We start from the raw sequence: 112,438 nt of genomic DNA on the forward strand, positions 1-112,438 counted from the left end.
GCTCGCTGGGCGCGCGGCCGGGGCGGGCGTAGCCGATGCGCAGCTCGCGCTCCTCGATCACGGCCCTTTGGAGAGCGGCCAGTCGGGGCTCCTCCGTCTCCGCGCCCGTCCAGTCGGTGCCGTCGGAGGTCCCGGCGCGGGCGGCGGCCTCGGCGCCCTCACGGAGGGGGGCGGGGAGGGCCCGTACGAGCTTGCGCAGGGCGGTCCGGGTCTGCGGGTTCGTGCTCGTGGTGGTGGCGTCCGGGCCCGTCAGGAGGAACAGGGCGCGGATCTCGGGGGCGGTGAGGCCGGTCAGGTCGGTGCGGGCGCCGCCGACCAGGGACCAGCCGCCGCCCTTGCCGGCCTGCGAATAGACCGGGACCCCGGCGCTGGCGAGCGCTTCGAGGTCCCGGCGGGCGGTCCGTTCGGACACGTCCAGTTCCGCGCCGAGTTCGGCGGCGGTGACGCGCGGCCTGGTCTGGAGGAAGAGCAGGGCGGCGACGAGTCGGTCGGCTCTCATGCGGCCATTGTCATCCGGGGGGATTTCTCGGAGTCGGGGGACTCGGGCGTGGTGTCGGGGGTCGTGTCGGAGGTGGTGCCGGGGGTGGTGTCGGGGGTGGCTCCGGCGGTCGGGCGCAGGACCGTGAAGGCGACCGCCAGGGCGGCGAGGACGAGCGCGGTGCCGACGGCGAAGGCCAGGTGGTAGCCGCCGGTCAGGGCCTCGGCGGTGGGCCGGCCGGCCGCCGTGAGGGACTCCGTGCGGGAGGCGGCGAGGGTGGAGAGGACCGCGACGCCGAGGGCCATGCCGATCTGCTGGGTGGTGTTGAAGAGGCCGGAGGCCAGACCCGCGTCCTTCTCCTCGGCGCCGGACATGGCGAGCGAGGTGAGGGCGGGGAGGGCGAGGCCGAAGCCGGCGGCGAGCAGCATCACGGGGAGCAGGTCGGTGGCGTAGTCGGCGTCGACCGGGAGGCGGGTCAGCAGGCCGAGGACGCCGACGAGCAGAAAGAGACCGGTGAGGAGGATGTTCCGCTCGCCGAAGCGGGCGATGAGGCGGGCCGAGACGCCGAGGGAGACGACACCGATGACGACGGCGGCGGGCAGCATCGCGAGGCCGGTCTCGGCGGCGCCGTAGCCGCGGACCTTCTGCAGGTAGAGGGCGACGAGGATCTGGAAGGAGAAGAGCGCGGCGACCATCAGCATCTGGACCAGGTTGGCGCCGGAGACGCTGCGCGAGCGGAGGATCCGCAGGGGCATGAGCGGGGTGGCGGCCTTCGCCTGGCGGAGCAGGAAGCCGGCCAGGAGGGCGACGGCGAGGGCGCCGAAGCCGAGGGTGTGCGCCGAACCGGCCCCGTACTCCTCGATGGTGACGACGGCGTAGATCCCGGTCATCAGGCCGGAGGTGACGAGCAGCGCGCCCAGGACGTCCGCGCCGGCCTTCAGGCCGAGGCCGCGGTCGGCGGGCAGGGCGGGGAGGGCGAGGAGGAGGGCGGCGACGCCGATGGGGAGGTTGATGAAGAAGATCCAGTTCCAGGCGAGGGCGTCGGTGAGGACTCCGCCCAGGACCTGGCCGAGGGAGGCGCCCGCGGCTCCGGTGAAGCTGAACACCGCGATGGCCTTGGCGCGTTCGCGGGGTTCGGCGAAGAGGGTGACGAGGATGCCGAGGCCGACGGCGGCGGACATCGCGCTGCCGACGCCCTGGAGGAAGCGGGCGGCGATCAGGACCTCGGGGGAGGCGGCGACGCCGGCGAGGAGCGAGGCGGCGGTGAAGAGGCCCGTGCCGAGGAGGAACATCCGCTTGCGGCCGATGAGGTCGCCGAGGCGGCCGGCGAGGAGGAGGAGCGAGCCGAAGGCGATGAGGTAGGCGTTGACGACCCAGCTGAGGCCGACGGGGGTGAAGCCGAGGTCGCTCTGGATGGCGGGCATCGCGACGGTGACGATGCTGCCGTCGAGGACGGTCATCAGCATGCTGGTGGCGAGGACGCCGAGGGCGAGGTGTCGGGAGGCGCTGGGGCGGGTGCGGGTGCCGGCTGAGGCGGACATGGCTCTCTCTCCTGGTCGGTGGAGGCGACAGGAGTGACGTTAGCAGAAGGTTTTGTTGCAGACTATTTTTTACGGGAGGAGTTTGTGGGGTGGGTCGTGGGTCTCAGCCGCGCTGCCGTGCCCGGCGGGCGGCCCTCGGGCCCTCGACGGGGGTCTCCAGGTGGCCCGTGACCAGGCGGTTCAGCGCCCGCAGCAGGACCTCGCGCTCTTCGTCGGGGAGGGAGGCGAGGGCCTTCTCGTGGACCCCGTCGACGATCTTCTGGCTCTCCCGGGCGACCTTCGCCCCCTCCGCGGTGACGGCGATGATGCGCGCCCGCCGGTCGGTGCTCGACGGCTGCCGCTCGGCGAGCCCGGCCTTTTCCAGGGCGTCGACGGTCACGACCATCGTGGTCTTGTCCATGTCCCCGATCTCGGCGAGCTGTGCCTGCGTCCGCTCCTCCTCCAGGGCGTGGACGAGAACGCAGTGCATCCGGGGGGTGAGCCCGATCTCGCCGAGCTCCGCGGTCATGCGGGTGCGCAGGACGTGACTGGTGTGGTCGAGGAGGTAGGAGAGGTCGGGCTCGGTGCGGGTGGGCGCCATGGCTGTCATGCCTGCCAGGGTAACGAAAAGTCGATCCGTGGCGGATTGTAAGGAAGTGGACGAGTCTGCTGTGGGGGCTGTGCAGGAGAGGGCTGTGAGGGATGGGGGCTGTGCAGGACGGGGGCTGTGCGGGATAGGGGCTGTGCAGGATGGTGGCGTGACCGCGCCTCTGCTCTTTCTCGACGTGGACGGGCCGCTGATCCCGTTCGGCGCGCGCGACGGCGCGTACCCCACGTATCCGCCCGCGCCGCCCCCGTCCGTGAGCCCGCTTCTCGCGCGGCTCGACCCGGCGCACGGGGCGCGGCTCGCGGCGCTCCCGTACGAGCTGGTGTGGGCGACGACCTGGGAGGAGGACGCCAACGCCTGGATCGCCCCGCGGCTCGGGCTGCCCGATCTGCCCCTCGTCCGCTGGCCGGACGCTCCGGGGGAGGAAGAGTGGGTGCCGGGACTCCACTGGAAGGCGCCGGCCCTGGTGGCGTGGGCGGCGGGACGGCCGTTCGCCTGGGTGGACGACGAGATCGGGGCCGTCGACCGGGAGTGGGTCGCCGCCAGCCATCCCGGCCGGGCGCTCCTCCACCGGGTGGACCCCCGACGCGGGCTCGGCGAAGCCGACTACGCGGCGCTGGCGGCCTGGGCGGGGTGACCTCCGCTCACTCCGCCCTGCCCCCGCCGGTCACATGCCGGTCGTGCCGTCGAGGCGTTCGCGGAGGAGGTCGGCGTGGCCGTTGTGGCGGGCGTACTCCTCGATCATGTGGATGAGGACCCAGCGCAGGGAGACCGTCCCGCGCCAGGCGTCGTGGGCCGAGACGTCGAGGTCGGGGGCCTCGGCCGTGAAGCGTTCGGCGAAGGCCACGGCCGCGTGCCAGGCGTCCCAGGCCGCCGTGACGGCCTCCGGGTCGGGGGTCGCGCCGTCGAAGTCCCCGTCCGGGTCGGCGGGGGAGGCGAAGAGCGGGGCCGCGTCGGTCTGGCCGGCGAGGATCTCGCGGAACCAGCGGCGTTCGACGTCGGCGAGATGCCGGACCAGGCCGAGGAGCGAGAGCGTGGACGGTGCGACGGCGCGGTGGGCCAGGCCGTCCGCGATGCCCGCGCACTTCAGCACCAGGGTCGCGCGCTGGTCCGCGAGGAACCCGACGAGCATCCGCCGCTCGTCCCCGGTCGCCGGACCGGTGAAACGGGGCGGCCCCGGGCGCGCGGTCTCGTCGAGGACGTCCGCGCGGCGCCGGGGGCCGTCCGTCGTGTCCGGGGTGTGCGTCTCAACTGTCATGGCAGCCCTCCCTGTTGGCCTCCGGGAATGCTGCCATGGAGGGAGGGGGCGGCGGTCAGCCGGTGCGGGGCTGGGAGAAGCGGAGCATGTTGCCCGCCGGGTCGCGGAAGGCGCAGTCGCGGACGCCGTACGGCTGGTCGACCGGCTCCTGCAGCACCTCGCCGCCGGCCGCCCTGACGTGCTCGAAGGTGGCGTCGACGTCGTCGGTGGAGAAGATCACGCCGCGCAGCATGCCCTTGGCCAGCAGTTCCGCCATGGCCTGGCGGTCGGCGGCCGAGGCGTTGGGGTCGGCGAGCGGGGGTTCGAGGACGATCTCCACGTCCGGCTGCGAAGGCGAACCGACGGTCACCCAGCGCATCCCCTCGAACCCGACGTCGTTGCGGACCTCCAGGCCGAGGGCGTCGCGGTAGAAGGCGAGTGCCTTGTCGTGGTCGTCGACGGCGATGAAGCACTGCGAGAGTTTGACGTTCATGGCTTCGACGCTACGGCGGCGGTCCGGAATCCGCTTCTCCGATCGTGACCGCCTGCGACGCCGCCCTCTCAGCTCCTGCTCGGGCGCGTGAGGACCTTCGCCACGCACGCCGGGATCACCGCACCCGCCTCGTGACACCGGGCCCGGTACGCGCTCGGGGTCTCGCCCACCAGCTCGGTGAAGCGCGAGCTGAACGACCCGAGCGAGGTGCAGCCCACCGCGAAGCAGACCTCGGTCACGCTCAGGTCCCCGCGCCGCAGCAGCGCCTTCGCCCGCTCGACGCGCCGGGTCATCAGATAGCCGTACGGCGTCTCGCCGTACGCGGCACGGAAACTGCGGGAGAAGTGCCCGGCCGACATGAGCGCGACCCTGGCCAGCGCCGGTACGTCGAGCGGCAGCGCGTAGTCGCGGTCCATCACGTCCCGCGCGCGCCGCAACCTCACCAGGTCCTCCAGCCTCACGCTCCCAGCATCGCACGGCCCCGCATGGTCGCCGACACTATTGCAAGCACCTGCTTGCAATAGTTAGCGCGGGCTGGCATGGTCGGGGCATGGCATCGCTCAACGTCGGCAATCTCGGTGAGTACCTCCGCGAGCAGCGGAGGACCGCGCAGCTGTCCCTGCGGCAGCTCGCCGACGCGGCCGGCGTGTCGAATCCGTACCTGAGTCAGATCGAGCGGGGGCTGCGGAAGCCCAGCGCGGAGGTGTTGCAGCAGGTCGCCAAGGCGCTGCGGATCTCCGCCGAGACGCTCTACGTGCGGGCCGGAATCCTCGACGAGAAGGAGCGGGAGGAGCTGGAGACGCGCGCCGTCATCCTGGCCGATCCCTCGATCAACGAGCGGCAGAAGCAGGTGCTGCTCCAGATCTACGACTCGTTCCGCAAGGAGAACGCCGCCGAGGCGGCCGAGGCCGCCGAGGCCGCCGCGTCCGCCTCCAAGGCGGCGGGCGCCGGTGCCGACGCCGGCACCCCCGGCCCCACGCCCGATGCCGAATCGCCTTCGCGTTAGTACGTACGTCACACCCGGGAGGACCACCAGCATGGCCATCATCGACGAACTGCGTACCCCCCTCTACTTCGCCGCCGGCACCGCCGACCTCGCCGTGCGGCAGGCCAAGAAGGTTCCCGGCCTGATCGAGCAGCTCGCCGCCGAGGCGCCCGCCCGTATCGAGGCCGTACGGAAGACCGACCCGAAGGCCGTGCAGGAGAAGGTGACCGCGCAGGCCAAGGAGGCCCAGGTCACCGTGCAGTCGAAGTTCGCCGAGGTCGTCGGCGGTCTCGACACGGACCTCAAGAAGTTCGGCGAGACCGCGCAGGACCTCGCCCTCCGCGGTGTCGGCGTGGCCGCCGAGTACGCGGTCAAGGCGCGCGAGAAGTACGAGGAGGTCGCCGCCCGCGGCGAGGAGGCCGTCAAGGTCTGGCGCGGCGAGGTCGCCGAGGAGATCACGGAGATCGCCGTCGTCGTCGAGCCGGAGACGGAGCCGGAGCCGGAGACGGTGACGGCGTCCGAGGCGGAGTTCGCGGCGGAGTCGGACGAGAGCCCGGTCGCCGAGGCCGAGAAGGCGCCCACCAAGAAGGCCGCCACCCGCAAGGCCCCCGCCAAGAAGGCGGCCGTCGCCGCCGAGACGGAGTAGGGAGCGGGCTGAGCCGGTCGGGCACCAATACGGGTAGCCGGTGCGTTGTAACGGGTACCTTGACCGCGAGGCGCTTTCTCCACATCACCACTAGGCGGTGCTCAGCATGTTGCGCGCGGGATTCGACTCCCTTCTCTCTCTGGTGATCTTCCTGGTCTTCACCGGCTTCGCCGTCGCCGCGCTCGTCTTCGCCGCCATGGCGCGCGAGGACGCCTACCGCGCCGCCGAGAAGCAGACGAAGAAGTTCTGGCTGATCCTCCTGGGCATCAACCTCGCCCTGAACCTGCTGCTGCCGATGCTGTTCCTGCAGATCGCCGGGCTGATCGCCGCCATCGTCTTCATGGTGGACGTGCGCCCCGCGCTCGCGCAGGTCTCCGGCGGAGGCCGGGGCCGCCGCGGTGGCGGCTCCAGCAGCGACGGACCGTACGGCCCCTACAACGGCGGCCGGTAGCCGAGCACGAAGCGATGAGACAGGGCCCGGGGGCTAACCCCGGGTCCTGTCCCTTTCCAGGGCCAGGACGGCGACGTCGTCCGTCAGCTCGCCGCCGTTCAGCGCGCGCACCTCCGTCACCGCCGCCTCCAGGAGCTCATCGCCCCGCAGGCCCTCGGACAGCTGCCGGTTGATCATCTGGACCATCCCGTCCTGGCCGAGCCGCGGCGAGCCGGGGCCGGCCGAGCGGCCCTCGATCAGTCCGTCCGTGTACATGAGCAGGCTCCACGCCCCGCCCAGCTCCACCTGGCGGCGCGGCCAGCGGGCGCGCGGCAGCAGGCCCAGGGCCGGGCCGCCGTCCTCGTACGGCAGCAGCCGGGCCGCCCGTCCCTGCCGGGCGATCAGCGGTGACGGGTGGCCGGCGAGGCAGAGGCCCGCCCGGCGGCCGTCGGGCGCGATGTCGACGGTGCAGAGGGTCGCGAAGATCTCGTCGCTCTCCCGCTCGTGCTCCAGGACCTGCTGCATCGTCGAGAGCAGCTCGTCCCCGCACAGCCCCGCGAAGGTCAGCGCCCGCCACGCGATCCGCAGCTCGACCCCGAGCGCGGCCTCGTCGGGGCCGTGCCCGCAGACGTCGCCGATCATGGCGTGGACGGTGCCGTCGGGCGTGCGGACGACGTCGTAGAAGTCGCCGCCGAGCAGCGCGCGCTCGCGGCCGGGCCGGTAGTGGGCCGCGAACCGCAGGTCCGAGCCCTCCAGGAGCGGGGTCGGGAGCAGACCGCGCTCCAGGCGGGCGTTCTCCTGGGCCCGCAGCCGGGACTCGGCCAGCTTCACCTGGACGGCGTCGGCGCGCTTGCGCTCGACCGCGTACCGGATGGCCCGGCTGAGCAGCCGCCCGTCGAGCTCCTCGCGGAAGAGGTGGTCCTGGGCCCCGACCCGTACCGCCTCGGCCGCCAGCTCCGCGTCGGCGGAGGCGGCGAGGGCGAGGACGGCGTGGCGCGGCGCGAGGCGCAGGATGTGGCGGAGCGGGGCGAGCGGGTCGTCGCCCGCGGCGGCGCGGGGGCCGGGCAGGGAGAGGTCGACGAGGACGCAGTGGACGTCGTCGGTGAGGAGCCGCTCGGCCTCGGTGAGGTTGCGGGCGGTGCGGATGCGTACGCGGGTGCCGGAGGCGTCCACCGCGTCGAGGAGTTCGGGTACGGCAAGGGCACCCGCCGGGTCGTCCTCGACGACCAGGAGGGTGAGATCGTTGCGATCGCGGTCGGTTCCTGTGCCTGTGCCAGTCATAGCGGTGGCGTCCATAGCGGTGGCGTCGCCGGGTTCCGCGGCAGCAGAGACGATTCTCTGGCGCGGTACGGATACGGGCATCGGTCCGGAGCTTCCTTCCCTCCCCCCGAGGGTGCGCAGGGCGCCGGGTGGCGCCCCGCCCGTCCCGGACCCTAGCGGTAGGTCGGTGCGCAGCGGAATGGTGATCAGTGGGGGAGTGGCCTCCCCGGGCTTGGCATATGCCGCGGATGGGGAGGTAGTTGTCGCGGGAGGGGCCGCGGACGGCCGCGGGAGGGGCCCGGCGGCAATGAGAAAGGTCACGCCGGGTGGGAGACGTCCGTCAGGTCGGGCGTCGGGATCCGGTCAGAGGGGCGGTACGGAATCGCGCCACGCCCCCCGATCCGGCCGCAGGCTCCTCTCCGGACCCTTATCCGGGTCGGACCACTCCCAGGATCTCCATCGAGCCCGCCCCCGCGAGGGTCACGTTCCGGCCCGGGCGCGGGGCGTGCACGATCGCGCCCTTGCCGATGTACATCCCGATGTGGCTCGCGTCCTTGAAGTAGACGATCAGGTCGCCCGGGCGCATGTCCTTGATGTCCACGCGCGGCAGCAGCCGCCACTGCTCCTGCGAGGTGCGCGGGATCGGGGCGCCCGCCTTGGCCCAGGCGAGCTGGGTCAGGCCGGAGCAGTCGAACGAGTCCGGGCCCTCCGCCCCCCACACGTACGGCTTGCCGATCTGCGCCGTCGCGAACTCGACCGCCTTCTTGCCCGACGGGGTCGCCCCCGTCTTGAGGTCGCCGAGGATGCCGGTGCCGAGCCAGTTCGTCTGGGCCCGGTACTGCGCCTGCTCCTCCAGCCGGCGCAGTCGCTCGCGCTCCTCGGCGGCGAGCTCGGACTCCAGCTTCTTGGCCGCGGCGATCTTGTCGTTGATCTCCTTCTTCGCCTGGGCCTGCTTGACCCGGTGGGCCTCCAGCTTGGTCCAGTTGGCGCCGGCGTCCTTGGCGTACACGCCCAACTCGGCCTGGGTGCGGGTCATCTCGCCGAGGAGGTCCGTGGTGGCCTTCGCGCCCGCCTTGAGGCGTCCCGCGGTGTCGAGGAAGAGCTGCGGGTCGTCGGTGAGGACGAGCTGCGCGCCGTCCGGGAGTCCGCCGTTGCGGTACTGGGCGCGGGCGGCGGCGCCCGCCTTGGCCTTGAGGTCCTCGACCTTCTCGCGGCCCTCGACGATCATCCGGGCGAGCCGGACGATCTCGGCGGACTGCTCCTTGGTCTTCTCCTCGGCCAGGTTGTACGCGTCGGTGGCGACGGCGGCCTGCCGGTAGAGGCCGTCTATCTCCTTGCGTACCTCCTCCAGGCTCTTCTTCGGAGGGGGCGGGGGCAGCGGAGCGGCGGCGGCCTGGAGGGTCAGTGCCGGTGAGGCCAGCACCGCCAGGGCGCAGATCACGGTGATCGCGGCGGTGGTGTGGCGACGTCGGTTCACAAGCTCCCCCTCGTAAACGGCCCGCGTCTTTTCTGATTTACCGTCAGTAACTTGGCGGTGGCCTTGGCGATAGTGCCATGCGAAACCGGAAAACGACAGGGGAAACCAGGGCCTGTCGGGCCGGTTCTCCTCAAGGGGACGAGTGATGCGCGGGTGGCGTTCCCGACGTACGCGAAATTCAGCGGGAGTTGGGGAAACAGAGGAGGGGGGAGCGGGACCGGGCCTCGTCGGGGGAGCGGGGGCGGACCTCGTCAGGGCGCGGGGGCGGACCTCGTCAGGAGCGCGGAGCCAGTGCCTCCCAGCGCACCGTCACCTCGCCCTGCCGCCACCGCCGCGGGCCGTCCGTCAGCGGCCAGTCCGCCGCCAGTTCGCGTACGGAGCGGATCCAGCGCTGTCGCGCGCCGAGCGAGGCGTACGGGGCGGCCGCCGCCCACGCCCGGTCGAAGTCCCGCAGGAAGGCGTGCACCGGCTCACCCGGTACGTTGCGGTGGATCAGTGCCTTCGGGAGCCGCTCCGCGAGGTCCGAGGGGCGCTCCAGCGAGCCGAGCCGGGTCGCGAAGGTCACCGTGCGCGGACCCCTCCGGTCCAGGGCCACCCACACGTGCCGCCGCCCGATCTCGTCGCAGGTGCCCTCGACGAGCAGCCCCCCGGGCGCGAGCCGCCCGCACAGCCGGGCCCACACGGCCGCGACCTGCTCCTCGTCGTACTGGCGCAGGACGTTCGCCGCCCGGATCAGGGCGACCTCGCCGGGCACCGGCACCTCGAAGCCGCCGTGCAGGAAGGAGAGGCCCTCGTGCTCGTACGGCCTGGCGGCCTCGACGCGGGCGGGCTCGATCTCGATGCCGTAGAGCCGGGTGCGGGGCTCGGCGGTGCGCAGCCGGGCGAGGAGCTCGACGGCGGTCCAGGGGGCGGCCCCGTATCCGAGGTCGACGGCGAGCGGCGGTTCGGGGGAGCGGCGCAGGGCCGGTCCGTGGACGGCGGCGATCCAGCGGTCCATGCGGCGCAGGCGGTTCGGGTTGGTGGTCCCGCGGGTCGGTGTGCCGACGGGGCGGGTGGTGCGCGGGGCCATGGGACGAGCGTACGGGGTGCGGGAGAGGGGTCGAGGGGCCCCCGTCCCGGCAACGAATTGGCAAAACGCTCCCGCCGGTGGAAATGAAAGGGGCCATTCCGGTGTTGTGGGGGCTGGAGGACGTACCGCGCCCTCCAGGAGTCATGCCCGACACGACTCCGCACGCCCGACTCGGCCCGCCCGAGACGGCTCAGTACGCCCGCACAGCTCAGCAAGCCCGACACAGCTCAGCCCCGAGGCCGCCCTCGGGATCCCCGAGCGGAAGGACCGCCGACGTGAGCCAGTACGTGTCCCGGTTCGCCGGTACCCGGCACAGGCACCAGGCGCCGACCCGGCTCCGGCTCCCCGGCCGGAATCGCACCCCGCGCCGGGTGGCCATGCTCAGCGTCCACACCTCCCCGCTGCATCAGCCGGGCACGGGTGACGCGGGCGGTATGAACGTCTACATCGTCGAGCTGGCGAAACGTCTCGCCGCCATCGACATCGAGGTGGAGATCTTCACCCGGGCCACCACCGGCGGCCTCCCGCCGGTCGTCGAGCTCACCCCCGGCGTCCTCGTCCGGCACGTCGACGCGGGCCCCTACGAGGGCCTGGCCAAGGAGGAGCTGCCGGCCCAGCTCTGCGCCTTCACGCACGGCGTGATGCAGGCGTGGGCGGGCCACCGGCCCGGCCACTACGACCTCGTCCACTCCCACTACTGGCTCTCCGGCCACGTCGGCTGGCTGGCCGCCGAGCGCTGGGGCGTCCCGCTCGTCCACGCGATGCACACCATGGCGAAGGTCAAGAACGCGGCGCTGGCCGAGGGCGACACCCCCGAGCCCGCCGCCCGCGTCATCGGCGAGACCCAGATCGTCTCCGCCGCCGACCGGCTGATCGCCAACACGGCCGAGGAGGCCGACGAGCTCGCCCGTTTCTACGAGGCGGACCCCGGCAAGATCGCGGTCGTCCACCCGGGCGTGAACCTCGACCACTTCCGCCCCGCCGACGGCCGCGCCGCCGCCCGCGCCCGCCTCGGGCTCCCCCGGGACGCCTTCATCCCGGTCTTCGCCGGCCGCATCCAGCCCCTCAAGGCCCCGGACATCCTCCTGCACGCCGCCGCCCGGCTCCTGGAGCAGGACCCGTCGCTGCGCTCGCGCATGGTCGTCCCCGTCGTCGGCGGCCCGAGCGGCAGCGGCCTGGCGAAGCCGGAAGGTCTCCAGAAGCTCGCCGCGCGGCTCGGGATCGCGGACATCGTGCGCTTCCACCCGCCGGTGGGGCAGGACCGGCTCGCGGACTGGTTCCGCGCGGCCAGCGTCCTCGTCATGCCCTCGTACAGCGAGTCCTTCGGCCTGGTCGCCATCGAGGCGCAGGCGGCCGGCACCCCGGTCGTCGCGGCGGCGGTGGGCGGTCTGCCCGTCGCCGTACGGGACGACGTGACCGGCTTCCTCGTCCAGGGGCACGACCCGGCGGACTACGCCCGCGCGCTCGGCCGCTTCGTCGCCGACCCGGCCCTGTCGGACCGGATGGGCGCGGCCGCGGCCCTGCACGCCGGGTCGTTCGGCTGGGACACGGCGGCCTCGGGCACGGCCGACGTGTACACGGCCGCCATGCACGACCACCGGGTCCGCGAGAACCGCCGTCGCGTACGCTCGCACCATGGCTGAGGACGTTCGGCGGATCATCGAGGACACCTTCAACGACGCGGAGCTGGAGTGGGAGTCCCCGGAGCCCGGCTCGTACGTGGTGAAGCTCCCGGGCACGCGCAAGCTGTTCACCACCCTGTCGCTCCGGGCGGGCCGCCACTCCCTCTCCCTCAACGCCTTCGTCATCCGGCACCCCGACGAGAACGAGCCGGGCGTCCACCGCTGGCTCCTTGAGCGCAACCTCAAGCTGTACGGGGTGAGTTACGCGGTCGACGGCCTCGGCGACATCTACCTCGCCGGGAAGCTCCCGCTCGCCGCCGTGACGCCCGAGGAACTGGACCGTCTGCTCGGCTCGGTCCTGGAGGCGGCGGACGGCGACTTCAACACGCTCCTGGAGCTGGGCTTCGCGTCGGCGATCCGGCGGGAGTACGAGTGGCGGGTCTCGCGCGGCGAGTCGACGCGGAACCTCGACGCGTTCAAGAACCTGACCCGGAAAACCGTCGACAACTGACCTCTTCCCGCGGGGGCCTTCTCCTGCCATGCTCACGCCCGACGCAGATCTGAACACCGTTCATATATGTGAAGGGCTCAGGTTTCATGGCACTCAGCAGAAGGCAGTTCGTCGGCGGCGCGGTGGCGGTGGCGGGAGCCACGACCGCGGGCCTCGCCACTACGGGATTCACCCCGTCCGCCCGCCCCGCCGACCTCTGGCGGGAGTTCGAGTCCGCCCCCTACACCCACCCGCAGATCCCTTACGTGGGCCGGGCCGGCGCCCACGCGGGCGCCCGCCGCGCACCCCGCCCGCGGGTCGTGGCGAACGCCGTCACCCACGGGGCGACCCCCGACGGCTCGGGCGACTCCGCCCCCGCGATCAACCGCGCCCTGGCCGAGGCCGGCGAGCGGGGCGGCGGCACGGTCCTGCTGCCGCCGGGCACGTACCGGATCGACGACTACCTCCGGATCAGCCACAGCGGGGTGGTCCTGCGCGGCGCGGGCTCCGGCCGTACGACCCTGCTCGCGACCCGGCACCTCACCGAGCTGATCGGCCCGTACGGCTCCCGCTACGGCGGCGACAAGTCCTCCTGGTCCTGGGCCGGCGGCCTCGTCTGGCTCTCCCCGCACGCCCGGCACACCTCCCTCGTCGCCGCGATACGGGACCGGGCCTGGCCCTTCGAGGGCTGGACAGGCAACCGCCGCGACGAGTGGACCACGCTCACCGCCCTCCGCCCGGCCCGCCGCGGCGACCGCTCGGTGACCGTCGAGGACCCGTCCGGCCTGGCCCGGGGGCAGCTGGTCCTGCTCCGGCTCGCCGACGACCCCGGCCACACGCTCCTGGAGCACATGGCGGGCGGCGGGCCCGGCCCGGAGGCGTACACCTGGGACGACAAGACGAAGCTCACCTCGTACGTCCCCTACGAGTGGCCCGTACGGATCACCGGTCTCACGGGCCGCCGCGTCACCCTCGAACGCCCCCTCCCGCTCGACCTCCGCCCCGAGTGGGACCCCCGACTCGTCTCCGGGGCCGAGCCGCTCACCGACTCGGGGGTGGTCGGCCTGACCCTGGAGGCACCGCTGCTCGCGCAGTCCCCCCACCTCCTCGACAAGGGCTTCAACGGCGTCACCTTCCAGTGCGCGTACGACTGCTGGGCGGAGGACGTGGTCGTCCGGCACGTCGACAACGGCTTCGGGCTCGTGGCCGCCTCCGCCTGCACCCTGCGTCGCACACGGGTCGAGGGGCGCGGCTCCCACCACCCGTACTTCTGCCGGGAGGGCGCGCACGACAACCTCGTCGAGGACTTCCGCATCGCCGCCCGTACCGTCCCCGCCCCCGCGGGCACACAGCTCCACGGCATCAACGTCGAGGGCCTGTCCAGCCACAACGTCTGGTCGCGCGGGGTCATGGAGACGGGCACCTTCGACACCCACCGGGGCATGCCCTTCGCGAACGTACGGACCGGGATCACCGTCGAGAACGACGGCCGGCACGGCGGCGACGCCTCCGCCGGACCGCTCTACGGGGCCCGGTTCGCCCACTGGAACGTGACGGTGACGAACGGCCGGGCGGGCCTCGTGAAGCTCGACACCGTCGCCCCGTACAGCGCCACGGTCGGCATCAGCGAGGTGCGCGAGTTCGACCAGATCGACGTCCCGGACTTCGCGGGCGAGCTCCACGCGCGCGTGGAGGCGTACGGGAGCCCGGAGTCGGTGCGCCCACGGAACCTGTACGAGGCACAGCGGGCGCTCAGTGTGAGGTAGCAGTGCTTTGGCCGGCCCGGTCGCCGCGGTCGCTCCGGTATCGGCCCGGCGTCGTGCCGAACTCCCGGCGGAAGGCGTGCGAGAGGGCGTACGGCGAGCTGTAGCCGACCCGGCGGGCGACCGCCGCCAGCGGATCCGGGGTGTCCCGGAGCAGCGCGGCGGCGCGGGTCAGCCGCCACCAGGTCAGGTACGCCATCGGGGGCCGGCCGGTCAGCGCGGTGAAGCGGCGGGCCAGGGTGGGCCGGGAGACGCCCGCTTCGGCGGCCAGCAGCTCGTTGGTCCACGGGGCGGCCGGGTCGGAGTGCAGCGCCCGCAGGGCGGCGGCGGTCACCGGGTCGCCGAGGGCGCCCGGCCAGGTGCCGCCCGTGCTCTCGGCCAGCCAGGACCGGATCATGTAGACGAGCAGCAGGTCGAGCAGGCTGGGCAGCGCGACGGCGGAGCCGGGCAGCCGGCCGCCCGGCCCGCCGCTCACCTCGCCGCCCAGCAGGTCGACGGCGGCGCGGAGTTCGGGGTGAAGGCCGCCGCGGTTCGGCAGATGGACGAGCGGGGGGAGCTCCGCGAGGAGCGGGTGCGCGCGGCTGTGGTCGAGCCGGTACTTGCCGCAGAGCATCTCCACCTCGCGCACGCGCGCGTCGAAGGCGGGCAGGGGCGGCTGCGGCAGGGTCCTGTCGGCCCACCGGGCGAACGGCACGGCGCGCGCCACGGTCGCCGCGTCGGCGGGCGAGTCGGCGATGACGTGCCCCGTACCGTGCGGGAGCAGCACGGCGTCACCCGCGCCGAGCGCGACCGGGTCGCCGCCGTCGGGCAGCAGCCAGCAGCTGCCCTTCAGGACGACGTGGAACCCCGCCCCGTCGTAGGGATCCAGCCGGGCGCACCAGTCGCCTCCGACCCGCACGCGGTCGGAGGAGGGCCGCCCGACGCGTACGGCCGAGATCGCGTCGCTCACCACGTCCATGACGGCAGCGTACGGCCACGGCCCTCGACTGCGGTGAGACGTATGCGTATCCGGAGGAGCGAGCAGAGCATTGAGAGGCTCACGCGCGCTTCCTAGGCTCGACGACATGAACACGGAGAACGCGCAGAGCCTCGTGCTGGGGGACGTCGAGATCATCCGGGTCGTCGAGTGGCAGGGCCCGTTCGGCCCGGCCGCCGGCATCGTCCCGGAGGTCGGGGCCGAGGTGTGGAAGGACAACGAGGAGTGGCTGGCGCCGGACCACTGGGCGCCGGAGAGCGACAGCGCGGTCATGGCGCTGCAGAGCTGGGTGCTGCGCAGCGGCGGCCGGACGGTCCTGGTCGACACCGGGGTGGGCGACGGGCGCGAGCGGCCGCACTCGCCGCAGTTCCACCGGCGGCGGGACGACTTCCTGGGCAGCCTGGAGCGGGCCGGCGTCCGCCCCGAGGACGTCGACGTCGTCGTCAACACCCACCTGCACGCCGACCACGTCGGCTGGAACACCCGCGCCGTGGAGGGGGACGGGGAGTGGGTGCCCGCCTTCCCGAACGCGGAGTACCTCGTGCCGGCCGCCGACGACTTCTACTACGGCCCGGCGAACGGCTACGGCAACGGCCTCCAGGAGGAGGACCGGCTCGTCTATGAGGACAGTGTGGCGCCCGTCCACCGGGCCGGGCAGGTCAGGCTGTGGGACGGCGAGCACCGCGTCGACGGGAACCTGACCCTGGAGTCGGCGCCCGGCCACACGCCCGGCTCGGCGGTGCTGCGGCTGGCGTCCGGGGGAGACAGGGCGGTCTTCGTCGGCGACCTGGTGCACAGCCCCGTACAGCTTCTCGAACCGTCCTGCGGCAGCTGCTTCTGCCTCGACGCGGGCCGGGCGGCGGTGAGCCGGCGCCGGATCCTCGAACGGGCGGCCGACGAGCGGGAGCTGGTCGTCCCCGCGCACTTCGGCGGGGCCGGAGCCGTCGAAGTGCGCAGGGAAGGGGAGGGGTTCGGCCTCGTGCGGTGGGCGGCGTACGGGACGGAGTGAGCGGGGCTCAGGCGCTGACGGAGGCCTGCTCCGCGGCACCGGCCCGGGTGTCCGGGGTGTCCCGGGCGTCCCGGGTGGCGGGGGTTTCGGGGGTGTCCGGGGTATCCGGGGTATTCGGAGTGTCCAGGGTGTCCTCGTCCGCGAGAGCCTTCCGCAGCCGGGTGTAGTAGCCGACGGCGGCGAGTACGCCGATGGCGGCGGTCGCCGTCCACAGGACGTCCGGGCCGGGCCCGCCGACGATCGCGCCGGCCGCGACGGGGGCGACGAACCCGGCGACGGCCCAGGACATGCCCATGACGCCCTGGTAGCGGCCGCGGGCGTGCTCGGGGGCGAGCCGGGCGGTGGCGGCGGCGTTCGTCGGGACGTGGATCATCTCGCCGACGGTCCAGACGATCACGGTCGCGGCGAAGGCCACGGAGGAGCCGGCGAGGGCGGTGGCTCCGGTGCCGAAGGCGAAGAGGAGCGCGGAGAGGGTCAGGAGGAGGACGGGGGAGCGCTTGTCGGTCAGCTTGTTGACGAGGAGCTGGAAGCCGACGATCACGATGCCGTTGACGGCGATGACCATGCCGTAGGAGGACGGGGGCAGACCCTCGCCCGCCATGGTCAGGGGGAGGCCGATCCAGGGCGCGGTGAAGACGAGGCAGACGAGGAGGTTGAGGAGGACGAGCGTGCGGAAGGGGGCGTCGCGGAGCACGGTCAGCATGCTGACCTTCTCCTCGGCGACGGGCTCGCCCCGCTTGTCGACGGCGGCCTGGGGGCGGGTCTCGGGGAGCCGCAGGAAGACGATCACGGCGCACAGGACGGTGGCGACGGCGTCGACGACGAAGAGCGTGCGGTAGCCGAGGAAGGCCGCGGCGCCGCCGGCGATGGAGGCGATGGCGAAGCCGAGGTTGAGGGCCCAGTAGTTGAGGGCGTACGCCCGGCGCACGTCGTGGGCGGGGACCATGTCGGCGATCGTGGCGTTGATCGACGGCCGGACGGCCTGCATGGCGACGCCCATGAGGAGGACGGCGGTGGCGATGGCCCAGGCGCTGGTGACGACGGCGAGGGCGGCGGAGCAGGCGGCGGCGGCCAGGTGCATCGTGACCATGGTGGGGCGGCGGCCCCAGCGGTCGGTGAGCAGACCGCCGAGCGGCGAGCCGGCGACGCCGCCGAGGCCGTGGAGGGCGACGACGAGTCCGGCGAACCAGGCGGAGTGCCCGAGCTCCTGCGTCAGATAGAGGGAGAGGAAGGTCAGGACGAAGGCCCCGGTCCTGTTGACCAAGGTCGACAGCCAGAGCCACCAGAAGCCCTGCGGGAAGCCGGAGACCGTCGCGCGGGCTGATCGTCTGAGCGAGTCGATGGACATGTGTGGCCGGCCCCTTGCTGTTGTAAGCCCCTACCTCGGCCTCCGTAACTTACGTATCTCAGGTGTCGGACGCCAGCGAATTGACGACGCGCGTCAATCGTCGGCGGTCTATTAGGCTCGTACGCATGGCCGACGCACCGTACAAGCTGATCCTCCTCCGCCACGGCGAGAGCGAGTGGAACGAGAAGAACCTGTTCACCGGTTGGGTGGACGTGAACCTCACCGCGAAGGGCGAGAAGGAGGCGACGCGCGGCGGCGAGCTGCTCAAGGACGCCGGCCTGCTCCCCGACGTGCTGCACACTTCCCTCCAGAAGCGCGCCATCCGCACGGCGCAGCTCGCCCTCGAGTCGGCTGACCGCCACTGGATCCCGGTCAACCGCTCGTGGCGCCTCAACGAGCGCCACTACGGCGCGCTCCAGGGCAAGGACAAGGCCCAGACGCTCGCCGAGTTCGGCGAGGAGCAGTTCATGCTGTGGCGCCGCTCCTACGACACCCCGCCGCCGGCGCTCGCCGACGACAACGAGTACTCGCAGGCGCACGACGCCCGCTACTCGACGATCCCGCCGGAGCTGCGCCCGCAGACCGAGTGCCTCAAGGACGTCGTCGAGCGGATGCTCCCGTACTGGTACGACAACATCGTCCCGGACCTCCTGGCCGGCCGCACGGTCCTGGTCGCGGCCCACGGCAACAGCCTCCGCGCCCTGGTCAAGCACCTGGACGGCATCTCGGACGCGGACATCGCGGGCCTGAACATCCCGACGGGCATCCCCCTGTCGTACGAGCTCGACGAGAACTTCAAGCCCCTCAACCCGGGCGGCACGTACCTCGACCCGGACGCGGCGGCGGCGGCGATCGAGGCCGTGAAGAACCAGGGCAAGAAGTAACCCTGACCCACGAAAGAGCCCCCGACCCGCGGTTTCCCCGCCGGGCGGGGGCTTCTTCGCGTTCTGGGCCGGACGGGTGAGGGCGAAACCTTACGGCTTCGGGGGCGGGTATGTGGGGTGGGTGGCGCGGTAGGTGTGCCGGTGACAGCCTTCCCGTCTCAGGAAACGAGAGTCCTCGTGCGTCTCCGGCACTCCGTCGCCGCCGCTTGCGGCGCCCTTGCCCTCACCGCCGCCCTGGCCACGCCCGCCCACGCCGCCACCGGCGAGTTCCACTACCGCTTCGTCGGGCTGAGCGGCGAGCCGCAGACCGCCACGCTGGACGACCCGCCGAGCGGCGAGTGCGTCACGATCCCCGAGGCCTCCGACCCGGCCGCCTCGTCGCCGGCCTTCGCGCCGCACAACGACACGGACGAGTACGCGATCGTCTTCACCGAGGCCGACTGCACCGGCGACTCCTGGACCCTCCGCCCCCACGGCCGCCCCGCCACGGACCGGCTCACGCTCCGGTCGGTGGTCTTCCTCGGCGGCTAGGACGGCGGCCCTCCTGACGGCCCCGGCCCGCCTCTTCGGCGGGTTCGGGGCACCGCTCCGATAATCGCGGGCGGGGTCCGCGCCGGTTCGTTAGCGTTCCAGGTCATGAGCACGCCACAGACCAGCACGTCACTCCGCCTGGAGCGGGTCACCCCCGAGAACGTGGACGCCGCCCTCGCGCTGCGCGTCCACCCCCATCAGGAGCGCAACGTCTCCCCCGTCGTGCGCTCCCTCGCCGAGGCGTACGCCTTCGGGGAGACCGCCTGGCCCCGGCTGATCTTCGACGGGGACGAGCTCGTCGGCTTCCTCATGGCCTTCCTCGACATCCCGTGGAACGAGGAGAAGGACCCCACCGACCGCCGCAGCGGCCTCTGGCGGCTCAACATCACCGCCGACCGACAGGGCAAGGGGTACGGGCGCTTCGCCGTCGAGGCGGTGCGCGACGAGCTGCGGCGGCGCGGTACGGGACAGCTGTACGTGACCTGGGAGCCCGGCGAGGGCGGCCCCGGCGAGTTCTACCGCCGGCTCGGCTTCCGCACGACCGGCGAGACCAGCGGCGATCAGACCGTCGGCGTGCTCGATATCTGACGTACGGCACAGGGGAGGGGGTGGGGCCGCGGCCCCACCCCCTCCCCACCGGTCAGCCCGAGCAGCCCCCGCACTGGCACGGCGAGCCCGACTGGCAGCCGCAGCCGCAGCCCGAGCCGCAGCCGCAGGCGCCGAGGACGGGCAGGAACTCCGTCCCGCGCGGAGCCTCTCGCTGGGGATCGGTCGTCACAGGGGATTCGGCCATGGGGGTCCCTCCCTTTCGAGGCGCGCGTCGCCTCCCCCCATTGCATGCCCACTCGGACCGGCGCATCAACGGCGCACAGGCGCCCGCGCCGCCGGACAGGCCCCTACGCGCCCTCGACCGGCGCGTCCGCCGCCTGGAGCTCGTCCGCGTGCTCACCCGTCACCAGGTACACGACGCGCTTCGCCACCGACACCGCGTGGTCCGCGAACCGCTCGTAGTACCGGCCGAGCAGCGTCACGTCCACGGCCGTCTCGATGCCGTGCCTCCAGCGGTCGTCCATCAGGTGCTGGAAGAGCGTCCGGTGCAGCAGGTCCATCTCGTCGTCGTCCTGCTCCAGCTGGAGCGCCAGGTCGACGTCCTTCGTGATGATGACCTCCGCCGCCTTCGCCATCAGGCGCTGCGCCAGCTGCCCCATCTCCAGGATGGTCGCGTGCAGGTCCCCCGGCACCGCCGTGTCCGGGAACCGCAGCCGCGCCAGCTTCGCCACGTGCTGCGCCAGGTCGCCCGAGCGCTCCAGGTCCGCGCTCATCCGCAGCGAGGTCACCACGATCCGCAGGTCCGTCGCCACCGGCTGCTGCCGGGCGAGCAGCGCTATCGCCCTGGCCTCCAGGTCGTGCTGGAGGTCGTCGACCTTCTGGTCCGCCGCGATCACGCTCTCCGCGAGCTTCAGGTCCGCGTCGAGCATCGCCGTCGTGGCGCGCCCGATCGCCGATCCGACGAGTCGGGCCATCTCGACCAGGCTCTCGCCGATCGAGTCCAGTTCCTCGTGGTACGCGTCCCGCATGGATGTCCCTCTCTACGCAAAGCTCCGGGGTCCGGGTGGGGCTTCGGACCCCCACGCTCCCACGTTCGGCTCTCTACGAGTCCGGTTCCACCCCCTCATGTGAATCGACACTTTCCTCTAGGTGAACTCTGGGCGACACACGCCACCCCGGCCGCCGCGACAAATGAACCACCCCCGTCTCCTCGGTGAACTCTGGGCGACGACTGTTCGAGGAGCCACTCGGACGGCTGGGAGAGTGTCCGTCGACCCGCATAACCTTGAGGGCATGGACGTGAACGCGGCGGTCGCCGCATTGGCAGCGATCGCCGGCGTGTGCACCGGCGTGATCGCCATGCTGGCGTTCCGCTGGAGCGAGCGCGACCAGGCGCGACCCACCCGGACCTCCCTGCACACCGACGCCGTGCTCCCGCCCGGCGTCGACACCGTGCTGTCCGTACTGCGCTCGTCCGCGGTCGTCCTCGACGACAGCGACTCCGTGGTGAAGGCCAGCTCGGCGGCGTACGCCCTCGGCCTGGTCCGGGGCGGCAAGCTGGCCGTGGAACCCATGCTCAACATGGCCCGCGACACCCGCCGCGACGGGGAGATACGACAGGTCGAGCTCGACCTGGCCCGGCGCGGCACCGGACGCGGCGAAGCCCTCGCCGTCTCCGCCCGCGTCGCCCCGCTGGGCTCGCGGCTGGTCCTGCTCCTGGTCGAGGACCTCACCGAGGCCCGCCGCATCGAAGCGGTACGGCGCGACTTCGTCGCCAACGTGAGCCATGAGCTCAAGACGCCCACGGGCGCGCTCTCGCTGCTCTCCGAGGCGGTCATGGACGCCTCGGACGACCCCGAGGCGGTCACCCGCTTCGCCGGCCGCATGCAGATCGAGGCGACCCGCCTCACCAACCTCGTACAGGAGCTCATCGACCTCTCCCGCGTGCAGAACGACGACCCGCTGGAGGACTCCGAGCCGGTGTCCGTGGACGAGCTCGTCGCCGAGGCGATCGACCGCTCCCGGCACACCGCCTCCACCAAGCAGATCACCATGATCTCCGGCGGCGCCGCCGATCTGCGAGTCTGGGGGAGCCGCGGCCAGCTCGCCGCCGCCCTCGGCAACCTCGTCGAGAACGCGGTCAACTACTCACCGGCCCACACCCGCGTCGGCATCGCGGCACGCAAGATCGCCGCGCCCGGCGGCGACCTGATCGAGATAGCCGTCACCGACCAGGGCATCGGCATCCCCGACAAGGACAAGGAGCGCGTCTTCGAGCGCTTCTACCGCGTCGACCCGGCCCGCTCCCGTGCCACCGGCGGTACGGGGCTCGGCCTCGCCATCGTCAAGCACGTGGCCGCCTCGCACGGCGGCGAGGTCACCGTATGGAGCACCGAGGGCCAGGGCTCCACCTTCACCCTGCGGCTGCCCGAGGCGGGCTCCGCACGGGACCGCCGGCCCGTCTCATCTCCCACCCCAGATCTCATGACCGAACCGCTTCCCTCCCCGGAGGTCCTTCCGTGACCCGAGTGCTCGTCGTCGAGGATGAGGAATCCTTCAGCGACGCCCTGTCGTACATGCTCCGCAAGGAGGGCTTCGAGGTCGCCGTGGCGGCGACCGGGCCCGACGGCCTCGACGAGTTCGAGCGCAACGGAGCCGACCTCGTCCTCCTCGACCTGATGCTTCCGGGGCTGCCCGGTACCGAGGTGTGCCGCCAGCTGCGCGGCCGCTCGAACGTCCCGGTGATCATGGTGACCGCCAAGGACAGCGAGATCGACAAGGTCGTCGGCCTGGAAATAGGAGCCGACGACTACGTGACGAAGCCCTTCTCCTCGCGGGAGCTGGTCGCCCGCATCCGCGCGGTGCTCCGCCGCCGCGGCGAGCCGGAGGAGGTCACCCCGGCGGCCCTGGAGGCCGGCCCGGTCCGCATGGACGTCGACCGCCACGTGGTGACGGTCTCGGGCGGCAAGGTCGACCTGCCGCTGAAGGAGTTCGACCTCCTGGAGATGCTGCTGCGCAACGCGGGCCGCGTGCTGACCCGTATGCAGCTCATCGACCGGGTGTGGGGCGCGGACTACGTCGGCGACACCAAGACCCTCGACGTCCACGTGAAGCGCCTCCGCGCCAAGATCGAACCGGACCCGGGAGCCCCGCGCTACCTGGTGACGGTCCGTGGCCTGGGCTACAAGTTCGAGCCGTAGACACACCCCGGCCAAGGAGGCCGGACGGAGTCCGGCACAGCGCCCCGAAGCCTGTGAGGCCCCCAGGGCCGACCAGTGCGAGGGGAGCACGTGGGACGGGGCTCGAGCCGTAGACGAGCCGGCTCCAAGGGCCCGCTCCAAGGGCCCGCTCCAAGGGCCCGCTCCAAGGGCCCGCTCCAAGAGCCGGCTCTACGAGCTGCCGTACGCGTGGCCGTACGCGTGAAGGGGCGCCCCCGACCGGGGGCGCCCCTTCACGTATGTCCTGCCGCTCGGTCAGTGACCGGCGGTCGTGGCCTCGCCCGAGGGCTCGGCGCCGTGCTCGCCGCCGTGCTCGCCCTCTGCGGGGGCCGAGGCGGTCGGGGAGGAGCCCGGGGGAGCCGGGACGATCGACGGGCCGTACTCCTTGAAGTAGCTCGTCGCCGGGACGACGAAGGCGTCCAGGCCGACGTTGCCCGTCTTGCTCAGCTTGAAGACGACCTCCTGCGCGTCGCCGTTCCGGGTCGCCTCGGCGCCGTTCTCGATGACGGCGGTGGCGTTGCCCTCGCCGCCGATCACGACGGAGCCGAGCGGCGGCACGGTGATCGGGCCGGTGGCGCCGGCGGCGGCCGTCAGCTTCACCGTCGCGCTCGTACCCGGCAGGGTGATCGCGTCGAGGGTCTGCGGCGTGCGGCCGTTGTTGAAGACGGTCGCCGAGACGACGGCCGGGCCCTTCACGCCCTGGTGGGGCTGGGTGATGACGAGCGCGTTCTGGATCTTGACGTCGTCCACGGTGACGGCCGCGTTGTCAGGCTTGACGCCGAGCGTCTGCGCGTCGTTGCCCGCACCACAGGCGGACAGCGCGGCGATCGAGAACACGATGGCAGTGGCGGCGAGGGCGCCGCGTCGAAGGCTGCGGCTCACGGCGGCGGCATCTCCTAGGACGAACGGACAGGTTTGGGGACTAAGGAACAGCTAAAGGTGTGTCAGCGCGCTTAGGTTACCGAGCCGCACTCTCCGTCCCGCACCCGACCCGCCCCTAAGCGGCACCGGCAGTCGCGGGGACGTCACAGCGGTGACCCCGGGGGCGGATCCGGGAGTGGTTCCCGGAACGGCTCCGAGGAGTGCTCCGAGAGCGCTCCGAGGGCCGCTCCGGGACCGCACCGAGCGGTGTCCGCCCGCCGCCGTGAGCGACTCTCCGTGGCCGGATCGCGACCCATTGACCTGTTGTTCACATAACCGCCTTGATCAATTCGGCGGTCGCCCCGCATTCCCCGCGGCCCGCTCCGGAAAATCACGGACCGTCGTCGACCTGATCAATTCCGGAATCACCCCGGCATGCATCCGTACGGGTGGGCGATCCTCGAACGGAGTACGCGAAGAAGGGCACTCCGAACCCGACAAACCGGGACATCGCCCCTCCCTGGAGCGGCTCCAGGTACGTGTAACGTGCGCGTTTCTCTGCGTCCGCACAGCCGCTCCGACCTGCGAATACCGCCTTCCGGAAGCCCTCCGCAGCACGTTCGTGATGCTGTTGTCAAGCCCCGAGATATGCTCTGACCTGCGAAAACGCCATTCAGAAGAAGCAGTATCCGTGTTACCCTGGATAGCCACGGAAGGGGTACCTGTCACATGACGTTCAAGGTTGGCGACACCGTGGTCTATCCCCATCACGGGGCCGCGCTGATCGAGGCCATCGAAACTCGCCAGATCAAAGGCGTGGACAAGACCTACTTGGTGCTCAAGGTCGCGCAGGGCGACCTGACGGTTCGTGTACCGGCGGACAATGCGGAGTTCGTCGGAGTTCGCGACGTAGTCGGTCAGGACGGGCTGGACCGGGTCTTCGAGGTGCTGCGCGCGCCGTACGCCGAAGAGCCGACGAACTGGTCCCGTCGCTACAAGGCAAATCTCGAGAAGCTCGCCTCCGGCGATGTCATCAAGGTCGCCGAAGTAGTGCGCGACCTGTGGCGCCGGGAGCGCGAGCGCGGGCTGTCCGCCGGTGAGAAGCGGATGCTTGCCAAGGCTCGGCAGATCCTGGTGAGCGAGCTGGCTCTCGCGGAGAACACGAACGAGGACAAGGCCGAGGCTCTCCTCGACGAGGTCCTCGCGTCCTGAGTGAGCGCGCTCTGAATCGCTCCGGGTCCTTCCGGGCGACCGGATCTTTCCGGGCGATTCGTTCCGAGCGTGCTTCCAAGTGAAGCGATGCCGCGGTGCCCGCTGGCGCGCTGTGAACCACACAGCGCTGTCGTCGGGCGCTGCGGCATGTTCGCGTACGCATGCGGAGCGTACGCACGACCGTACGCACACGACCGGCCGGCTCCCTGAAAAGCCGCCGCCCCCTGCGTACCGCTGAAGAAACCCGCACCCCCTGTTACGTCCGAACCCCTGTGCTCACGCGCTAACGCCTCGACCGTCGTCACGGAAAGGGCCCGGTCAAGGCGGAGCGTCCGGCACGGTGAGGCCATACCCATGTCGGCCGCGGAAACAAACCTGCCGGAGTGCAACCGATGTCAGACGAAGCGCGTCCTTCTCGTACCGCCGTGGTGATCCCGGCGGCCGGACGGGGCGTACGCCTCGGCCCGGGCGCCCCCAAGGCGCTCCGCGCGCTGAACGGCACCCCCATGCTCATCCACGCCGTCCGCGCGATGGCCGCCTCCCGCGCGGTCTCGCTCGTCGTCGTGGTCGCCCCCTCCGACGGCGCCGCCGAGGTCAAGCACCTCCTCGACGCCCACGCCCTCCCCGAGCGGACCGACTACCTCGTCGTCCCCGGCGGCGACACCCGCCAGGAGTCCGTCCACCTCGGACTCCAGGCGCTGCCCGAGGGCGTCACCACCGTCCTCGTCCACGACGCGGCCCGCCCCCTGGTCCCCGTCGACACCGTGGACGCCGTCATCGAGGCCGTACGGGACGGGGCCGTCGCCGTCGTCCCCGCGCTGCCCGTCGCGGACACCGTCAAGGAGGTCGAGCCGGCCGAGAAGCCCGGCGACCCCGAGCAGGTCGTCGCCACGCCGATCCGCGCCCGCCTCCGCGCCGTCCAGACCCCGCAGGGCTTCGACTACGACACGCTGGTCAACGCCCACGCCACCATCGCCCTCACCGGTGAGGGCGCCACCGACGACGCCGGCATGGTCGAGCGGCTCGGCGCGCCCGTCGTCGTCGTGCCCGGCCACGAAGAGGCCTTCAAGGTGACCCGCCCCCTCGACCTCGTCCTCGCCGAGGCCGTACTCGCCCGCAGGAGGGCCAACGATGGCTTCTGACCGACCCGTCCTTCCCCGTACCGGCATCGGCACCGACGTCCACGCCTTCGAGAAGGGCCGCGAACTCTGGTGCGCGGGCCTGCTCTGGGAGGGTGAGGAGTACGGGCTCGCCGGGCACTCCGACGGCGACGTCGCCGCCCACGCCGCCTGTGACGCGCTCTTCTCCGCCGCCGGCATCGGCGACCTCGGCGCCCACTTCGGCACCTCGCGCCCCGAGTGGTCCGGCGCCTCCGGCGTCACCCTCCTCGCCGAGGCGGCCCGGATCGTCCGCGCCGAGGGGTACGAGATCGGCAACATCGCCGTCCAGGTCGTCGGCGTCCGTCCCAAGGTCGGCAAGCGCCGCGACGAGGCCCAGAAGGCGTTGAGCGAGGCGGCCGGCGCACCCGTCTCCGTCTCCGGCACGACCACCGACGGGCTCGGACTGACGGGCCGGGCCGAGGGCCTGGCCGCCCTCGCGACGGCCCTCGTCTACCCCGTGACGCGCCAGGACCACTGAGCCCGCGGGGGAACCCGGGAAAAAACGTGCCCCGCGAATCGTCGACAGGTCGCGGGGCACTACCACACGCCCACTACCCTGGAGTGGTGACTATTCGCCTGTACGACACCAGCGCCCGGCAGATCCGTGACTTCACCCCGCTCACACCGGGCTGCGTCTCGATCTACCTCTGTGGCGCCACCGTGCAGGCCGCCCCGCACATCGGCCACATCCGGTCGGGGCTGAACTTCGACATCATGCGCCGCTGGTTCGCCTACCGCGGCTACGACGTCACGTTCATCCGGAACGTCACCGACATCGACGACAAGATCATCGCCAAGGGCGCGGACCAGGGCCGCCCCTGGTGGTCCATCGGCTACGAGAACGAGCGCGCGTTCAACTCCGGCTACGACGCGCTCGGTTGCCTGCCGCCCACCTACGAGCCCCGCGCCACCGGGCACGTACCCGAGATGATCGAGATGATGCGCGGCCTCATCGAGCGCGGTCACGCGTACGAGGCCGACGGCAGCGTCTACTTCGACGTGCGCTCCTTCCCGGGGTACCTGGAGCTGTCCAACCAGGACATCGACGACCTGCGGCAGCCCGCCGAGGACGGCATCACCGGCAAGCGCGACCCGCGCGACTTCGCGATGTGGAAGGCGACCAAGCCGGGCGAGCCCGACTGGGAGACCCCGTGGGGCCGCGGCCGCCCCGGCTGGCACCTGGAGTGCTCGGCCATGGCCCACAAGTACCTGGGCTCCGCCTTCGACATCCACGGCGGCGGCCTCGACCTGATCTTCCCGCACCACGAGAACGAGATCGCCCAGGCCAAGGCCTTCGGCGACGACTTCGCGAAGTACTGGGTGCACAACGCCTGGGTCACCATGGCCGGCGAGAAGATGTCGAAGTCGCTCGGCAACAGCGTGCTGGTGTCGGAGATGGTCAAGAACTGGCGCCCCATCGTCCTCCGCTACTACCTGGGCACCCCGCACTACCGGTCGATGATCGAGTACAGCGAGGAGTCCCTGCGCGAGGCCGAGTCGGCGTTCGCCCGTATCGAGGGCTTCATCCAGCGCGCCACCGAGAAGGCCGGGACGACCGTCGCCCCCGCCGACGAGGTGCCGCCGGCCTTCGCCGAGGCCATGGACGACGACCTGGGCGTGCCGCACGCGCTCGCGATCATCCACACCACCGTCCGCCAGGGCAACAGCGCCCTCGCCGCGGACGACAAGGACGAGGCCATCGCCCGCCTCGCCGAGGTCCGCGCCATGCTCGGCGTCCTCGGCCTGGACCCGCTCGACCCGCAGTGGGCCGAGGAGTCCGGTGGCGGCGAGGAGCTCCACGGCGTCGTCGACACCCTCGTACGGCTCGTGCTCCAGCAGCGCGAGTCGGCCCGCGAGCGGAAGGACTGGGCGACCGCGGACGCGATCCGCGATCAGCTGAGCCACTCCGGTCTCGTCATCGAGGACAGCCCCGACGGCCCCCGCTGGACGCTGGGCAACCGTTAGAAGACGTGCCGCTCGGGGCTCCGGGCGGCACACTTCAGTTACAGACTTATGCACGCAGGCAATAGAGGAAACAGGTAGTCATGGCCGGGAACAGCCAGCGCAGGAACCGTCGCACGTCCAACAAGAAGGGTGCGACGGTCGGCAGCGGTGGCCAGCGGCGCAAGGGCCTCGAAGGCAAGGGCCCGACGCCCAAGGCCGAGAACCGCAAGGGCCACAAGGCTTTCCGCGTCACCAACGCGATGGCCCGGAACGCGGCCAAGCGCAAGCCCGTCGTGCGCCGCGGCGGCAAGGGGACGTCCGAGATGGTCGTCGGCCGCAACCCGGTCTTCGAGGCGCTGCGCGACGGCGTGCCCGCCACGACCCTGTACGTGCAGCAGTTCATCGACAACGACGAGCGCGTGCGCGAGGCCCTGAACCTCGCCACCGGCCGCGGCAACATCCACATCATGGAGGCGCCGCGCCCCGAGCTCGACCGGATGACGAACAACCTGAACCACCAGGGTCTCGTCCTCCAGGTCCCGCCGTACGAGTACGCGCACCCCGAGGACCTCGCCGCGGCCGCCTACGACGACCACGAGGACCCGCTGATCGTCGCCCTCGACGGCATCACCGACCCGCGGAACCTCGGCGCCGTCGTCCGCTCCGTCGCGGCCTTCGGCGGCCACGGCGTGGTCGTCCCCGAGCGTCGCGCCGCCGGCATGACGGCCGGTGCGTGGAAGACCTCGGCCGGTACCGCCGCCCGCACCCCGGTCGCCCGCGCGACCAACCTGACCCGCTGCCTCGAGCAGTACCAGAAGGCCGGCCTCACGGTCGTCGGTCTCGCGGCCGACGGCGACCACGAGGTCCACGAGCTGGAGGCGCTGTCCGGCCCGGTCGTCATCGTCGTCGGCTCCGAGGGCAAGGGCCTGTCCCGCCTCGTCGGCGAGACCTGCGACTTCCTCGTCCGCATCCCGATGCCGGGCGGCGCCGAGTCGCTGAACGCCGGCGTCGCCGCGGGCGTCGTCCTGTACGAGGCGGCCCGCCGCCGTATGGCATAAGACCGCACCGGGGTGCCACGCCACCGGCGTGACACCCCACGAGGGTGACGTCTCGTCGGCGTCAGCCCCCCCCCGTCCGTGCCCGCGCCCGCCTCAGGTCGTCAGACCTGCCAGGCGGGCGCGCGTCATGGCGGCGATGGTGAACCCGTCGGTGATCCGCCCGTCGGCGATCATGGCCTCGGCCTCCGCGAACGGCAGTGTCAGCGCGCCGCGGATGCCCTCGGCGGCCTCAAGGCCGCCCACCGAGTCGATCCGGGCCGCGAACAGCAGCACCCGGTCGCAGGTCAGACCCGAATCGGGATGCAGGGAACCGAGCGGGAGCAGCTCCTGGACCCGCGCCCCGATCTCCTCCGCCAGCTCCTTCGCCGCGTTCGCCTCGCCCGTGTGACCCGTCGTGCCGAAGCCGCGGGGAATCTCCCAGTGCCACGACCGCGTGGCGTGCCGGTAGTGCTCGATCAGCACCATCCGGTCGCCGAGGAGCGGCAGGATCGCGCACGCCGGCGCGGCGGTCGGGCTCATCCAGCGGATGTACGTACCGGCACGGCCGTCGGGGAAGCGCACCGCGTCCCGTACGAGCAACACGTACGGATCCTCGTACACGACCCCGCCGGCGGCCTCGACGGAGGCCGGGTCCGTCAGGATCTCGATCCCGCCGGGCTCGTTGCGGAACAGCTCCGGCCGCTCGCCGCGCAGCAGGTCGTACCGCCGCACAGGGTCCCCGTTCTCCCCGCTCATGGTCGTTCCCACTCCCTTTCGGGTCCGGCGGGGTACGCCGGACACGTGCTAGCCGTGCCGTGCCTGCTGGTCGGCCTGGCCGCCCCGGGCGGGGGCCACCCGCCCGGTCTCGACGACGGGACCGCCGTACACGTCCAGGATGGTCTTCCAGTCCTTCTGGAGGTTGCCCAGCCGGAGCGTGGGCAAGGTCAGCGAGTGGCCGAGGCCGGAGCGCCGGTCGCGGGCGGCCTTGTCCCAGAACTCCAGGCGGACGGTCATCGCCCCGCCGACCGCGGTCAGCATCTGCAAGGTGCCCGAGATCAGGGACACCTCCTCGCCGCTCGCGATCTGCAGCGCCACCCCGCCCGACTCGAGCACCAGCATCGTGGTGATCTCCCGGGCGAAGCCCTCGCCCGAGCGGCCGGCCCGGCGCGCCGTCCTCAGCATGCGGGCGTGGTCCCGGGCGACCGTGGCCGCGCGCTCCGAGAACTCGTCGGGATCCGGGATGCGTCCGCCCCGGAAGCTGTCGTGGAGGAAGGTCTCCAACGACCCCACGTACGTGTTCCACTCGCCGGTCTCCCGCAGGGCGATGATGTCGGCGAGCGACAGACCGGCGTACGAGTTGGGGCCGTCGACCGCCCGGTGCAGCGAGTCCGCGACCAGGTTCCGGATCAGCAGGCCGATCGCCTCCGGGTCCTGTGCCCGGGCCTGGGGCGAGACGTCCTCCTGGAGCGTGCGGCGCGGGGGAGAGCCCGGGGGAGTGAGCGCGACGAGCCCGCTCGCGTCGGGCAGCCCCAGGTTGTACATGAGGTCGATCAGCTGCTTCGTCGGCACGATCTCGGCGCCCTCCCGCAGGAGGCCGTGGTGCGGATCGGTGCCCGGGCGGGTGAGGAACTCCTTGTAGACCGCGTTCCGGGTGATGTTGGCCGTGTGGTCCTGGGAGCCCGCCCAGTGAAGGATGTCCTGCAGGATGCCGCTGCCCATCGAGGTGGCGAGGTCCAGCGGAATCCCGAGGTCCTTCGCGAGCTGCGGGGGGCTGAGCCACTTCAGCCCGGGGAGCTGCCGGGTGAAGCGCTGGCCTATGCGATCGGTGACCGCCCGGTTCGCCTCCTCGTCCCAGTCCAGGCGTACGAGACCCGGGTCGGACTCCTCCGTGATCAGCCGCCGCCAGGCACGCCCGGCGACCACGTCGTGGGCGAAGGCGAAGTCCTCGGTGCCGTCCCGCTCCATGAGCAGGTACGGCACGATCGCACGGTCGTTCAGGAGCTGCGCGAAGGCGTTGCGGTCGGCCGGCTCCGCCTGCGGGACGAAGTTCGCGTACAGGGCCTCGTTGTTGACGAAGAAGGCCCGGTTGACCACCAGGGTGCCGCTGTTGACGAGGGAGCGGCGCAGCTCGGCCGAGGCGGCGGCGACGGCTCCGGGAGCCTTCCTCGGCGCGTTCGTTCCCTGCCGGCCCTCGGCCAGTTCCGTCGGGAGCCATTGGTTGTCGAGGGCCTGGGCCATCACCGGGTAGTGGGTCAGGTCCGAGAAGACGAGCTGGTTGTCCCGCCGCACCGGCTGCGGAGCCTGTCCCTCCGGCTCCGGGTCGCGCTGCCGCGGGACCTGCTCCTGGGCGGCCGGATCGATGTGACCGTCCGAACCGTGCTGGACTGGGTTGGTCATGCTGTCGCTCCCCTCGACTCGCATCACGCGTCCCTCAAAGTAAACTGACGACCCGCCAGCGAACAAATGATCCCGGCCATCGCCTTCCCGGCCACCGTCTCCCGACGCCGTTGATCTTGACGGGTCTCGGACATTTGCGAGCTGTCAAGGCAGTGTCCTAAACCCAGATCACTCGGTTAGATGAGTGTGGACACCAGAACGCCCCGGCCGGGGTTCGACGATCAGCCCGCGCTGAGCATGGTCAAAGTGGACTCCGATCCCGCCCAGGTGATCGTGAACCACGCCAGCTTCCGTGTGCGGCTCGCGCCGGCCAAGGCGCCGACGTTCGCCGCGAACCCGCGCGTCGCCGCCTTCGCGGGAGCGGGAGCGGGAGCCGCAGCCGCCGCCGGAGCCGCGGGAGGGGGCGCGCCGCGCCGCCGTCCCGTCGTGTGGACGGGGAAGTCCGCGCCGGGCGCGACCGGACTCCTCCAGGCCGTACGCGAGTCCTCCGTCTCCACGCTCGACCCGGCCGTCGGCCACGCCGGACTCGACGCGGGCGCCACCCAGGCCATCCCGCGCATCGACGACACCATGCCCACCCCGGTGGTGCCCCCCGAGGCCGCCGGCCCGCTGCTGCCGCCGATGCGCCGCGCCGAGGGCGCCTACGACGACGTGTACGAGCTCCGTCCCGAGACCCCCGGGCCGTACGGGGACGACGTGACGGACGGCCGGGACGGCCAGGGAAGCCGCGACGGCCGCCGCCAGGCGCACGATCCGGTCCGGCACGCGTACTACCCCGGGCGCCGGATGAACCTCGGCGTCGTCCTCCTCCCGCTCCGCGTCTTCCTCGGCTTCATCTCCATCTACGCGGGCATGGGCAAGCTCTGCGACCCCGTCTACTTCGACGGCGGCGAGCGCGGCTCGATGGTGAAGTGGCTCAACTCGCTGCACCCCTGGGCCCTCGCCGAACCCCTCCGCGACTTCGCCCTCCAGCACCCTGTGGGCGCCGGACTCACCGTCGCGTTCCTCCAGGTCGTCGTCGGCGTCCTCACCGTCCTCGGCCTCTGGCAGCGGGTGGCGGCCGTCGTCGGCGCCCTGCTCTCCGCCGCGCTCCTCCTGACCGTCAGCTGGAAGACCGTCCCGGTCTACGACTCCGCCGACATCATCTACCTCGCCGCCTGGTCCCCCCTGATCATCGCCGGCGCCCCCGTCTACTCGCTCGACGGCCGCCTCGCGGGAGAGGCCTGGCGCACCCTCGGCCCCCGCGCGGAACTCTGGGCCCTGCGCCGCCGGGTCACCCGCCGCAGCACGCTTCTCGCCTCGGTCGTCGTCGGCCTCACCCTCCTCATCGGCTCCGTCCTCGGCGGCGCGGTCCGCTCGACCGAGATGGTCACCGTCCCGGGCCCCAACGACGACCCGATCAACCACCTTCCCGGCCGTCCGCTCCCCACGGAGCCGCCGCGCCGCGCGCCCTCCAGGAGCGCCACGACCGCGCCCGAGCCGACCGCGACCTCCGAGACGACGGAGGCCACGGCGGGGCGCGAGGAGACCGAGGAGGCGACCCGGCCGACCGAGACGACCCGGGAGGCCACCCGCACGCAGGAGCAGCGCCCGACGGCCACGCGGGGCAGCGGCAGCACGGGCTCGGCCACGACGACCCGCCCGCCCACGCAGTCGGACCCGGCGCCCCCGCCGACCACGAGCGACACCCCGACCGGCACGGGCGGCACGTCGAGCGGCGGCTCCACCGGTTCGACGGGCTCGACGGGCGGCAGCAGCACGCCCACGGAGAGCGGCTCGACGACGGGCGGCGCGAGGAACCCGATCGGCGGCCTGCTGGGCTGAGGCGAGCGGGACAGAGGAAAGGGCGGCACCGCGGAGGCGGCGCCGCCCTTTCCGTACGAAGCGGAGCTACGCACCCGGGGACACCCCCAGGTGCGTACTGCTCCTTCTCAGGCCCTCTGCGCGGCGAGCTCCTTGGCTGCCTCCGTGAGGTCCTTGGCGGTGTCGATGGCCCGCCAGTACGCCCCCTGGGGCAGCGGGAAGCCCGCCAGGCGGCGCTCGCGGGCGAGGCGGGGGAAGGTGGTCCGCTCGTGGTCGCCGAGGTCCGGGAGGAGCTCGGTGAAGGCGGCGGAGAAGACGTACACGCCGGCGTTGATGAGGAACGGCGACGGCGGCGCCTCGACGAAGTCGGTGATGTGCCCGAAGTTGTCGGTCTCGACGGCGCCCCAGGGGATGCGGGGGCGGGCCAGGGCGAGGGTGGCGAGGGCGTCGCGCTCGGCGTGGAAGGCGGCCATCTCGCGGAGCGAGAAGCGGGTCCAGATGTCGCCGTTGGTCGCGTACCAGGGCTGGTCCGGCGAGGGCAGGTGCGTGGCGGCGTACTTGAGACCGCCACCGCGGCCCAGGGGCTCGGACTCGACGACCGTCGTCACCTTGAGGGGGAGGTCGGCGGATTCCAGCCATTCCTGGAGGACCTCGGCGAGGTGGCCGCAGGAGACGACCGCGTCGGTCACGCCCTCGGCGGCGAGCCAGGAGAGCTGATGGCCGATGATCGGGGTCCCGGTGCCCGGGATCTCGACCATCGGCTTGGGGCGGTCGTCGGTGTAGGGGCGCAGCCGCGAGCCCTGGCCGCCCGCCAGGACCACGGCCTGCGTCGGATTGGTGTGCATACGGGGAACGATAGGCGCCCCGCACGCATCGAGCCGTTCAGCTCGCGGCTCAGCTCGCGCGCATGACGCCGGTCGCGTACGCGGTGTCGCAGACCGGGCGGGAGAAGGACTGGGCCCGGGAGGGGCCGTAGTGCTTGACGGCGGCGCGGCCGAGGGCGCGGGCGATGGACATGCAGTGGTCGGCGAGCGACGGCCGGTTCTCGACCTCGCGCTGGAGGTGCGTGAGGGCCGTACCGGGGTCCTTCTCCTGAAGCTCTGCGAGGAGCTGGTCGCGGAGAATATCCTGCGGGGCACGGGACTTGGCGCGGACGGAGACGTCCGTGGAGGAGGCCGTCAGCTGGGTGGTGGAGTCCTGGCCGGCCCACGGAACGGCGGACACCGCGAGCGTTCCCGAGAGCACCAGGACGACGGGCAGGACGAGGGCGAGAGAGCGGCCGATTCGGCGGGCAGTGTGCGTCACGCAGGCGAGCGTAGCGGCCGGTAGTGATATGGCGACATTTAGTCACTCTCGCGGGGGATGGTTCGAGGCGGCTTTTCGAATTCCGTGTTGACGCGGAGGTCGGGGATGGGCCCTGAATGCCGGGGTTTTCCGCGGTAAACCATGACTTGGGCCTCCTTGGACCTCTTAGGCGAACGGCCCCGCATCTGCAAGAGATGCGGGGCCGTTCAGCGAGGCGCTTCGGCGCTTCGGCGCTTCGGGGCTTCGGGGCTTCGGGGCTTCGGGGCTGAGGCACCGAGGCTCTGAGCCTCGGCCACGGGTCAGTCGCTGAGGCGGGCGCCCGTGGAGGTGGAGAAGACGTGCAGCTCGGCAGCGCGCGGGACGACGTGCAGCGTGGAGCCCTTGGCGGGGACGTCACGGCCGCCGACGCGGACGACCAGGTCCTTGTCCTCGCCGCCGACGCGGGTGGAGCCGTAGATGAAGCCGTCCGAGCCGAGCTCCTCGACGACGTTGACCGTGACGGCCAGGCCCTCGCCGCTCTCCGAGCCCTGCACGTCGAAGTGCTCGGGGCGGATGCCGACGGTCACGGTGGTGTCGCCGGCGGCGGAGGCGGCGGCGATGGCGTCACGGGAGACCGGGACGAGGCTGTTGCCGAACTTCACGCCGCCGTCGGTGATCGGGACCTCGACCAGGTTCATGGCGGGGGAGCCGATGAAGCCGGCGACGAAGAGGTTGGCGGGCCGGTCGTACATGTTGCGCGGGGAGTCGACCTGCTGGAGCAGACCGTCCTTCAGCACGGCGACGCGGTCGCCCATGGTGAGGGCCTCGGTCTGGTCGTGGGTGACGTAGACCGTGGTGATGCCCAGACGGCGCTGGAGGCCGGCGATCTGCGTACGGGTCGAGACACGGAGCTTCGCGTCGAGGTTCGACAGCGGCTCGTCCATGAGGAAGACCTGGGGCTCACGCACGATGGCACGACCCATGGCGACACGCTGGCGCTGACCGCCGGAGAGCGCCTTCGGCTTGCGGTCCAGGTACTCGGTGAGGTCGAGGATCTTCGCGGCCTCTTCGACCTTGGCGCGGATCTCGCTCTTGTTGACACCGGCGATCTTGAGCGCGAAGCCCATGTTGTCGGCGACGGTCATGTGCGGGTACAGCGCGTAGTTCTGGAACACCATCGCGATGTCCCGGTCCTTCGGCGGCAGGTGCGTGACGTCGCGGTCACCGATGCGGATGGAGCCGGCGTTGACGTCCTCGAGCCCCGCGAGCATGCGGAGCGAGGTCGACTTGCCACAGCCGGAGGGCCCGACGAGGACGAGGAACTCGCCGTCGGCGATCTCGATGTCGAGCTGGTCGACGGAGGGCTTGGTGGCACCGGGGTACACCCGGGTCGCCTTGTCGAAAGTGACGGAAGCCATGGTGATGTGTCCCTTCACCGGCAGGAACGTGCCGGACGATCCGAGTAAAGGAAGGATTGAGGTCTAGTCCACCAGGGTGAACCGTAGGTGACGCTACCTGGCGATGCCGGATCTGTCAGCAGCCCGGAGGACCCGAGATTTCCGGCCGCCGCCCGTGCGGGGTTGGTTACACTGCACTGGCTGCCTCCTTAGCTCAGCTGGCCAGAGCACCGCTCTTGTAAAGCGGGGGTCGTCGGTTCGAACCCGACAGGGGGCTCCAGGTAGGAAACGTCGAAGACCCCCAGCCGATCTTGGTTGGGGGTCTTTGGCATCTACGGGTGACATCAACGGCGGCGGTCAGGCGGGGACGGTCGGGCCCTGGACGCCGTCGCGTGAGGGGCCGGTCCACCGAGGTCAGTGGTTATGCCGTGGTCCGTTCACTCCGCGATCCGGGAGGCGGCCCTTTCCCACGGGGTCGGCTCTGCGACGTCGTCATGCTCGTCGGCGTCTTCCTGGTACCACCCTCTTTCGGCGAGCCAGGTTTCGAACCATTCGGCCAGACTCCCGGCATCGACGAACCAGGCGGCGGCTCCGTCGTCCACGATGGCGTTCGGCTCGAAGAGGAGGACCGTGGCGGTCTCACTGCGGCAGTCCACCGCGGCGTACATCCCGCAGCCCCAGTCAAGGATCGGCAGCACGCCCGCCGGCCAGTACGGGGTCTCGCCCTCGGCTGAGGAGGATCGCTCGGACTGGTAGTCGCTCAGCACCGTACGGCCTGCCCCGACCAGCGGAAGAAGCTGGTAGTCGGGGCCGTAGCCGCCGTTGGCCACCTCCCGATACAGGCTCGCCAGCAGGGGCGGGAGCGCGAAGCCGAGAACGGCCTCTGCCGCAGCGACCTCCTCGGCACTGGCGGCGGGAGGCAAGGCCGTAGAAGTGGCCTTGGCCTTTGCCGCTACGCGGGGAACGAGACCTTCGATGGCTATCACGCGCGCGATCCTGGCAGGCGCCTACGACACCGGGAGTGATCCGTCCGTAGGAGGATCAGGGCTGATGGCTTCGCTTTCGACTCCGTCGGTGACGCTCATTTGGTGATCGACATGCTGGTGGGCGCCTTGCAGTGACTGCTGATCTACCCGGACCAGGGATTCACCAGCCGCCCCCTGCGGGATGGGCAAGGTCAAGTTCGGAGCCAGGCGCGCCGGTGACGGGCAGCGGCGTACACGCTCTCCACCTGTTCTGGGGTGAGCTTGCCGGTGAGAGGCCCGAGTGCCGCTACCTCCCGCTCCTGGTAGACGCGAACGGCGCCCTGCGCACTTGCACGATGCAGGGAGGCCACACCGACGAACACCAGGACTGGCTCGACGGGCACGTCGAAGGCGCAGTACCGCCCAAGCACCTTTCGTACGTAGTCGGCCTCGGCCTTGCTTGCTGCACCGTAGGGCTGTGGCGGTCCACCATTGATCTTGGCCATCGCGTCGCCGACCCAGACCGATGCGCCTTGGTGGGTTTTGGTGTTGATGCTGAACACACCTCCAGGGCCGATCAGCAGGTGGTCGATGTCGCCGCCGTTGCTCTTCTCGATGCCGTGGAGGATCCGCCAACCAAGCGGCGACAGGCGTTCCAGCTCTCGGCCTACGCGCCGCTCTCCCGCAAGCCCGGCGTACCAGTTGTCCCATTCCGAGGGCTGCCGCAGTAACTTCGCCCGCAGCCGCTGAGCCGTCGATGGGCCTCGCTCGGCGATCGTTCCGAGGAGTCGGGCGCCGGGGCGGTTCCTCGCCAGGTCCTCACTGGGGCTGAGGGGTGGGAGAGGTGCCGGCCGTCCGGCCGGGTGGCTCGTGGCTGAGGGACCAGGATGGCGAGGGGGTGGTGCGGAGTCTGCTCCATGAGCGCGCGAGGGTGAGGAGCCAACGGTGAGCCCATCCCCAAGGTGACGCCGGAGCAGGGCCAACGCCTCATCCTGGTACTGCCGAACCTTGATCGTCACGGTCTTCGTCGCTCGATCCGCCCAGGCGACCGATGTTCCGTCCGGGAGGTTCACGTACAGCCGATCCTTGCCGTGCCTCTTCCACGGATTCACCGTGAGATCGCTCATCAGCCGCCCCCCAGCTATGCCGTCCCCACACCTATGCCAGCAGCTGTTGCCTGTATCGACAAGACCGCCTGAGGCAGGGCGAGTTGTTACAGGTTTCTCTACCTCATCAAGGCACCCGCCGCGCACGGCGCGGCGCGCGGGCCTGCGCTCCTGTCTACGCCCCGCTCCAGCCCGGCCGCCGTCCGCACGCCTGACAGCTCGGGTTGATGGGTGACGAACCACGAAGCGGCCGAGGCAGTCCGCGAGTGCGGCTCAAGACGATGCCTCCGGCGGGGGCACAACAAGCACCAGGATGGGCGGGGGCGTACGCGAGTGGCGGCCGGCGGGGTGTAACGGTGGGTGGCTCCCATCCCGTCTGCCGTCAACCCAGGCCGAGCCGAGCAGACACGGCACCGCGCCCGCTCCACATATGTGTGGGTCGACGGCAGACGGGATGGGAGTTGGGGTGAGTGGTGGGTGCAGTAGCGCAGCGGTCTAGGACTGAACTCAATCCCCTGGAACCAGAGATACCCGCCCTTCTTCACCTCGACCCGATCAAACCCTCGTAGGGGCCGTCCTCGCACCACACCAGCTCCGAGTTCGACATGCGATCAAGGTCCGCCGAACGCGCCTTTCGCGTGCCCCGTCACGCAGGGAACCGCGGGGAGCTACGGGCACTAGCGGAGAGCGGGAAACGGATCGTCCCCCGATCGCGCCATCTGGTCAGGGGCCGCTTCACCTGGCGGTGGGTGTGGGATTTGAACCCACGGTGACTCGCGCTACGACGGTTTTCAAGATTGATCACCGGGTGGCACACGCACTCTTGGACATCTCAACCAGCCCGACGCCAGACCCAAGTCCAGTGGCATCGGTGGTCACGGCGCTCATAAGCCTTGCCGGCCTGACCAGCCGCAGCCCTGCCGGAACTCAGATCACGCCCCGGGACGAGTGTCTAACTGCGTGACAACGTGGGCGAACAACAGCGAACGAGCGCGAACGCCTGCGAACCGTTGGCGCAGGTGACGGGGGTGCCGCCCTAGGCAGGGCCCCCGCCCAAGTTGCTTCGGGACGAAGCGGTCCTGGTGCCCCATCCTTAGGCAGGCGGGATGCCGGCAGGGGCGGCGCCATGGCGAAAATCCACACGCCGGCGCACGACCGGGCTACACGAGTTCGTCGGGCACGCGCCCCAACCAGACTGCAACAGCGGCTTTCATTGCACGTCTAAGCTCCAACTCGATCGTCCATATCCGCTGCGCAAGGGCCTCCACGTCGCTGATTGCTATCTGCCGCTCCTCGAAACCCTTCCTGTAGCGGCTTCGGCAGACGTGGAAGAGGCGATGATCTGCTGGGCTGGCGGAAGGACGACCTACGCAACCCTCCTCTCGCATGATGCAGTCGGAGCGCCACTCGCCGTGAACCATCAGATTCCGCTGACGATTGGCGTCCTGGGCGTCAAGGAGAACCGCCTTGATACGTTCCGAATTGTCGGCCGGCCAGCGCTGCATCGCACCAAGCTGACCAAGAACCGCCAGACCGTTCGAGACGAGCCAGTCCACTGACTGTCCCTCGAACACGATCCAACCAGCGTCGTCGTGCCCTGCCAGCTCCGACACCACGTAGCGCAGGCGCGACTCCATGTCTGCGCTGGCAACGACAAGCATCCCAAGTGCAGGATATAGATCATCAAATCCGTAGGAGTCACGAGCAGCATCTGACATGCCAACACCTTGCCGCATCACCGATCGAAGGCGTTCGGTTTTTAGCAGGTGCAGGCGCGTCGGCCCTCCTGAGCTGGCCTGGGCGTCGCCAGATCTTGCTGGAGTGGCCGACAGCACGCTGTGCGGCCTATCCGTGGACGGCGGAGGGAGCTGATGCGCTCACGCACCTCTGACCAGCGGTAACGCACAGGATGCACGCGCCCTCCGGAGCCTTTGCCGCGTACGGGCAGGCTTGCAAGGTTCGCGCGCGGCCGGCGCTGGCAGGGCACTCTTGGCCATCGGCGGAGCCTGGCCGTCGGTTAGGTCCCGGGCTTGCACCGGGCCGCCCCCGGACAGAACCAGGGATGCAGCTGCACTACAGAGCTGGATACCTCGGAAGCCGACCGCACGCAGGTGGACGCTATCCCGAGGCGCTGACAGACGGCGGCGAAGGCCGTGCCGCATCCGTGCCAGATCGTGCGGGGAGCACCCGACAGGGGGCTCCAGGTAGGAAACGTCGAAGACCCCCAGCCGATCATGGTTGGGGGTCTTCGGCGTCTACGGGTGGTCTCAGGAGCGCGGTGGGAGTTTCCCGGGTCAGGGTTGGGTGGACAGGGCGATTCGTAGTGCGCATGCCGTGAGTAGGGCGGCGGATGCGGACATGCCGATCACCAGGCCGCGGGTGCTCTTGGGGAGGCGTTCCGGGAGGGTTACCTCCTGGGGGCGCTTCGGGTCGTAGATCACGTCGAGGCGGCCGCCGACTTTCACGGGTGGGAACACGAAGGGGCCCACGGTGTACTGCCGTGTCGGGCTGCCCGGAGGGGTGTACTCCAGAAGCAGCATCGAGCCTGCCGCGACCTGGCCGACGTTCACGCAGATCGCGGACGTGCGTACGCCTCGCTTCAGCAGTGGGCTGAAGTGGATGTAGAAGCCGAGGGACAGGCCGAAGACGACCAGCCCGACCAGCACACCCAAGACGGTCAACCCCGTCATCGACATCGCCCCCGCTCGATGGAAAGCCCAGATCATCGTGTACGGCCCGCACGGGCACAAGAGGTTCCCGAGGGCTCCGGCGTTCAGGTGCTGTCCGTCGCTTCGGTCCGGGACACTTGGGCGTTACTGGGGTGTTTTTCGGGGAGGGGTGCGCGGATGGGTCGGCGTTCCGGTGGGCTGATCGGGATCTGGGCCGAGCAGCAGCGGGTTGCGCAGCGGCAGCGGGAGGGGCAGCAGCAGGCGGTGCTGCGGCAGCAGCGGGACGCCGAAGGGGCGCAGCGGGCGTACGAGCGGGATGTCGCCCGGATGCAGAAGGAGCAGAAGGCCGCCTATCGGCGGCATCGGGACGACGACGCTCTGCGGCGCACCCACGAGTTGGACGCGCGGGTCGCCGTCCTCGAAGGGCTGCTCGTCTCGGGGTGTCGGGCTCCGGCCTTCGGTGTCGACGCCTTGCGGCAGGCCGAGGAGGTGGAGCCGTTCGCGCCCGGGCCGTTGGGGGTTCCCGTGGTGATGCCCGACGAGCGGCACTACCAGGAGCGCGGCGGGCGGGCGCGGTTCGAGCGGGACTGGTACGCGGCGCAGGCCGCCGAGGCCCGGCGCCTGGAGCAACTGGCCGCGTACCGGAGGGAGTACGACGTGTGGGCCGCGGGGCGGCTCGCCGAGATCCGGCGCCACAACGACGGGCTCGCCGGGACCGCCGACGCGTTGCGGGCGGGCGAGCCCGACACCGTCGTCGAGTACTTCTCCGCCGTGCTCTTCGCCTCGACCGCCTGGCCGGAGGGCTTTCCGCGGGAGGTGGCCGCCGCCTACGACCGCGCCGGGCGGACGTTCGTCCTGGACTGGGACCTGCCCGGGTACGAGGTCGTGCCCGCCGCCAGGGGCGTCAAGTACCTGCCGAGCACGGACCAGGACAAGGAGGTGCCGCGGCCGGTGACGCAGCGGCGGGTCCTCTACCGGGACGTGCTCGCGCAGAGCGTCCTGCTCGCCGTGCGGGAGCTGTTCGTCGCCGATCGCTTCGGGCTGCTCGACGAAGTCGTGCTGAACGGGTACGTGGGTGGGGTCGATCCCGCCACCGGGCTCGCCGGGCGGGTGTGCGTGGCTTCCGTCGCCGTGGGGCGGCGGGACTTCGAGCGGCTGAACCTGCAGCTCGTCGGGGCCGTGGAGTGCCTGACCGGGGCCCTCGCCGGCCGTCTGTCGGCGAAGCCCGAGGAACGGGTCGCCGTGGCACCACTCCGTACGCCCGACCAGGTCGGGTCCGAGGTCGTGGTGCAGGGGGACGGCGAGGAGCCCGACCTGCTCGCCATGGACCCGATCGCCTTCGAAGGCCTGGTCGCCGAGCTCTTCCGGGCCCGCGGGCTCCAGGCGGTCACCACGCGCCGGTCCAACGACGGCGGGGTCGACGTCGAGGCGCTCGATTCCGACCCGATCAGCGGCGGGTCGATCGTCGTGCAGGTGAAGCGGTACCGGAACACCGTGCCGCCGACCGCCGTACGCGATCTCTACGGGACCGTGCAGGACGCCGGAGCGAACAAGGGCGTGCTGGTCACCACCTCGAAGTTCGGGCCGGGCTCCTACACCTTCGCCAACGGGAAACCACTGACGCTGATCTCGGGGACCGAGCTCGTCGACCTGCTGCACCAGCACGGGCTGCGGGGGCGGCTGGGGCCTGGCACGGGGACGGTGCCCGTTCCCGCCGAGGCCCCCGTGGCCGCGCCGGCCGAGGCCGCCGACGACTTCAACCTGCTCGGCATGGTGTGGTCCGGGTCGGTCGCCCTGGACGTGTGCGCGCTGGTCTGCTCGGGCAATCAGGTCCTCGGCGACGAGTGGTTCGTCTTCTTCAACAACCACTCCACACCCGATGGTTCGGTCGTGATGGTGGCCGCCGCTCCCGGTGACCGCGCGGCCGTCCGCGTCGGCTTCGACGCCCTGCCGGCCCGGGCCGATCGGCTCGTCCTCGTGGCGGCGGTGGATCCGGAGGTGAACCCGGACGCCGACCTGGGCGGGTTCACCGACGCGGGGATCCGGCTGCGCGACGACGCCGGGGGCGAGCTGGACCGCCTTGAGGTGTCCGACGGGCGGCCCGGCGAGACCGCGCTCGTCCTCGGGTCGTTCCGGCGGCGGGCCGGCGGCAACTGGGACTTCGTTCTCGGGGGGAAGGGATATCAGGGCGGTCTTGAGGAGTTGGTGGGGGACTTCGGTATTCAGGTGGAGTGACTTCGGTGGGCGGGTGAGCGGCTCCGTTCGGGTGGAGTGGCTCTGGTTTCGGGTGGAGTCGCTCTGGCTTCGGGGTGCGTGAGGGGAGTTGCCGTGGGCTGTGAGCGGTGCGTTCGCGTCGTCCACAGCCTGTGGAACTCCCCCTTCCGTCAGTGGCGGCCCGTCACCTTGTCCGCCAGGGTCGCCACGCGGTCCGTCTCCGCGCTGTGGCCCGTGAGTTCGCGGCGGTCCGCGCCCCGGAAGGCCGCGTACATCGTCTGGACCGCGAGCCAACGCAGCGGCTCCGGCTCCCACTTGCGGACCTTGTGGTTCACCCAGGGCAGCGCGGTGAGGTCCGTGGGGCCCGACTGGCCCGAGTCCTGCTGGATCAGGTCGCTGAGGGTGCGGGCAGCCAGGTTGGCCGTGGCGACGCCCGAGCCGACGTAGCCGCCCGCCCAGCCGAGGCCCGTGGAGCGGTCGAGGGTCACCGTGGCGCACCAGTCGCGCGGGACGCCGAGGACGCCGGACCAGGCGTGGTCCACCCGTACCCCCGCCAGCTGGGGGAAGAAGCGGACCAGGATCTCGCGGAGCGCCTCGATGGTCTGCGGCTGGGTGCGGCCGTCGTTGTCCGTCCGCGAGCCGAAGCGGTACGGGACTCCCCGGCCGCCCAGTGCGATCCGGCCGTCCGCCGTGCGCTGCGAGTACATGTAGGCGTGCGCCATGTCGCCGAGGGTCTCGCGGCCCTCCCAGCCGATGGACTCCCACTGGGCCTCCGTGAGCGGCTCGGTGGCGATCATCGAGGAGTTCATCGGCAGCCACGTGCGGCGCTGGCCGGCGAGGGAGGCCGTGAAGCCCTCGGTGCAGCGCAGGACGTACGGGGCGCGGACCGTGCCGTACGGGGTGATCGCGTGCTTCGGCTTGATCTCCGTGACCGGGGTCGACTCGTGGATCGTGACGCCGAGCGCCTCGACGGCCGCCGCGAGGCCCTTGACCAGCTTCACCGGGTGCAGGCGTGCGCCGTGCGGTGTCCAGGACGAACCGACGGCGCCGGTGACGCGGATGCGGGCCGCCGTCTCGCGGGCGCCGTAGAGCTCGCGGTCGGTCTCCCCGAAGGCCGCCTCGGTCGCGTGGAAGTCCTTGAGGCGGGCCAGCTGCGCGGGGGAGAGGGCGACTTCCAGGACGCCTCCGCGGTGCTGGTCCGCCTCGATCTTCTCCGTCTCGCAGACGTCGAGGACCTCGTCGACGGTGGCGTTCATCGCCTGCTGGAGGCGGACGGCGGCCTCGTGGCCGTGGAGCTTGGCGTAGCGGGCGCGCCCCGCGATGCCGTTGTAGAGCCAGCCGCCGTTGCGCCCGGAGGCGCCGTAGCCGCAGAACTTCGCTTCGAGGACCGTGATGTTGAGGAAGGGGACGGCCTTCTTGAGGTAATAGGCGGTCCACAGGCCGGTGTAGCCGCCGCCGACGATGCAGACGTCGGCCGTCGTGTCGCCGGGGAGCGGCTCACGGGGTGCGGGGGCGCCCTCCTGCCCGTACCAGAACGAGATGCCGCCGTTGACCGTACTCATGTGTATCCCTCTTCCGCGTGCGTGGGCGGGACGTTACCGGGGCCTTGGGCCTGTGGATACGGGTCTTTCGCCGAGGGTTTCCGGGCGGCGACCGGCCTACGCTCGGGGAGGTGGATCCGATGCGGACTTCGTGCGGATTTCGTCGTTCCGGAAGGGCTCTCCCATGGTCGTGCGGCAGGACTCGGCGGCACACCGACGGTCCTCGTCGACGGGACCGCGCTCCCCGGCGGGACCGCGCTCTGCGACGCGGCCGAATTCTCGAAGGCGCTGCGCGACGCGGGTGTCTAGTGTCGGGTACGTGATTCACGTACCCGAGGAACTCGCCCTGTCCCAGGCCAAGTACAACGGTGAGGCGGGACGGGCGTTCGTCGCCGGGCTGCCCGCGCGGGCCGAGGAGTTCCTCGAAAGATGGGGGCTGAAGCTCACCGGGCCCTCGATGTACGGAGTGGCCTCGCTCGTGCTGCCCGTCGAGCGGATCGCCGACGGCACCCGCGCCGCGCTGAAGATGCAGATCCTCGACGACGAGACCGAGGGCGAGCCCGTCGGACTGCGCGCCTGGGACGGCGCGGGCGCGGTGCGCCTGCTCGCACACGACGCCGGCACCGGGACCATGCTCCTGGAGTGGCTCGACGCCGCCCGGCCGCTCTCCACGGTCGAGGACACCCGGGAGGCGCTGCGGATCGTGGCGGAGCTCCTCGGCCGCCTCGTGGCGCTCCCCGCCCCCGCCGGGCTGCGGACCCTCGGCGACATCGCCGCCGGGATGCTCGCGGACGTACCGGACGCGGCCGCGCGGCTCGGCGCGGCGGACGCGGCGGTCCTGCGGGACTGCGCGGCGGCCGTACGGGACGTGGTGGGCGAGCCGGGGGACCGGCTGCTCCACTGGGACCTCCACCTGGACAACGTCCTCGCCGCCGAGCGCGAGCCCTGGCTCGCCATCGACCCGAAGCCGCTCGCCGGGGATCCCGGCTTCGACCTCCTGCCCGCGCTGACGGACCGCTTCGATCCCGACCCGGACGAGCTGCTGTGGCGCTTCGACCTGCTCGCCGAGGTCGTCGGCGACCGGCGGCGGGCGGCGGCGTGGACCCTCGGCCGCGTCCTGCAGAACGGGCTCTGGGACGTCGAGGACGGCGAGCCCGGCCTGGACGCCGAGCAGGTGGCGCTCGCGCGAATCCTGCTGGCGAGAAGGGCCTGATCCGGGGCAGGCTGGTCCCATGATCCGTACCGCCACGCCCGCAGACGTCCCCGTCGTCTTCGCCATGATCCGCGACCTCGCGGAGTACGAGAAGGCCCTCCACGAGGTCCGTACGACCCCGGACCAGCTCCACGAGGCCCTCTTCGGCGACCGTCCCGCCGCCTTCGCCCACATCGCGGAGACGGAGTCCGGCGAGATCGCCGGCTTCGCGCTCTGGTTCCTCAACTTCTCGACCTGGCGCGGTGTCCACGGCATCTACCTGGAGGACCTGTACGTCCGTCCGGAGGTGCGCGGCGGCGGCCACGGCAAGGCCCTGCTGGCCGAGCTGGCCCGCATCTGCGTGGACCGCGGCTACGAGCGCCTGGAGTGGTCCGTCCTGAACTGGAACAAGCCGTCGATCGACTTCTACGAGTCCCTGGGCGCCCGCCCGCAGGACGAGTGGACGGTCTACCGCCTCACGGACGGGGCGCTGGCGGAACTGGGCGGGGCGGGACCGCTGTAGGAAGTGAGGTAGGAAAGGGGCATGGACATCGAGCAGCGGTTTCAGCGGATCACCGACTTCATCGAGGCGCGCCTGACGCCCCTCTTCGACCCCGCGAACGGGAAGGACCACGGGTTCGGGATGGACGACACGTCCCGGGCCCTGCGCGCCCTGCGCTACACCGTGCAGGCCGCCTCGGCGGTCAAGGGCCTCGTGGAGAAGCGGGAGTCGGCGCCGGAGCTGCGGCCCGTGGTCGACCAGGCCCTCGAGCACAACTGGGACGTGCTGCGCTCCGCCGCCCGGATGTGGGAGGACCACGCCGACTTCCAGAAGGAGTTCAAGGCGCACTCCTGGGACGTCATCGGGGTCTGAGGCCTGGCCCTACGGGATCAGGACCACCTTGCCCGTCGTGCCCCGGGTCTCCAGGGCACGGTGGGCCTCCGCCGCCTCCGCCAGCGGGAAGCGGTGGACCGCCGGGCGGAGCGTGCCGTCGGTCGCGGCGGCGAGCGCGGCGAGTTCGAGGTTGCGTACGTCGCCGCCCGCCTTCTGGATCATGACGGGGCCGAGGACGGACTCCGAGGTGATGCCGCGCTCCGCGAGTTCCTCCGGTGTGAACGTCAGCGGTTCGCCGTCGTGCAGGCCCGCTCCGGACCAGCCGAACACGACGTGCTGCCCGCCCTCGCCGAGGAGGTCGACGGCGGCGCGGCCGGTGTCGCCGCCGACCGAGTCGAAGACGACGGTCGCGGAGCGCCCGAGCTCGTCGAGGTACGCGCGGACCTTCTCCGGCCAGTCCGGCTCCTTGTAGTCGACGGCGAGGTCGGCGCCGTTCGCCTCGACGAGCGTGACCTTCGCGGGGCCGCCGGCGAGGCCGATGACGGTGGCGCCGGCGTTCTTCGCGTACTGGACGAGCAGGGTGCCGATGCCGCCCGCGGCGGCCGGGACGATGGCGACCGAGTCGGGGCCGAGGTCGGTGAACTGGAGGATGCCCAGGGTCGTGCGGCCGGTGCCGATCATGGCGACGGCCTCGGCCTCGCCGAGGTGGTCGGGGAGGGCGTGCAGGCGGGCGGCGTCGGTGACGGCGAGCTCCGCGTATCCTCCGGGGGCCATGCCGAGGTGGGCGACGACCCGCTTGCCGAGCCAGGACGGGTCGGTGCCCTCGCCGAGCGCGTCGACGGTGCCGGCGACCTCGCGGCCGGGGATCGTGGGGAGTTCGGCGGGGGCGGGGAAGGGGCCGGTGTGGCCGAGCCGCAGCGCGGTGTCGAGGAGGTGCACGCCGGCGGCCGCGACGCGGATACGGACCTGGCCGGGGGCCGGTACGGGGTCGGCCGTCTCCTCGTGGGTGAGGTTCTCGGCGGGGCCGAAGGCGTGGAGGCGGATGGCGTGCATGACGGTTCCCCTGTCGTCGTCGCTGACACTGCAGCGGGTTCTTCCGGTGACAGTTCCCGAGCCTCCGCCCTCAAGCGCGCTTGAGGTCAAGCAGTTCCGTGCGGACGGCCAGCGACACCGCCTCGATCGCGCTCGTGAACGACACCTCCGACAGCACACCGGGCGCCGCCACCTGGTCGCCCACCAGGTACACGCCGTCGCCCCGGTCGACGGCCGGCCGGTCGCGCCAGGTGGTGCCCGGCCGGTCCACCGCTCCCGTACGGCCCTGGGACACGGCCTCCCGTCGCCACACCGTCCGCTCGCGCCAGCCGGGGAAGGCGCGGTCGAGGAGCCGCTCGCCGTGGGCGACGCCGTCGGCCTTGGACTCGTCGGGGCCGATGGGCAGCTGGGCCTGGACGAGCTGCTGTCCGGCGGGGGCGAGCGAGGGGTCCTGCGCCGTGAAGCGTTCGATCCAGCCGGGCGCGTCCAGGTCCGAGACGACGAACGGGTCGCCCTTCCGGGTCCGCAGCGCCAGGTCGAACAGGACCGTGCGGCCGCTGTCCCAGGTCAGCGACGGGTCGCCGAGGAGCCGGGCGGCGGCGGGCAGGGCGGTGGCGACGACCACGGGTCCTTCGCCGAGCGGCAGGCTGTCGACGCGGGACGAGGTCTCGATCCGTACGCCCATCTCCCAGGCGCGCGCGACCATCCGCTCGATCAGCAGGCCCCAGCCGCCCAGGATGTAGTGGGCCTCGGGCGGCAGGGAGCCGGCCCGGTGCAGGCGTTCCTGGACGAAGCGGGCCGAGAGCGAGCCCGGGTCGTGGTGGAAGAGGGCGACCGCGCTGTAGGCGGCGGCGTCGTGGGCGGTCCGCTCGCCCGCGAGGCCGGTGACCCAGGTGCGGAAGTCCAGGTCGACGGGGGCCTGGCCGGCGCTGCGGAGGGTCTGGCGCAGCAGGCCGAGCGGCGGGGTGCGGCGCAGGGCGCCGTCGCGGTGGAAGCGGAGCCGGAGGGCCTCGGCGGGCGGGAGCGGGGCGAGGGGGCCGAGGAGGCCGCGCTGCTTCAGCCAGGTCCAGTGGGGGCCGCCGGCGTAGAGGGCGTGCGGGCCTTCGTTGGTGCCGTACGGGCCTTCGGCGGTACGGGCCCGGCCGCCGGGCGTGCGGTGGGCCTCGTGCAGGGTCACCTTCGCGCCGGCCTCGGCGGCGGTGATCGCCGCGGTGAGTCCCGCGAAACCGCCGCCGATGATGGTGAGCTTGCGCATGTCCGTCTCCCTCGTGTCCGCGTCCCGTGGCGGGGTGCCGTGGCCGGGTGCTGTGGCCGGGTGCCGTGGCCGGGTGCCGTGGCCGGTTTCCGTGTCCGGGCCCGGGCCCGTCTCCGTGTCCGGGTCCCGTTTCCGGTCTCGTGTGGGGGACGGGCGGAGGGGTCGCGTTCGTGACATCGGGGCGCTGTCAGTGGCGTACATCACCATGGGGTCATGGCGATGGCACGGAAGAAGAAGGTGGCGGGGGCGCGGCGGCCGGAGGTGCGGCTGCCTCCGCTGGTGGCGTACGAGGGCGGGATCGAGGCGGACGGGGACTACGACGGGCTCGAACTGACCGGGCTCGACCTGACCGGCCAGACGGGGGCGGGGGCCCGGTTCCTGGACTGCGCGCTGCGCGAGTGCGGGCTCGACGGGGCGCGGCTCACGGGGGCGCGGTTCCTCGACTCGGTGCTGACGGGGGTACGGGGAGTGGGCACGGACCTCTCGGGGGCGCAGCTGCGGGACGTGGAGGTCGTGGAGGCGCGGCTCGGCGGGGCGCAGCTGCACGGGGCGGTGCTGGAGAGAGTCGTGGTGCGGGGCGGCAAGAGCGACTACCTGAACCTGCGGGCGGCGAAGCTGAAGGACGTCGTCTTCGAGGGGTGTGTGCTGAGCGAGCCGGACTTCGGGGGCGCGGTCCTCGAGCGGGTCGAGTTCGTGGACTGTGCGCTGACCGGGGTGGACTTCTCCGGGGCGCGGCTGAAGGACGTGGATCTGCGCGGGGTGCAGCGTCTGGAGATCGCGCGCGGGGTGGAGTCGCTGGCCGGGGCCGTCATCTCGACGGCCCAGCTCTTCGACCTGGCGCCGGTGCTCGCGGCGCGGCTGGGGGTGCGGGTGGAGGGGTGAGCCGTCGTGTCGTCGTCAGGCCACGCGGGGGAAGCGGGCCTGGAGGGACCAGACGGCCGGGTTGTCGGCGAGGCCCTCGTGCATGTCGGTGAGGTCGGCGATCAGGTCGTGCAGGAAGTCGCGGGCCTCGCGGCGCAGTTCGGCGTGGTTGAAGGTGACCGGCGGCTCGTCGCCGGGCATCCAGTCGGCCTCGACGTCGACCCAGCCGAAGCGGCGCTCGAAGAGCATCCGGTCCGAGGACTCGGTGAAGTCGAGCTCCGCGTACTGCGGCTGTGCGGCGCGGCTGCCGCGCGGGTCCTGGTCGAGCTGCTCGACGATGTCGCACAGGGCCCAGGCGAAGTCGAGGACGGGGACCCATCCCCAGGCTGTGGACACCTCGCGGTCCGCCTCGGTGTCGGCGAGATAGACGTCCCCGCAGAAGAGGTCGTGGCGCAGGGAGTGGACGTCCGCGTGGCGGTAGTCGGTCTGCGGCGGGTCGGGGAAGCGACGCGAGAGGGAGTAGCCGATGTCGAGCACGGGACAGATGGTGTCACGGCGCGGGGCCGGTCACGTACGCGAGGACGGGTGGCCGCCCCTCCTCGGGGCGGCCACCGACTTCGGCGTCCAGCGGCCACCGACTTCGGCGTCTGAACGACTTCGGCGTCTGAACGACTTCCGCGTCTCAGCGGCGGCCGTGGACCGCCCGGGCCACCCGCGGCCCCAGCCAGCGCTTGAGGCGGCGCAGCGGCTCCAGCTGCTCGGCGGCCCGGTCGATCCGGTAGTACAGCTGCGGCGGGATGTGCGGGAGCAGCGGCGAGTGGCGCTGGCCGAGCAGGGCGAACATCCGGGCCGGCTCCAGGCGCATGTACCGGGGGAGGTTCTCGTACCACTGGGCGCTGTAGCGGGCCGCGCTCTGGGCCGAGACGAGCTCGGCGCGGCGCCGCTTCCCGTACGTGGTCAGGGCGGCGTCGAGGCCGGCGGGGGTGCGCGTCGCCTCGGGGGGCCGCAGGGCGTCCGCGAGCGCGAGTGCGTCCTCCAGGGCCAGGGTGGTGCCCGCGCCGATCGAGTAGTGCGTGGTGTGGGCGGAGTCGCCGAGGAGGACCACGTTGCCCCGGTGCCAGACCCGGTTGGTGAGCGTGCGGAAGGTGAGCCACTGCGCGGCGTCGTCGGACCGCTCCCGCCCGATCAGCTCGTGGCCGTCGAGGAGGTCGTGGAAGAGCTTCTCCAGGAGGCGCAGGCTGTCGGTCTCGCCGCTCGTGTCGAGGCCGAGACCGGTCCAGGTCTCGGGGGAGCACTCGACGACGCAGGTGGAGCGCTCGCCGCTGAACCCGTAGGCGTAGCACCAGATCCAGCCGTGCTCGGTCTCCTTGAAGGCGAAGCTGAAGGAGTCGAACACCTTGGTGGTGCCGAGCCAGATGTACTGGTTGCGGCCGGCGGTGACCTCGCTGCCGAAGTGGTCCGCGTGCGCCTCGCGCAGCACGCTGTTGACGCCGTCGGCGGCGACGACCAGGTCCGCGCCGGCGAGCTCGGGCGCGTCGGGGCCGGTCACGTCGTGCTCGAAGTCGACCCGTACGCCGAGCTCCTCGGCCCGGTCGGTGAGGAGCGCGAGCATCCGCCGCCGCCCGATGCCGAAGCCGGCGTCGCCGCGGTGGACGGTCCGCTCGTCGCGGACGATCGCGACACCGTCGTTCCAGGTGACGGAGGCCTCGGCGACGGCCGCGGCGGACTCGGGGTCGCCCGCGCGCAGCTTGTCGAGGAGCCCGGCCCAGTAGGTGACGCCCCAGCCGTACGTGGAGCCCTCGGGGTTCCGTTCGTACACGGCGATGTCATGGGACGGGTCCTGCCGCTTCAGCAGGATCGAGAGGTAGAGGCCGGCGGGGCCGCCGCCGACGATGGCGAGCTTCACGTGCGCTCCCACGGAGACTGAGACCGCGACATGACGCCGTGCGGTCGGACAGCCACGCACGGTAGCAGTCGTGGGGGCTCTACGGCAGGAGGCGGCGTTCCTTGGCGACGGCCACGGCGCCCGCGCGCGTGTCGACGCCGAGCTTCGCGTAGATCCGGCCCAGGTGGGTCTTCACCGTCGCCTCGCTGATGAACAGCGCCCGCGCGATCTCGCGGTTGCCGAGGCCGCGGCCGAGCTGGCCGAGGATGTCCCGCTCCCGGTCGGTGAGGCTCGGGCCCGCCGCGCCCCGCATCCGGTCCATGACCCGGCTCGCGACCGGCGGCGAGAGGGCGGTGCGGCCCTGCGCCGCGGAGTGGATGGCTGCGAAGAGCTCCTCGGGCCGCTCGGCCTTCAGGAGGTAGCCGGTGGCGCCGGCCTCGATGGCGCGGGTGATGTCGGCGTCGGTGTCGTACGTGGTGAGGACGAGGACGTGGACACCGGTGGGCGCGATCTGCCGGGTCGCCTCGACACCGTCGATGCCCGGGCCGAGCTGCAGGTCCATGAGGACGACGTCGGGCTTCAGCTTGGCCGCCATGGCGACGGCCTCCTCGCCGCTGCCGGCCTCGCCGACGACCTCGATGTCGGGGGTGCTGCCGAGCAGGGCGAGCAGCCCGGCGCGGACGACGACGTGGTCGTCGCAGAGGAGGATCCGTACGGACATCACGACTCCAGGGACGGGGGAGGGGATGAGGGGGAGGAGGGAGGCGAGGGGGAGGTAGGGGGCAGGGGGCGCGGGGGTCAAGGGGCCAACGGGGTCAAGGGGGCCAACGGAGTCAGGGGGGTCAAGGGGGGTCAAGGCGTCAGAGGGGTCAAGGGGATCGCGGCCGAGAGCACCGTGCCCTCGCCGGGGGCGGACTCGACCGTCAGGGTGCCGCCGAGCTGCTGGGCCCGTACCCGCATCGCGGGCAGCCCGTGGCCCCGGTCGCCGCGCTCGCCCGGGTCGCGCGCGAGCGCCGGGTCGAAGCCGTGGCCGTCGTCGGCGATGTCCAGGACCACCTGGTCGTCGAGGTACGTGAGGGTCAGGGCGGCGGAGTCGGCGCCGGCGTGCTCGCGGATGTTCGCGAGGGCGCCCTGCGCGATCCGCAGCAGCGCCGACTGCGTCCGGTCGGGCAGCGGCACCGCGGTCCCGTCCACGTGGAACTCCGCCGACTCGCGGGCGGCAAGACCGCGCAGGGCCTGTTCGAGGCCGCCGCCCTCGGCGAGGTCGGCGGGCGCGAGGTCGTGGACGAAACGGCGGGCCTCGGCGAGGTTGCGCTCGGCGATGGACTCGGCGGTACGGACGTGGCGCCGGGCGGTGCCGGGGTCGCTGTCCCAGGTGCGGTCCGCCGCCTGGAGCAGCATCTGCTGGCTGGACAGGCCCTGCGCGAGGGTGTCGTGGATCTCCATGGAGAGCCGCTGGCGCTCGGCGAGGGTGCCCTCGCGGCGCTCGATGGCGGCCAGTTCGCGCCGGGTGCGGATCAGGTCGTGGATGAGCGCCCGCTGCCGTGCGGCCTGCCGGTCGGAGTACACGAACACCCCGGTGGCGATGGCGGCGACGGCGGGCGGCGCGACGATCAGGTTCGGGTCCCAGCCGCCGTGCGCGAGCTGCACCTGCGCGAAGACGACGAAGGCGGTGAGCAGGACGACGAGGCCGAGCGCGGCGCGCGGCGGGAGGGTGCGCAGCCCCGTGTAGAAGAGCGGGACCGCGCACCAGGCGAAGCTCGGCGCGAGGACGACGAGGACGATCCAGACGGCGACGACCGTGCCCAGCCAGGCGATCCGGCGCGGGGCGGCGCGGGTGCCGAGGACGGGGCCGAGGAGGTAGAGGGAGGCGAGGGCGCCGGAGAGGGCCACGATCCAGGGGCTGCGGTCCTCCCAGGGGTGGCGCAGCAGGAAGCGGGCGAGGGAGGCGCCGAGGAGGAGGAAGAACGCGATGTGCATGACGCGCGCGAGCCAGGGGGCGTCCGGGTCCTGCTCGGTGGGCGGCGGCTGTGTCACCTGCCGGCCTCCCTTCTCGATTCCGTCCTGACCTGGGGATATCTGTCCATCCTGACCCGGAGGGACCAGACCGGCATCAGCCGATCGGCTGACCCGGGCGTCCACCAGTGTGCGCGAGGAGGACAGCCGGACCGTGGACCGAAAGGTCCCGGCAGCGGCCACAGGATGGATTGCAGAGCGAACGGACGAACGAACGAACGAACCGCCCTCCCCGCTTCCTCCTCCTCACCTCACACCTGTCACCTCACACCTCACGGAGTTCCTCATGAAGAAGATCCTCTTCGGTGCCACTGCCGCCGCTGTCGTCGCCGCCGGCACCTTCGGCGCGGTCTCCGCGAACGCCTCCGCCCCGGCCGCCGCCCCCGCCGCCGTCGTCCGGGCCGACGCCGGCAACGACAACCTCCAGCAGTCGACGCACCTGACGATCGAGGCCGCCACGAAGGCCGCGCAGGCGACGCTGGACGCCGCCGAGAAGGAGAACCAGCGCGTCTCCGTCGCCGTCGTCGACCGCAACGGCAACACCATCGTGACCCTGCGCGGCGACGGTGCCGGCCCGCAGTCGTACGAGTCCGCCGAGAAGAAGGCGTTCACCGCCGTCTCGTGGAACGCCCCCACCTCCGTCCTCGCCGGCCGCCTCGCCCAGGCGCCGAACCTGAAGGACATCCCCGGCACCCTCTTCCTCGCGGGCGGCGCCCCGGTCACCGCCAAGGGCGCGCCCATCGCGGGCATCGGCGTCGCGGGCGCCCCGTCCGGCGACCTGGACGAGAAGTTCGCCCAGGCGGGCGTGGCCGCGCTCGCCAACTGAGCTCGCGCTCAGCGGCAGTAGCCCCCCAGCTGGTGGTGGCGCCCGGATCCCCCGCCGGGCGCCATCGCCGTTTCCGTACCCGGTCCTTCGTATCCGTCCTGCTTAGGATCGATACGTGTATGTGTACGAGGACGAGTACGTGACCCGGCGACGCACCCCGCGACGCACCCGGGCCGGCGCCGCCGCGGCCCTCCTCGCCCTCGCGCTCCTCGCGGGCGGCTGTACGGACGCCGGCGGCGGGGTCCGGGGCGCCCCCGGGGCCGCCGGGCTGCGCGACCCGTACTTCCCGAAGCTCGGCAACGGCGGCTACGACGTGCGCCACTACGCCCTGTCCCTCGCCTACGACCCGGGCACAGGCCGCCTCGACGGCACCGCCGAGATCACCGCCCGCGCGACCCAGGACCTCAGCGCCTTCAACCTCGACCTGGCGGGCCTCACGGTGTCGGGGGCGACCGTCGACGGCGCCCCGGCCGCGCACAACAGGGCGGGCGACGAGCTGACGCTCCGCCCGCGCGAGGACATCCGCGACGGGGCGGAGTTCAAGGCCACCGTCACCTATACGGGCGTGCCGGAGCCGATCACGGACGCGGACGGCTCCGAGGAGGGCTGGCTGCGCACCGACGACGGCGCGCTCGCGGTCGGCGAACCGGAGGGCTCCATGACCTGGTTCCCCGGCAACCACCACCCCGCCGACAAGGCCACGTACGACATCACGCTCACCGTCCCGGCAGGGCTCGAAGCCCTTTCCAACGGCGTCAGGACGGACCGGCGGACGGAGGGCGACGGCCGCGTCACCACCGCGTGGCACTCGGCGGAGCCGATGGCGAGCTATCTGGCGACGGTCGCGATCGGCCGGTACGAGACGTCGACGTCGACGGCGACCGGCAAGCCCACGCCGCCCGGCAAGCCCACGGCGCCGGCGACCGACAAGGCCACAGCATCGGCGTCCGAGTCGGCGACCGCCCCCCGCTCCCTCCCCGTCCTGACCGCCGCCGAGCCCTCGGTCGCGGCGGGCAGCGCGGCGCTGCGCGGCGAGATCCCCGGGATCCTCGCCCGGCAGGCCGAGCGCTTCGGCCCGTACCCCTTCTCGGCCGCCGGGGCGATCGTCACCGAGGACGGGACCCTCGGCTACGCCCTGGAGACCCAGACCCGGCCCGTCTTCCCGGCCGCCGCCTTCGACCGGACGACCCTCGTCCACGAGCTGGCCCACCAGTGGTTCGGGAACTCGGTCACCCCCGCCACCTGGCGGGACCTGTGGCTGAACGAGGGCTTCGCCACGTACGCCGAGTGGCTGTACACGGAGGAGTACGAGGACGTCCCCGCGCGGACGCACTTCGCGCGGGCCTTCGCCCAGGACGCCAACTGGGCCTTCCCGCCGGCCGCCCCGCCCTCCGCCGAGAACCTCTTCGACCCGCCGGTCTACCAGCGGGGCGCGATGGTCCTCCACAAACTGCGCGAGACGGTAGGGGACGCCACCTTCGACGAGATCCTGCGCGGCTGGCCCGAGAAGTACCGCCACGCCAACGCCTCCACCGCCGACTTCACGGCCTACGCGGAGAGCGTGGCCGGGAAGGACCTCGACGAGCTGTGGAAGGTCTGGCTCTACGGCGACGGGAAACCGGCCAAGCCCTAGGGACGGCGCGGCGCCCGACCTGACGGAGTCGAACGGATCTCCGGAGATCCCGTACAACCAGGCGGTCGGATCACGAGTCTGATCGGGCACGGCACTCCCGTGCCCGATCTTCTCGTGGGGGTTCACCTTGCAGCTCCGCTCCACCGGCACCCGCCTCGCGACGGCCGTCGCGGTCACCCTCGCGGTGACCGCCCCCGCCATCACTGCCCCGCCGGCCGTCGCGTCCGCCCCGGCCGTCGCGTCCGCCCCGGCCGTCGCCTCCGCAGCCGTGGCGGAGGAGGCGACCGGCCCCGCTGTCGTCAGCCGGGACTCCGTGCTGCTGGGCGGGGGGCCGTCCGGCTTCCTGAGCCGTGTCGTCGAGGGGGAGCGGCGGACGTACTCCTGGACCCGATACGAGGGCGGGGTCACGACCGTGCTGCCCGCGGCCCCGTACTACCGGGGCAACGCCGACAGCGACGTGGTCGTCGCCGTGGACGGCGGCATCTACCGGGTGTACGACATGGCGGCGGGCGGCGAACCCGTCGTCATCGACACCGCCTTCCTGGGGCCGACGGCCACCCTCCTCCATCCCGTGGGCGACGCCCTCCTCCTGCAGACCGCCGAGGGCACGGCCAAGGCCCTGCACCTGGTGTCCCGGCCGCAGGGCGAGGTGGTCCACCGGAAGATCACCGGTCTCCCCGCCGACGCGAGGATCGCGGCCTCGAGGATCACCGCTCCCGGCCTCTGCGCCGTCAGCTACACCGGGACGGTCGGGGGAAGGCTGGGGGAGCGGCTCGCCGTCGTGGACCTCGCGGCGGCGAAGGTCGTGGAGGACCGGGCCGTGCCCGCCGCCATCGACCCCGTATCCGGCGTCGCCGCCACCGCCACGCACGTGGCCTGGGTGGAGCGGCTCGCCGACAACCGGGCGGTCGTGGTGACCGCGCGCCGGGGCTCGGCCACCACGAGCCGGTACGTGCTGCCGGCGCAGGACCGCGGGGTCGTGATCGGTCTGATCGACGGCTGGGTCACGTACACCGTGCCCGGCGGCGCCGCGGCCGACGTGCCGAACCCGCTCTACCCGCTGACCGCCCTCTCCCTCCAGGACAACAGGACCACGGTCAGGGTGCTCGACAGCGTCGTGAGGGTCGACTGGCGCGCGCAGGGCGCTCTCGCGCAGGGCGGGACGCTCGCGAAGGGGGAGGGCTTCTACCGGATAGCCCTCGGGGCGGACGGGCGTCCGGCCGCGACCATGGTGGCCACGAGCAAGGTCTCCACGGCGCTCACCGAGCTGAGCCGGAAGGTCCCCGGGTCGATGGACTTCCGCAGGGGCGGCAGCTGGGCCGACGTCAACTGGTGGCTCAGCCGGCCCGGTGCGCGGGCGGACGTCGAGCTCGTGCACAAGCGGACCGGGAAGCGCTGGAGCGATTCCCTGGGTCCGTACGACCGGACAGGGGGCTTCGTCACCGGGTGGAACGGGGAGTTCCGAAACTACTCCGCGGCGCTGAACGGCGAGTACACCTGGACCCTCACGGCCCGGCCGGACAACGGCATCGGACCCGTCCTGAAGCGGACCGGGACCCTTCGTGTCGACAGTGGGACGGCCCCGCACGACTACTCGGACAAGGGCTCCCCCGACCTCCTCGCCCGGACCCGCGACGGACGGCTGATCTCCTACGACGTGCGCCAGCTCCGCACCCCGTGGATCACCGACTGGGAGCTGACGGACCGGGGCGGCGGCTGGAACGCGTACGACCGGCTCGTCGCCACCGGCGACCTGGCCGGCTCGAAGTACGCCGACCTCGTCGCCCGGGACCGCGCCGGCGTCCTCTGGCTCTACCCGGGCACGGGCCCCTCCCTCGCCAAGCGCATCGGCGTGGGCGGCGGCTGGAACGCGTACGACCAGCTCGCCGCCGGTTCCGACCTCACGGGCGACGGCAGGTCCGACCTCGTCGCGACCGACCGGTCCGGCGTCCTGTGGCTCTACAAGGCCACCGGTGACACGGCCAAGCCCTTCGCCCCGCGCAAGCGGATCGGCGGCGGTTGGGGCGGGTACGACAAGCTCGTCGCCACCGGGAACATCGGCGGCGGCCCCGCCGGGGACCTCCTCGCCCGGGACCGCGCCGGGGTGCTCTGGCTCCACCTCGGCAAGGGCGACGGCACCTTCGCGCCCCGCACGAGGATCGGCGGCGGCTGGCAGCGGTACTCCGACATCGTGGCCGTCGGCGACGGGAACAAGGACGGCCGTCCCGACCTCCTGGTCGACGACGCCTCGAGCATCGGGCCGGACTCGCTCGGCTTCTACCGGGGAACGGGCGACTGGAAGGCCCCGCTCACGGCACGCACTCAGCTGTACACCCAGGGCCCCCTCGGTGAGCTGCACCCGCAGCTCTTCTGAGCCCCCGCGGGTCCTAGCCGGCCAGGCTCTTGCGCAGGACGATGCACGGGCGGCCGTGGGCGAGGTCCGGGCGGCGGGCGGTCTCCTCGTAGCCGAGGGACGTCCAGAAGGCGAGTGCCTTCGGGTTGTTCTCCAGGACGGCGAGTCGCAGGCCCGTGCGGCCCTCGGTGCGGAAGCGGTCCTCGACGTACGAGGCGAGCCGGCGGCCGTGGCCCGCGCGCCGTTCGTCCGCGTGGACCATGAGCAGGCCGAGCCACGGGTCCGGTTCGGCCGGGTCGGGGTGGCGGCCGAGGGTCACGGCGACGGCGACGAGCCGGCCCTCGGAGCGGGCGAGGAGGACCTCGGCGGTGGGCTGCGCGAGCTCGTCGGCGAGGGCCGCGGCGACCTGCTCGGGGCGGATGTCGGAGGGGTCCGGGAAGTCGCCGCTGAGCTGCTGGAACTCCTCGTTCGACGCGTAGAGCGCGGTGAGCTCGGTGAGCAGCGGGCCCGGGAGGGCGGCGCCGTCCTCCAGTGCCTTGGGGGCGAGGGCTTCGACGATCACGCGGCAAGCGTAGAGCCCCGGCGCGCGGAAACGCGCCGGGGCTCCAACGGCTTTTCCCGGGTCCCTGGCAGAAGACCTGCCGGGGACCTAGCGGGGACTTGCCAGCATCTTGCCGAGTCTTAGAGGTTGACGCCGAAGTCGCGGGCGATGCCCTCGAGGCCCGAGGCGTAGCCCTGGCCGACCGCGCGGAACTTCCACTCCGCGCCGTTGCGGTAGAGCTCGCCGAAGACCATGGCGGTCTCGACGGCCGCGTCCTCGGAGAGGTCGTAGCGGGCGAGCTCGGCGCCGCCGGCCTGGTTGACGATGCGGATGTAGGCGTTCCGCACCTGGCCGAAGTTCTGCGAGCGGGAGACCGCGTCGTAGATGGAGACCGGGAAGACGATCTTGTCGACGTTCGCCGGGAGGCCCGCCAGGTTGACGTTGATCTGCTCGTCGTCGCCGCCGCCCTCGCCCGTGCGGTTGTCACCGGTGTGGACGATGGTCTGGTCCGGCGTCGACTTGTTGTTGAAGAAGACGAAGTGGGCGTCGGACGCGACCTTGCCCGCGGCGTCCACACCGATCGCCGACGCGTCGAGGTCGAAGTCGGTGCCGGTGGTGGTGCGGACGTCCCAGCCGAGGCCCACGGTGACGGCGGCGAGGCCCGGGGCCTCCTTGGTCAGGGAGACGTTGCCGCCCTTGGACAGGCTCACAGCCATGGAAAGTCCCTTTCATCGTGGTGTCTTCGCCTGGAGAAACGCGCACGGGCCCCCAGCGGTTCCCGACGGGTTCCCGGCGAAAACAGGATGACTCCAACAGCCCACTGCGGGGAACATGGAGGGCATGTCCGGTCCCTATCCCATCCGCGGCTCCGTCTCGCTTCCCGAGGCCGAGCTCCAGTGGCGTTTCTCGCGGTCTTCGGGGCCGGGCGGGCAGCACGTGAACACCAGCGACTCGCAGGTGGAGCTCCGCTTCGACCTCGCGGCCACCACGGCGCTCCCCGAGGTGTGGAAGGCCCGCGCCCTGGAGCGCCTCGCCTCCCGCCTGGTCGACGGCGTCGTGACGGTCCGCTCCTCGGAGCACCGCTCCCAGTGGCGCAACCGCGAGACGGCCGCGGTCCGGCTCGCCGCGCTCCTCGCCGAGGCGACGGCCCCGCCGCCGAAGCCCCGCAGGCCGACGAAGATCCCGCGCGGCATCAACGAACGCCGGCTGCGCGAGAAGAAGCAGCGCTCGGAGACCAAGCGGACCCGGCAGTCCCGGGGCGACTGGGGCTGAGAAGCCCCCCGAGCGCCCGAGCGCCCGAGCGCCCGAACCCGAGCCCCCGAGCCCCCGGCCCCCGCCGGTCTCCGCGTTCAGCTCAGGTGTCGGTACTTCCCCTGGAAGTACGTCAGCGGGCCGCTGGCGTCCGCCGAGGGCAGGCCGACCGTCAGGACCCGGCCGACGACCAGGGTGTGGTCCCCGGTCACGACACGGCTCTCCGTGCGGCACTCCAGGACCGAGAGCGCCCCGCCGAGCAGCGGCGCGCCGCTCTCCTCGCCGCGCGTGTACGGAAGGTCGGCGAAGAGCAGCCGGTCGCTGACCCGGTTCTTCATCGCGAAGCGCCCGGCGGTCTGCCGCTGGCCCTCGGAGAGGATCGACACCGCCCAGACCGGGACCTCGGCGAGCAGGTCGTCCATGCGGGAGCCGTTGCGGAGGCTGACCAGAACCAGGGGTGGATCGAGGGAGACCGACATGAAGGCGGTGGCCGTCATGCCGACGTCCTCGCCGCGCGGGCCCTCGTCGGGGGCGTGTGCCGTCACCAGGACCACGCCCGCGGCGAGGCGGGACATCGCCGCCCGGAACTCGTCGTTGCTCACCCCCTCAGCATGAGGGATGGCCAGATCGGAGACGGGGGGCGGGGCGGGGGTCTTCTGCAGCACACCCGCACGCTAGACCGGGCCCACCGGGGGCCGCATCGGGCCCGGGGACCAGTCGGCCACCCCCGGGGGTCCTAGGACCCCCGGCCGGGCGGCTCCCCGGCCGCGGGAGGGCTCCGGCCGGATCGGCCGAAAACCCACTAGGACCGGACCACCCCGAGAGGTTGTGCGCGACCCGCCATGACCTGCTGTGACTTGAGTCACAGAGGGCAGTATTTGCTGACCCTGTGTACCGGGTGCGCAGCTCGCTGTGATTCAGTGGCAGGGACAGTGCAGCACGAAGCCGATGAGAACCCTGGAGTTGCTGTCGAGGTCTCGGGGAGAGCGAGCGATGGAGACCGAGTCGGAGCCGTACGTCCGTCTCTCGACCCTGCGGCAGCTGCATCAGGTCGTGGCGGACCTCAACACAGCCCGCAGCCTGGCGGACACCCTGCAGACCGTCGCCGACGGTGTGGTCGCCGGTCTCAACTACGAGCTGGCCTGCGTCAACCTCGTACGCCCCGACGGTGACCTCGTCGTCGCCGCCTTCGCCGGAAGCTCCGCCGCCGAGGCCCTGATCACCGGCCGCGTCGGCTCCCGCGCCTCCTGGGACCGCCGCCTCTCCATGGGCTCCGGCTGGGGCGACCTCCGCTTCATCCCGCACACCGAGGGCTGGGTGCTGATGGACGACGACGTCCCCCAGTGGCACACCGACGGCCCCGCACCCCGCTTCGAGGACGAGTGGCACCCCCACGACCGTCTCTACGCCCCCATGTACGCCTCCGGCTCCGGCCGTGAACTCCTCGGCGTCATATCCGTCGACCGTCCGCGCAACGGCCGGCACCCCGGGCCCTGGGGCCAGGAGGCGCTCCAGATGTACGCCTCGCAGTCGGCCATCGCGATCAGCAACGCCCGTCTCCGCTCCAACATGCAGCGCGCCCTCGTCCGCCTGGAGCGCGAGCAGCAGGCCCTCCGGGCCTCCGAGGAGTCCTTCCGGCAGGCCTTCGAGTACGCCCCCTCCGGCATGGCCATCGCCGAGATGGGCGGCGACCAGCACGGCCGGCTGCTCCGCACCAACGACGCCCTCTGTCGGCTCCTCGGCCGGCCCGCCTCCGTCATGCGGCGCTACTCCTTCGCCGACCTCGTCCACCCCGAGGACATAGGCACCCTGCTCCGGACCTCCGCCGAGGGCGGCCGCGCCGAGCTGCGCCTCGGGCGGCGCGACGGCACCTACGTCTGGGTGTCCCTGCGCAACTCGGTCGTCGCCGACACCGCCGACGGCCCCCGCTTCCTCCTCACCCACGTCGAGGACATCGAGGAGCGCAAGCGCCACGAGCTCCAGCTCGCCCACCGCGCCTCGCACGACGCGCTCACCGGACTCCCCAACAGCGCCGAGCTGCGCTCCCGGCTCTCCGCCCGCATCTGCGAGCGCCCCGCGGCGGCGGGCACCGCCGTCGGCGCCGGGTACACCGGATACGAGAGCGGCGGGCACGACGGCGGCTACGACTCCGCGAGGGACGGCGGCTACGGCCCCGGCTACGGATCGGACTCCGGCCCCGGCTACGAATCCGGCCCCGGCCACGACTCCGGTCACGAATCCGGCTACGAGTCGCCGTACGAGCACGAGCACGGCTTCGGCTTCGAGCCGGCGAACGGCGCCGGACCCTACGACCACCACGTCCACATCGTCGCCCCGTCCACCGGCGAGGTCGACGACGGCACGAAGGGGCTCGCGGTCCTCTTCTGCGACCTCGACGGCTTCAAGTCGATCAACGACCGCTTCGGGCACCACACCGGCGACGCCGTTCTCATCGAGGTCGCCCGCCGGCTCACCACCGGTGTCCGCGACGGGGACACCGTCGCCCGGCTCGGCGGCGACGAGTTCGTCGTCCTCGCCGACGGCCTCGGCGCGGCCGACGCCGCCGACCTGGCCGTACGCCTCCGGAACGCGATCATTCCGCCGATCCGGGTGGACGGCCGGGCGGTCCGTGTCGGGGCGAGTTTCGGCATCGGCTGGGCGGAGTGCGGGATGACCGTCGAAGAGGTCCTGAACTCCGCCGACCAGCGGATGTACATCGAGAAGCGCTCCCGGGCCAAGGTTCACCGCCGGGCCGGCTGAGGCCGCCGCGACCCGTCCTCCTGTCAAGCCCCGCACCTTGCGCTGGTCCGTTCGAGGTAGGCTCGGCCGGTCGGCGACGGCTGGCGAGCATGGAGAGGATGGCCCGGATGGCTGCCGGTAACGACGGCGGGAACAAGCCCGAGGACGACGATCCGTTCGGCTACCTGTACGAGGACGGCCAGGCAGCGGGCGCCCGGGCACCGCAGGGCGGTGGCTACGGCTACCCCGGCCCCGCCCCCGCGCAGCCCGGTGTGCCCCGGACCTCGTACAACCAGGTCAGAACGGTCGGCGAGCGCCAGTACGGCCAGCCGCCGCAGCAGCCTTACGTGCCGCCGCAGCAGCAGGCCCCCTACGGCCAGCCGCACGCGCAGTACGCCGCCCCCGAGACGTACGGCGGCCCGCCCACCCGGCAGGTCCCGCCGCAGCCCCCGCGCGGCGGCGGCTCCGGCCGCGGCCCCAACACCAGGGGCCTCCTGATCGGCGCGGTCGCGGTCGTCGCGGTCGTCGTGGTCGGCATCGCCGCCGCCGTGATCAGCAACTCGGGCGACAAGGACGACAAGGGCAACCAGGCCGGCGGCAGCGGTACGCCGTCGACCGCGCCCTCCCAGGTCTCCGAGGAACCCAGCACCGAGCCGAGCACGGAACAGACCCCGGCCGAACTCCCGAAGCAGGACGCGGCGACGCTGAAGCTGGGCGGCACGGCCGCCACGGACAGCTCCGTCAAGGGGGCGCAGGGCACGAACGGCGCCTACGTGACCTTCAACGGTGTGGGCGGCTCCGCGAGCTGGTCGGTCGCCGTGCCGGACTCCGGTGAGTACACGCTCCGCATCATCTACAGCGTGCCCGGCAAGGACGCCAAGACCTCGCTGACGGTCAACGGCGAGACGCCGCGCGGGCTGAACATGTCCAACTTCGCGAAGGCCGCCGAGGGCGACTGGGAGAAGGGTTGGACGTACACGTACGCCTACGTGAACCTGAAGAAGGGCGACAACGCGCTCAAGATCTCCTGCGAGGCGGGAGACACGTGCGAGGCGATCCTCGACCAGGTCTACCTGGAGGCCGGTCACACCGGCAGGTGACGCTCAAGAGGCCTCTTTCGAGGGGCCTCTTCCGCCGCGCCGACGGGGCTCCGCTCCGAGGCGTGGCGGAGGGGATCCATGGGTGACGTACGTCGCGCCACCCACGGGTCAGATCCTCGCGTCGGTCACCACTTGGTGCAGGTGTTCTTCACGGACCCATCGCTGTTGAGGCGGGCCACCTGGATTCCGATGTCGAAGAGCCCGTTGACGTGAGACGCCGTGGTGTTCCACGTGCTCGTCCTTCCGTTGCCCTGCGAGTTCTTGTTCCACTTCCAGTTGTGGATCCTGCCGAAGGTGTCCTTCGAGATCAGGCGCACAGCGACGCTGTTCCCGTCGGCCAGCTTGTCGGTCAGGGTGAACTTGAGATTGATCGTGTAGCCGGGCCCCCAGTAGTTGGTCCAGGACATCGCACCGTAGGCACCGGTCGTGCTGCAGTTGCTGCTGCCGGCGTCGAGGGCCGTCGGGGCCGCCTGGGCCGACCCGGACATGGACAGGGAAAGGGTGACCGCCGCGGCCGTCACTCCCGCAGCGGTCATGATGTTCTTGCGCACGTGAGATTCCTCCAGGATCGACTATCGAACACTTTGATCTTCGTTCGCGTGTTCGATCGACGTCCAGTGGAGAGCGCCGAATGGCCGGTAATGCTCTGTGATATCCACCCCGCGGGGGCGGTCTGTTTGAGCCAGGGCAGCGATGTCGGAATCACACGGCCCGGCAGGCCTCACGCAGCTTCGGAGTCCGACGTCACCTTCACGCGGGGCAGCAGTTCCTCGTAGGCCGATGGGTCGTACTCGCCGGCCACCGGGGAGAGGACCGTCGCCGCCGAGAGGGCGACCGCGCGGGTGAGGCGTTCGGGCCAGGGGGCTTCGTCGACCAGGCCCGAGAGGAGGCCGGCTACGGCGGAGTCGCCTGCGCCCGTCGGGTTTCCCTTGACGGGGGCCGGGGGTGCCGCGCGCCACAGGCCCTCCGGGGTGGCCGCGAGGAGGCCCTCCGGGCCGAGGGACGAGATCACCGCGTGGGCGCCGCGGCGGCGTGCGTCGCGGGTGGCGCGGTGGGGTTCGCGGGAGCCGGTGAGCTGGGCGAGCTCGTCGGCGTTCGGCTTGACCAGGTCGGGGCGGGCCGCGATGCCTCGGCGGAGGGGTTCCCCGCTGGTGTCGAGGAGGACCGGGACGGCGGCGGCGCGGGCGAGGCGGATCAGTTCCGCGTACGCGCCGACGTGGATGCCCGGCGGGAGGCTGCCGCAGAGGGCCACCGCCCGGGCCCCGTCGAGGAGTTCGGTGAAGCGGGTGCGGAAGCCGGCCCACTCGGCGGGAGTGATGGCGGGCCCGGGTTCGTTGAGCTGGGTCGTGTCGCCGGTCGTGGTGTCGACGACGGCGACGGTACGGCGGGTGGGGCCCGCGGTCGCCACGAGCTCGTCGCGGACCGGGGTCGCGGCGAGGAGGTCCCGCAGCATGGCGCCGGTGGCGCCGCCCGCGAAGCCGGTGGCGACGGTCTCGTGGCCGAGCGCGGCGAGCACCCGGGCCACGTTGAGGCCCTTGCCGCCGGGGCGTTCGATGACCTGGGTGACGCGGTGGGTGGCGTGCGGGGTGAGGGCGGGGACCCGGTAGGTAAGGTCCAGCGCCGTGTTGAGGGTGACCGTCAGAATCACCTGTGCACCCCCGTAACTCGGTGTGAAGTCCTGTGGAACGAGCGTTCCGACGGGCACCGATCATGCCAAAGGAACGGCGGTTGGCCCAGAGTTCCGGCCGACCGCCCTTCCGTTTGACCTCGTATGACCCCTGATCAGACCGCCGCGACCGCCGTCGGGTCGACGATCCACTGGCCCTTGCGCATGACGCCCTTGAGGCGGAACTCGGCGTCGAGGACGACGATGTCGGCGTCCTTGCCGGGCTCCAGGGAGCCGACCCGGTCGTAGACGCCGAGGAGGCGGGCCGGGTTGGCGGAGATCGCCTGGACGACCGATTCGACGGGGAGGCCGTCGATGGTGACGGCGCGCTTGAAGGCGCGGTCCAGGGTGAGGGTGGAGCCGGCGATGGAGCCGCCCTCGACGAGGCGGGCGACGCTGTCCTTCACCTCGACCGCCAGCGGGCCGAGCATGTAGCTGCCGTCGCCGAAGCCCGCCGCGTCCATGGCGTCGGTGATGAAGGCGACCCGCTCGGGGCCCGCGTGGTGGAAGGCGAGCTCCAGGGCGGCGGGGTGGAGGTGCGTGCCGTCGTTGATGAGCTCGACGGTGATCCGCTCGTCCTCCAGGAGCGCGGCGATCGGGCCGGGCGTGCGGTGGCCGAGGGCGGGCATCGCGTTGTAGAGGTGCGTGGCGACGGTGGCGCCCGCGTCGATGGCGGCGACGGTCTGCTCGTACGTCGCGTCGGTGTGGCCGATCGCGGCGATCACGCCGTGCTCGGCGAGGAGGCGTACGGAGTCGATGCCGCCGGGCAGCTCGGTGGCGAGGGTGACCATCTTGGCCTGGCCGCGGCCGGCGTCGATCAGCTTGCGGACCTCGGCCGGGTCGGGGTCGCGGAGCAGCGTCTCGTCGTGGGCGCCCTTGCGGCAGGGGGAGATGAAGGGGCCCTCGAAGTGGAGGCCGGCGATCTCGCCCTGCTCGGCGAGTTCGGAGAGCAGGCCGGCCCGCTGGGTGAGGAAGTCCATCTCGCCGGTGACGAAGGAGGCGACGATGGTGGTGGTGCCGTGCAGGCGGTGGGTGTGGACGCCGGTGAGGACGTCCTCGACGGTGCCGGAGGTGAAGGACGCGCCGCCGCCGCCGTGGTTGTGCATGTCGACGAAGCCGGGGACGAGCCAGTGGCCGGTCAGGTCGATGGCCGGGGCGCCCTCGGGGGCGCTGCCGGTGATGCGCTCGCCGTCGACGATCACGCGTCCGTTCTCGACGATTCCGGTGGGCAGCACGACGTGTGCGCCGGCGAGAACCTGGTGATCGGCCATCAGGCGGAAACCTCCGAGTCGGTGGGGTGCTGGTCGGCGAGCAGGTCCCAGGCGAGGAGGCCCGCGCCCAGGCATCCGGCGGTGTCCCCGAGGGCCGCCGGGACGATGGCGGGCAGCTTCTGGAACGTGACTCGCTCCTCCACCGCGGCCCGAAGTGGTGTGAACAAGGTTTCCCCGGCCTCGGCGAGACCGCCACCGATGATCAGTGTGCGGGGGTCCAGCAGGGTGAGCGCGGTGACGAGGCCGTCGGCGAGGGCGTCGACGGCGTTCTGCCAGATCCGGACGGCCGTGGCGTCGCCGGATTCGACGGCCTTGGCGCAGTCGGCGGCGTCGGCCTTCGGGTCGCCGCTCGCCTCGGCCCAGGCCTGGGAGACGGCGGAGGCGGAGGCGTACCGCTCCAGGCAGCCGCGCTGGCCGCAGCCGCAGTCGGTGCCGCCGGGGCGGACGACGATGTGGCCGATCTCGCCGGCGTAGCCGTGGGCGCCGGCCTCGATGCGGTCGCCGATGCCGATGGCGCCGGCGATGCCGGTGCCGAGGGGCACGAAGAGGAAGCGGTCGGCGCCGTTGCCCGCGCCGATGCGGCCTTCGGCGAGGCCGCCGGTGCGGACGTCGTGGCCGAGGGCGACGGGGATGCCGTCGAGGCGGCGGCTGAGGAGTTCGCGCATGGGAACGTCGCGCCAGCCGAGGTTGGCCGCGTAGACCGCGATGCCGTTCTCGGCGTCGACGATGCCGGGGACGGCGACTCCGGCGGCCGCGGCGGGCTCGCCGTACCGCTCCTGGCCGAGGGCGCGGAGGTCCTCCGCGAAGCCGAGGATGGTCTCGACCACCGCCTCGGGACCGCGCTCGCGCCCGGTGGCGCGGCGGGCCTCGTGGAGCAGGGTGCCGTCCGCCCCGACGAGGGCGGCCTTCATGCCGGTGCCGCCCACATCCAGGGCGATGACGTGTCTCACGGGGGACAGTTTGGCGCGCGGGGACCCAAAAGGTCTAGTCCACTGCCGAGGATTGTTGCGTACGGATACAAATTCGGGACCCGTCATGGGTCCATGGTCCCGGCTGTGTTGCGGAAGTGATACCCAAGTGGTGTAGACCTCATGCCCGGCCGCGGGGGAGACTTGCGGGCCTGCGGAGAGCAAACATGCAGCTCACAGCAGTGCGAATACCGTGCAAATGCAGCGCAAACGCAGCGCTGAATCGGCTCAACGACGAGCAAAGAGGTGGATGAGGCCGTGCAGCGGCGACGATTCCTTGGACTGACCGCGGCCGCCGCCGCACTCGGGCTGACCGCCACGGTCACCGGATGCGGCGTCCTCGAGGGCGAATCCGGCGACGTGACCCTCAGACTGGTCGCCGCCGACTACGACCTGACCGGCGGGGACACGACCAAGAAGTACTGGGCCGACCTCGTCACCGCCTTCGAGGCGAAGCACCCCGGTGTGAAGGTCGAGGTGCAGATCGAGTCCTGGGACGACGTCGACCGCAAGGTCGCCGAGATGGTCAAGGCCGACGAGGCCCCCGACGTCGCGCAGATCGGCGCCTACGCCGACTACGCGGCCGCCGGCGAGCTCTACGCCGCCGACGAGCTCCTCTCGATCCCCGTCCAGGCCAACTTCCTCGCGCCGCTCGTCGCCGCCGGAGAGACCAAGCGCACCCAGTACGGGCTGCCCTTCGTCGCCTCCACCCGGCCGCTCTTCTACAACAAGGCCCTCTTCGAGGAGGCCGGCGCCGAGGCACCCACCACCTGGGACGAGCTGGCCGCCGCCGCCGAGAAGCTCAAGGCCAAGGGCGTCACCACCCCCTTCGCGCTTCCGCTCGGCCCCGAGGAGGCCCAGGCCGAGGCCCTGATGTGGCTCCTCAGCGGCGGCGGCGGCTGGACCGACGCCACCGACCACTACGCCGTCGACTCCGACGCGAACGTCCGCACCTTCGACTGGCTGAAGAAGAACCTCGTCGGCAAGGGCCTCACCGGGCCCGTCGCCCCCGGCAAGCTCAACCGCAAGGCCGCCTTCGCCGCCTTCGCGAGCGGCGAGGTCGGCATGCTCAACGGCCACCCCTCGCTGGTCAAGGAGGCCGCGAAGAAGGGCGTCGAGATCGGCCAGGTGCCGCTGCCCGGCATCGACGGCAAGCCCAAGAGCTCCATGGGCGTCGCCGACTGGATCATGGGCTTCAAGCAGAACGGTCACCGCAAGGAGATCGGCGAGTTCCTGAACTTCGTCTTCAGCGACGAGAACGTCCTGAAGTTCGCCGGGGACAACGACCTGCTGCCGGTCACCGTCAGCGCCTCCACCCGCATGGAGACCGACCCCGAGTACGCGAACCTCCGCGAGTTCCTCAAGGGCCTCCCGGACGCCCAGCTCCCGCCGGTCGGCAAGACCTCGTGGGCCACGGTCAGCGAGAACGTCAAGCAGAACATCGGCAAGGCCGTCACCCCCGGCGGCCGGCCCTCCGAGGTCCTGGGCACGATAGGCCGGGCGGCGACGGCGGCCGAGAACGCCGAGTAATAGGTTGGTCGTATGACCGAAGAGCGGACGGCCGAAGAGCGGACGGCCGGAGAGCAGGGGACGGCGCACGACGCCGGCGACGGTGGGCTCGGCGAGCGCGAGCGGGCCCTCCTCGCCGTCGAGCGCCGCTCCTGGCCCGGCCCCGGCGCCAAGGAGCGGGCCGTCCGCGAGGGCCTCGGCCTCTCCCCGACCCGCTACTACCAGCTGCTCAACGCCCTCCTCGACGACCCGCGCGCCCTCGCCCACGACCCGGTGACGGTCAACCGACTGCGCCGCGTCCGGGAAGAGAAGCAAAGGCGTCGCTAGAGGGTGGCAAGGACCCGCACCGGTGACCCCGGCCACGCTGACGGCGACGCCCCGCGTCGGTAGGGTCGTGAACATGGTCAGCAGCCTTCCGCACCCGACCACCTCCGCCGGCCGCGACGGTCTGGCCGCGCTTCTCGCGCGGCCCGCGCAAGCCGTCGTCGCCCTCGATTTCGACGGGACGCTCGCCGAGATCGTCCCCGACCCCGAACAGGCCCGCGCCCACCCCGGTGCCGTGGCCGCCCTCGCCGCCCTCGCGCCCCAGGTCGCCTCCGTCGCCGTCGTGACCGGCCGGCCCGCCGGGGTCGCCGTCCGCTACGGCGGCTTCGCCGGAGTCCCCGGCCTCGAACACCTCGTCGTCCTCGGCCACTACGGCGCCGAACGCTGGGACGCCGTCAGCGGCACCGTCCGGGCCGCCGCCCCGCACCCGGGCGTGGCCTCCGTCCGCGCCGAGCTCCCCGGCTTCCTCGACCGGGCCGGCGCCTGGCCGGGCGTCTGGATCGAGGAGAAGGGCCGCGCGGTCGCCGTCCACACCCGCCGCGCGCTCGACCCCGAGGGCGCCTTCGAGGCCCTCAAGGGCCCGCTCGGCGACCTCGCCACCCACCACGGCCTCGTCCTGGAGCCCGGCCGCATGGTCCTGGAGCTGCGGCCCCCGGGCATGGACAAGGGCGTGGCGCTCGCCGAGTACGCACAGGAGGTGGGCGCCGGGTCCGTGCTCTACGCGGGCGACGACCTCGGCGACCTGCCCGCCTTCGCCGCCGTGGAGAAGCTCCGCTCCGACGGCACCCCCGGCCTCCTGATCTGCAGCGGCTCCTCCGAGGTCCCGGAACTCGCCGACCGCGCGGACCTCTCGGTGGCCGGCCCGCCGGGGGTGGTGGGGTTCCTGACCGCGCTCGCGGAGGCGGTACGGGCCTCCTGAACCGTCACTCTCCCCGTACGAGCAGCTCCACCACGCCCGTCAGGTCCTCGTCGCCGCTCGCCTCGGCAAGGCGACGGGCCATCAGGTCGAAGTAGGGGAGGAGCAGTTCGGTGCTGACGCCCTGCTGTTCGGCGGTGGCGAGGAAGGTGGGCGTGCCGGCGACCTGCATGCCCAGGTTGGAGACGACGCCCTTCGTGTAGTCGCCGCTCCGCAGCTGGTCCGCGGCGAGGTGGACGCCCTGCGCCATCGCGGCGAGCCAGTCCGCGAGCAGCGGGGCGAACTCCACCGGGTCGATGTCCTCCTTGCGGATCAGGGCGAAGGCGTGGTGGATCCCGGCGAACATCCCGTACATCCCGCTGAGCAGGGCCACGTCGTGCAGGGCCGCGTGGCCCGCGTCCGCGCCGACGTACCGGGTGCCGACGGGCACCGCCAGGGTCTCCCGGTGCTGCTCGAACAGCTCGGCCGCGCCGCTGTAGAAGACGTATCCGCCGGCCTCAGGGACGCCGACCATCGGCGGGACGGCCATGATGCCGCCGTCCAGGTAGCGGGCGCCGCGGTCGCGGGCCCAGTCCGCGCGGGCGCGGGCCTGGTCCGGGGTCGTGGTCGTGAGGTTGACGAGGTCCTTCCCCGTCAGGTCGGCCTCGGCGAGGGCCTCGCCCACCGAGGCGTCGTCCAGGAGGCAGACGACGACCAGCGTGCTCGCGGCGACGGCCTCGGCGGCGCTGCCGGCGCCCTTCGCGCCCTCGGCGACGAGTCCGGCCGCGCGGGCCGGGGTGCGGTTCCAGACGGTGAGGGGGTGGCCGGCGGCGAGCCAGGTGCCGGCCAGGGCGGTGCCCATCGCGCCGAGGCCGAGCAGGGTGACGGGGGTCTTCCCGGAGGTCGAGGTCTTCTCTCGCGTGTTCGCTGTCATGGCCACCAGGCTGGTCGAGGGCCCGGAACCGCTCAAGTACCCACTTGGAAGTGGGTGGTTACCCTGAGGTGAGCGAACAGGTCAGGAGGGTGGGGCAGATGGCGACGCTGAACCGGCCGGCAACCGACGACGGGCACGTCTGCGGGATCGACACCTCGATGGAGGTGATCGGCGGCAAGTGGAAGGTCCTCATCCTGTGGGCGCTCCACACCTACCCGCAGAGCCGCTTCGGCGAGCTGCGGCGCATCGTCCCGGGCATCACCGAGAAGGTGCTCGCCTCCCATCTGCGGGAGATGGAGGCGGACGGGATCGTGGACCGCGTCTCGTACGACGAGGTCCCGCCCCGAGTCGAGTACGGCCTGACCAAGGACGGGACGCGGCTCATCGAAGCCCTCGAACCGCTCGCGGCCTGGGGGCGCGAACGGCGGGAGCGGGGGGCTTAGGCCCTGTCCGGCGGATCATGGCCGGGCCCGCGGCGTGTCCGACCCTGATCCGCCGGACAGGGCCTAGGGCTCAGCTGCCCCGCAGCGCCTCCAGCTGTGCCAGGAACCAGCGCTGCGGCGGGAGGGCCGTCGCCGCCGCCGCGAGGCGTTTCGTGCGGTCGGAGCGTTCGGAGGGGGGCATCGACAGGGCCGTGTGCAGGGCCTCCGCGGTCTCCGACACGTCGAAGGGGTTCACGGTGAGCGCGTCCGCGCCCAGCTCCCGGTGGGCGCCCGCGCCCGTCGACAGGACCAGTGCGCACCCCGCCTCCGAGACCACCGGTATCTCCTTCGCGACCAGGTTCATGCCGTCGCGCACCGGGTTCACCAGGGCCACGTCGGCGATGCGGTAGGCCGCCAGGGAGCGGGTGAAGTCGTCCTCCACCGAGACCAGGACCGGCGTCCACCCGGGCGTGCCGAACTCGGCGTTGATCTCCTCGGCGAGCTCCGTCACCGAGGCCGTGTACGCCCGGTACGACTCCAGGTCCTGCCGCGACGGGTACGCGGAGGCCAGGTGGACCACCCGGTCGCGCCACTCGGGGTGGACGGTCAGCAGCTCCCGGTAGGCGAGCAGGCCGCGCAGGATGTTCTTCGACAGTTCGGTGCGGTCGACGCGGACGATGGTCTGCCGGTCGCCGACCTCCTCGCGGAGCAGGGCGACCCGCTCGTCCACCTCGGGCCGGTACGCGAGTGCCCGCAGCTCGTCGCCGTCCACGCCCAGGGGGAACGCCCGGACCCGGGTGCGGCCCTTCCCGAAGCCGTAGCGCCGGTACTCCACTCCGTGCCAGGGGTCGCCGCTCGGCCAGACGCCCTCGGCCATGCCCGTCGCGTCGTCCCGCTGGGAGCAGCAGTCGATGAAGAACGAGGCCCATCCCCAGGTGTGGAAGCCCAGCTCGTCGGCGCCGAGCATCCCCCACAACAGCTCCTCGACGATGTCGGCCGGCACCATCCGCAGATACTCGGAGGAGACCCACGGGGTGTGCGTGAAGTGCCCGATCCGCAGGTCGGGGCGGAGCTCCCGGAGCATCCAGGGGACCAGCGCCAGGTGGTAGTCCTGCACCAGGACCGCCGCGCCCTGGTCCGCCTCCGCCGCCAGGGCCTCCGCGAAGGCGCGGTTGTAGGCGCGGTACGACTCCCAGCGGCGCCGGAACTCCGCGTCGAAGACCGGCTCGCGCGAGATGTCGTACAGGTGGTGGTGGAGGAACCACAGGACCGAGTTCGCGATGCCGTTGTACGCGTCGGCGTACACGTCCGGGGGGATGTCCAGCATCCGTACGCCCGGCTCGGCGATCCCGCGCCGGACGGCCTCCCGGTCGCCCTCGCCGAGTGCCGCGCACACCCAGAGGCTCTCCTGCGCGTCGTCGGCCGAGACGGCGCTCAGGCCCGAGACCAGGCCTCCTCCGCCCCTGCGGGACGTGAGCGAGCCGTCCTCGTCGAGCACGTACGACACGGGTCCCCGGTTCGATGCCACGAGCACAGTAGCCATGCAGCGAACCTAGCCCGTCCCGTAAACGCTCAAACGTACGTATACGAGACGGGCCGATCCGGCCACGGAGAGTCAGTGCAGGTCAGCGCGGGGCGGCGCGTCAGCGCGGTTCGGCGTCAGCGGCGGTCGCGCATCGCCGCCTTCGCCACCAGGCCCGTCGCCGCGAGCGCCACGCCGAGCGCGCCGAGCAGCCACAGCCGCTCACCGCTGCTGCCCGTGTCGGCCATCGAGCCGGAGTCGGAGCCGGATCCGGAGTCGGAGCCGGATCCGGAGTCGGATCCGCCCTGCGGGCCCGGTGCCGGCGGGGCCGGGGAGGTCGGGGTGGGCGCGCTCGCCGTGGGGGAGTCGGGGGCGGAGGGAGAGGCGGAGGGGGAAGTGGAAGGGTCCTCGGACTCGGCCGGCGGAGTCGGCTGCGTCGGGCTCGTCGACGGCTCGCCCGGCGTCGGGGTCGTGGGGGCCGGGGTCGTCGGGGTGGGGCTCGGGCTCTGCGGCTTGTCGAGCACCGGGGCCACCGCGCAGGACGGGTCCTCGCTGCCGTCGCCGCAGTTGGAGCGGGGTGACGTGACCTCGACGCTGTTGCGGAGCTTTCCGTCGCCGGTCGCCGGGTCCTTGATCTTCACCGAGTAGGTGACGGTCGCCGTCTTCCCGGCCGGGATGTTCCCCACGTACCCGATCCTCGGCTTCTCGTACGACACCGTGCCGAGGTCCGCCTTCACGTCCCCGTTGTAGTCGGCGTCGTCGAGGTTCCCGGTCAGGTCGTCGCCGAACTTGGCGTTCGGGTAGTCGAGCGGGCCGATGTTCTTCGCGGTGATCGTGTACGTGAGGGTGTCGCCCGGCTTCACCGTCCGCGGGCTCGCCGTCTTGGTGATCTCCAGGTCGGGCACCGGCACGGAGAAGGCCAGCCCGGAGGGCACGTACGTGTCGCCGTTCGTGGAGAAGGTCAGGTCGGCCGAGGTCGCGCCCTGCGGGACGGCGCCGTCCGGGAGGTCGAAGGCCTTGGCGTCGATGCTCAGGTTGTTGGTCAGCTTCGGGGCGACGGCGCCGTCGTCCTCGCTGACGAAGAAGTTGTTGGTGTTGCCGGTGTGGGCCTCGGTGACGTTCTTGCCGTCGACGAGGAACTTGTCGCCCGGGGTGTTCCAGTCGCCCTCGTACGCCGTCACGCTCGCCCGGACCGTGCCGGGGCCGCGGTGGAAGCCGTCGACGGTGACGGTGGTCGCGGGGGAGGTCGAGCGCTGGAGGACATGGCCGCCGTAGACGTACACGTTCCGCCGCTCCGGGGCGCGGACCGGGTCGGGGCCGGGGAAGCCGTGGACGACGGTCAGGGACCAGCCCGCCACGCAGCCCTTGCCGTTCGGCGCCCAGACGTTGCCCACCGAGACCTGCGCGTCCGTCCCCGAGACGCCCGCGAAGGCGGCTGTCACGTCCGACTCGCCCGTGTAGTAGTGCGGGCCGCTGGTGTCGGCCGGGTCGGTGACCATGCTGTCGATCGAGACCGGTGTCGCCGCCCCCGTCCCGATCCTGATCACCGGGGCGGTCGTCGCCGGGTCGCCGGGCGAGGGCGTGACGTCGGCGCCGGAGATGTCGCAGCGCTGGAGCTGCGCCCCGCTCGGCCCCTTGTACGTGCCGTCGTTGCCGCCCCAGAACAGCCGGGCGTACGCGACCGTGGCGCCCGCCGGGATCTTCACGTGACCGGTGCTGGAGCCGAAGTCGGGCGCCCCGCCCCCGGTGGCCAGGCCGGCGGCGTCGATCTTCTGCATCGCGAACGTGTTGTTGTTGTCGGAGCCCTCCCCCTTCGACGCGCTCGCGCAGCGCGCGGCCATGTCGGGGAGCTCGGTGGGGCACCCCATGACCGTGTTGCCGATCGTGGTGAAGTCGCCGTACAGGGATTCGTCGTACCGCTTGCCGAAGGGTTCGACCACGTCGGCCGTGGCCGGACCGGCCGCCGCGAACGCGAACGTGCCCGCGGTGAGGCCGATGGCCGCCAGGACCCTGCCCAGATGATGTTGTCTGAAGCGCATAAAAGGGCAATGTAGGCAAAGCGGATGATCTGGTGGCGTTACGCCACGCGGCGGCGCGTGTACTCCGTGATGTCGACCATCGGCGGCCGCTCCTCCGTGTCCACCGCGTAGGTCCGGGGGGTGAACCCGTCCTCGCCCCGCTCGAACTGGGTCAGCCGGGGTCGCACCAGGTGCCCGCGCGAGAGCCTCAGCTGCGCCGTCCGGTAGATCGCCGCGGCCATCCGGCCCAGTGCCCGCTCGTCCTGATGGCGGTGTTTGCGTACGCCCACGTCGACCTGCGCGAGCGCGTCCAGGCCCACCGTGTGCAGGGCGTCGACGAGCAGCCCCAGCTCCACTCCGTAACCGACCGGGAAGGGCAGGCGTTCGAGGAGCGAGCGGCGCGCCGCGTACTCGCCGCCGAGCGGCTGCACGAAGCCGGCCAGCTGCGGCCAGTGCAGGTTGAGGAGCGGCCGTGCCACCAGCTCCGTCACCCGACCGCCCTGACCTGGGGTCTTGCCGGAGGCGGACGCGTCGAGTCCCGTGTCGAAGGGGCGGTCGTAGGTCGCCTTGACGAAGTCGATGTCGGGGTCCGTGAGCAGCGGGCCCACGATCCCCGTCACGAAGTCCGCGGAGAAGTCCCGCAGGTCCGCGTCGACGAAGCACACGATGTCCCCGCTCGTCACCATGAGCGACCGCCACAGGACCTCGCCCTTGCCGGGGACGGCCGGTATCCGGGGAAGGATCGCGTCCCGCGCGACCACCCGTGCCCCGGCCGCCGCGGCGACCTCCGCCGTGCGGTCGGTGGAGCCCGAGTCGATCACCACGAGCTCGTCCACGAGGGGTACGGCTTCGCTCATCAGCTCGCGGCGGATCACGGCGACGATGTCCCCGACCGTCGCCTCCTCGTTCAGCGCGGGAAGCACCACGCTGACCCTCGTGTTCCGCTTGGCGGCGAGGATCCGCTCCATCGGCCGGTCGGCCACGGACCAGGACCGCCGGTCCAGCCAGCGCTCCACCTCTTCCAGCACGTGATCTCCATCTCGCGGTTCGGACGGCCCGTCCAAGCTCCGGGGCCTTCGGTTACAGTCTTGAACAACGCGGATGCCCGATGCACGTCGGGGTGCCGCCCGCGTCGGAGCGCAGGAACGAAAGTCCACCGCGCTTCACAATCGAATACCGCTCATCCAGAGGGGCAGAGGGAAACGGCCCGTTGAAGCCCCGGCAACCCTCCAGTCGGTTACTCGTCCTCCAGCGAGGCTCCCGGCTAGGGAAGGTGCCAAATCCGTCTCATGACGAAAAGTTCGTCATGGGAAAGATGAGGAGAAAGGGCCTCGCCTCCATGGCTGTACAGACTGTCGCCTCTGCCACCACCGTCGACCTCGGTCCCGCTTCAGGGCTTTCCTGTCGCGAATGCGGTGAAGTCTTCGCACTCGGCCCGATTTTCGCCTGCGAACTCTGTTTCGGACCGCTCGAGGTCGCGTACGACCTTCCCACCGGTGACCCCGAGGCGCTGCGCAAGCAGATCGAGGCCGGCCCCGCCAACATCTGGCGCTACGCCCCCCTGCTGCCCGTCCCCGCCGACGTCGCCGAGAAGCCGAACCTGAACCCGGGCTGGACCAAGCTCGTCCAGGCCGACAACCTCGCCCGCGAGCTCGGTGTCGCCCCCGGCAAGCTGTTCGTCAAGGACGACTCGGGCAATCCGACCCACTCCTTCAAGGACCGGGTCGTCGCGCAGGCCATCGAGGCCGCCCGCGCCTTCGGCTTCACCACCCTCTCCTGCTCCTCCACGGGCAACCTGGCCGGCGCCGTCGGCGCCGCCGCCGCCCGCGCCGGCTTCCGCTCCTGCGTGTTCATCCCGCACGACCTGGAGCAGGGCAAGGTCGTCATGGCCGGTGTCTACGGCGGTGACCTCGTCGCCATCGAGGGCAACTACGACGACGTGAACCGCTTCTGCTCGGAGCTCATCGGCGACCCGCTCGGCGAGGGCTGGGGCTTCGTGAACGTCAACCTCCGCCCGTACTACGGCGAGGGCTCCAAGACGCTCGCGTACGAGATCTGCGAGCAGCTCGGCTGGGTCATCCCCGACCAGCTCGTCATCCCGATCGCCTCCGGCTCGCAGCTCACCAAGATCGACAAGGGTCTGCAGGAGCTCATCAAGCTGGGCCTCGTCGAGGACAAGCCGTACAAGATCTTCGGCGCGCAGGCCGAGGGCTGCTCCCCGGTCTCCGCCGCCTTCAAGGCCGGCCACGACGTCGTCCGCCCGCAGAAGCCGAACACGATCGCCAAGTCGCTCGCGATCGGCAACCCGGCCGACGGCCCGTACGTCCTCGACATCGCCCGCCGCACCGGCGGCGCCGTGGAGGACGTGAACGACGAGCTGGTCGTGGAAGCGATCAAGCTGCTCGCCCAGACCGAGGGCATCTTCGCCGAGACCGCGGGCGGCGTGACCGTCGGCGTCACGAAGAAGCTCGTCGAGGCGGGGCTGATCGACCCGAACCTCACCACCGTCGTGCTGAACACCGGCGACGGGCTCAAGACCCTGGACGCGGTGGCCGACACCTCTCAGGCGACCGTCACCATCCGCCCGAGCCTGGACGCGTTCCGCGACGCCGGCCTGGCCCACTGAAAGGTTACGAAGACATGGCCGTGAACGTCCGCATCCCCACCATCCTCCGCACCTACACCGGCGGGCAGTCCGAGGTCCCGGCCGAGGGCGCGACCCTCGCCGAGGTCATCGCGGACCTGGAGAAGAACCACACGGGCATCGCCGCCCGCGTCCTGGACGACCAGGGCAAGCTGCGCCGCTTCGTCAACGTCTACGTGAACGACGACGACGTGCGCTTCGAGCAGGGCCTGGAGACGGCCACCCCGGCCGGCGCGGGCGTCTCGATCATCCCGGCCGTCGCCGGAGGCTGACCGCCGGTCGCGGCGCGGGAGGCCGACGCTTCCTCCGCTGTCCCGTCTTTCTTGAATTGCCCCTTCCGCGCCATAAAGCGGAGGGGGCAATTCTGCATGGTTGAGCGGGGTAGAGTTGGGGAAGTCCCCTCCGCTGCTCATGCCGGACGCATATGAGAATGCGCCGCCGCGCGTCAGGAAGCAGCCAAAGTGCATGAGCGTTGTGTACGTTCTGCGCGTTTTGCCGGGCCCGACTTGCCCCGGAACTCCGGGGATTCTCCCTAATTCCCCTTTCCGCCATGCCCAGAATTCTCGGTCGAATGACCTGTTGCAGAGGGCAGTTGGGCAGATACATTCAGCGGCGGTCGACGCGTTCCGGCGCAGGGTCTGACCCGGGTTCCGCGAAGTGCGGGTCCCGCGCAAGGGCCAGTAATAGGGGAGTTAGGCATGGCTCAGGGCACCGTCAAGTGGTTCAACGCGGAGAAGGGCTACGGCTTCATCGCGGTCGACGGTGGTGCGGATGTTTTCGTCCACTACAGCGCGATCCAGATGGATGGCTACCGCAGCCTCGAAGAGGGGCAGCGGGTCGAGTTCGAGATTTCGCAGGGCCAGAAGGGTCCGCAGGCGGACATGGTCAAGCTCGCCGTCTGAGCGCGGCGCGATCGGCCACCGACGCAACGCCGTCGAGGGGCCCGCATCCCTGAGGGGACGCGGGCCCCTCGCGTGTTCCCGGCCGTGGCGGAGAGCTGCCCGAAACCCGAGAGTCGCTTGCACTCTCCTAGGGCGAGTGCTAATCATTGGCGTTAGCACTCGGCAGGTGAGAGTGCTACTACGAGGATCGGGCAGATGAGGCCCGCGGCCAGGTGGGGCAAGGAACCATCGGGCACGCAGGCCGTCCGTCGCGGGCGTCGGCGCGGTCCTGGAGCGTTATCCACCCCATGTCCGGGAGGACCACTTCACATGGCCAAGATCATCGCGTTCGACGAGGAGGCCCGGCGCGGTCTCGAGCGCGGCATGAACCAGCTCGCTGACGCCGTCAAGGTCACCCTCGGCCCCAAGGGTCGCAACGTCGTCCTCGAGAAGAAGTGGGGCGCCCCCACGATCACCAACGATGGTGTCTCCATCGCCAAGGAGATCGAGCTCGAGGACCCGTACGAGAAGATCGGCGCCGAGCTGGTCAAGGAAGTCGCCAAGAAGACGGACGACGTCGCCGGCGACGGTACGACCACCGCCACCGTTCTCGCCCAGGCGCTCGTCCGCGAGGGCCTCCGCAACGTCGCCGCCGGTGCCAACCCCATGGCCCTCAAGCGCGGCATCGAGAAGGCCGTCGAGGCCGTCTCCGGCGCCCTCCTCGAGCAGGCGAAGGATGTCGAGACCAAGGAGCAGATCGCTTCGACGGCCTCCATCTCCGCCGCCGACACCCAGATCGGCGAGCTCATCGCCGAGGCGATGGACAAGGTCGGCAAGGAAGGCGTCATCACCGTCGAGGAGTCCCAGACCTTCGGTCTGGAGCTGGAGCTCACCGAGGGTATGCGCTTCGACAAGGGCTACATCTCGGCGTACTTCGCCACCGACATGGAGCGCATGGAGGCGTCGCTCGACGACCCCTACCTCCTGATCGTCAACTCCAAGATCTCCTCCGTGAAGGACCTGCTCCCGCTGCTGGAGAAGGTCATGCAGTCGGGCAAGCCCCTGCTGATCATCGCCGAGGACGTCGAGGGCGAGGCCCTGTCGACCCTGGTCGTCAACAAGATCCGCGGCACCTTCAAGTCCGTCGCGGTCAAGGCCCCGGGCTTCGGCGACCGTCGCAAGGCCATGCTGAACGACATCGCCATCCTCACCGGCGGCACGGTCATCTCCGAGGAGGTCGGCCTCAAGCTGGAGTCGGCCGGTCTCGACCTGCTGGGCCGCGCCCGCAAGGTCGTCATCACCAAGGACGAGACCACCATCGTCGACGGTGCCGGTGACAGCGAGCAGGTCGCCGGTCGCGTGAACCAGATCCGCGCCGAGATCGAGAACTCGGACAGCGACTACGACCGCGAGAAGCTGCAGGAGCGCCTGGCGAAGCTCGCCGGCGGTGTTGCGGTCATCAAGGCCGGTGCCGCGACCGAGGTCGAGCTCAAGGAGCGCAAGCACCGCATCGAGGACGCCGTTCGCAACGCGAAGGCGGCCGTCGAGGAGGGCATCGTCGCCGGCGGTGGCGTGGCTCTGCTCCAGGCTTCCTCGGTCTTCGAGAAGCTCGAGGCCGACCTCGCGGGTGACGAGGCCACGGGCGCGAACATCGTGAAGCTGGCCCTCGAGGCCCCGCTGAAGCAGATCGCGGTCAACGCCGGCCTCGAGGGCGGCGTCGTGGCGGAGAAGGTCCGCAACCTGCCCGTCGGCCACGGCCTGAACGCCGCGACCAACGAGTACGTCGACCTCATCGCCGAGGGCATCATCGACCCGGCGAAGGTCACGCGCTCCGCGCTGCAGAACGCCGCGTCGATCGCCGCGCTGTTCCTCACCACCGAGGCCGTCATCGCCGACAAGCCGGAGAAGGCGTCCGCGCCGGCCGGCGGCGGCATGCCGGGCGGTGACATGGACTTCTGATCCTCCGGGATCGGTGGTTCATCGCTGAACGCGACCGAGGGCGGCACTCCCCAGCAGGGGGGTGCCGCCCTCGGGCGTTGTGGCTCGCTGTGCCGTGCGGTCGGGCCGTGCGGTCAGGCCGTGCGGATCAGGCCGGGCGGTCAGCGCACGTCGACGTAGTCCCCGCCGGCCGAGGCCGGGGTGTTGAAGTGCTTGCCGTCGCCGTAGTGGCGGATGCGCCAGGTGCCGTCCCCGGTCGCCTTCGCCTTCAGGGAGACGTTGCCGCTCGCGTTCGACCGGCCGGTGGCCAGCTGCTTCCAGGTCGTGCTGCCGCGCGGCTGGAACTGCAGGACGACCGGAGCGTTCGCGTACGCGCGCCAGTTCCCGTCCGTGTAGTGCTGGAGCCCGCCGGTGACCGTCACGTACCCGCCCTTGGCGACCGGCTCGGGGCCGGCGTTCAGGGAGACGATCCGGGTGTCGAGGCGGGTGAGCCGGAACGAACCGGTGCTGGACTCGGCGAAGGCGTCGGTGGTGAGGTGCCGGACGCGGAAGTAGCCGCCCCGGCTCGCCGCCGAGAGCGTGAAGTCGTTGTAGTAGGCCGAGTTCACGCTCGCCCAGGCGATGGCCTTCCAGCCGCCGTCGACGAGCTGCTCCAGCCGCACGAACTGGGACGTCGGGAAGTTCGGCTCCGCCACGTACCGGGCGCGGAAGGTGCCGGAGACCGTGACCCGGCCGTCGGCGGAGAAGCCGATGGAGGTGAGGTCGGTGCGGGACTCCAGGGGGATCGCGAGCGGGCCCTCGATCTTCTGGAAGCTCAGGTACCGGTCGGGGGAGTCGACCGACCAGCCGCCCGTGTACATGCCCGCGGCGGCGACGAGTCGCGCGGTGAACCGGCCGTCCGCACGCGTGAGTACGGTCGCCGGCTTGTCCGCGCCGTACGGACCGACGATCCGCACGCGGACCGGGTGGTTCGCGACCGGTGCGTTCGCCGCCGCCGGGTCGGTCATCCGGCCGCTGATGGTGACAGTCTCGCCGTTGAGTGCCCGCTTCTTGTCGGCGGTGGCGGTGACGGCCACCTTGCGCGGCGCCCACTCGAAGACCTGGTGGTGCTGCTCCGCGGTGCCGTGGACCGTGGCGGAGTCGCCCGTGAACAGCGCCTGGAAGGTGCTCCCGGCGTCGATGTCCGCGCTGGGCATCGGGTACGGCTCCGAGGCGAACCGGCCGGCCGCGTCGGTGACCGTCAGCCGCTCGGCGCTCCGCACCGGGGTGAGCCGCGTGACCGAGACGGACTCGCCGGCCAGCGGCACGCGGTCCCCGGAGCCGGGCTGGACGCCGACGAGGGTGCCCGAGGGGCGGACGTTGCGGTTGGCGTAGGTGGGCTTGCCGGCGGCGAAGGTGAGCTCCGGGCGGAGCCGGAAGTCGAGCTGTCCGGCGTCGGTGCGGGTCTGCTTGTTGCCGAGGGAGTCGGTGGCGGTGACGTCGATGGCGTACGTGCCGAGGGCCGGGATGCGGCCGCCGTCCTCGACGAGCTTCAGCTTGGCGGTGTCCGGCAGCCGGAAGAGGTCGGCGACCGTCGGGTCCCAGGGGTCGGGCACCACGGGAAGCGTCGGGATGTCGACGAGGACGGTGTCGCCCTGCCGGATCCTGGCCGAGACGCGGGTGATCCTGGCCTGCGGGGCGTCGGTCCAGGCGGTGACCTGGAAGAGGCCGCGCTGGGTGTCGTCGGTGACGGCCCGGCCGATGCCGACGAGCGGGTCGGCCGCCGTGGCGGGCGCGGCCGTGACGGCCAGGGTCGTCGCGGTGAGCGCGGCCGTGGCCAGGCTCGCCGTCAGGGAGCGGGGGAGACGGAGGCGGAGGCGGAGGTCAGCGCGCATCGATGTACTTCGCATTCGTCTCGCTGTAGAAGTAGCTGCCCGTGGTGTTGAGGTACGTGGCCCAGGAACCGTCCTTGTAGGCGGTGGCGCGGTAGCTGAACCTGCCGCTGCTGTCGGTGGTGATGCTCTTGGTCACCCAGTACCACTGGTTCTCGCCCTGGGGCTTGAAGATCAGGGTCAGCTTGGCGCCGGCGAGCGGCTTCCACACGCCGGCGACCTTGCGCTGGACGGTCCCGGTGACGGTCATCTTGCCGTTCACCACGGGCCGGGTGGGGCTGATGGAGAAGGCGGAGAAGCGGGTGTAGGTGCGGGCCCGCTTCAGAGACGTACCGCCCTTGGCGACGAACTGATTCGTCTCCGGGTGGTAGACGCGGTAGAGGGCGCTCTCGTAGCCCTGGGCGGTGAGCTTGTAGCCGCAGTACGTGCTGTTCGTCCCGGAGCGGAGGACGCGCCAGGTGCGGCCGTTGTCCAGGGAGGCCTGGAGCTGCACGGGCTGCGTGACGGTGCAGTAGCCGTTGAACCCGCCCGTGGCGGTGACCGTCCCGTACTCGTCCAGAGTGATCGCGTACGGGGAGAACGAGAACTGCTGCGGGACGGTGATGTCGCTCCGGTCGAAGGAGCGGGAGTTCTGGATGTACGCCGAGGGCCGCAGCGAGGTGTACACGAAGTCGGTGCTGTACTGGGCCTTCGCGGCGAAGGAGAAGGTGCCGGTCGCGGAGGAGGTGGCGCCGCCCAGGACGTTCACCGCGGTCGTGTCGTTGTAGCTCGGCTCCGTGCCGGTCCCGACGACGGGGGCACCCGCGAAGGGCTTCCAGCCGTTCGGGGTGTACCGCTCCACATGCCCGGTGACCTGCACGTTCGTACCGGCGAGCACGCGGAACTTGTTCAGGTCGGCGCTGATCCGGTAGACGAGCGGGTCGACGCCCAGGGTGGGGACGTAGGCCTCGCCGTCCGGGTCGTTGACGGTGCCGGCGGTGACCACGGTCGCGGTGCCGCCCTGGACCGAGCCGTTCGGGGTGACCGGCACCGAGAAGGTGCCGTCCTCGCGGGTGGTGGCCGTGGCGTTGATGGTGCCGTAGGTGGAGGTGGCGTACGTGCTGATCTTGAGCGCCACCTTCGTGCCCTGGGGCGCGGCGGTGCGGGTGCCGGTGGCCGGGTTCCAGAGGGTCGTCTTCCCGGAGAGGACGGCCTGGCGCTGGTCGTAGCTGGTGGTGGTGCGGTTCCAGGACAGCTCGGAGACACCGACGTGCGGTCGGAACGCGTAGGTGCCGCCGGTCCACTTCTTCGTGGTCTCGCCGGGCAGCCGGTAGTCGACCCGGACCGGGTAGTCGCCGAAGGCGGTGCCCGCCGGGAGCGCGAAGGGCGCGTCGGTGATCCAGTTGTAGTTGCTCGCCGTGAGCGCCTCGGTGGAGGCGAGGACGGCGGCGTCCGGAGCGGTGGAGGCCAGCACGCTGACCTTGACCCACAGCGCGTTCGTGGGCAGGGACAGGCGGTAGCGTCCGTCGTCCAGCGTGATGCCGGACGCGCCCGTCCAGTCCGCGTGCGCGGCCGGGGCGTGGATGACGGCGGGCACGATGACGCCCGCCGAGAGAGCGAAGACGGCTGCGGCACGCACAAAGGCGTGCGGAAGCCTGCGCGTTGAGCGCGGCAAAGGGACCCCCCACAGGTCTGTGATGGCGGCGTCGCCCGTGATCGGGGCGGCCGCGTGGCAGAACTTTAGCGCTCACCTGTTGAACGTGTTCACTCCCTTTACGGGAGTGGCTGTGCGGGAGTGCCGGGGCGATCCTGGAAGGGATACCGCAGAAGGGACATCGTGGAAGGGCCGAGCCCATGGTCACCCTGCTGACGACACCCGCCGACCGCGAACTGGTCATCACCCGGACCTTCGACGCTCCGCCGGGCCTGCTGTGGGAGGCCTGGACGCGCCCCGAGCACATACGCGAGTGGTACGGGGTCTCGGCGCTGACGACGACGGTCGTCGACGTCGACCTGCGGGTGGGCGGCGCGTGGCGCTGGGGCCAGACCGCGCCGGACGGCCAGCAGATCGTCTTCTCCGGCGCGTACGAGGAGATCGTCCCGGCGGAGCGGCTCGACTACACGGAGGTCTTCGAGCAGATGCCGGACGCCGACCCGGTCCGCGTCACCCTCACCTTCGACGCGACCCCGGACGGCGGCACGGCCCTGACCAGCACCTCGCTCTGGCCGTCGAACGAGATCAGGGACCAGGCGCTGGCGGCGGGCATGGAGGCGGGGGTACGCGAACAGTACGACCGGCTCGCGGAGCACCTGCGGACCATGTGAGCGGCCCGGGCCCGTCCTGCCCACCCGGGCCCGGGCCGGATGGGCCTCAGTGGTGGAAGAGGGCCGTCCAGAGGAAGGGTTCGCCGAAGTTCGGGGACGTGGTGGGCTCGTCGTGCATGCGGCGGAGGTCGATCTCCGTCAGGTCGCCGAAGATCGCGCGCAACTCCGTGTCGGTGTAGGCGAGTCCGCCGTCCAGCTTCCCCTGCCGGTAGAACTCGGCGTCCGGCAGCTCCGAGCCCATGCCGCCCTCCCCGGCGGCGAACGCGGTGAGCGCGAAGTGCCCGCCGGGCGCGAGGACGCGGTCGAGGAGCGCGAGGTAGCTGACGCGGCGGTGCGGGGGCAGGTGGTGGAAGCAGCCGGAGTCGTAGACGAGGTCGTACGGGCCGTCCAGAGCGGCGGTGAAGGCGTCGCCGTTCACGAACCGCACTCCCTCCGCCCCGGCCTCGGCGGTGCGTTCCTCCGCCCAGCGGATCGCGGTGGCGGAGAGGTCGACGGCGTCCACCTCGTACCCGAGCGACGCGAGGTACAGGGTGTTCCGCCCGGGCCCGCACCCGAGGTCGAGGGCCCGCCCGCCGGCCGGGAGCAGGCCCCGCTCGACGTACGACACCAGGTTCTCGTCCGGCTTCGCGACGAAGAACGGCACTGGCTTGTCGCGGTCCGCGTAGAACGAGTCCCACCAGTCGGCGCCCCCCTCCGTCCACCGGTCGGCGCCGGGCGCGAAGAGTCCGTCGAGCAGGCGCAGGACGTCCTCGACCGTGCGGATGTCACGGTTGTTCAGGTCCATCGGGATCCCCCTCCGAGTCGATCTCCAGGGTAGGGGGTTGGAGGGTAAAAGCCCAGGTCAGATGGTGTGCACGGGGTTGGCTGGTGGGCGTTGGGCGGGTGCCGGGCCGTGGCGTGGGCCCGGGGGCCGGGACCGGTGTGTCCGGCCCCGTACGACCGCTCACAGGGCCGGGAAGAGGCCGTTTCGGGGCCCGCCGGGAAGGGTTTTCGGTGAGGTTCTCAGGGCGCCAGGAGAGCCGGGTCCTGGCCCGCGCGGTGGAGGGAGGCGGTGACGAAGCCGTTCGTCTTCAGGGTCTCGATCGTTTCGCGGAGGAAGACGATCGTCTCGGGGCGGCGGCCGACGGTCGTGCCGACCGCCTGGCGGATCTCCATGAAGCGGCCTTCGATCAGCCGGACGTCCGGGTGCGCGGCGGCGTACGCGGTCATCGGCTGCCGGATGCCCGCGCCCGCCTCCAGGTCCTCGGCGCGGAACACGTCGACGCCCTCGTCGCCGCGTACGACCGTCGCGTGCGCGAGGGAGCGGGAGAGGAACAGGTCGTACGCCGAGCCCTGCTTGACGCCGATCCGGACGCCCGGGGCGTCCACCTCCTCGACCGTGGTCAGGGCTGAGCCGTGCGGCACGGCGTACACGCCTTCGATGACGACGTACGGCGCGGTGAAGGCGACCTCCTTCTCGCGCGCCGGGTCGACGGCGAGGAAGCAGAGGTCGGCGCGCCCCTCCGCCATCGCCTCGAACGACTTGCGCGCCGCGTCGAAGCAGAGCAGCTCCACGGGCAGGCCGAGCCGCGCCCCGAACTCCCGGGCCAGGTCGACCGTGATGCCCGAGGGGGCGTCGGGCGTGCCCTGCGCGAGGACCGGGTTCCCGAGGTTGATCGAGGCACGCAGGGTGCCGGTGGGGGCCAGGTCGGCGGCGATGTGCGGGGAGTTCGGTGAGGTCGTCATGGGGTCAGCCTGCCTCAGGCGCGTGGTGGAGGTCGTTGAGCAGGGTCAGGTCCTCGGGAGTCAGGCGGAGGGCGCCCGCCTCGACGTTGGCGGCGAGGTGGGCGGGGTCGCCGGTGCCGGGGATGGCGAGCAGGTGGGGGCCCTGGTGGAGGGTCCAGGCGATGCGGACCTGGGCGGCGCTCGCGCCGTGGGCCTCGGCGACGGCGAGCACCTCGGGGCTCTCGGGGGCGGTGGCCCCGCCCTGACGGCCGGCCGCGGCGATCGCGTAGAAGGGCACGAAGGCGATGCCCTGTTCGCCGCAGAGGCGCACGAAGTCCTCGTACTCGGGGCGGACGCCTATCCCGTACATGTTCTGGACGCAGACGACGGGGGCGATGGCCTGTGCCTCGGCGAGCTGCTCGGGGGTGATGTTGGAGACGCCGAGATGGCGGATGAGACCGGCCTCGCGGAGCTCGGCGAGGGCGCCGAAGCGTTCGGCGATCGAATCGGTGCCGACGATGCGGAGGTTGACGACGTCGAGATGGTCGCGGCCGAGCTGGCGCAGGTTCTCCTCGACCTGGCCGCGCAGGGCGGCGGGGGTGCGCGCGTGAGTGCCCCAGGCGCCTGAGGCGTCGCGGCAGGGGCCGACCTTGGTGGCGATGACGAGGTCGTCGGGGTAGGAGCCGCCGAGGGCGCTGTTGATCAGCTCGTTCGCGGAGCGGGTGGGGGAGAAGTAGAAGGCGGCCGTGTCGATGTGGTTCACCCCGAGCTCGACGGCCTTGCGCAGGACGGCGATCGCGCTGTCGCGGTCCCTCGGTACGGCGTTCTCGACGAGGGCCTCGCCGCGCTGGGGCAGCCGCATGGCACCGAAGCCGACGCGGTTGACGGTGAGTTCGCCGCCGAGGGTCCAGGTGCCGGAGGCGGATGCGTGGGGGGTGGTGGTCGAGCCGGTGGTGGTGGTCATGGCGGGGATGATCTCCCGGCGGCGGTGTCGGCGCCAACGGGTTCCCGTGTCGGCGGGGTGTCTTTCCGTCGTCGGCTGGGGGCGGGTGAGGGCGGACGCATCAGCCGGTGGCCCCGTCGGTCCCACCGGGCCCGTCGGCCGGTGGCCTTCCCGCCGTCAGGCCTTCTCCGTCCTGGAACTCGATCAGCATCCCGCTGTCCGTGAGGAGGAACCAGCAGGCGTAGCCCTCCCCGAGGATCGCCTCGGCGTGCCGTGCCACCAGGGACGCCGGCAGGGCGATCGACGGGACCGCGAGGTTGTCCCAGAAGACGACCACGAGCTCGTCGGGTCCGGCGTGGACACCGAGGAGGGAAGCCAGTGCCTCCCCGTCGAAGCCCTCGCGCCGTTCGACGACTTCCGCACCGCGCCAGTCCAGCCGGGCGGAGCCGACGGCCCCGAACCGGTTCAGGCTCATTGAGGCGAACCGCCGCTGCTCCTCGTACGAGAGGAGCAGGACGTCCTCACCGAGGAGGCCCAGGACCTCGGCGATGTACTCCGGGTGGGTCCCGTACACCTCACGCGCGCTCATGTCTCAAGCCAACCAGACCCGGACACCCGGGGGTTGGCCCCACCCCGGACCCGCCGGTCTTCCGGATGGGAGCCGCGGGGCCGTTCCGCGAGGCTGTGCGCATGACAACGAACCGCGCTCGCAAGGCCCTCCTCCTCGCCCTCTCCGCCGCCGCCGTCGCCGGTGCCGCCCTCGCCGGGGGCGGGGCCGCTCCCGCCGCCGCGGCGGGGCTGACCTGGGGCGACTGCGCGCCCGCGGTGAAGCCGCTGCCCGGGCAGCGGTGCGCCACGCTCTCCGTGCCGCTGGACTACGCCGATCCCCACGGCGAGCAGATCGGGCTCGCCGTCTCCCGGCTGCCCAGCACGCGGCCCGAGGCCCGGCGCGGGACCCTGATGGTGATCCCGGGCGGGCCCGGCAGCTCCGGGGTGCAGCGGCTGGCGCAGAAGGGGGCCGCTCTGGCGGAGGAGATGGACGGGGCCTACGACCTCGTGGCCTTCGACCCGCGCGGGATCGGCGGCTCCGCCAAGGCGCGGTGCGGGCTCGACGAGGGCGACCGGTGGATGATGACGCTGCGCTCGTGGCCGCAGGCGGACGGCGGGATCGAGGAGAACGTGGCCCGCTCGAAGCGGATCGCCGAGGCCTGCGCCCGTAACGGCGGCGCGATGCTGCGGGGGCTGACGACGGCGAACCAGGTCCGCGACATGGACCGGCTGCGGCAGGCGCTCGGCGAGCGGAAGCTGTCGGCGTGGAGCGTGTCGTACGGGACGTACGTGGCGGCCGCGTACGCGGAGAAGTATCCGGAGCGGGCGGACCGCTGGGTCCTGGACAGCAGCAACGACCCGGACCCGAAGCGGGTGGCCCGGGGCTGGCTGGAGGGCATGGCGCGGGGCGCCGAGGACCGGCTCCCCGACTTCGCGGCCTGGGCCGTGCACCCGGACAGGGCGGACGCGGGGCTGCGGCTCGCCGAGCGGCCCGAGGACGTACGCGCGGTGATCATGGACCTGGCGGCCCGGCTCGACCGGGAGCCGCACGCCTCGGTGCTCCCCGGGGCGCCGGGCGAGCCCGCGAAGCCCGGGCCTCCGCTGACGGGGTCCATGCTGCTCCAGGCCCTCCAGCTCGCGCTCTACTCCGACGGGTTCTTCCCGTCCTTCGCGCAGCTGGTGACGGAGGCGTCCGACCCGCAGGGCGAGCCGGTGCTGCCGCGTGAGCTGGCGGGCGCGATGCCGGACGACGCGGCGGCCATCACCGTGGGCGTGATCTGCAACGACGTGAACTGGCCCGCGTCCGTCCCGGCCTACGAGCGGGCCGTGGCGAAGGACCGGGAGCGGTTCCCGCTGACGGCCGGGATGCCGGCGAACATCACGCCCTGCTCCTTCTGGAAGGGCGGTGCGGTGGAGAAGCCGGTCCGCATCACCGACCGCGGGCCGTCGAACATCCTGATGATCCAGAACCTGCGCGACCCCTCGACGCCGTACTCCAAGGGGCTGCGGATGCGGGCGGCCCTCGGCGAGCGGGCGCGGCTCGTCTCGGTCGACCACGGCGGGCACGGGGTCTACCTGGGCAACGGGAACGCGTGCGGGGACGCGGCGGTGACCCGCTATCTGACCGAGGGCGTGCGGCCGTCGGAGGACGTGCTCTGCCGGTGACGACATGAGGGGAGGGCCCGGGTGGCTGATGCCGCCCGGGCCCTTCTCGTACGTCTTCGGGGTGTCAGACCTTCGCCGGTTCCGGCTCCGGATGCGGAGCCGGGGTTCCTGCCGCCACCGAGACCTCCGCAGGAGCCTCCGTGTCGACGTCGAACTCCTCCAGGAGCTCCTTGCTGAAGCCCCAGAAGTACGTCGCCACGAACCCGACCGCATAGCCGACCAGCAGCCCGCCCGCGTAGATCGCGATCGTCTCGCCGAGGCCCTTGTTGCCGTCGAGGAGCGGGAAGAGCGCCCAGCCCGACGGGCCGATCGCGGTCGAGCCGACCGAGTCGCCCAGCATGCTGAAGAGTCCGACGAAGCCGCCGCCGAACGCGCCGCCGACGCAGGCCGTGACGAACGGGCGGCCGAGGGGGAGCGAGACGCCGTAGATCAGGGGCTCGCCGACGCCCAGGAAGCCGGCCGGGAGGGCGGACTTGATGGTGCGGCGGATGGAGCCGTTGCGCGGGAGCTTCAGGTAGACGGCCATGGCGGCGCCGACCTGGCCCGCGCCCGCCATCGCGAGGATGGGCAGGAGGACCGTGTAACCCTGCTGCTCGATGAGCGTGGTGTGGATCGGGATGAGGGCCTGGTGCAGGCCCAGCATCACGAGCGGGAGGAAGAGCCCGCCGAGGAGGAAGCCGGCGCCGGCGCCCGCGTTCGCCAGGAGCCAGTCGGCGAAGTCGCCGATGGCCTGCGAGATCTCACCGGCGACGAACATCAGGCCGAAGACGGTGACGAGACCCGAGATCAGCACGGTCAGGGTCGGGGTGACCAGGACGTCGAGGGACTCCGGCACCCAGCGGCGGCACCACTTCTCCACGTACACGGCGAGGACCGCCGCACCCAGCGCGCCGAGCACGCCGCCCTGGCCGGGGGAGAGCGTCTGGCCGAAGACGTCGATCTTCGCGACGCCCGCGAAGACGATGATGGACGCGACCGCGCCGCCGAGGATCGCCGTACCGCCGAACTCCTTCGCCGTGTTGTAGCCGACGAAGACCGCGATGAGCGCCATGAAGCCGCTCGCGATGGCCGCGAGGGCGGGGGTGACACCGGGCAGCCAGCCGAGGTTGATCAGGAGGCCGTTCAGTCCGGCGATGATGCCGCAGCCGATGAGGGCGGGGATCAGCGGGACGAAGATGTTCGCGATCCTGCGCAGGAAGAGCTTGAACGGGGTGGCGTTCTTCTCCTTCCGCGCCGCCTTCAGAGCCGCGCCCCGGTCCGCGAGTTCCTCCGCGGTGTGCTGGGGTGCCGCTTCGGCCACCAGCGCTTCGAGCTCGGGGGTCACGCGGGCGACGGTGCCGGGGCCGAGGACGATCTGGTACGTGTCGTCCTCCACCACACCCATCACGGACGGCAGGGCCTTCAGGGCCTCGTCCTGGACGAGCGAGCGGTCCCGCAGACCGAGCCGGAGCCGGGTCATGCAGTGGGCGACCGAGCTGATGTTCTCGGCGCCGCCGACGAGGGGGAGGATCGCGGCGGCGATGGCGCGGTTCTTGTCGTCTGTGCTCATGGTGCGGTGGGCCTTGCTGTGAGGGGGTGCCTTGCTGCGAGGACTACGGGGTGGGCTCGGTCGCGTGCAGCGCCGCACGCAGGTGCCCCTGGGAGACGGTGAGCCGGCGGGCGGCGGTGGGGGCGTCGACGTCGGCGAGGATCATGAGGATCGCGTTCTTCACCTCGCCGTCGGCGGCGGTGAGGGCGGCCTCGATCTGCTCGTCCGGAGCGCCGGTGGCCAGGGCGACGATCCGCCGGGAGCGGGCCTGGAGCTTCTCGTTGGAAGCGCGGACGTCGACCATCAGGTTTCCGTAGGTCTTGCCGAGCCGGATCATCGTGATGGTCGAGATCATGTTGAGGACGAGCTTCTGGGCGGTGCCGGCCTTGAGGCGGGTGGAGCCGGTGAGGAACTCGGGGCCGGGGACGACCTCGATGCCGTGCTCGGCGGCGGCGGCGAGCGCGCTGTCCGCGTTGCAGGACAGGCCGATGGTCAACGCCCCCTGCTCGCGGGCGTGTTCGACGGCGCCGATGGCGTACGGGGTGCGGCCGGAGGCGGAGATGCCGACCACGGTGTCGTCGGCGGTGAGCCCGAGCGCGGTCAGGTCCTCCACCGCGAGCTCCTTGGAGTCCTCGGCGCCTTCGACGGCCTGGACCATGGCGGAGGGGCCGCCCGCGATCAGGCCGACGACCTGGGAGGGGTCGGTGTTGAAGGTGGGCGGGCACTCGCTGGCGTCGAGGACGCCGAGGCGGCCCGCGGTGCCGGCGCCCAGGTAGATCAGCCGGCCGCCGCGGGCCATGCGCTCGGCCGTAGCGTCGATCGCGGCGGCGATGGCGGGGAGCTCGCGGGCGACGGCGGCGGGGACGGTCTGGTCCTCGCCGTTCATGATCCGGGCGATGTCCAGGGTCGGGAGCCGGTCGATCTCCGCGAGCTCGGGGCGGAACGCCTCGGTGGTGAGGGTGGCCAGCTGGGCGCGGAGCTCGGAGTACGTGGAAGTGGGCATGAGCTGCTCTTTCGGGTGCGTGGACGTCGTCGGCGTCGTTGGCGGTCGACGTGTGACGCGCTGCTGATTCGGGGGGCTTCAGCGGGTCCGGGGTGAGTGGCGGTGGGCGAGGGCTTCGTACGAGGCGGCGAGGGCAGGGGCCGCCGTCTCGTACGTACGCTGGGTGACGCAGGTGAACAGGCAGTCCACGACCAGGAGTTGGCTGGTGCGGGACGACATGGCCGCGGGGCGCAGTTCGCTCTCGCGGGCGGTGGAGGTGGTCAGGACGTGGTCGGCGTACTGCGTGACCGGGCCGTCAGGGCGGCCGGTGATCGCGACCGTGGTGGCGCCGTGGTCGAAGGCGACCCGCAGCGGTTCTATGACGTCGCCCGTCGAGCCGGAGTGGGTGATGGCGATGGCGACGTCGCCGGAGCGGAGCTGCACGGCGTTGGTGACGGCGAGGTGCGGGTCGCTGTGGGCGTGGGCGATCAGGCCGATGCGGAGCAGCTTCTGGGCGAGGTCCTGGGCGACGAGGCCGGAGGCGCCGACGCCGTAGATGTCGACGCGGCGGGCGGTCGCGAGAGCGGCGACGGCGGCGCCGAGCTGGACGGTGTCGAGTCCGGCGGCGGTGTCGGCGAGGGTCTGCTGCTCGTCGTAGGCGAGCTTGGCGACGACGTCGGCCACCGGGTCGTCGACGGCGATGTCGGCGGTGACGGCGGGCGCGCGGCCGGACTGCTGCTGCGCGGCGAGGCCGGCGAGGGCGAGGCGCAGGTCGCGGTAGCCGGGGTAGCCGAGGAGCCGGGCGGTGCGGACGACGGTCGCCTCGCTGGTGCCGGTGAGCTCGGCGAGGCCGGTGACCGTGAGGGCGGCGCAGCCGGCCGGGTCGCCGGCGACGGCTTCGGCGACCCGCTGCATCGAGCGGGTCATGGAGGGCGCGAGGGTCCGCACCTTGGCCGCGAGGGCGGCGGGCGCGGGCGGCGCGTCGCTCGTGAAACTTTCCTTCACTTCATTGGTCACACCTGAAAGATACTTTCGGGCGGGTGGGTCGACAAGACCTCTTCGGTCCCGGATCGGTCCCGGAAACGGACGGGACCTTCGTCCTCACCCGGCGCCGGGTGACAATGAGTGCATGGACGAGATCGACCCGGTGGAGCAGGCGCTGCACACCGCTCGCGCGCTGGTGATGGCCGACCTGGTGGCCCGAGAGGTGGCCGCCGCCGAGGTCGTGTCGATGGTGGAGGAATCGGTGACCCACCGCCGCTGGTGGGTCGAGCAGTGGCCCGAGGGCGTGGCGTACGTCGCGGGGCTCGTCGCCCAGGACGTCCAGGACGCCCTGCTCGAACGGTACGGACGCTGGCCCCTCTGCCCGGTCTGCTCCTCGGGCGACCCGCACGCGCTCGATGTGGAGCCGGAGCTGGGCCCGGACCCGCACTGGGTCTGCGGCAAGCAGGGAGTGGTGGTCGCGAGGGTGGGCGGCCTGACGTGAGCCGCCGACCGGAGGGAGCCCGCGCGTGAGCCTCTACATCGACCCGCCGACCTGGCCGGGCCACGGCCGCATGTGGTCGCACCTGGTCAGCGACGTCTCCTTCGAGGAGCTGCATGCCTTCGCCGCCTCGATAGGCGCCCCGCCCCGCGCCTTCGAGCGCGACCACTACGACATCCCCTCCGACCGCTACGCCGACGCGGTGGCCGGCGGCGCGGTCGAGGTCGGCTCCAAGGAGCTTCTCCGCCGCCTCACGGAGGCGGGCCTGCGCCGGCCGAAGAGCCGGCCGCCGACCGTGTGACGCCTTACCGGGAGGCGCGCACGAGGACGGTCTCCTCCGGCGGCCCGCTGAGCAGATCCGGCCCGGCGGCCAGCGCCGCCGCGAGGTGCGGGCTCTTCAGGTGCGCCTCGAAGGCGTCCCGGTCCGTCCACTCCTCGACGACGATCCAGGAGCCGGGCTCCACCGGGTCCTCGTAGGGCCGGTACGACAGGCATCCCGCCTCGCCGAGCGTCGGCCCGACCAGCGCGAGGGCCTGCTCCCGCACGGCCGCTTCCTTCCCGGGCGCTGCCTTGAGCCGCGCGATGACGGTGACGGCGGTGCCGCTGCCGGTGGTCATGGATCCCCCAGTGGATGCGTACGGATGCGCACTCGTCCGCACGGACGCGCACGGACACGCACGGACGCGCACGGACGAGTGCGGAACGTCAGCGCGACGATACGGCCTTCTCCTGCTGCGGAACGCCCGAAGTCACCACGCGGGACGGGGACTTACGGATCTTCAGTGCCAGGGCCGTCGCGCCGAGGGCCGTTGCCGTCATCGCCGCGCCCGCCCAGGCCGGGGAGGCGTAGCCGAGGCCGGCGTCGATGACCGTGCCGCCGAGCCAGGGGCCGCCGGTGTTGCCGAGGTTGAAGGCGGCGGTGGTGGTGGCGCCGGCGAGGGTGGGGGCGGCGCCGGCGACGTTGAACATGCGGGCGTTGAGGGCGGGGGCCGTGTAGAAGGCGGAGACGCCGAGGAGGAAGGCGAGGGTGATCGCGGCGACCGGGCTGGACGCGAGGAAGGTCAGGGCGATCAGGAAGACGGTGGAGGCGGCGATGCCGGTGAGTAGGACGCCGAAGAGGTGGGCGTCGGCGACGCGGCCGCCGATCGCCGTACCGATCAGGGCGCCGATGCCGAAGAGGCCGAGGACCGCGGAGACCCAGCTCTTGTCGAGGCCGGCGACGTCCGTGAGGAGCGGGGCCAGGTAGGAGAAGGCGCAGAAGACGCCGCCGGCGGCGAGCGCGACGATCACGACCTGGAGGAGGACCTGTCGGTCGCGGTAGATGGACAGCTCCCGCTTGAGGCGCGGCCTCACCTCGGGGAGGGGGATGTGGGGGATGCGGGTGAGGACGCCGACGAGGGCGATCGCGGAGGCGGCGGCGACCGCCCAGAACGCGGAGCGCCAGCCGAGGTGCTCGCCGAGGAAGGCGCCGGCGGGGACGCCGAGGACGTTGGCGATGGACAGGCCGCCGATCATGACCGCCATCGCCCGGGCGCGCTGGTTCACCGGGACCATGGCGATGGCGACGGCCGCGCCGACCGCCCAGAATCCGGCGCAGGCGAGGGCGCTGATGATCCGCGAGGCGAAGAGGACCGCGTAGGTGGGGGCGAGCGCGCCCGCTATCTGGCCGAGGCCGAAGACGGCGATGAGCGCGACGAGGGTCGTCTTGCGGGGGAGCCGGAGGGTGGCGACGGCGAGCAGCGGCGCGCCGATGACCATGCCGATCGCGAAGGCGGAGATGAGGAGCCCGGCGCGGGGGATGGAGACGTTCATGTCCTCCGCGATGGGTGGGAGGAGTCCCGAGAGCATGAACTCGCTCGTGCCGAGCGCGAAGACGGAGAGGCCGAGGATGTAGACGGCCAGGGGCATCCGGGTGGGTGCCGGGTCGGGGGCGGGGGTCGCGGCTTCGGCTGAGAGGGAGGGCATGACATGGGTGAACACCGATTTCGTACCTGTCATTCCGTCTGACGGGAATGTCCTGCGATGCGAGACGCGTACCTCGTGCCCCGCTCCTTACGGCCGGTAACAACATGATCAATTAGTGGTCGACTTGAGGGCTTTTCGCCGACGGTAGGGCTTTCGTGCTGATTATTTGATCTTCACTTGGGGGTGCCGAGCGTGGCATCGTCACGGGGCAAGCGGTAGCGCCGGTTCGTGGGGGGCGAGTGTGCCGGCGGCTGTCCCGGGAGGAGTGTGTCCCGAGGTGGTCGGCCGCTGTTCTGTCATGCCCATGTCCACCCTCGTACGTGGGTGCTGCCTGACGATCGCGAGATTGCAAGGCGGGACATGTCTTTGCTCAGAGACCCCGGCAGACGCCGGCGTCGCATACGGTCGGCCCTGACCAGGGCCACCGCTACCACCGCCCTGGTGACGGCATCCGCCGTCTTCCTGGGCATGATCCAGGCGGTTCCGGCCGCCGCCGACACCGAACCCGAGACGGACGACCTCACCCAGTACCGCAACACCGTCGGCAGCGATCGGCGGGCCGATCGCTGTACCGCGGGCCAGGCGCTGCACATCGGTGGTCCCCTCGTGAAGGCCAAGGCCATCGAGGGTCTCATCGGCACCGAGCAGCAGCTCAAGGGCGTCGCCCATGGCATCGACTGGTACTACGACAGCCCGCTGGTCGAGGCCGCCAAGGCCGACAAGCAGGCGGCGTACGTCTACCGCAACATGGTCACCGAGCGGAACGACGGGCTCCACACCGCCAACAAAACCTACTACCTGTCCGTGTCCTCCGACGCCGGACTGAGCTGGTACGCGCCGAAGTTCGGCGCGGACGTCACGCACTTCACCACGACCACGCTGATCGACCTCGGCTACCGCGTCGGCCAGATCGACCAGAGCAAGCCCAGCGCCGAGGCGCATGAGCGCATGAAGGCCCTCGCCGAGGAGAACAGGGGCAAGGACGAGCTCCACGACTGGGCCGTGGACTCCCTGCTCAGGTTCGCCACCCCCACCAACCCCGCCGGGAACTCCAGCGACCTCGCGGCCTACCTCAAGCGCGGCGGCTTCCCGACCGTGGCCCCCGAGAAGGACTCGCCCGAGTACCGCGTCGAGGTCGAGGACATGAAGCAGGCCTGGGCGGCCTGCGACTACCAGAACCCGTGGGACCCGTCCCGCAAGCTCAACCAGCCGCTCATGAGCGCGATGCTGGAGTGGGAGCTGGAGTACGCCGGTCAGGCAGGTCAGCGCGCCACGATCATCAAGGCCGAGGCCGACTCCTCGGCGGCGGCCCGCGAGGCCACCGACGACCTGATCGAGGCCCTCGGACAGGCGTGGCTCGCCGACCAGATCCTGAAGTGGCAGAAGTACTGGCGCGACACCATCGCCAAGTACCCCGGCTACTTCAGCGACGAGCCCGACAAGGCCGCGTTCGACAGGTCCGACGCGGACCTCGCCCGCTACCGGGGCAACGTCGCCGCCCTCGTCACCTCGGCCAAGGCCCAGTCGGCCAAGGCCGCCACCGCCGCCCAGGCGGCCGTGACCGCGCAGCAGGAGGCCTGGGCCGTCGCCGACACGACCCACGTGCCGCGCGGCCGGGGTCTGATGTACGCGCAGCAGTCCGTGCAGGTGGCCCGTGCCTCCGCCGCCGCTGCCGCCGCCGCGACGAAGGCGACCGAGACCACGCTCGCCTCCGCCAACGCCACCGCGGCCACCAGCGCCGCGCTGCTCGCCAAGGCGCAGACCGAGTCGCGCGCGATCGACACCGAGTTCCGCCGGGTCGCCGCCGAGGAGGCCGCCGCGCAGGCGAAGGCCGCCGCGGACACCGCCGAGGCCAATGCCACGGCCGCCACGGAGAGCGCGAACACGGCGAAGGCCGCGCGCACGACCGCCGAGCAGAAGCGCGACAAGGCCAAGACCGCCGCCGAGACCGCCGCCGCAGAGCGGGCCAAGGCGCAGACGGAGCAGGCCACCGCGACCGCCTCCCGCACCAAGGCCGCCGCCGAGCGCGCCAAGGCCAAGGAGGCGGAGGAGCGCGCCGCCACGCAGCAGACCACCGCCACGAACGCGGGTACGGCTGCCGGTACGGCGAGCGCCGACGCGACGGCGAAGCGCAAGGTCGCCGACGAGAAGGCGAAGGCCGCGCAGGGCGCCCGTGAGAAGGCGATCGCCGCACTCCAGGCGAAGCAGGCCACCGCGGCCCGCGCCGCCGCGCTCGAAGCCGCCGCGACCGCCGCCGAGGGCAGCGCCGCCGCGGCCGAGACGCGGGCAGCGGCCACCGCCGCCCGTACGGCCGCGACCCAGGCCACTGGCGCCGCGACCGCCGCCCAGGCCGCCGCCGACCAGGCCACCACGGCCGCCGTCAGCGCGCGGACCGCCGCCACCACGGCGGAGGGCGCCGCCGAGCGCGCCAAGGCCAACGCCGACACGGCCTGGTCCGCGTACTACGCCTCCCAGGGCGCGGCCTCGACGGCGCACGTCGCCGCCGCGACCGCGCTCGACGCGTCGCAGGACGCCGCGATCCGCGCGGACAACGCGGCGACCGCCTCGGAGAACGCGACCGAGCTCGCCAAGAAGGCGCAGCAGGAGTCGGCCGCGGCCGGGACCGGTGCCGCCGAGGCCGTGAAGTCGGCCGGAGTCGTCGTCGGCCGTGCCTACGCGGCCGGTCAGGCCGCCCTGGCCGCCCGTGACAGCGCCAACGCGACGATCGCCGCTGCGGACGCCGCCGTCTCCGCCGGTACGCCGTACCAGGAGAAGGACAGCGCGGCCGCGTTCGCGGTGCTGGCCGGTCAGTCGTCGAAGACGATCGCCGAGCAGCAGGCCGCAGCCGCAGAGGCGAAGGCCACCGCCGCCGCCGCAGCGGCGGAGTCCGCGCAGCAGACCGCCGCGCAGGCCACCGGTGACGCGAAGCTGGCCGCCGAGGCCGCCGCCCGTGCGGCGAGCGATTCGGCCCGTGCCGTCGAGGCCGTGACCCGTGCCCAGGCGGCAGCGGGACAGGCCACCGACGCGCAGAAGGGTGCGAAGGCAGCCTCGGACGCCGCCGCCGGCCACGCAGAGCAGGCCGGGAACGACGCCCTCGGCGCCCGTACGACCGCCGGCGCCGTGAGCGGCATCGCCGCCGAGGCCGACCGCGAGGCGACCGACGCCGAGCGGCACGCCGCCGAGGCGAACGAGAAGGCCGACCGGTCCGCCGAGGCGGCCCTGGAGGCCGCGAAGAAGGCGGCCGGCTCCGAGGAGTCCGCCAAGGACGCCGAGGACAAGGCGTCCGACGCGGCGGGCGACAGCTCCGCCGCCGAGGAGGCCGCGAAGAAGGTCGAGCAGGAGCAGCGCGAGAAGAACGAGGCCGCGCACAAGGAGGCCCTGGAGAAAGGCACCACGCCCATCAAGGGTGGCGCCTCCAACTGGCCGGCGCTCGGTGAGCGTGAGCAGAAGATCCTCCTCGACACCTGTGGCCAGACCTGTGTCGACGACTACCGGAAGGGCCTCGCGGCCGTCTCGGTGAACGTCGCCGAGTGGGCGACCGCGAACGGCGGGCAGATCCTCTTCGAGCAGCTCGACGCCGCCAAGGTCGAGGACTGCCTGGCCGCGCGGGACGTCGACGACTGCCTCTGGGCGCTGGTGGACATTCCGTCGGCCTCGGTGATCGTGGGCCGTATCCCCGCGCTCGCCACGGCGATCGAGAAGGTCTCCGACGGCATGCGGACGATCTTCAACGAGGCCGACGACGCGCTGCGCAGGCTCAACGAGCTGGCGGCCGTCATCAGCGACGTCCGCTCCACCCCGCGTCTCAACCGCTGCCTCGCCGGTGTCGCCCTGCACGCGGGCGGCGCGAAGACGAAGGCCATGGCCATCGACGGCCTGACCGGCGGAAACGCCCAGCTGCAGGCCGTCATCGGCGAGCCCGGCTGGATCGGCTACATGCCCCTGGGGCAGGCCAACGCCCAGGACCGCACGGCCGCGTACGAGTACGTGGACGCCATCGCTGCCCGCAGGGCCCTCCTCGAGGACGCCAACCGGCCGTACGCGATGAGCTCGTTCAGCGAGCAGATCACGCTGCACGCACCGAAGTTCGGCGCCGAGCTCATGGCGTTCACCCACGCCACGCAGCCGAAGCTGTCCGAGCGCATCGGCTGGGACGGCCACACCGTCGCCGGACCGGAGGCCATCGCCAAGGCCCGGCAGATCACCGAGCAGAACCGCGGCAAGGACGACTGGCACGACTTCGCGGCCGAGTTCATGCTGCGGGACTCCAACGTCAAGAACACCAACTACTCCGGCGGGACCACGTCCGCCGACATCGCGACCTACCTGCGCAACGGCGGCTTCCCCGCCAAGAAGGTCACCGAGGGCACCGCGGCGTTCCGCGTCGAGGTCGAGAACCTCAAGCAGGCCTGGGCCACGTGCAACCACGCGGACCCGGTCGACCCGCGCAACGCCCTGAGCGACGTCGTCTCGCAGGCCTCGGCCGAGTGGGAGACGGAGTACGCCGCCCAGAACGCGCAGCGCGCGATCATCATGCGGGCGGAGGCCGACGCCGCCGCGGCGACGAAGGCCGCCACCGACCACATGGTCGAGGCCATCGGCCAGGCGTGGCTCGCGGACCAGATCCTGCTCTGGCAGAAGTACTGGCACGACAAGCTCGCGGCCGATCCGAACAACATCCTGAAGCCGAAGCAGGCGCTGTTCGACCAGGCGAAAACGGACCTCGCGAAGGCCCGTGGCAAGGTCCAGGCGCTGGTCACCAAGGCCGACGACCAGGCCGCCCTGGCCACCGCCGCCGCGCAGCGCGCGGTGACCGCCCAGCAGCAGGCCTGGACGCTGGCGGACGCCTCCGACGTCCCGCGCGGCCGCGGTCTGATGTACGCCCAGCAGTCGGTCCAGGTCGCGCGCGCCTCGGGCGCCGCCGCCACGGCCGCCGCGAGGGCGACGGAGACGGCGCTGAACGCGGCGAACGCCACGGTCTCGACGTCCCAGACGCTCCTGGCCCTGGCGCAGACCCAGGCGCACGCGGTGAACACCGAGTTCCGCCGCATCGCCGCCCAGGAGGCCGCCGCCCAGGCGAAGGCCGCGGCGGACAGCGCCGACAAGCAGGCGGCCGAGGCCGAGGCGAACCTGAAGATCGCCCAGGAGGCCAAGGCCACCGCCGAGCGGGAGGAGCAGGAGGCCAAGCAGGCCGCCGCCACGGCGCAGGCCAAGCGCGCCGAGGCGGAGCTGGAGCGCGCCAACGCGGCCGCGCACCGGGCCACCGCGGAGAACGAGCGGGACAAGGCCAAGGCGGCCGAGGCCCGTGCACAGGTCGAGAAGGGCAAGGCGGCCTCCGCCCGCTCCGATGCGACGACTGCCGCCGACGGGGCCGCGCTCAAGCGGGCCGACGCGGAAGCGTCGGAGGAGCAGGCCAGGCTGGCCCGTGACCGCGCCGTCGAGGCGGAGCGCACCAAGCGGGCGGCGGACTCCCGTGCCGCGGCTCTCGAAGCCGCGGCCGCCGCGGCCGAAGGAACCGAAGCCGCCACCGAGACGCGGCAGTTGGCAACCGAGGCGCGCGCGGCAGCCACCGCGGCGACCACCGCGGCGACCAACGCCCGTGCGGCGGCGAACGAGGCGACCACGGCCGCCGTCGACTCCCGTGCCGCCGCGACCCGGGCCAAGGGTGCCGCGGACCGGTCGAAGGCGGCGGCCGACGGCGCCTGGGCCGCGTACGCGACGGCGATGGGTTCGGCTGCTGCCGCCCACGCCGCGGCGGCCACGGCGATCGACGCGTCCGAGGCGGCCGCGCAGAACGCGCGGAACGCCGAGGCCGAGTCCCGTAAGGCGTCGGCCGCCGCGGCCGTTGCCAAGCAGGAGGCGGCAGCGGCGCACAGCGAGGCGCTGCTGACCGCCCAGTGGGCGGCGAAGACCGCCGGGCACGCGTACGCCACCGCTCAGGCGGCGGGCGCGGCGCGGGACACCGCGAACCAGGCCGTCAAGCCGGCCAAGGAGGCCATCGCCATCGGCTCTCCGTACCAGGAGACCGATTCGTCGGCGGGCTTCGCCGTCCTCACCGGCCAGAGCGCGCTGACCCTCTCGGAGCAGCAGGCGAAGGCCGCCGAGGCGAAGGCCGTGCAGGCGGCGGCGTACGCGGCGGAGGCCCAGCGCCTCGCCGACCAGGCGGCGGCCGACGACAAGCTGGCCGCCCAGGCGGCAGCGGCGGCGGCCAAGGACGCGGAGCGCGCGGCGAAGGCCGTGCAGCGCGCCCAGACCGCGGCGGTGGAGGCGGAGAAGGCGGCCAAGGCCGCTCAGGCCGCCGCCAAGCGGGCCGACGGATACGCCCTCCAGGCGGGTTCCGACGCTCTCGCGGCGACGTCCGCGGCCAACGCGGCGATGGGCGACGCGGTCGCCGCCGACAGCGCGGCCACCGAGGCGGAGAAGGACGCCTCCAGTGCTCGCGCGGCGGCGACCTCGGCGGAGAACGACGCCGCGGCCGCCCGCTCCTCGGCCACCCAGGCCGAGAGCGACGCTGACGCGGCCGAGACCGCCGCGGCGAACGCGCACACGCTCGCGAAGGAGGCCGACGAGGCCGCCAAGCGGGCCGAGGAGGAGGAGCGCAAGCGCCTCCTGGAGCAGCGTGCCGACCACGTCGAGGACGGATCCCTGGTCACCGGCCAGGAGCTGACCCCGACGGTCGAAGAGCTGCTCATGCAGATGTGCGGCCAGACGTGCGTCGACGAGTACACGGCTGCCAGGGACCTGGCCGGCGGGGACATCGTCGAGTGGGTCAAGGCCAACGGCGGGGCGATCCTGCTGGAGCTGTTCGGCCTCGCCAACATCAAGGAATGCCTGTCCACCTGGGACTTCGAGGCCTGTGTCTGGGCGCTCGTGGACGTGGCGGGGTATCTCGTCCCCGTCCTGAAGATCCCCGCGGTGGCGAAGGCGCTGTACCGGATCGGCATGGCGCTCGACAAGTTCTTCGACGCGGCGAAGTACGCGAAGAAGCTGATCGAGAAGTACCAGCGCTTCCTGAAGAAGGTCAAGGACTCTCCGGTCTGCCTGGTCAAGCCGAAGGCCGGGGCGTCCGGCGTGGCGTCGTACGGCGGCGGTGGCTCGTACAGCACCGCTCTCTACCGGACTCCGTCGTCCGGCCTGGCGTCGTCGTTCAGCACCGTCGACAGCCGTCCCAGCGACAACTGGTATCCGGACGACTACAACAGCACCCCCGACCCCGTCGACCCGAAGGACTTTTACCCCGACGACTACGTCGACCCGAAGGACAGGAAAAAGGATCTGGGCGACTGGGCGTCGATGCCGGATCTGTGCGAGCCGGTGGTGATCGGCCCGTCGTTCACGAAGAACATCAGGAGGTACCACTTCGAGGGCGGTGACAAGGTCGAGCCTGACAAGGGCATCTGGAACAACGTGCTCTCCGACGGAGACATCGTGACGATCTTCCTGATGGCGGCGGTCAAGTGCGCCGGCAAGTGGACGGTGTCGAAGTCGGTGGCGAACAACCGCGTCTGCGTCTTCGATCCGGGACTCGGCAAGATGATCGGCAAGAAGAAGCCCGGCGGAGACGACACGGAGCTCGTCGAGGTGGTCGTGTCCGTCTACGGTGTCCCGATCACCATGTACCCGAAGTAGTCGGACCAGCGAGGAGGGAACGAGAAATGGGCCGTCTTGGGGTCCGAGTGCTCGACCTGGCGCAGGACATCCAGTCCCGGTTCGAGGACGACGAAGAGGAGAGCATGCTCCACTTCTGCATCGAGGCGCCGGAGACGGCTGTCCGCTGGGGAGTGAGTGGCTACGGCGAGACGCTCTTCAACTCGAAACAGGCGGAGCAGCTCCTCCGGGAGTTCGACGAACTCCCCGAGGAGCGGCGGACGCCCGTCCTCCGACATCTGAGGGAGAGCACGCTGTGGGTCTACCGGAACAGTGGATACCTCCAGTTCCTCGGTGACTGACCCGAAAAAGGAGGGGCCTCCACGGTGCTCGACGCCGTGGAGGCCCCTTTTCGTATTCCCGGAGGGAATGGAGCGTCAGCCCTTCGCGCTCGCGATCCGCTCCAGCTGGGCCTTGATCACCGGCTCCGGGATCGCCGCCTTCTTCGTGTCCAGCATGTTCACCCCGTAGAACGCGGCGATCACGCCCCCGCTGCGCACCACCGTGTACGTCATCGGCACCTTCTGCTTGCCGATGTCGCCGGTGATCCGGTAGCCGACGGCCTCGTCGCCGAGTTTCGGTGCCGGGAGGTTCTCGACCTTGCCGTACGTGAGGCCGAGGGTCTTGAAGCCCTTGGGGCATGCGGCGACGGCCGTGCGGAGTTCCTTCATCACCCGGTCGGCGTTCTTCTCCGAGTGGGAGGCGAGCCACATGGAGCCGACGGTCGCGTTGGCCGCCTTCTCGGGCTGGAGCGAGCGGTGGACCGTGCTCACCGCGGGGACGTGCGTGAAGCCGCCGATGAGGCTGGCGAGGGGCTGGCAGGCCTTCTTGTCGGCCTCCATGCCGCGGCCGGCCTCGACCTCCGCCTTGGCGATCTTCTTGGCGTCGAAGCCCGCGGTCCGTCCGGTGATGGCGGCCTTTTCGAGGGCCTTTCCGTCCAGGGCGCCCAGGCGTTTCGCCTCGGAGGCTTCCTTCTCCTCGGGGCTCTTCGCGCTCGCGCTCGCCATCGGCTTCTTGCCGTCTGATTCCTTCGATTCCCCGCTGCACGCGGACATCGCGAGAAGGGCCGGTATGACGGCGACAATCGGAAGGGCCCTGCGCAGTTTCATGGTCTTTCCTGGAATCTCTCGCTGACGACGAACAAACGAAATGATCTTACCGGCGGTACAGGTCGGCTCTCATTACGTTTTGACGTCGGATCAGGCTGAACTCAATTCGCGCCGGAAACGTCCGTCAGCTCCTTGAGTTCCTTTTCCATGTTGTCTCGTGCCCGCTCCTCCCACACCGCCGCCCCGTACGGCGTGTGGAAGAGGCGCGGGAGGGAGAGGAGCTGGCGGAGGACGGCCGCGCGGCCCTTCCGGAAGTCGCCCTCGGGGACGAAGGCGTACTCCTCGCGGACCGCCGCCACATACCCCCTATAGGTATCCGGACCGGTGGCCAGGATCGCGAGGTCCGCGTCGCAGAGGGTCTCGCCGTTCAGGTCGCCCGCGGCGGGGTCGTGGGCGATCGTCAGGCGGACGAGCCGGGCCACCTCGTGCACCTCATGCTCCGTCAGACCCGCCTCGGCCAGGGCTCGTTCGGCCAGTGCGGCCGAGCGTTCCTCGTTCTCGGAGCGGTCCGGGCGATAGACCGCGTCGTGGAACCAGGCGGCGAGCCGTACGAGCTCCAGCTCGCCGCCTTCGCCGCCCTGGTCGGCCAGTTCGTCGATGCGGTCGAGGACCGCCCGCAGGTGGTCGACCGTGTGGTAGCGGCGCTGCGGCTCGGCCCAGCGGGCGAGCAGGTTCCGGCCGTACGGGGCGGGATCCGGGCCCTCGCGCCCGGCGCGGGCGGCGAGCAGGGTGGTGTTCCAGCGGCGGAGCAGCTCGGGGTGTTCCTCGGCGGTCATGGGGGCATTCTGCCCGGCGCATGGGCCGGAAGGTCTGCTTCCTCTGTGTCGCCGGGTGCGCCCTCATCTCGCTCTTACATACCCCCCATGGGTATGCTACGGTGCTCCGCGAAGGTACCCCCCAGGGGTATGCCCCGGCCGTGCGTCGGGGGCCGACGCGAGCGAAGGGTCAGGGCAATGTCAACCGTCAATCCCCGGCGCTGGTGGGCACTTGTCGTGCTCGCCGCCGCCCAGTTCATGGTCATCATGGACACCTCGATCATCGGGGTCGCACTCCCCGAGATGCAGAAGGACCTCGGCTTCACGCAGGGCGAGCTCCAGTGGGTCTTCAACGCCTACGTGATCGTCTTCGGGGGCCTGCTGCTCCTCGGCGGACGCCTCTCCGACCTCGTCGGGGCCCGCAAGATCTTCGTCACCGGCTGGGCGATCATGATCGCCGGCTCGATCCTCGCCGCCGCCGCGCAGACCGCCTGGGTCGAGATCGCCGGCCGCGCCGTCCAGGGCGTCGGCGGCGCGCTCATCGCGCCCGCCGCGATGACCCTCCTGATGATGCTCTTCATGCACGACCCGAAGGAGCTCGGCAAGGCCATGGCGCTCTACGGCGCCGCGGCTCCCGCCGGCGGCACCGCGGGCGTCTTCCTCGGCGGTGTCTTCACCGAGTGGGCCGCCTGGCAGTGGGTCTTCATCATCTACATCCCGATCGGCCTCGCGACCCTCGCCGCGACCAAGCTCCTCCCGAACGTCGAGTCCCGCCGCGGCTCCGTCGACGTCCTCGGTGCCGTCGCCGTCACCGCCGGTCTCGCGCTCGCCGTGTTCGCCGTCGTCCGCGCCCCCGAGGTCGGCTGGGGTTCCACCGGCACGATCCTCCAGCTGGTCGGCGCCGCCGCCCTCCTGGTCCTCTTCTTCGTGATCCAGAAGAGCATCGGCGAGCCGCTCATGCCGCTCAGCGTCTGGCGCGTCCCGCGTCTCGGCTCCGCCAACCTGGCCATGACGCTGCTCGGTGCCGCCTGGATCCCGATGTGGTACTTCCTCAACCTGTACCTCCAGCAGGTCCTGGGCTACGGCGCCTTCGCCTCCGGCGCCGCGCTCCTCCCGATGACCGTGCTCCTCATGATCTTCATGACGGCCATCACCGCCCGGCTCATGATGAAGGTCGGGGCCAAGCCGCTCATCGGCATCGGCCTGCTCGTCCTCGCGGCCGGTCTGGTCTGGCTCGCGGCCGTCCCGCCGACCGGCACCTTCCTCGTCGACGTCCTGCCGGCCTCGCTCGTCGCCGCGCTCGGCATGTCCCTCGCCTACATCCCGGCGATGATCGCCGCGATGTCCGGCGCCCCGCAGGAGCAGGCCGGTCTCGCCTCCGGCATCGTCAACACCACCTACAACGTGGGCTCCGCGCTCGGCCTCGCCGCGCTGACCGCCGTCGCCATGTCCCAGGGCGCCGACCAGCTCGGCAACCTGCCCGCCCTCACCGACGGGTTCTCGTCCGCCTTCATCGGCGCCGCGGTCATCGCCGCCCTCGGCGGTGTGATCACCCTTCTCGTCATGAAGAGCGACAAGGCCGTCGCCGCCGAGGCCGCCGCGCCCGCCCCCCAGGGCGAGAAGGTCTCGGCCTGAACCGCCCCGAAGGGGCCGCCCGATGTCCGTCTCCGGACGTCGGGCGGCCCCTTTTCCGTACCCGGATTCCGTACCCGGAAAGGAAAGCCGTGGAACTGAACACCCGTGCCGTGCACGTCTTCAACGAGCCGTTTCCCGCCGGGAGTTGGCCGCTCTCCGTGCCTCTCGTGCAGTCCTCCGCCTTCGCCTTCGACTCCGCCGCCGAGCTCGCCGACGCGATGGCGGGACCCGACGGCCGGTACGTCTACAGCCGCCGCGGCAACCCGACCGTACGGGCCCTTGAGCAGACCCTCGCCGGCCTGGAGGGCGGCGCCGGGGCCATCGCCTTCGCCTCCGGGATGGGCGCGATCAGCGGAGTGCTCCTCGCGCTCCTCCGGCCCGGCGACCGGGTCGTGGCCCAGCGCTGCCTGTACGGGGGCACCCATGCCGTCCTGTCCGATCTGGCCGAGCGGTACGGCATCGAGGTCGTCCGGATCTCCGGCGACGACCCGGCCGAGCTGGAGGCGGCGGCGGTCCACCCCGCCACCCGGCTCCTCGTCCTGGAGACCATCGCCAACCCCACCGGCCAGGTCCCCGACCTGCCGGGGCTGCTCGCGGTCGCCCGCGCGGCGGGCGTGATGAGCCTCGTCGACAACTCGCTCGCCTCGCCCGTGCTGTGCCGCCCCCTGGAGCTCGGCGCCGACGTGGTCGTCCACTCGACGACCAAGTACCTCTCCGGGCACTCCGACGTCCTCGGTGGCGCCGCCGTCTTCGCCGACGACGAGCTGCGCAGGCGCGTCTGGCCGCGGACCGTCGAACTCGGCGCCTGCGCCGACCCGTTCGCCGCCTGGCTGACCCTGCGCGGGATACCCACCCTGCCGCTGCGGATGCGTGAGCACTGCGCCAACGCCGTCTCGCTCGCGGCGGCGCTCGCCGAGCGCGCCGAGGTGCGCGGCGACGTCACGGCCGTGCACTACCCGTGGCTCGCGAGCCACCCCTCGCGCGAGAACGCCCGCAAGGTCCTCTCGGGCGGCGGCGGGCTCCTCTCCTTCGAGCTGGCCGGCGGCCGGGAGGCGGGCCGGGCCTTCGTCGAGCGCGTACGGCTGGCGAAGCTCGCGCTCTCCCTCGGGGGCGTGGAGACGCTCGTGACGCATCCCGCCTCCACCTCCCACCGGGAGCTGGACGGGGCCGCGCTGGAGGCCGCGGGGATCGGCCCCGGCCTGGTGCGGATGTCCGTCGGCATCGAGGACGTCGCGGACCTGTGGTCCGACATCGAGCGAGCCCTCGAACAGGCCCTCGCCTGAACGGATTCCGGCCTTCTTTTGGGTTGACAAAATAAACGAATGATTCGTAGATTGGATGTCGCCAGGGAAAGACCACTCCTAGGTCAAGGGGGGCGCGCGATGCGCTACTTCGAGGACTTCCGACCCGGCGACGTCCACGAACTGGGCGCCGTCACCGTCACGGTGGAGGAGGTGCTGGAGTTCGGCAGGCGCTTCGACCCGCAGCCCTTCCACACGGACCCCGAGCTCGCCGCGGGTTCGCAGTTCGGCGGCCTGATCGCGAGCGGTTTCCACACGCAGTCGATGTTCATGCGGCGGTACGTGGACGGCCTGCTCGCCTACAGCGCCTGTATGGGCTCGCCCGGCATCGACGAGGTCCGCTACCTGCGGCCCGTCCGCCCGGGCGACGTCCTCACCGCGCGCGTCGAGATCCTCGGCTCCACCCCGTCGCCGTTCAACCGCACCACCGGCACCGTCAAACCGCGGTGCACCCTGGTGGCCGCCGACGGGACGGCCGTGTTCAGCATGATCCTGCACAGCATCTTCCGCCGACGCCCCACCGACTCCGAGGCCGGCCATCTGTCGTCGATGCCCGCGGCCGAGGACCCCGTCGCCTGTGTGCGATCGGCGGCGAAGAGCGCTGTTCCGGCCATGAGTTCCTGACGGACCGTCCTCCGCCAGGCCCTGAACACGGCCGTCCGCATGCTCCCACCCGATTCTTCCCACCCTGTTCGCCAGTGAAGGGGGACCTCCTGTGGAGGCCGTATCCCGCACCGCCCAGTGGACCGCCGCCGCGCGCGCCCTGGAGACCGAGCGCGAGGACCGGCTGTTCGCCGATCCCTACGCGCGGACGGTCGCCGACCAGATCGGCTTCGAACTGCTCGACCGCTACGACGGGGGCGGCATCGTGCCGTTCCTCGCCATCCGCACCACCTACCTCGACCGGGCCATCGTCAAGGCGGTGGAGGAGCGGGGCATCCGCCAGGTCGTCTTCCTCGCCGCCGGCATGGACACCCGCTTCTTCCGGCTCCCCTGGCCCGACGGCGTCACCGTCTACGAGCTGGACCGCCCCGCGCTGCTCGCCGCCAAGGCCGAGATGCTGGCGGACGAGCCGCAGCCCGCGGGCCGCACCCGCGTCACCGTCCCCGTCGACCTGACCCAGGACTGGACCGGCTTCCTGAAGGAGGCGGGCTGGAAGAGCGAGGAGCCCGTCCTGTGGGTCGTCGAGGGCCTGCTGTTCTTCCTGCCCGAGCAGGCCGTACGCGGCCTCATCTCGACGCTCTCCGCGCACTCCGCGCCCGGCTCCGTGCTGCTCGGCGACGTCATCTCGCGGGCCGCCCTGGTCAACCCGCTGGCCCGCACCTTCCTCCAGGCCCTGAAGGACGACGGCAACCCGTGGCTCTTCGGCACCGAGGAGCCCGAGGCGCTGCTCGACGACTGCGGCTGGGCCGTACGGGAGGTCAGGCAGCCCGGTGAGGAGGGCGCCGACTTCGAGCGCTGGCCCTACCAGGTCGCCCCGCGCGCCCTCCCCGGCGTGCCGAGGTCGTTCCTCTTCACCTGCGACACGCCCACCCACAGCGAGGAGGAGGCGGCATGAGCGCCCACGACTTCCACCAGCGGGTCATCACCGACGCCGGCGCGGCCGTCCGGGGTCTGACCGTCGCCCTCGGCCAGCGCCTCGGCCTCTACACGGCCCTGGCCGAGCGGGGCCCCCTCACCGCGGGGCAGCTCGCGGAGACGACCGGCACGAACGAGCGGTACATCGAGGAGTGGCTGCACGCCCAGCTCTCCGCCGGGTACGTCGAGCGGCACCCCAGCTCGCTCACGTACACGCTCCCCGCCGACCACGTCGAGGTCCTCGCCGACCCGCAGGCCGTCACCTATGCCGCCGGGTTCTTCACCGCCCTCAAGGCGCTGTACGCCACCGAGGACCTGCTCGTCGAGGCGTACCGCACCGGAGACGGCGTGGGCTGGGCCGAGCACGACGCGGCCCTCGACACCGGTATGGGCTCCTTCTTCCAGCCGACGTACGAGCACAAGCTCGTCCCGGACTGGCTGCCCGCCCTGCACCAGGTCACCGACAAGCTCTCCGCCGGCGGCACCGTCGCGGACGTCGGCTGCGGCGTCGGCCACACCACCCTCCTCATCGCCAAGGCGTTCCCCGAGGCCACGGTCCACGGCTTCGACTACTCCGAGGAGGCCATCTCGATCGCCCGCGGGCTCGCCGAGGAGGCCGGTCTCTCCGACCGGGTCGTCTTCGAGGTCGCCTCGGCCGACGACTACCCGGGCTCCGGCTACGACCTGGTGTGCTTCTTCAACGCCCTGCACGACATGGGCGACCCGGTCGCCGCCGCCCAGCACGTCCACAAGTCCCTGGACGCGGACGGCACCTGGATGCTCGTCGAGTCGAACGTGTCCCCGCAGGACATCGACACGCAGACCCCCGCCGCCCGCATGTTCATGGCCCTGTCGGCCGTGATGTGCCTGCCGGTCGCGGTCGCGCAGCGCGGCCCGCACGCCCTCGGCAACCACTCCGGCGAGAAGGCCTTCCGGGCCATCGCGGAGGAGGCCGGCTTCACCCGCTGGCGGCGCGCCACGGAGACCGCGGTCAACGCGGTGTACGAAGTCCGGCCGTAGCCGCAGCCCCCATTCCAAGGAGCCAGATCATGGGCGTGTCCGCCCCGCTGCCGGTCACCGACCGGTTCATGGAAGTCCTGGAGCGGCTCAGCGAGCGCTCCGTCGAGGACTACTACAACCCGTACCAGACCTTCCAGTGGCCCGAGACGCTGGAGGAGAACCGTTTCTGGATGACGCCGGAGCTGCTCACCGTCTACGGCACCGAGCACTACGACACCCTCGGTGAGGAAACGCTTCAGCGCCTGTCGAAGTGGGAGTCCATCAACTTCTACAGCCTCAACGTGCACGGCATCCGCGAGCTCCTCATCGAGGTCGTCGGCCGCATCCACATGCCGGGCTTCGAGGTCCCCTCGGACTTCTTCCACCACTTCATCGGTGAGGAGAACGAACACATGTGGTTCTTCTCCGAGTTCTGCCGCCGCTACGGCCACAAGATCTACGGCTCCACCGCGATGCGCGCCGACGCGGCCTGGGAGCCGGAGGTCGAGAACTTCCTGGTCTTCACCCGCATCCTCTTCTTCGAGGAGCTGGTCGACCACTACAACGCCCGGATGGCGAAGGACGACTCCCTCTGCCACACCATCCGCGAGGTCAACCGCATCCACCACCAGGACGAGTCCCGCCACATCGCCTTCGGCCGTGAACTGGTCTCGCTCCTCTACAGCCGCATGTGCCAGTCGGTCAGTGCCGAACGGGTGCGGGAGGTGGAGGCGTACCTCAAGCGGTACGTCGTCTACAGCACCAACTCCCTCTACAACCCGCACGTCTACCGCGACGCCGGCATCCCCGACCCGCTGGCCCTGCGCAACTCGCTGGTCGCCGACGAGCGCCGCCGCCCGCACGAGCGCAAGGCCATCCGCAAGCCGCTCTCCTTCTTCCTGAAGACCGGGATCTTCTCCGACGACACCCTGCCCGTCGTCTGAGCGGGCCCCTCCCGAGACCTCCCACCCGAGAGGTGAAGAGATCATGACCGTGACGACCCCCGCGCATGCCGGGGCCCCCGAGGCAGTCGGGGAGACCGAGGACCGAACGCGGCGCGAGCGACCGGGCACCACCCGGGGCCTGCCCTCGCTCGGCCCGGAGGGGACCCGCCTCCTGCGGCTCCTCGACGACACCTTCGAAGGCTGGGGCGTGACCGCGGGCGCCCGCCCGATGACCATGCCCCCGCTCCTGCCGGCCGCCGACCTGGCCAGGCTGGACTACTACGACAACTTCCCCCACCAGGCCGTCGTCGCCGCCCCGCTCGACCTGGAGCGCCGCGCGACCACGCCCTTCTCCGCGGACACCGGCTGCTTCCCGAGCGACGCCCTCGAACCGGCCGCGCTCGGACTGCCCTCGGCGTCCTGCTACGCCGTCTACCTCGACCACCAGGGCACCCGGGTCGCCGACGACACCCTCGTCACGATCTGCTCCTGGTGCTTCCGCAAGGAGACCCACTACGAAGGCATGCGGCGCCAACTCGGCTTCCGCATGCGGGAGATCGTCGCCATCGGCGCGCGCGAGCACGCCGAGACGCACCTCGCCGACTTCACCTCCCGCATCCAGGCCTTCGCGACGGCGCTCGACCTGCCGCTGCGCAAGGAGGCCGCCTGCGACCCCTTCTTCGACAAGGGCAGCTCGAAGGCGGTCCTCCAGCGGCTCACCCCGGTGAAGTACGAGTTCCTGTACGAGGACCTGGCCATCGCCTCGGTCAACACGCACCGGAA

At 71.8% G+C, this 112,438-nt stretch carries 105 protein-coding genes, 1 tRNA gene and 1 riboswitch (2 of these 107 cut by a window edge); of the genes, 52 read left to right on the top strand and 54 right to left on the bottom strand.

What is annotated here, in order from left to right:
- From SGA01_RS19330 to SGA01_RS19340, 3 genes are all read right to left on the bottom strand, one after another.
- Positions 1–499 carry the 5' portion of a helix-turn-helix transcriptional regulator gene (locus tag SGA01_RS19330; protein WP_141297712.1) on the bottom strand. Its footprint begins 467 nt before the window's first position, so only the first 499 of its 966 coding nucleotides appear in the window; its start codon is at positions 497–499; its stop codon lies beyond the left edge, outside the window.
- Entirely contained in the window at positions 496–2,019 is a 1,524-nt protein-coding gene (locus SGA01_RS19335) for an MFS transporter (RefSeq protein ID WP_141297713.1), read from the bottom strand. The genes SGA01_RS19330 and SGA01_RS19335 overlap by 4 nt, the downstream gene beginning before the upstream one ends.
- A gap of 103 nt (positions 2,020–2,122) precedes the next feature.
- Positions 2,123–2,608 carry a MarR family winged helix-turn-helix transcriptional regulator gene (locus SGA01_RS19340; protein ID WP_141297714.1) on the bottom strand — a complete coding sequence of 162 codons (486 nt, stop codon included), beginning with the start codon at positions 2,606–2,608 and terminating at the stop codon, positions 2,123–2,125.
- A 148-nt stretch (positions 2,609–2,756) separates the two neighbouring features.
- Between SGA01_RS19340 and SGA01_RS19345 the strand changes: the two genes are divergently transcribed.
- Positions 2,757–3,242 (top strand): HAD domain-containing protein, encoded by a 486-nt coding sequence (locus SGA01_RS19345; protein WP_141297715.1) that lies wholly within the window; start codon positions 2,757–2,759, stop codon positions 3,240–3,242.
- A 30-nt stretch (positions 3,243–3,272) separates the two neighbouring features.
- Here the strand turns inward: SGA01_RS19345 and SGA01_RS19350 are convergent, their stop codons facing one another.
- The 3 genes from SGA01_RS19350 to SGA01_RS19360 form a co-directional block, all read right to left on the bottom strand.
- On the bottom strand, positions 3,273–3,863 hold the full coding sequence (locus SGA01_RS19350; RefSeq protein WP_141297716.1) for a DinB family protein: 591 nt from the start codon (positions 3,861–3,863) through the stop codon (positions 3,273–3,275).
- 55 nt (positions 3,864–3,918) lie between these two features.
- On the bottom strand, positions 3,919–4,335 hold the full coding sequence (locus SGA01_RS19355; RefSeq protein ID WP_055642227.1) for a VOC family protein: 417 nt from the start codon (positions 4,333–4,335) through the stop codon (positions 3,919–3,921).
- Positions 4,336–4,403: 68 nt separating this feature from the next.
- Complete coding sequence (locus SGA01_RS19360; RefSeq protein WP_055642226.1) at positions 4,404–4,796, bottom strand: helix-turn-helix transcriptional regulator; 393 nt, start codon at positions 4,794–4,796, stop codon at positions 4,404–4,406.
- Positions 4,797–4,885: 89 nt separating this feature from the next.
- Between SGA01_RS19360 and SGA01_RS19365 the strand changes: the two genes are divergently transcribed.
- The 3 genes from SGA01_RS19365 (at position 4,886) to SGA01_RS19375 (ending at position 6,417) form a co-directional block, all read left to right on the top strand.
- Positions 4,886–5,341, top strand: a complete 456-nt coding sequence (locus tag SGA01_RS19365) for a helix-turn-helix domain-containing protein (protein ID WP_141297717.1) — start codon at positions 4,886–4,888, stop codon at positions 5,339–5,341.
- 31 nt (positions 5,342–5,372) lie between these two features.
- A complete protein-coding gene (locus tag SGA01_RS19370; protein ID WP_141297718.1) occupies positions 5,373–5,966 on the top strand; it encodes a hypothetical protein in 594 nt (197 codons plus the stop codon).
- Positions 5,967–6,072: 106 nt separating this feature from the next.
- On the top strand, positions 6,073–6,417 hold the full coding sequence (locus tag SGA01_RS19375) for a DUF2516 family protein (RefSeq protein WP_055642223.1): 345 nt from the start codon (positions 6,073–6,075) through the stop codon (positions 6,415–6,417).
- Positions 6,418–6,450: 33 nt separating this feature from the next.
- Here SGA01_RS19375 and SGA01_RS19380 read toward each other — a convergent pair whose 3' ends face one another.
- From SGA01_RS19380 to SGA01_RS19390, 3 genes are all read right to left on the bottom strand, one after another.
- Positions 6,451–7,758: a PP2C family protein-serine/threonine phosphatase gene (locus SGA01_RS19380; protein ID WP_141297719.1), complete on the bottom strand. Its 1,308-nt coding sequence runs from the start codon at positions 7,756–7,758 to the stop codon at positions 6,451–6,453.
- 325 nt (positions 7,759–8,083) lie between these two features.
- Complete coding sequence (locus SGA01_RS19385) at positions 8,084–9,133, bottom strand: C40 family peptidase (protein ID WP_141297720.1); 1,050 nt, start codon at positions 9,131–9,133, stop codon at positions 8,084–8,086.
- 274 nt (positions 9,134–9,407) lie between these two features.
- Positions 9,408–10,202 carry a class I SAM-dependent methyltransferase gene (locus SGA01_RS19390; protein WP_141297721.1) on the bottom strand — a complete coding sequence of 265 codons (795 nt, stop codon included), beginning with the start codon at positions 10,200–10,202 and terminating at the stop codon, positions 9,408–9,410.
- A 275-nt stretch (positions 10,203–10,477) separates the two neighbouring features.
- Between SGA01_RS19390 and mshA the strand changes: the two genes are divergently transcribed.
- From mshA to SGA01_RS19405, 3 genes are all read left to right on the top strand, one after another.
- A complete protein-coding gene (gene mshA, locus SGA01_RS19395; protein ID WP_141297722.1) occupies positions 10,478–11,845 on the top strand; it encodes a D-inositol-3-phosphate glycosyltransferase in 1,368 nt (455 codons plus the stop codon).
- On the top strand, positions 11,838–12,335 hold the full coding sequence (locus SGA01_RS19400; RefSeq protein WP_055642218.1) for a type III secretion system chaperone family protein: 498 nt from the start codon (positions 11,838–11,840) through the stop codon (positions 12,333–12,335). Before mshA ends, SGA01_RS19400 begins: the two co-directional genes overlap by 8 nt.
- Before the next feature lie 86 nt (positions 12,336–12,421).
- On the top strand, positions 12,422–14,080 hold the full coding sequence (locus tag SGA01_RS19405; RefSeq protein ID WP_141297723.1) for a glycosyl hydrolase family 28-related protein: 1,659 nt from the start codon (positions 12,422–12,424) through the stop codon (positions 14,078–14,080).
- Here SGA01_RS19405 and SGA01_RS19410 read toward each other — a convergent pair.
- A complete protein-coding gene (locus tag SGA01_RS19410) occupies positions 14,067–15,035 on the bottom strand; it encodes an AraC family transcriptional regulator (protein ID WP_141297724.1) in 969 nt (322 codons plus the stop codon). The two genes, SGA01_RS19405 and SGA01_RS19410, sit on opposite strands and share 14 nt — an antisense overlap.
- A gap of 106 nt (positions 15,036–15,141) precedes the next feature.
- Between SGA01_RS19410 and SGA01_RS19415 the strand changes: the two genes are divergently transcribed.
- Complete coding sequence (locus SGA01_RS19415; RefSeq protein WP_141297725.1) at positions 15,142–16,062, top strand: MBL fold metallo-hydrolase; 921 nt, start codon at positions 15,142–15,144, stop codon at positions 16,060–16,062.
- Between the two features lie 7 nt (positions 16,063–16,069).
- Here the strand turns inward: SGA01_RS19415 and SGA01_RS19420 are convergent, their stop codons facing one another.
- Positions 16,070–17,410: an MDR family MFS transporter gene (locus tag SGA01_RS19420; protein WP_141297726.1), complete on the bottom strand. Its 1,341-nt coding sequence runs from the start codon at positions 17,408–17,410 to the stop codon at positions 16,070–16,072.
- A 125-nt stretch (positions 17,411–17,535) separates the two neighbouring features.
- Here SGA01_RS19420 and SGA01_RS19425 point away from each other — a divergent pair, with 125 nt between their 5' ends.
- The 3 genes from SGA01_RS19425 to SGA01_RS19435 all read left to right on the top strand — a co-directional run bounded on the left by SGA01_RS19425 (position 17,536) and on the right by SGA01_RS19435 (position 19,413).
- Positions 17,536–18,294, top strand: coding sequence for a phosphoglyceromutase (locus tag SGA01_RS19425; protein WP_055642214.1), 759 nt, complete (start codon positions 17,536–17,538; stop codon positions 18,292–18,294).
- 177 nt (positions 18,295–18,471) lie between these two features.
- Entirely contained in the window at positions 18,472–18,825 is a 354-nt protein-coding gene (locus SGA01_RS19430) for a hypothetical protein (protein WP_141297727.1), read from the top strand.
- A 105-nt stretch (positions 18,826–18,930) separates the two neighbouring features.
- Entirely contained in the window at positions 18,931–19,413 is a 483-nt protein-coding gene (locus tag SGA01_RS19435) for a GNAT family N-acetyltransferase (RefSeq protein ID WP_141297728.1), read from the top strand.
- Between the two features lie 52 nt (positions 19,414–19,465).
- Here the strand turns inward: SGA01_RS19435 and SGA01_RS41120 are convergent, their stop codons facing one another.
- On the bottom strand, positions 19,466–19,618 hold the full coding sequence (locus SGA01_RS41120; RefSeq protein WP_167534136.1) for a hypothetical protein: 153 nt from the start codon (positions 19,616–19,618) through the stop codon (positions 19,466–19,468).
- 103 nt (positions 19,619–19,721) lie between these two features.
- The gene (gene phoU, locus SGA01_RS19440; protein ID WP_141297729.1) at positions 19,722–20,402 is read right to left on the bottom strand and encodes a phosphate signaling complex protein PhoU; all 681 of its coding nucleotides are present in this window, start codon (positions 20,400–20,402) and stop codon (positions 19,722–19,724) included.
- A 265-nt stretch (positions 20,403–20,667) separates the two neighbouring features.
- On the opposite strand from phoU, the gene phoR reads away from it, so the two are divergent.
- Positions 20,668–21,897 carry a two-component system sensor histidine kinase PhoR gene (phoR, locus tag SGA01_RS19445; protein ID WP_055642210.1) on the top strand — a complete coding sequence of 410 codons (1,230 nt, stop codon included), beginning with the start codon at positions 20,668–20,670 and terminating at the stop codon, positions 21,895–21,897.
- Positions 21,898–21,902: 5 nt separating this feature from the next.
- Complete coding sequence (phoP, locus tag SGA01_RS19450; RefSeq protein ID WP_465270246.1) at positions 21,903–22,574, top strand: two-component system response regulator PhoP; 672 nt, start codon at positions 21,903–21,905, stop codon at positions 22,572–22,574.
- A gap of 273 nt (positions 22,575–22,847) precedes the next feature.
- Here phoP and SGA01_RS19455 read toward each other — a convergent pair whose 3' ends face one another.
- Positions 22,848–23,474, bottom strand: coding sequence for a DUF461 domain-containing protein (locus SGA01_RS19455; RefSeq protein WP_141297730.1), 627 nt, complete (start codon positions 23,472–23,474; stop codon positions 22,848–22,850).
- 708 nt (positions 23,475–24,182) lie between these two features.
- Here SGA01_RS19455 and SGA01_RS19465 point away from each other — a divergent pair.
- The 5 genes from SGA01_RS19465 to rlmB all read left to right on the top strand — a co-directional run bounded on the left by SGA01_RS19465 (position 24,183) and on the right by rlmB (position 28,827).
- Entirely contained in the window at positions 24,183–24,665 is a 483-nt protein-coding gene (locus SGA01_RS19465) for a CarD family transcriptional regulator (protein WP_003953493.1), read from the top strand.
- Positions 24,666–25,057: 392 nt separating this feature from the next.
- The gene (ispD, locus tag SGA01_RS19470; protein WP_141297731.1) at positions 25,058–25,807 is read left to right on the top strand and encodes a 2-C-methyl-D-erythritol 4-phosphate cytidylyltransferase; all 750 of its coding nucleotides are present in this window, start codon (positions 25,058–25,060) and stop codon (positions 25,805–25,807) included.
- Positions 25,797–26,303 carry a 2-C-methyl-D-erythritol 2,4-cyclodiphosphate synthase gene (gene ispF / locus SGA01_RS19475; protein WP_055642207.1) on the top strand — a complete coding sequence of 169 codons (507 nt, stop codon included), beginning with the start codon at positions 25,797–25,799 and terminating at the stop codon, positions 26,301–26,303. Before ispD ends, ispF begins: the two co-directional genes overlap by 11 nt.
- An 86-nt stretch (positions 26,304–26,389) precedes the next feature.
- Positions 26,390–27,790 carry a cysteine--tRNA ligase gene (gene cysS / locus SGA01_RS19480; protein WP_141297732.1) on the top strand — a complete coding sequence of 467 codons (1,401 nt, stop codon included), beginning with the start codon at positions 26,390–26,392 and terminating at the stop codon, positions 27,788–27,790.
- 80 nt (positions 27,791–27,870) lie between these two features.
- On the top strand, positions 27,871–28,827 hold the full coding sequence (gene rlmB, locus SGA01_RS19485) for a 23S rRNA (guanosine(2251)-2'-O)-methyltransferase RlmB (RefSeq protein ID WP_141297733.1): 957 nt from the start codon (positions 27,871–27,873) through the stop codon (positions 28,825–28,827).
- Between the two features lie 93 nt (positions 28,828–28,920).
- Here the strand turns inward: rlmB and SGA01_RS19490 are convergent, their stop codons facing one another.
- Together SGA01_RS19490 and SGA01_RS19495 are read right to left on the bottom strand one after the other, a co-directional pair.
- Positions 28,921–29,562 carry an NUDIX hydrolase gene (locus tag SGA01_RS19490; protein ID WP_229918086.1) on the bottom strand — a complete coding sequence of 214 codons (642 nt, stop codon included), beginning with the start codon at positions 29,560–29,562 and terminating at the stop codon, positions 28,921–28,923.
- Positions 29,563–29,610: 48 nt separating this feature from the next.
- Positions 29,611–31,203, bottom strand: a complete 1,593-nt coding sequence (locus SGA01_RS19495; RefSeq protein WP_141297734.1) for a hypothetical protein — start codon at positions 31,201–31,203, stop codon at positions 29,611–29,613.
- 180 nt (positions 31,204–31,383) lie between these two features.
- Between SGA01_RS19495 and SGA01_RS19500 the strand changes: the two genes are divergently transcribed.
- Positions 31,384–33,027 carry a DoxX family membrane protein gene (locus SGA01_RS19500; RefSeq protein WP_141297735.1) on the top strand — a complete coding sequence of 548 codons (1,644 nt, stop codon included), beginning with the start codon at positions 31,384–31,386 and terminating at the stop codon, positions 33,025–33,027.
- A gap of 107 nt (positions 33,028–33,134) precedes the next feature.
- Here SGA01_RS19500 and SGA01_RS19505 read toward each other — a convergent pair whose 3' ends face one another.
- The 3 genes from SGA01_RS19505 to SGA01_RS19515 all read right to left on the bottom strand — a co-directional run bounded on the left by SGA01_RS19505 (position 33,135) and on the right by SGA01_RS19515 (position 35,708).
- Positions 33,135–33,851 (bottom strand): nucleotidyltransferase family protein, encoded by a 717-nt coding sequence (locus tag SGA01_RS19505; RefSeq protein ID WP_141297736.1) that lies wholly within the window; start codon positions 33,849–33,851, stop codon positions 33,135–33,137.
- Positions 33,852–33,900: 49 nt separating this feature from the next.
- Positions 33,901–34,311, bottom strand: a complete 411-nt coding sequence (locus tag SGA01_RS19510) for a hypothetical protein (protein WP_141297737.1) — start codon at positions 34,309–34,311, stop codon at positions 33,901–33,903.
- Between the two features lie 299 nt (positions 34,312–34,610).
- Positions 34,611–35,708 carry an ABC transporter ATP-binding protein gene (locus SGA01_RS19515; protein ID WP_055646120.1) on the bottom strand — a complete coding sequence of 366 codons (1,098 nt, stop codon included), beginning with the start codon at positions 35,706–35,708 and terminating at the stop codon, positions 34,611–34,613.
- A gap of 182 nt (positions 35,709–35,890) precedes the next feature.
- Here SGA01_RS19515 and SGA01_RS19520 point away from each other — a divergent pair.
- A tRNA-Thr gene (locus SGA01_RS19520) sits at positions 35,891–35,967 on the top strand.
- 157 nt (positions 35,968–36,124) lie between these two features.
- Here SGA01_RS19520 and SGA01_RS19525 read toward each other — a convergent pair.
- The 4 genes from SGA01_RS19525 to SGA01_RS19540 form a co-directional block, all read right to left on the bottom strand.
- Positions 36,125–36,673, bottom strand: coding sequence for an SMI1/KNR4 family protein (locus SGA01_RS19525; protein WP_141297738.1), 549 nt, complete (start codon positions 36,671–36,673; stop codon positions 36,125–36,127).
- 191 nt (positions 36,674–36,864) lie between these two features.
- On the bottom strand, positions 36,865–37,779 hold the full coding sequence (locus tag SGA01_RS19530; protein WP_141297739.1) for a nuclease-related domain-containing protein: 915 nt from the start codon (positions 37,777–37,779) through the stop codon (positions 36,865–36,867).
- A 1,139-nt stretch (positions 37,780–38,918) separates the two neighbouring features.
- A complete protein-coding gene (locus SGA01_RS19535; protein WP_141297740.1) occupies positions 38,919–39,476 on the bottom strand; it encodes a hypothetical protein in 558 nt (185 codons plus the stop codon).
- A gap of 576 nt (positions 39,477–40,052) precedes the next feature.
- Positions 40,053–40,454, bottom strand: coding sequence for a DUF3592 domain-containing protein (locus tag SGA01_RS19540; RefSeq protein WP_167534137.1), 402 nt, complete (start codon positions 40,452–40,454; stop codon positions 40,053–40,055).
- 150 nt (positions 40,455–40,604) lie between these two features.
- Here SGA01_RS19540 and SGA01_RS19545 point away from each other — a divergent pair, with 150 nt between their 5' ends.
- On the top strand, positions 40,605–42,662 hold the full coding sequence (locus tag SGA01_RS19545) for a restriction endonuclease (protein WP_141297742.1): 2,058 nt from the start codon (positions 40,605–40,607) through the stop codon (positions 42,660–42,662).
- Positions 42,663–42,811: 149 nt separating this feature from the next.
- Here SGA01_RS19545 and SGA01_RS19550 read toward each other — a convergent pair whose 3' ends face one another.
- The gene (locus SGA01_RS19550; protein WP_141297743.1) at positions 42,812–44,203 is read right to left on the bottom strand and encodes an NAD(P)/FAD-dependent oxidoreductase; all 1,392 of its coding nucleotides are present in this window, start codon (positions 44,201–44,203) and stop codon (positions 42,812–42,814) included.
- A 280-nt stretch (positions 44,204–44,483) separates the two neighbouring features.
- Here SGA01_RS19550 and SGA01_RS19555 point away from each other — a divergent pair, with 280 nt between their 5' ends.
- From SGA01_RS19555 to SGA01_RS19565, 3 genes are read left to right on the top strand one after another with little or no spacing between them, the layout of a single operon-like run.
- Positions 44,484–45,395, top strand: coding sequence for an aminoglycoside phosphotransferase family protein (locus tag SGA01_RS19555; RefSeq protein WP_371866070.1), 912 nt, complete (start codon positions 44,484–44,486; stop codon positions 45,393–45,395).
- 19 nt (positions 45,396–45,414) lie between these two features.
- Positions 45,415–45,897 carry a GNAT family N-acetyltransferase gene (locus tag SGA01_RS19560; protein WP_141297745.1) on the top strand — a complete coding sequence of 161 codons (483 nt, stop codon included), beginning with the start codon at positions 45,415–45,417 and terminating at the stop codon, positions 45,895–45,897.
- A 21-nt stretch (positions 45,898–45,918) separates the two neighbouring features.
- A complete protein-coding gene (locus tag SGA01_RS19565) occupies positions 45,919–46,248 on the top strand; it encodes a hypothetical protein (protein WP_056652160.1) in 330 nt (109 codons plus the stop codon).
- 9 nt (positions 46,249–46,257) lie between these two features.
- On the opposite strand, the gene SGA01_RS19570 is transcribed toward SGA01_RS19565, so the two are convergent.
- Together SGA01_RS19570 and SGA01_RS19575 are read right to left on the bottom strand one after the other, a co-directional pair.
- Positions 46,258–47,262 carry a zinc-binding dehydrogenase gene (locus SGA01_RS19570; protein WP_141297746.1) on the bottom strand — a complete coding sequence of 335 codons (1,005 nt, stop codon included), beginning with the start codon at positions 47,260–47,262 and terminating at the stop codon, positions 46,258–46,260.
- A 70-nt stretch (positions 47,263–47,332) separates the two neighbouring features.
- Entirely contained in the window at positions 47,333–48,496 is a 1,164-nt protein-coding gene (locus SGA01_RS19575; RefSeq protein ID WP_141297747.1) for an NAD(P)-binding protein, read from the bottom strand.
- 213 nt (positions 48,497–48,709) lie between these two features.
- Here SGA01_RS19575 and SGA01_RS19580 point away from each other — a divergent pair, with 213 nt between their 5' ends.
- Positions 48,710–49,378 (top strand): pentapeptide repeat-containing protein, encoded by a 669-nt coding sequence (locus SGA01_RS19580; protein ID WP_141297748.1) that lies wholly within the window; start codon positions 48,710–48,712, stop codon positions 49,376–49,378.
- Positions 49,379–49,393: 15 nt separating this feature from the next.
- Here SGA01_RS19580 and SGA01_RS19585 read toward each other — a convergent pair whose 3' ends face one another.
- The 4 genes from SGA01_RS19585 to SGA01_RS19605 all read right to left on the bottom strand — a co-directional run bounded on the left by SGA01_RS19585 (position 49,394) and on the right by SGA01_RS19605 (position 53,222).
- On the bottom strand, positions 49,394–49,894 hold the full coding sequence (locus SGA01_RS19585; protein WP_055642162.1) for a hypothetical protein: 501 nt from the start codon (positions 49,892–49,894) through the stop codon (positions 49,394–49,396).
- 145 nt (positions 49,895–50,039) lie between these two features.
- Positions 50,040–51,263, bottom strand: coding sequence for an FAD-dependent monooxygenase (locus tag SGA01_RS19590; RefSeq protein ID WP_141297749.1), 1,224 nt, complete (start codon positions 51,261–51,263; stop codon positions 50,040–50,042).
- A 79-nt stretch (positions 51,264–51,342) separates the two neighbouring features.
- Positions 51,343–51,963, bottom strand: a complete 621-nt coding sequence (locus tag SGA01_RS19595) for a response regulator (protein ID WP_024760510.1) — start codon at positions 51,961–51,963, stop codon at positions 51,343–51,345.
- A 131-nt stretch (positions 51,964–52,094) separates the two neighbouring features.
- Complete coding sequence (locus SGA01_RS19605; protein ID WP_229918108.1) at positions 52,095–53,222, bottom strand: sensor histidine kinase; 1,128 nt, start codon at positions 53,220–53,222, stop codon at positions 52,095–52,097.
- 322 nt (positions 53,223–53,544) lie between these two features.
- On the opposite strand from SGA01_RS19605, the gene SGA01_RS19610 reads away from it, so the two are divergent.
- From SGA01_RS19610 to SGA01_RS19620, 3 genes are all read left to right on the top strand, one after another.
- A complete protein-coding gene (locus SGA01_RS19610; RefSeq protein WP_141297750.1) occupies positions 53,545–54,084 on the top strand; it encodes a GlcG/HbpS family heme-binding protein in 540 nt (179 codons plus the stop codon).
- A 115-nt stretch (positions 54,085–54,199) separates the two neighbouring features.
- A complete protein-coding gene (locus tag SGA01_RS19615) occupies positions 54,200–55,717 on the top strand; it encodes a M1 family metallopeptidase (RefSeq protein WP_371866071.1) in 1,518 nt (505 codons plus the stop codon).
- Positions 55,718–55,844: 127 nt separating this feature from the next.
- Positions 55,845–58,091, top strand: coding sequence for an FG-GAP repeat domain-containing protein (locus tag SGA01_RS19620; protein ID WP_141297751.1), 2,247 nt, complete (start codon positions 55,845–55,847; stop codon positions 58,089–58,091).
- Positions 58,092–58,104: 13 nt separating this feature from the next.
- Here the strand turns inward: SGA01_RS19620 and SGA01_RS19625 are convergent, their stop codons facing one another.
- Both SGA01_RS19625 and SGA01_RS19630 read right to left on the bottom strand, forming a co-directional pair.
- The gene (locus SGA01_RS19625) at positions 58,105–58,632 is read right to left on the bottom strand and encodes a GNAT family N-acetyltransferase (protein WP_141297752.1); all 528 of its coding nucleotides are present in this window, start codon (positions 58,630–58,632) and stop codon (positions 58,105–58,107) included.
- A 119-nt stretch (positions 58,633–58,751) separates the two neighbouring features.
- Complete coding sequence (locus SGA01_RS19630; RefSeq protein WP_055642156.1) at positions 58,752–59,327, bottom strand: TerD family protein; 576 nt, start codon at positions 59,325–59,327, stop codon at positions 58,752–58,754.
- Between the two features lie 115 nt (positions 59,328–59,442).
- On the opposite strand from SGA01_RS19630, the gene arfB reads away from it, so the two are divergent.
- On the top strand, positions 59,443–59,883 hold the full coding sequence (gene arfB / locus SGA01_RS19635) for an alternative ribosome rescue aminoacyl-tRNA hydrolase ArfB (RefSeq protein ID WP_141297753.1): 441 nt from the start codon (positions 59,443–59,445) through the stop codon (positions 59,881–59,883).
- Positions 59,884–59,960: 77 nt separating this feature from the next.
- Here the strand turns inward: arfB and SGA01_RS19640 are convergent, their stop codons facing one another.
- Positions 59,961–60,527, bottom strand: coding sequence for a flavin reductase family protein (locus SGA01_RS19640; protein WP_167534138.1), 567 nt, complete (start codon positions 60,525–60,527; stop codon positions 59,961–59,963).
- A gap of 328 nt (positions 60,528–60,855) precedes the next feature.
- On the opposite strand from SGA01_RS19640, the gene cdgB reads away from it, so the two are divergent.
- Both cdgB and SGA01_RS19650 read left to right on the top strand, forming a co-directional pair.
- Positions 60,856–62,622 carry a diguanylate cyclase CdgB gene (gene cdgB, locus SGA01_RS19645; protein WP_141297754.1) on the top strand — a complete coding sequence of 589 codons (1,767 nt, stop codon included), beginning with the start codon at positions 60,856–60,858 and terminating at the stop codon, positions 62,620–62,622.
- A 107-nt stretch (positions 62,623–62,729) separates the two neighbouring features.
- Positions 62,730–63,701, top strand: a complete 972-nt coding sequence (locus tag SGA01_RS19650) for a carbohydrate-binding protein (RefSeq protein ID WP_141297755.1) — start codon at positions 62,730–62,732, stop codon at positions 63,699–63,701.
- A 125-nt stretch (positions 63,702–63,826) separates the two neighbouring features.
- Here SGA01_RS19650 and SGA01_RS19655 read toward each other — a convergent pair whose 3' ends face one another.
- The 4 genes from SGA01_RS19655 to SGA01_RS19670 all read right to left on the bottom strand — a co-directional run bounded on the left by SGA01_RS19655 (position 63,827) and on the right by SGA01_RS19670 (position 67,588).
- Complete coding sequence (locus SGA01_RS19655; RefSeq protein ID WP_141297756.1) at positions 63,827–64,252, bottom strand: hypothetical protein; 426 nt, start codon at positions 64,250–64,252, stop codon at positions 63,827–63,829.
- Positions 64,253–64,422: 170 nt separating this feature from the next.
- Positions 64,423–65,349 (bottom strand): 1-phosphofructokinase family hexose kinase, encoded by a 927-nt coding sequence (locus tag SGA01_RS19660; RefSeq protein ID WP_141297757.1) that lies wholly within the window; start codon positions 65,347–65,349, stop codon positions 64,423–64,425.
- A gap of 134 nt (positions 65,350–65,483) precedes the next feature.
- Positions 65,484–66,638 carry an N-acetylglucosamine-6-phosphate deacetylase gene (nagA, locus tag SGA01_RS19665; protein WP_141297758.1) on the bottom strand — a complete coding sequence of 385 codons (1,155 nt, stop codon included), beginning with the start codon at positions 66,636–66,638 and terminating at the stop codon, positions 65,484–65,486.
- Positions 66,638–67,588: an ROK family protein gene (locus SGA01_RS19670; protein WP_141297759.1), complete on the bottom strand. Its 951-nt coding sequence runs from the start codon at positions 67,586–67,588 to the stop codon at positions 66,638–66,640. The genes nagA and SGA01_RS19670 overlap by 1 nt, the downstream gene beginning before the upstream one ends.
- Before the next feature lie 264 nt (positions 67,589–67,852).
- On the opposite strand from SGA01_RS19670, the gene SGA01_RS19675 reads away from it, so the two are divergent.
- The 3 genes from SGA01_RS19675 (at position 67,853) to otsB (ending at position 70,358) form a co-directional block, all read left to right on the top strand.
- On the top strand, positions 67,853–69,136 hold the full coding sequence (locus SGA01_RS19675) for an extracellular solute-binding protein (RefSeq protein ID WP_141297760.1): 1,284 nt from the start codon (positions 67,853–67,855) through the stop codon (positions 69,134–69,136).
- Positions 69,137–69,148: 12 nt separating this feature from the next.
- A complete protein-coding gene (locus tag SGA01_RS19680) occupies positions 69,149–69,442 on the top strand; it encodes a DUF3263 domain-containing protein (RefSeq protein ID WP_141297761.1) in 294 nt (97 codons plus the stop codon).
- A 73-nt stretch (positions 69,443–69,515) separates the two neighbouring features.
- Positions 69,516–70,358 (top strand): trehalose-phosphatase, encoded by an 843-nt coding sequence (otsB, locus tag SGA01_RS19685; RefSeq protein ID WP_055646112.1) that lies wholly within the window; start codon positions 69,516–69,518, stop codon positions 70,356–70,358.
- 4 nt (positions 70,359–70,362) lie between these two features.
- On the opposite strand, the gene SGA01_RS19690 is transcribed toward otsB, so the two are convergent.
- Entirely contained in the window at positions 70,363–71,268 is a 906-nt protein-coding gene (locus SGA01_RS19690) for an NAD(P)-dependent oxidoreductase (RefSeq protein ID WP_141297762.1), read from the bottom strand.
- A gap of 98 nt (positions 71,269–71,366) precedes the next feature.
- Between SGA01_RS19690 and SGA01_RS19695 the strand changes: the two genes are divergently transcribed.
- Positions 71,367–71,711 carry a winged helix-turn-helix transcriptional regulator gene (locus SGA01_RS19695; protein WP_055642146.1) on the top strand — a complete coding sequence of 115 codons (345 nt, stop codon included), beginning with the start codon at positions 71,367–71,369 and terminating at the stop codon, positions 71,709–71,711.
- A gap of 70 nt (positions 71,712–71,781) precedes the next feature.
- Here SGA01_RS19695 and SGA01_RS19700 read toward each other — a convergent pair whose 3' ends face one another.
- From SGA01_RS19700 to SGA01_RS19710, 3 genes are all read right to left on the bottom strand, one after another.
- Entirely contained in the window at positions 71,782–73,233 is a 1,452-nt protein-coding gene (locus SGA01_RS19700) for an alpha,alpha-trehalose-phosphate synthase (UDP-forming) (RefSeq protein ID WP_141297763.1), read from the bottom strand.
- A gap of 116 nt (positions 73,234–73,349) precedes the next feature.
- The gene (locus tag SGA01_RS19705; protein WP_141297764.1) at positions 73,350–75,251 is read right to left on the bottom strand and encodes a DUF11 domain-containing protein; all 1,902 of its coding nucleotides are present in this window, start codon (positions 75,249–75,251) and stop codon (positions 73,350–73,352) included.
- A 38-nt stretch (positions 75,252–75,289) separates the two neighbouring features.
- On the bottom strand, positions 75,290–76,258 hold the full coding sequence (locus tag SGA01_RS19710; protein WP_055642143.1) for a glucosyl-3-phosphoglycerate synthase: 969 nt from the start codon (positions 76,256–76,258) through the stop codon (positions 75,290–75,292).
- A gap of 149 nt (positions 76,259–76,407) precedes the next feature.
- Positions 76,408–76,552, top strand: a riboswitch (SAM riboswitch).
- A gap of 17 nt (positions 76,553–76,569) precedes the next feature.
- On the opposite strand from SGA01_RS19710, the gene thrC reads away from it, so the two are divergent.
- The 4 genes from thrC to groL all read left to right on the top strand — a co-directional run bounded on the left by thrC (position 76,570) and on the right by groL (position 80,714).
- Positions 76,570–77,856: a threonine synthase gene (gene thrC, locus SGA01_RS19715; RefSeq protein ID WP_055642142.1), complete on the top strand. Its 1,287-nt coding sequence runs from the start codon at positions 76,570–76,572 to the stop codon at positions 77,854–77,856.
- 14 nt (positions 77,857–77,870) lie between these two features.
- The gene (locus SGA01_RS19720; protein ID WP_141297765.1) at positions 77,871–78,146 is read left to right on the top strand and encodes a MoaD/ThiS family protein; all 276 of its coding nucleotides are present in this window, start codon (positions 77,871–77,873) and stop codon (positions 78,144–78,146) included.
- A 426-nt stretch (positions 78,147–78,572) separates the two neighbouring features.
- Positions 78,573–78,776: a cold-shock protein gene (locus SGA01_RS19725; RefSeq protein WP_015035246.1), complete on the top strand. Its 204-nt coding sequence runs from the start codon at positions 78,573–78,575 to the stop codon at positions 78,774–78,776.
- Positions 78,777–79,085: 309 nt separating this feature from the next.
- Positions 79,086–80,714 (top strand): chaperonin GroEL, encoded by a 1,629-nt coding sequence (gene groL, locus SGA01_RS19730; protein WP_141297766.1) that lies wholly within the window; start codon positions 79,086–79,088, stop codon positions 80,712–80,714.
- Positions 80,715–80,854: 140 nt separating this feature from the next.
- On the opposite strand, the gene SGA01_RS19735 is transcribed toward groL, so the two are convergent.
- On the bottom strand, positions 80,855–82,567 hold the full coding sequence (locus tag SGA01_RS19735; RefSeq protein WP_141297767.1) for a hypothetical protein: 1,713 nt from the start codon (positions 82,565–82,567) through the stop codon (positions 80,855–80,857).
- Entirely contained in the window at positions 82,557–84,182 is a 1,626-nt protein-coding gene (locus tag SGA01_RS19740; RefSeq protein WP_141297768.1) for a hypothetical protein, read from the bottom strand. Before SGA01_RS19740 ends, SGA01_RS19735 begins: the two co-directional genes overlap by 11 nt.
- 215 nt (positions 84,183–84,397) lie before the next feature.
- On the opposite strand from SGA01_RS19740, the gene SGA01_RS19745 reads away from it, so the two are divergent.
- Positions 84,398–84,868 (top strand): SRPBCC domain-containing protein, encoded by a 471-nt coding sequence (locus tag SGA01_RS19745; RefSeq protein ID WP_141297769.1) that lies wholly within the window; start codon positions 84,398–84,400, stop codon positions 84,866–84,868.
- Positions 84,869–84,914: 46 nt separating this feature from the next.
- Here the strand turns inward: SGA01_RS19745 and SGA01_RS19750 are convergent, their stop codons facing one another.
- The 4 genes from SGA01_RS19750 to SGA01_RS19765 form a co-directional block, all read right to left on the bottom strand.
- Positions 84,915–85,652: a class I SAM-dependent methyltransferase gene (locus tag SGA01_RS19750; RefSeq protein ID WP_141297770.1), complete on the bottom strand. Its 738-nt coding sequence runs from the start codon at positions 85,650–85,652 to the stop codon at positions 84,915–84,917.
- Positions 85,653–85,870: 218 nt separating this feature from the next.
- The gene (locus tag SGA01_RS19755) at positions 85,871–86,593 is read right to left on the bottom strand and encodes a transporter substrate-binding domain-containing protein (protein WP_141297771.1); all 723 of its coding nucleotides are present in this window, start codon (positions 86,591–86,593) and stop codon (positions 85,871–85,873) included.
- A gap of 4 nt (positions 86,594–86,597) precedes the next feature.
- Positions 86,598–87,536, bottom strand: coding sequence for an aldo/keto reductase (locus SGA01_RS19760; protein WP_141297772.1), 939 nt, complete (start codon positions 87,534–87,536; stop codon positions 86,598–86,600).
- Positions 87,537–87,636: 100 nt separating this feature from the next.
- A complete protein-coding gene (locus SGA01_RS19765; protein WP_141297773.1) occupies positions 87,637–88,104 on the bottom strand; it encodes a hypothetical protein in 468 nt (155 codons plus the stop codon).
- Positions 88,105–88,205: 101 nt separating this feature from the next.
- Between SGA01_RS19765 and SGA01_RS19770 the strand changes: the two genes are divergently transcribed.
- Positions 88,206–89,729 (top strand): alpha/beta hydrolase, encoded by a 1,524-nt coding sequence (locus SGA01_RS19770; protein ID WP_141297774.1) that lies wholly within the window; start codon positions 88,206–88,208, stop codon positions 89,727–89,729.
- 64 nt (positions 89,730–89,793) lie between these two features.
- Here SGA01_RS19770 and SGA01_RS19775 read toward each other — a convergent pair whose 3' ends face one another.
- The 3 genes from SGA01_RS19775 to SGA01_RS19785 all read right to left on the bottom strand — a co-directional run bounded on the left by SGA01_RS19775 (position 89,794) and on the right by SGA01_RS19785 (position 93,256).
- A complete protein-coding gene (locus SGA01_RS19775) occupies positions 89,794–91,278 on the bottom strand; it encodes a PTS transporter subunit EIIC (RefSeq protein WP_141297775.1) in 1,485 nt (494 codons plus the stop codon).
- 43 nt (positions 91,279–91,321) lie between these two features.
- Positions 91,322–92,260, bottom strand: coding sequence for an N-acetylmuramic acid 6-phosphate etherase (gene murQ, locus SGA01_RS19780; protein ID WP_141297776.1), 939 nt, complete (start codon positions 92,258–92,260; stop codon positions 91,322–91,324).
- A gap of 78 nt (positions 92,261–92,338) precedes the next feature.
- Entirely contained in the window at positions 92,339–93,256 is a 918-nt protein-coding gene (locus SGA01_RS19785; RefSeq protein ID WP_055642130.1) for a MurR/RpiR family transcriptional regulator, read from the bottom strand.
- Positions 93,257–93,368: 112 nt separating this feature from the next.
- On the opposite strand from SGA01_RS19785, the gene SGA01_RS19790 reads away from it, so the two are divergent.
- Both SGA01_RS19790 and SGA01_RS19795 read left to right on the top strand, forming a co-directional pair.
- Entirely contained in the window at positions 93,369–93,725 is a 357-nt protein-coding gene (locus SGA01_RS19790) for a DUF8819 family protein (protein ID WP_055642129.1), read from the top strand.
- A gap of 25 nt (positions 93,726–93,750) precedes the next feature.
- Positions 93,751–94,023, top strand: a complete 273-nt coding sequence (locus SGA01_RS19795) for a DUF4031 domain-containing protein (RefSeq protein ID WP_141297777.1) — start codon at positions 93,751–93,753, stop codon at positions 94,021–94,023.
- A 4-nt stretch (positions 94,024–94,027) separates the two neighbouring features.
- Here SGA01_RS19795 and SGA01_RS19800 read toward each other — a convergent pair whose 3' ends face one another.
- Both SGA01_RS19800 and SGA01_RS19805 read right to left on the bottom strand, forming a co-directional pair.
- The gene (locus SGA01_RS19800; RefSeq protein WP_141297778.1) at positions 94,028–94,339 is read right to left on the bottom strand and encodes a putative quinol monooxygenase; all 312 of its coding nucleotides are present in this window, start codon (positions 94,337–94,339) and stop codon (positions 94,028–94,030) included.
- Between the two features lie 88 nt (positions 94,340–94,427).
- Positions 94,428–95,630: a Cmx/CmrA family chloramphenicol efflux MFS transporter gene (locus tag SGA01_RS19805; RefSeq protein WP_141297802.1), complete on the bottom strand. Its 1,203-nt coding sequence runs from the start codon at positions 95,628–95,630 to the stop codon at positions 94,428–94,430.
- A gap of 498 nt (positions 95,631–96,128) precedes the next feature.
- Here SGA01_RS19805 and SGA01_RS19810 point away from each other — a divergent pair, with 498 nt between their 5' ends.
- Positions 96,129–103,316: a hypothetical protein gene (locus tag SGA01_RS19810; RefSeq protein WP_174867385.1), complete on the top strand. Its 7,188-nt coding sequence runs from the start codon at positions 96,129–96,131 to the stop codon at positions 103,314–103,316.
- Between the two features lie 26 nt (positions 103,317–103,342).
- Positions 103,343–103,636 carry a hypothetical protein gene (locus SGA01_RS19815; protein ID WP_141297779.1) on the top strand — a complete coding sequence of 98 codons (294 nt, stop codon included), beginning with the start codon at positions 103,343–103,345 and terminating at the stop codon, positions 103,634–103,636.
- Positions 103,637–103,711: 75 nt separating this feature from the next.
- On the opposite strand, the gene SGA01_RS19820 is transcribed toward SGA01_RS19815, so the two are convergent.
- Together SGA01_RS19820 and SGA01_RS19825 are read right to left on the bottom strand one after the other, a co-directional pair.
- Positions 103,712–104,341, bottom strand: coding sequence for a hypothetical protein (locus tag SGA01_RS19820; RefSeq protein ID WP_229918083.1), 630 nt, complete (start codon positions 104,339–104,341; stop codon positions 103,712–103,714).
- Between the two features lie 203 nt (positions 104,342–104,544).
- Positions 104,545–105,219, bottom strand: a complete 675-nt coding sequence (locus SGA01_RS19825; protein ID WP_141297781.1) for an HD domain-containing protein — start codon at positions 105,217–105,219, stop codon at positions 104,545–104,547.
- 177 nt (positions 105,220–105,396) lie between these two features.
- Here SGA01_RS19825 and SGA01_RS19830 point away from each other — a divergent pair, with 177 nt between their 5' ends.
- The 7 genes from SGA01_RS19830 to SGA01_RS19860 all read left to right on the top strand — a co-directional run.
- Positions 105,397–106,833 carry an MFS transporter gene (locus tag SGA01_RS19830; protein WP_141297782.1) on the top strand — a complete coding sequence of 479 codons (1,437 nt, stop codon included), beginning with the start codon at positions 105,397–105,399 and terminating at the stop codon, positions 106,831–106,833.
- Between the two features lie 89 nt (positions 106,834–106,922).
- Entirely contained in the window at positions 106,923–108,116 is a 1,194-nt protein-coding gene (locus SGA01_RS19835; protein WP_141297783.1) for a trans-sulfuration enzyme family protein, read from the top strand.
- A 99-nt stretch (positions 108,117–108,215) separates the two neighbouring features.
- Positions 108,216–108,758, top strand: coding sequence for a MaoC/PaaZ C-terminal domain-containing protein (locus SGA01_RS19840; protein ID WP_055642115.1), 543 nt, complete (start codon positions 108,216–108,218; stop codon positions 108,756–108,758).
- A 91-nt stretch (positions 108,759–108,849) separates the two neighbouring features.
- Positions 108,850–109,692, top strand: a complete 843-nt coding sequence (locus SGA01_RS19845) for a class I SAM-dependent methyltransferase (RefSeq protein ID WP_141297784.1) — start codon at positions 108,850–108,852, stop codon at positions 109,690–109,692.
- Positions 109,689–110,732, top strand: a complete 1,044-nt coding sequence (locus tag SGA01_RS19850; RefSeq protein ID WP_141297785.1) for a class I SAM-dependent methyltransferase — start codon at positions 109,689–109,691, stop codon at positions 110,730–110,732. The genes SGA01_RS19845 and SGA01_RS19850 overlap by 4 nt, the downstream gene beginning before the upstream one ends.
- Positions 110,733–110,761: 29 nt before the next feature.
- Entirely contained in the window at positions 110,762–111,655 is an 894-nt protein-coding gene (locus SGA01_RS19855; RefSeq protein ID WP_141297786.1) for a diiron oxygenase, read from the top strand.
- A gap of 43 nt (positions 111,656–111,698) precedes the next feature.
- Positions 111,699–112,438 carry the 5' portion of a class-II aminoacyl-tRNA synthetase family protein gene (locus tag SGA01_RS19860; protein ID WP_141297787.1) on the top strand. 199 nt of this gene lie beyond the right edge of the window, so the window shows 740 of its 939 coding nt (coding positions 1–740); it begins with the start codon at positions 111,699–111,701; its stop codon lies off the right edge, out of view.

Origin of the sequence: Streptomyces gardneri (assembly GCF_006539185.1) — a bacterium.
In the GTDB taxonomy this organism is placed as follows: Bacteria; Actinomycetota; Actinomycetes; order Streptomycetales; family Streptomycetaceae; genus Streptomyces; species Streptomyces gardneri.

Coding starts and splice junctions, on each gene's coding strand:
- nagA (WP_141297758.1), bottom strand. CDS start 66,638: ATGGCCGATCACCAGGTTCTCGCCGGCGCACACGTCGTGCTGCCCACC.
- SGA01_RS19650 (WP_141297755.1), top strand. CDS start 62,730: ATGGCTGCCGGTAACGACGGCGGGAACAAGCCCGAGGACGACGATCCG.
- SGA01_RS19335 (WP_141297713.1), bottom strand. CDS start 2,019: ATGTCCGCCTCAGCCGGCACCCGCACCCGCCCCAGCGCCTCCCGACAC.
- SGA01_RS19760 (WP_141297772.1), bottom strand. CDS start 87,536: ATGACCACCACCACCGGCTCGACCACCACCCCCCACGCATCCGCCTCC.
- SGA01_RS19400 (WP_055642218.1), top strand. CDS start 11,838: ATGGCTGAGGACGTTCGGCGGATCATCGAGGACACCTTCAACGACGCG.
- SGA01_RS19435 (WP_141297728.1), top strand. CDS start 18,931: ATGAGCACGCCACAGACCAGCACGTCACTCCGCCTGGAGCGGGTCACC.
- SGA01_RS19580 (WP_141297748.1), top strand. CDS start 48,710: ATGGCGATGGCACGGAAGAAGAAGGTGGCGGGGGCGCGGCGGCCGGAG.
- SGA01_RS19775 (WP_141297775.1), bottom strand. CDS start 91,278: ATGAGCACAGACGACAAGAACCGCGCCATCGCCGCCGCGATCCTCCCC.
- SGA01_RS19545 (WP_141297742.1), top strand. CDS start 40,605: ATGGGTCGGCGTTCCGGTGGGCTGATCGGGATCTGGGCCGAGCAGCAG.
- SGA01_RS19735 (WP_141297767.1), bottom strand. CDS start 82,567: ATGCGCGCTGACCTCCGCCTCCGCCTCCGTCTCCCCCGCTCCCTGACG.
- SGA01_RS19750 (WP_141297770.1), bottom strand. CDS start 85,652: ATGGACCTGAACAACCGTGACATCCGCACGGTCGAGGACGTCCTGCGC.
- SGA01_RS19530 (WP_141297739.1), bottom strand. CDS start 37,779: ATGAGCGATCTCACGGTGAATCCGTGGAAGAGGCACGGCAAGGATCGG.
- SGA01_RS19495 (WP_141297734.1), bottom strand. CDS start 31,203: ATGACCAACCCAGTCCAGCACGGTTCGGACGGTCACATCGATCCGGCC.
- SGA01_RS19765 (WP_141297773.1), bottom strand. CDS start 88,104: ATGAGCGCGCGTGAGGTGTACGGGACCCACCCGGAGTACATCGCCGAG.
- SGA01_RS19560 (WP_141297745.1), top strand. CDS start 45,415: ATGATCCGTACCGCCACGCCCGCAGACGTCCCCGTCGTCTTCGCCATG.
- SGA01_RS19610 (WP_141297750.1), top strand. CDS start 53,545: ATGAAGAAGATCCTCTTCGGTGCCACTGCCGCCGCTGTCGTCGCCGCC.
- SGA01_RS19465 (WP_003953493.1), top strand. CDS start 24,183: ATGACGTTCAAGGTTGGCGACACCGTGGTCTATCCCCATCACGGGGCC.
- SGA01_RS19825 (WP_141297781.1), bottom strand. CDS start 105,219: ATGACCGCCGAGGAACACCCCGAGCTGCTCCGCCGCTGGAACACCACC.
- SGA01_RS19695 (WP_055642146.1), top strand. CDS start 71,367: ATGGCGACGCTGAACCGGCCGGCAACCGACGACGGGCACGTCTGCGGG.
- thrC (WP_055642142.1), top strand. CDS start 76,570: ATGGCTGTACAGACTGTCGCCTCTGCCACCACCGTCGACCTCGGTCCC.
- SGA01_RS19720 (WP_141297765.1), top strand. CDS start 77,871: ATGGCCGTGAACGTCCGCATCCCCACCATCCTCCGCACCTACACCGGC.
- SGA01_RS19800 (WP_141297778.1), bottom strand. CDS start 94,339: ATGACCACCGGCAGCGGCACCGCCGTCACCGTCATCGCGCGGCTCAAG.
- ispF (WP_055642207.1), top strand. CDS start 25,797: ATGGCTTCTGACCGACCCGTCCTTCCCCGTACCGGCATCGGCACCGAC.
- SGA01_RS19420 (WP_141297726.1), bottom strand. CDS start 17,410: ATGTCCATCGACTCGCTCAGACGATCAGCCCGCGCGACGGTCTCCGGC.
- murQ (WP_141297776.1), bottom strand. CDS start 92,260: ATGCCCACTTCCACGTACTCCGAGCTCCGCGCCCAGCTGGCCACCCTC.
- phoR (WP_055642210.1), top strand. CDS start 20,668: ATGGACGTGAACGCGGCGGTCGCCGCATTGGCAGCGATCGCCGGCGTG.
- SGA01_RS19550 (WP_141297743.1), bottom strand. CDS start 44,203: ATGAGTACGGTCAACGGCGGCATCTCGTTCTGGTACGGGCAGGAGGGC.
- SGA01_RS19515 (WP_055646120.1), bottom strand. CDS start 35,708: ATGGCTTCCGTCACTTTCGACAAGGCGACCCGGGTGTACCCCGGTGCC.
- SGA01_RS19355 (WP_055642227.1), bottom strand. CDS start 4,335: ATGAACGTCAAACTCTCGCAGTGCTTCATCGCCGTCGACGACCACGAC.
- SGA01_RS19370 (WP_141297718.1), top strand. CDS start 5,373: ATGGCCATCATCGACGAACTGCGTACCCCCCTCTACTTCGCCGCCGGC.
- SGA01_RS19500 (WP_141297735.1), top strand. CDS start 31,384: ATGAGTGTGGACACCAGAACGCCCCGGCCGGGGTTCGACGATCAGCCC.
- SGA01_RS19390 (WP_141297721.1), bottom strand. CDS start 10,202: ATGGCCCCGCGCACCACCCGCCCCGTCGGCACACCGACCCGCGGGACC.
- SGA01_RS19595 (WP_024760510.1), bottom strand. CDS start 51,963: ATGTCCGTACGGATCCTCCTCTGCGACGACCACGTCGTCGTCCGCGCC.
- SGA01_RS19535 (WP_141297740.1), bottom strand. CDS start 39,476: ATGTCAGATGCTGCTCGTGACTCCTACGGATTTGATGATCTATATCCT.
- SGA01_RS19540 (WP_167534137.1), bottom strand. CDS start 40,454: ATGTCGATGACGGGGTTGACCGTCTTGGGTGTGCTGGTCGGGCTGGTC.
- SGA01_RS19505 (WP_141297736.1), bottom strand. CDS start 33,851: ATGCACACCAATCCGACGCAGGCCGTGGTCCTGGCGGGCGGCCAGGGC.
- SGA01_RS19705 (WP_141297764.1), bottom strand. CDS start 75,251: ATGCGCTTCAGACAACATCATCTGGGCAGGGTCCTGGCGGCCATCGGC.
- SGA01_RS19745 (WP_141297769.1), top strand. CDS start 84,398: ATGGTCACCCTGCTGACGACACCCGCCGACCGCGAACTGGTCATCACC.
- cdgB (WP_141297754.1), top strand. CDS start 60,856: ATGGAGACCGAGTCGGAGCCGTACGTCCGTCTCTCGACCCTGCGGCAG.
- SGA01_RS19855 (WP_141297786.1), top strand. CDS start 110,762: ATGGGCGTGTCCGCCCCGCTGCCGGTCACCGACCGGTTCATGGAAGTC.
- SGA01_RS19410 (WP_141297724.1), bottom strand. CDS start 15,035: ATGGACGTGGTGAGCGACGCGATCTCGGCCGTACGCGTCGGGCGGCCC.
- SGA01_RS19575 (WP_141297747.1), bottom strand. CDS start 48,496: ATGCGCAAGCTCACCATCATCGGCGGCGGTTTCGCGGGACTCACCGCG.
- SGA01_RS19375 (WP_055642223.1), top strand. CDS start 6,073: ATGTTGCGCGCGGGATTCGACTCCCTTCTCTCTCTGGTGATCTTCCTG.
- SGA01_RS19820 (WP_229918083.1), bottom strand. CDS start 104,341: ATGGCGAGCGCGAGCGCGAAGAGCCCCGAGGAGAAGGAAGCCTCCGAG.
- SGA01_RS19405 (WP_141297723.1), top strand. CDS start 12,422: ATGGCACTCAGCAGAAGGCAGTTCGTCGGCGGCGCGGTGGCGGTGGCG.
- SGA01_RS19755 (WP_141297771.1), bottom strand. CDS start 86,593: ATGACGACCTCACCGAACTCCCCGCACATCGCCGCCGACCTGGCCCCC.
- arfB (WP_141297753.1), top strand. CDS start 59,443: ATGGAGGGCATGTCCGGTCCCTATCCCATCCGCGGCTCCGTCTCGCTT.
- SGA01_RS19490 (WP_229918086.1), bottom strand. CDS start 29,562: ATGAGCGGGGAGAACGGGGACCCTGTGCGGCGGTACGACCTGCTGCGC.
- SGA01_RS19790 (WP_055642129.1), top strand. CDS start 93,369: ATGGACGAGATCGACCCGGTGGAGCAGGCGCTGCACACCGCTCGCGCG.
- phoU (WP_141297729.1), bottom strand. CDS start 20,402: ATGCGGGACGCGTACCACGAGGAACTGGACTCGATCGGCGAGAGCCTG.
- SGA01_RS19570 (WP_141297746.1), bottom strand. CDS start 47,262: ATGCACGCCATCCGCCTCCACGCCTTCGGCCCCGCCGAGAACCTCACC.
- ispD (WP_141297731.1), top strand. CDS start 25,058: ATGTCAGACGAAGCGCGTCCTTCTCGTACCGCCGTGGTGATCCCGGCG.
- otsB (WP_055646112.1), top strand. CDS start 69,516: ATGGTCAGCAGCCTTCCGCACCCGACCACCTCCGCCGGCCGCGACGGT.
- SGA01_RS19815 (WP_141297779.1), top strand. CDS start 103,343: ATGGGCCGTCTTGGGGTCCGAGTGCTCGACCTGGCGCAGGACATCCAG.
- SGA01_RS19805 (WP_141297802.1), bottom strand. CDS start 95,630: ATGCCCCTGGCCGTCTACATCCTCGGCCTCTCCGTCTTCGCGCTCGGC.
- SGA01_RS19700 (WP_141297763.1), bottom strand. CDS start 73,233: ATGGCTACTGTGCTCGTGGCATCGAACCGGGGACCCGTGTCGTACGTG.
- SGA01_RS19725 (WP_015035246.1), top strand. CDS start 78,573: ATGGCTCAGGGCACCGTCAAGTGGTTCAACGCGGAGAAGGGCTACGGC.
- SGA01_RS41120 (WP_167534136.1), bottom strand. CDS start 19,618: ATGGCCGAATCCCCTGTGACGACCGATCCCCAGCGAGAGGCTCCGCGC.
- SGA01_RS19350 (WP_141297716.1), bottom strand. CDS start 3,863: ATGACAGTTGAGACGCACACCCCGGACACGACGGACGGCCCCCGGCGC.
- SGA01_RS19630 (WP_055642156.1), bottom strand. CDS start 59,327: ATGGCTGTGAGCCTGTCCAAGGGCGGCAACGTCTCCCTGACCAAGGAG.
- SGA01_RS19850 (WP_141297785.1), top strand. CDS start 109,689: ATGAGCGCCCACGACTTCCACCAGCGGGTCATCACCGACGCCGGCGCG.
- rlmB (WP_141297733.1), top strand. CDS start 27,871: ATGGCCGGGAACAGCCAGCGCAGGAACCGTCGCACGTCCAACAAGAAG.
- SGA01_RS19365 (WP_141297717.1), top strand. CDS start 4,886: ATGGCATCGCTCAACGTCGGCAATCTCGGTGAGTACCTCCGCGAGCAG.
- SGA01_RS19830 (WP_141297782.1), top strand. CDS start 105,397: ATGTCAACCGTCAATCCCCGGCGCTGGTGGGCACTTGTCGTGCTCGCC.
- SGA01_RS19380 (WP_141297719.1), bottom strand. CDS start 7,758: ATGCCCGTATCCGTACCGCGCCAGAGAATCGTCTCTGCTGCCGCGGAA.
- SGA01_RS19690 (WP_141297762.1), bottom strand. CDS start 71,268: ATGACAGCGAACACGCGAGAGAAGACCTCGACCTCCGGGAAGACCCCC.
- SGA01_RS19770 (WP_141297774.1), top strand. CDS start 88,206: ATGACAACGAACCGCGCTCGCAAGGCCCTCCTCCTCGCCCTCTCCGCC.
- SGA01_RS19680 (WP_141297761.1), top strand. CDS start 69,149: ATGACCGAAGAGCGGACGGCCGAAGAGCGGACGGCCGGAGAGCAGGGG.
- groL (WP_141297766.1), top strand. CDS start 79,086: ATGGCCAAGATCATCGCGTTCGACGAGGAGGCCCGGCGCGGTCTCGAG.
- SGA01_RS19415 (WP_141297725.1), top strand. CDS start 15,142: ATGAACACGGAGAACGCGCAGAGCCTCGTGCTGGGGGACGTCGAGATC.
- SGA01_RS19425 (WP_055642214.1), top strand. CDS start 17,536: ATGGCCGACGCACCGTACAAGCTGATCCTCCTCCGCCACGGCGAGAGC.
- SGA01_RS19605 (WP_229918108.1), bottom strand. CDS start 53,222: ATGCACATCGCGTTCTTCCTCCTCCTCGGCGCCTCCCTCGCCCGCTTC.
- SGA01_RS19840 (WP_055642115.1), top strand. CDS start 108,216: ATGCGCTACTTCGAGGACTTCCGACCCGGCGACGTCCACGAACTGGGC.
- SGA01_RS19340 (WP_141297714.1), bottom strand. CDS start 2,608: ATGACAGCCATGGCGCCCACCCGCACCGAGCCCGACCTCTCCTACCTC.
- SGA01_RS19565 (WP_056652160.1), top strand. CDS start 45,919: ATGGACATCGAGCAGCGGTTTCAGCGGATCACCGACTTCATCGAGGCG.